This window comes from Streptomyces racemochromogenes, assembly GCF_044129415.1.
Lineage (GTDB): Bacteria > Actinomycetota > Actinomycetes > Streptomycetales > Streptomycetaceae > Streptomyces > Streptomyces racemochromogenes_A.
This window is the reverse complement of the sequence record NZ_JBBDHD010000010.1, coordinates 1-107,024: the sequence shown is the minus strand read 5'-3', so window position 1 is coordinate 107,024 and position 107,024 is coordinate 1. Positions and strand designations below refer to the sequence as shown.

The 107,024-nt window shown below is 73.6% G+C and carries 102 protein-coding genes, 1 pseudogene and 1 riboswitch; of the genes and pseudogenes, 33 read left to right on the top strand and 70 right to left on the bottom strand.

Features of this window, described 5'->3' with window-relative positions; all coding sequences use genetic code 11:
* The 4 genes and pseudogenes from WDV06_RS06410 to WDV06_RS06395 form a co-directional block, all read right to left on the bottom strand.
* Positions 1-1,714 (bottom strand): annotated as a pseudogene (locus tag WDV06_RS06410) (hypothetical protein); the annotation flags it as partial.
* A 54-nt stretch (positions 1,715-1,768) separates the two neighbouring features.
* Entirely contained in the window at positions 1,769-2,680 is a 912-nt protein-coding gene (locus WDV06_RS06405; RefSeq protein WP_395508654.1) for a hypothetical protein, read from the bottom strand.
* Positions 2,677-3,141, bottom strand: a complete 465-nt coding sequence (locus WDV06_RS06400) for a hypothetical protein (protein WP_395508653.1) — start codon at positions 3,139-3,141, stop codon at positions 2,677-2,679. The genes WDV06_RS06405 and WDV06_RS06400 overlap by 4 nt, the downstream gene beginning before the upstream one ends.
* Entirely contained in the window at positions 3,138-4,688 is a 1,551-nt protein-coding gene (locus WDV06_RS06395) for a hypothetical protein (protein ID WP_395508652.1), read from the bottom strand. The genes WDV06_RS06400 and WDV06_RS06395 overlap by 4 nt, the downstream gene beginning before the upstream one ends.
* Positions 4,689-4,773: 85 nt before the next feature.
* On the opposite strand from WDV06_RS06395, the gene WDV06_RS06390 reads away from it, so the two are divergent.
* The 3 genes from WDV06_RS06390 to WDV06_RS06380 all read left to right on the top strand — a co-directional run bounded on the left by WDV06_RS06390 (position 4,774) and on the right by WDV06_RS06380 (position 7,164).
* Positions 4,774-5,562, top strand: a complete 789-nt coding sequence (locus tag WDV06_RS06390; protein WP_395508651.1) for a LamB/YcsF family protein — start codon at positions 4,774-4,776, stop codon at positions 5,560-5,562.
* Entirely contained in the window at positions 5,559-6,182 is a 624-nt protein-coding gene (locus WDV06_RS06385; RefSeq protein ID WP_395508650.1) for a 5-oxoprolinase subunit B family protein, read from the top strand. Before WDV06_RS06390 ends, WDV06_RS06385 begins: the two co-directional genes overlap by 4 nt.
* 109 nt (positions 6,183-6,291) lie before the next feature.
* Complete coding sequence (locus WDV06_RS06380) at positions 6,292-7,164, top strand: 5-oxoprolinase subunit C family protein (RefSeq protein ID WP_395508649.1); 873 nt, start codon at positions 6,292-6,294, stop codon at positions 7,162-7,164.
* Between the two features lie 782 nt (positions 7,165-7,946).
* Here WDV06_RS06380 and WDV06_RS06375 read toward each other — a convergent pair.
* Positions 7,947-9,344 carry a HEAT repeat domain-containing protein gene (locus tag WDV06_RS06375; RefSeq protein WP_395508648.1) on the bottom strand — a complete coding sequence of 466 codons (1,398 nt, stop codon included), beginning with the start codon at positions 9,342-9,344 and terminating at the stop codon, positions 7,947-7,949.
* 339 nt (positions 9,345-9,683) lie between these two features.
* On the bottom strand, positions 9,684-10,085 hold the full coding sequence (locus WDV06_RS06370; protein ID WP_395508647.1) for an ankyrin repeat domain-containing protein: 402 nt from the start codon (positions 10,083-10,085) through the stop codon (positions 9,684-9,686).
* A gap of 329 nt (positions 10,086-10,414) precedes the next feature.
* On the opposite strand from WDV06_RS06370, the gene WDV06_RS06365 reads away from it, so the two are divergent.
* On the top strand, positions 10,415-10,609 hold the full coding sequence (locus WDV06_RS06365) for a hypothetical protein (protein ID WP_344159715.1): 195 nt from the start codon (positions 10,415-10,417) through the stop codon (positions 10,607-10,609).
* Positions 10,610-10,640: 31 nt separating this feature from the next.
* Positions 10,641-12,278 (top strand): hypothetical protein, encoded by a 1,638-nt coding sequence (locus WDV06_RS06360; protein WP_395508646.1) that lies wholly within the window; start codon positions 10,641-10,643, stop codon positions 12,276-12,278.
* A 54-nt stretch (positions 12,279-12,332) separates the two neighbouring features.
* Here WDV06_RS06360 and WDV06_RS06355 read toward each other — a convergent pair whose 3' ends face one another.
* Positions 12,333-13,832 carry an SCO1417 family PLP biosynthesis transcription factor gene (locus tag WDV06_RS06355; RefSeq protein ID WP_395508645.1) on the bottom strand — a complete coding sequence of 500 codons (1,500 nt, stop codon included), beginning with the start codon at positions 13,830-13,832 and terminating at the stop codon, positions 12,333-12,335.
* 205 nt (positions 13,833-14,037) lie between these two features.
* Here WDV06_RS06355 and WDV06_RS06350 point away from each other — a divergent pair, with 205 nt between their 5' ends.
* From WDV06_RS06350 to WDV06_RS06340, 3 genes are all read left to right on the top strand, one after another.
* Entirely contained in the window at positions 14,038-14,808 is a 771-nt protein-coding gene (locus tag WDV06_RS06350) for a glycerophosphodiester phosphodiesterase family protein (RefSeq protein ID WP_395508644.1), read from the top strand.
* A gap of 67 nt (positions 14,809-14,875) precedes the next feature.
* A complete protein-coding gene (locus tag WDV06_RS06345) occupies positions 14,876-16,258 on the top strand; it encodes an MFS transporter (protein ID WP_395508643.1) in 1,383 nt (460 codons plus the stop codon).
* A 301-nt stretch (positions 16,259-16,559) separates the two neighbouring features.
* Positions 16,560-16,934, top strand: coding sequence for an RNA polymerase-binding protein RbpA (locus WDV06_RS06340; protein WP_007262928.1), 375 nt, complete (start codon positions 16,560-16,562; stop codon positions 16,932-16,934).
* Positions 16,935-17,026: 92 nt separating this feature from the next.
* On the opposite strand, the gene fxsA is transcribed toward WDV06_RS06340, so the two are convergent.
* The 4 genes from fxsA to WDV06_RS06320 form a co-directional block, all read right to left on the bottom strand.
* Entirely contained in the window at positions 17,027-17,620 is a 594-nt protein-coding gene (gene fxsA / locus WDV06_RS06335) for an FxsA family membrane protein (protein WP_395508658.1), read from the bottom strand.
* A 94-nt stretch (positions 17,621-17,714) separates the two neighbouring features.
* Entirely contained in the window at positions 17,715-18,482 is a 768-nt protein-coding gene (locus WDV06_RS06330) for a polyprenol monophosphomannose synthase (RefSeq protein WP_395508642.1), read from the bottom strand.
* A 328-nt stretch (positions 18,483-18,810) separates the two neighbouring features.
* Positions 18,811-20,439 (bottom strand): amidohydrolase, encoded by a 1,629-nt coding sequence (locus WDV06_RS06325; RefSeq protein ID WP_395508641.1) that lies wholly within the window; start codon positions 20,437-20,439, stop codon positions 18,811-18,813.
* Between the two features lie 37 nt (positions 20,440-20,476).
* Positions 20,477-20,917 carry an Lrp/AsnC family transcriptional regulator gene (locus WDV06_RS06320; protein ID WP_030240692.1) on the bottom strand — a complete coding sequence of 147 codons (441 nt, stop codon included), beginning with the start codon at positions 20,915-20,917 and terminating at the stop codon, positions 20,477-20,479.
* Positions 20,918-21,135: 218 nt separating this feature from the next.
* On the opposite strand from WDV06_RS06320, the gene WDV06_RS06315 reads away from it, so the two are divergent.
* Positions 21,136-21,588, top strand: a complete 453-nt coding sequence (locus WDV06_RS06315) for a hypothetical protein (protein ID WP_395508640.1) — start codon at positions 21,136-21,138, stop codon at positions 21,586-21,588.
* 6 nt (positions 21,589-21,594) lie between these two features.
* Here WDV06_RS06315 and WDV06_RS06310 read toward each other — a convergent pair whose 3' ends face one another.
* Positions 21,595-22,683 carry a phosphotransferase family protein gene (locus WDV06_RS06310; RefSeq protein ID WP_395508639.1) on the bottom strand — a complete coding sequence of 363 codons (1,089 nt, stop codon included), beginning with the start codon at positions 22,681-22,683 and terminating at the stop codon, positions 21,595-21,597.
* A 28-nt stretch (positions 22,684-22,711) separates the two neighbouring features.
* A complete protein-coding gene (locus WDV06_RS06305) occupies positions 22,712-23,845 on the bottom strand; it encodes an Rv3169 family protein (protein ID WP_395508638.1) in 1,134 nt (377 codons plus the stop codon).
* Positions 23,846-24,054: 209 nt separating this feature from the next.
* Here WDV06_RS06305 and WDV06_RS06300 point away from each other — a divergent pair, with 209 nt between their 5' ends.
* On the top strand, positions 24,055-24,333 hold the full coding sequence (locus tag WDV06_RS06300; protein WP_395508637.1) for a hypothetical protein: 279 nt from the start codon (positions 24,055-24,057) through the stop codon (positions 24,331-24,333).
* 54 nt (positions 24,334-24,387) lie between these two features.
* Here WDV06_RS06300 and WDV06_RS06295 read toward each other — a convergent pair whose 3' ends face one another.
* Both WDV06_RS06295 and WDV06_RS06290 read right to left on the bottom strand, forming a co-directional pair.
* Positions 24,388-25,560, bottom strand: coding sequence for an acyl-CoA dehydrogenase family protein (locus tag WDV06_RS06295; protein ID WP_395508636.1), 1,173 nt, complete (start codon positions 25,558-25,560; stop codon positions 24,388-24,390).
* 156 nt (positions 25,561-25,716) lie between these two features.
* Complete coding sequence (locus WDV06_RS06290; RefSeq protein ID WP_395508635.1) at positions 25,717-26,409, bottom strand: TetR/AcrR family transcriptional regulator; 693 nt, start codon at positions 26,407-26,409, stop codon at positions 25,717-25,719.
* 70 nt (positions 26,410-26,479) lie between these two features.
* Here WDV06_RS06290 and WDV06_RS06285 point away from each other — a divergent pair, with 70 nt between their 5' ends.
* Together WDV06_RS06285 and WDV06_RS06280 are read left to right on the top strand one after the other, a co-directional pair.
* The gene (locus tag WDV06_RS06285; protein ID WP_395508634.1) at positions 26,480-27,097 is read left to right on the top strand and encodes a DUF6230 family protein; all 618 of its coding nucleotides are present in this window, start codon (positions 26,480-26,482) and stop codon (positions 27,095-27,097) included.
* Positions 27,085-27,999 (top strand): DUF6114 domain-containing protein, encoded by a 915-nt coding sequence (locus tag WDV06_RS06280; RefSeq protein ID WP_395508633.1) that lies wholly within the window; start codon positions 27,085-27,087, stop codon positions 27,997-27,999. Before WDV06_RS06285 ends, WDV06_RS06280 begins: the two co-directional genes overlap by 13 nt.
* Positions 28,000-28,018: 19 nt before the next feature.
* Here WDV06_RS06280 and WDV06_RS06275 read toward each other — a convergent pair whose 3' ends face one another.
* The 3 genes from WDV06_RS06275 to WDV06_RS06265 all read right to left on the bottom strand — a co-directional run bounded on the left by WDV06_RS06275 (position 28,019) and on the right by WDV06_RS06265 (position 30,247).
* Positions 28,019-28,168 (bottom strand): SCO1431 family membrane protein, encoded by a 150-nt coding sequence (locus WDV06_RS06275; protein WP_395508632.1) that lies wholly within the window; start codon positions 28,166-28,168, stop codon positions 28,019-28,021.
* Between the two features lie 170 nt (positions 28,169-28,338).
* Positions 28,339-28,767 carry an SPW repeat protein gene (locus tag WDV06_RS06270; protein WP_395508631.1) on the bottom strand — a complete coding sequence of 143 codons (429 nt, stop codon included), beginning with the start codon at positions 28,765-28,767 and terminating at the stop codon, positions 28,339-28,341.
* A 112-nt stretch (positions 28,768-28,879) separates the two neighbouring features.
* Entirely contained in the window at positions 28,880-30,247 is a 1,368-nt protein-coding gene (locus WDV06_RS06265; protein ID WP_395508630.1) for a peptidase C39 family protein, read from the bottom strand.
* A 194-nt stretch (positions 30,248-30,441) separates the two neighbouring features.
* Between WDV06_RS06265 and WDV06_RS06260 the strand changes: the two genes are divergently transcribed.
* Together WDV06_RS06260 and WDV06_RS06255 are read left to right on the top strand one after the other, a co-directional pair.
* On the top strand, positions 30,442-31,077 hold the full coding sequence (locus WDV06_RS06260) for a uridine kinase family protein (RefSeq protein WP_395508629.1): 636 nt from the start codon (positions 30,442-30,444) through the stop codon (positions 31,075-31,077).
* Between the two features lie 375 nt (positions 31,078-31,452).
* A complete protein-coding gene (locus WDV06_RS06255) occupies positions 31,453-33,411 on the top strand; it encodes an AAA family ATPase (protein ID WP_395508628.1) in 1,959 nt (652 codons plus the stop codon).
* A 12-nt stretch (positions 33,412-33,423) separates the two neighbouring features.
* Here WDV06_RS06255 and WDV06_RS06250 read toward each other — a convergent pair whose 3' ends face one another.
* The 11 genes from WDV06_RS06250 to ribD all read right to left on the bottom strand — a co-directional run bounded on the left by WDV06_RS06250 (position 33,424) and on the right by ribD (position 42,881).
* The gene (locus WDV06_RS06250; RefSeq protein WP_395508627.1) at positions 33,424-33,996 is read right to left on the bottom strand and encodes a helix-turn-helix domain-containing protein; all 573 of its coding nucleotides are present in this window, start codon (positions 33,994-33,996) and stop codon (positions 33,424-33,426) included.
* A gap of 207 nt (positions 33,997-34,203) precedes the next feature.
* The gene (locus tag WDV06_RS06245; RefSeq protein WP_395508626.1) at positions 34,204-35,268 is read right to left on the bottom strand and encodes a hemolysin family protein; all 1,065 of its coding nucleotides are present in this window, start codon (positions 35,266-35,268) and stop codon (positions 34,204-34,206) included.
* Positions 35,265-36,668: a hemolysin family protein gene (locus WDV06_RS06240; protein WP_395508625.1), complete on the bottom strand. Its 1,404-nt coding sequence runs from the start codon at positions 36,666-36,668 to the stop codon at positions 35,265-35,267. The genes WDV06_RS06245 and WDV06_RS06240 overlap by 4 nt, the downstream gene beginning before the upstream one ends.
* Before the next feature lie 199 nt (positions 36,669-36,867).
* Complete coding sequence (locus WDV06_RS06235) at positions 36,868-37,332, bottom strand: PH domain-containing protein (RefSeq protein WP_395508624.1); 465 nt, start codon at positions 37,330-37,332, stop codon at positions 36,868-36,870.
* 34 nt (positions 37,333-37,366) lie between these two features.
* Positions 37,367-38,215, bottom strand: a complete 849-nt coding sequence (hisG, locus tag WDV06_RS06230) for an ATP phosphoribosyltransferase (RefSeq protein ID WP_395508623.1) — start codon at positions 38,213-38,215, stop codon at positions 37,367-37,369.
* Between the two features lie 67 nt (positions 38,216-38,282).
* On the bottom strand, positions 38,283-38,555 hold the full coding sequence (locus WDV06_RS06225) for a phosphoribosyl-ATP diphosphatase (RefSeq protein ID WP_344159636.1): 273 nt from the start codon (positions 38,553-38,555) through the stop codon (positions 38,283-38,285).
* Positions 38,556-38,613: 58 nt separating this feature from the next.
* Positions 38,614-39,099 carry a 6,7-dimethyl-8-ribityllumazine synthase gene (ribH, locus tag WDV06_RS06220; RefSeq protein ID WP_042817356.1) on the bottom strand — a complete coding sequence of 162 codons (486 nt, stop codon included), beginning with the start codon at positions 39,097-39,099 and terminating at the stop codon, positions 38,614-38,616.
* 82 nt (positions 39,100-39,181) lie between these two features.
* A complete protein-coding gene (locus WDV06_RS06215) occupies positions 39,182-40,480 on the bottom strand; it encodes a bifunctional 3,4-dihydroxy-2-butanone-4-phosphate synthase/GTP cyclohydrolase II (protein ID WP_395508622.1) in 1,299 nt (432 codons plus the stop codon).
* Positions 40,477-41,130 carry a nicotinamide mononucleotide transporter family protein gene (locus tag WDV06_RS06210; RefSeq protein WP_395508621.1) on the bottom strand — a complete coding sequence of 218 codons (654 nt, stop codon included), beginning with the start codon at positions 41,128-41,130 and terminating at the stop codon, positions 40,477-40,479. The genes WDV06_RS06215 and WDV06_RS06210 overlap by 4 nt, the downstream gene beginning before the upstream one ends.
* On the bottom strand, positions 41,127-41,750 hold the full coding sequence (locus tag WDV06_RS06205; protein ID WP_395508620.1) for a riboflavin synthase: 624 nt from the start codon (positions 41,748-41,750) through the stop codon (positions 41,127-41,129). Before WDV06_RS06205 ends, WDV06_RS06210 begins: the two co-directional genes overlap by 4 nt.
* On the bottom strand, positions 41,751-42,881 hold the full coding sequence (gene ribD, locus WDV06_RS06200; protein ID WP_395508619.1) for a bifunctional diaminohydroxyphosphoribosylaminopyrimidine deaminase/5-amino-6-(5-phosphoribosylamino)uracil reductase RibD: 1,131 nt from the start codon (positions 42,879-42,881) through the stop codon (positions 41,751-41,753).
* 152 nt (positions 42,882-43,033) lie between these two features.
* Positions 43,034-43,163: riboswitch (FMN riboswitch) on the bottom strand.
* Positions 43,164-43,459: 296 nt separating this feature from the next.
* Here ribD and WDV06_RS06195 point away from each other — a divergent pair.
* On the top strand, positions 43,460-45,817 hold the full coding sequence (locus tag WDV06_RS06195; protein WP_395508618.1) for a chitinase C-terminal domain-containing protein: 2,358 nt from the start codon (positions 43,460-43,462) through the stop codon (positions 45,815-45,817).
* 157 nt (positions 45,818-45,974) lie between these two features.
* Complete coding sequence (locus WDV06_RS06190) at positions 45,975-46,715, top strand: SDR family oxidoreductase (RefSeq protein WP_395508617.1); 741 nt, start codon at positions 45,975-45,977, stop codon at positions 46,713-46,715.
* A gap of 102 nt (positions 46,716-46,817) precedes the next feature.
* Here the strand turns inward: WDV06_RS06190 and WDV06_RS06185 are convergent, their stop codons facing one another.
* Entirely contained in the window at positions 46,818-47,900 is a 1,083-nt protein-coding gene (locus tag WDV06_RS06185) for an ROK family transcriptional regulator (protein ID WP_395508657.1), read from the bottom strand.
* 167 nt (positions 47,901-48,067) lie between these two features.
* Here WDV06_RS06185 and WDV06_RS06180 point away from each other — a divergent pair, with 167 nt between their 5' ends.
* From WDV06_RS06180 to WDV06_RS06170, 3 genes are all read left to right on the top strand, one after another.
* Positions 48,068-49,297, top strand: coding sequence for an MFS transporter (locus WDV06_RS06180; protein WP_395508616.1), 1,230 nt, complete (start codon positions 48,068-48,070; stop codon positions 49,295-49,297).
* A 63-nt stretch (positions 49,298-49,360) separates the two neighbouring features.
* Positions 49,361-50,761, top strand: coding sequence for a uracil-xanthine permease family protein (locus WDV06_RS06175; protein ID WP_395508656.1), 1,401 nt, complete (start codon positions 49,361-49,363; stop codon positions 50,759-50,761).
* 76 nt (positions 50,762-50,837) lie between these two features.
* Positions 50,838-51,515 (top strand): DUF5995 family protein, encoded by a 678-nt coding sequence (locus WDV06_RS06170; RefSeq protein WP_395508615.1) that lies wholly within the window; start codon positions 50,838-50,840, stop codon positions 51,513-51,515.
* A 156-nt stretch (positions 51,516-51,671) separates the two neighbouring features.
* Here WDV06_RS06170 and WDV06_RS06165 read toward each other — a convergent pair whose 3' ends face one another.
* The gene (locus WDV06_RS06165) at positions 51,672-53,372 is read right to left on the bottom strand and encodes a flavin monoamine oxidase family protein (RefSeq protein WP_395508614.1); all 1,701 of its coding nucleotides are present in this window, start codon (positions 53,370-53,372) and stop codon (positions 51,672-51,674) included.
* Between the two features lie 72 nt (positions 53,373-53,444).
* Entirely contained in the window at positions 53,445-54,245 is an 801-nt protein-coding gene (locus WDV06_RS06160; protein WP_395508613.1) for a carbon-nitrogen hydrolase family protein, read from the bottom strand.
* 294 nt (positions 54,246-54,539) lie between these two features.
* On the opposite strand from WDV06_RS06160, the gene WDV06_RS06155 reads away from it, so the two are divergent.
* Positions 54,540-55,259 (top strand): GNAT family N-acetyltransferase, encoded by a 720-nt coding sequence (locus tag WDV06_RS06155; RefSeq protein WP_395508612.1) that lies wholly within the window; start codon positions 54,540-54,542, stop codon positions 55,257-55,259.
* Between the two features lie 355 nt (positions 55,260-55,614).
* Here the strand turns inward: WDV06_RS06155 and WDV06_RS06150 are convergent, their stop codons facing one another.
* Both WDV06_RS06150 and WDV06_RS06145 read right to left on the bottom strand, forming a co-directional pair.
* Positions 55,615-56,070: an Lrp/AsnC family transcriptional regulator gene (locus tag WDV06_RS06150; RefSeq protein WP_007262967.1), complete on the bottom strand. Its 456-nt coding sequence runs from the start codon at positions 56,068-56,070 to the stop codon at positions 55,615-55,617.
* 10 nt (positions 56,071-56,080) lie between these two features.
* Positions 56,081-57,550 (bottom strand): amino acid permease, encoded by a 1,470-nt coding sequence (locus WDV06_RS06145; protein WP_395508611.1) that lies wholly within the window; start codon positions 57,548-57,550, stop codon positions 56,081-56,083.
* Positions 57,551-57,860: 310 nt separating this feature from the next.
* On the opposite strand from WDV06_RS06145, the gene WDV06_RS06140 reads away from it, so the two are divergent.
* The 6 genes from WDV06_RS06140 to WDV06_RS06115 all read left to right on the top strand — a co-directional run bounded on the left by WDV06_RS06140 (position 57,861) and on the right by WDV06_RS06115 (position 64,591).
* Complete coding sequence (locus tag WDV06_RS06140) at positions 57,861-58,874, top strand: GDSL-type esterase/lipase family protein (RefSeq protein WP_395508610.1); 1,014 nt, start codon at positions 57,861-57,863, stop codon at positions 58,872-58,874.
* A gap of 130 nt (positions 58,875-59,004) precedes the next feature.
* Positions 59,005-59,940 (top strand): SCO0930 family lipoprotein, encoded by a 936-nt coding sequence (locus tag WDV06_RS06135; RefSeq protein WP_395508609.1) that lies wholly within the window; start codon positions 59,005-59,007, stop codon positions 59,938-59,940.
* A gap of 87 nt (positions 59,941-60,027) precedes the next feature.
* Positions 60,028-60,852, top strand: a complete 825-nt coding sequence (locus WDV06_RS06130) for a LytR/AlgR family response regulator transcription factor (protein WP_395508608.1) — start codon at positions 60,028-60,030, stop codon at positions 60,850-60,852.
* Positions 60,853-61,085: 233 nt separating this feature from the next.
* Entirely contained in the window at positions 61,086-61,361 is a 276-nt protein-coding gene (locus tag WDV06_RS06125) for a hypothetical protein (protein ID WP_395508607.1), read from the top strand.
* A gap of 130 nt (positions 61,362-61,491) precedes the next feature.
* Complete coding sequence (locus WDV06_RS06120; protein WP_395508606.1) at positions 61,492-63,228, top strand: sodium/solute symporter; 1,737 nt, start codon at positions 61,492-61,494, stop codon at positions 63,226-63,228.
* A 79-nt stretch (positions 63,229-63,307) separates the two neighbouring features.
* Positions 63,308-64,591, top strand: a complete 1,284-nt coding sequence (locus WDV06_RS06115) for a sensor histidine kinase (RefSeq protein ID WP_395508605.1) — start codon at positions 63,308-63,310, stop codon at positions 64,589-64,591.
* Here WDV06_RS06115 and WDV06_RS06110 read toward each other — a convergent pair.
* The 28 genes from WDV06_RS06110 to WDV06_RS05975 all read right to left on the bottom strand — a co-directional run bounded on the left by WDV06_RS06110 (position 64,588) and on the right by WDV06_RS05975 (position 92,918).
* Positions 64,588-66,030, bottom strand: a complete 1,443-nt coding sequence (locus tag WDV06_RS06110; RefSeq protein ID WP_395508604.1) for a GuaB1 family IMP dehydrogenase-related protein — start codon at positions 66,028-66,030, stop codon at positions 64,588-64,590. The two genes, WDV06_RS06115 and WDV06_RS06110, sit on opposite strands and share 4 nt — an antisense overlap.
* A 138-nt stretch (positions 66,031-66,168) precedes the next feature.
* Positions 66,169-67,311 carry an XdhC family protein gene (locus tag WDV06_RS06105; RefSeq protein ID WP_395508603.1) on the bottom strand — a complete coding sequence of 381 codons (1,143 nt, stop codon included), beginning with the start codon at positions 67,309-67,311 and terminating at the stop codon, positions 66,169-66,171.
* A complete protein-coding gene (locus WDV06_RS06100) occupies positions 67,311-68,603 on the bottom strand; it encodes an IS701 family transposase (protein WP_395508602.1) in 1,293 nt (430 codons plus the stop codon). Before WDV06_RS06100 ends, WDV06_RS06105 begins: the two co-directional genes overlap by 1 nt.
* A gap of 73 nt (positions 68,604-68,676) precedes the next feature.
* On the bottom strand, positions 68,677-69,321 hold the full coding sequence (locus WDV06_RS06095; protein WP_395508601.1) for a TMEM175 family protein: 645 nt from the start codon (positions 69,319-69,321) through the stop codon (positions 68,677-68,679).
* Between the two features lie 83 nt (positions 69,322-69,404).
* Entirely contained in the window at positions 69,405-69,746 is a 342-nt protein-coding gene (locus WDV06_RS06090) for a nuclear transport factor 2 family protein (RefSeq protein ID WP_395508600.1), read from the bottom strand.
* A 69-nt stretch (positions 69,747-69,815) separates the two neighbouring features.
* A complete protein-coding gene (locus WDV06_RS06085; RefSeq protein WP_395508599.1) occupies positions 69,816-71,258 on the bottom strand; it encodes an ATP-binding protein in 1,443 nt (480 codons plus the stop codon).
* A 2-nt stretch (positions 71,259-71,260) separates the two neighbouring features.
* On the bottom strand, positions 71,261-72,520 hold the full coding sequence (locus WDV06_RS06080; RefSeq protein ID WP_395508598.1) for an MFS transporter: 1,260 nt from the start codon (positions 72,518-72,520) through the stop codon (positions 71,261-71,263).
* Between the two features lie 42 nt (positions 72,521-72,562).
* On the bottom strand, positions 72,563-73,390 hold the full coding sequence (locus WDV06_RS06075; protein WP_395508597.1) for an FAD binding domain-containing protein: 828 nt from the start codon (positions 73,388-73,390) through the stop codon (positions 72,563-72,565).
* Positions 73,387-75,789 (bottom strand): xanthine dehydrogenase family protein molybdopterin-binding subunit, encoded by a 2,403-nt coding sequence (locus WDV06_RS06070; protein ID WP_395508596.1) that lies wholly within the window; start codon positions 75,787-75,789, stop codon positions 73,387-73,389. The genes WDV06_RS06075 and WDV06_RS06070 overlap by 4 nt, the downstream gene beginning before the upstream one ends.
* A gap of 5 nt (positions 75,790-75,794) precedes the next feature.
* Positions 75,795-76,328, bottom strand: a complete 534-nt coding sequence (locus WDV06_RS06065) for a (2Fe-2S)-binding protein (RefSeq protein ID WP_395508595.1) — start codon at positions 76,326-76,328, stop codon at positions 75,795-75,797.
* Positions 76,319-76,927, bottom strand: coding sequence for an NADPH-dependent F420 reductase (locus WDV06_RS06060; protein ID WP_395508594.1), 609 nt, complete (start codon positions 76,925-76,927; stop codon positions 76,319-76,321). Before WDV06_RS06060 ends, WDV06_RS06065 begins: the two co-directional genes overlap by 10 nt.
* A 50-nt stretch (positions 76,928-76,977) precedes the next feature.
* The gene (locus WDV06_RS06055) at positions 76,978-78,462 is read right to left on the bottom strand and encodes an aldehyde dehydrogenase family protein (protein ID WP_395508593.1); all 1,485 of its coding nucleotides are present in this window, start codon (positions 78,460-78,462) and stop codon (positions 76,978-76,980) included.
* A 26-nt stretch (positions 78,463-78,488) separates the two neighbouring features.
* A complete protein-coding gene (locus tag WDV06_RS06050; protein ID WP_395508592.1) occupies positions 78,489-79,229 on the bottom strand; it encodes a type 1 glutamine amidotransferase domain-containing protein in 741 nt (246 codons plus the stop codon).
* Between the two features lie 69 nt (positions 79,230-79,298).
* Positions 79,299-80,045 (bottom strand): AAA family ATPase, encoded by a 747-nt coding sequence (locus WDV06_RS06045; protein ID WP_395508591.1) that lies wholly within the window; start codon positions 80,043-80,045, stop codon positions 79,299-79,301.
* Positions 80,045-81,304: a PP2C family protein-serine/threonine phosphatase gene (locus WDV06_RS06040; protein ID WP_395508590.1), complete on the bottom strand. Its 1,260-nt coding sequence runs from the start codon at positions 81,302-81,304 to the stop codon at positions 80,045-80,047. Before WDV06_RS06040 ends, WDV06_RS06045 begins: the two co-directional genes overlap by 1 nt.
* On the bottom strand, positions 81,286-81,750 hold the full coding sequence (locus WDV06_RS06035; protein WP_395508589.1) for an ATP-binding protein: 465 nt from the start codon (positions 81,748-81,750) through the stop codon (positions 81,286-81,288). The genes WDV06_RS06040 and WDV06_RS06035 overlap by 19 nt, the downstream gene beginning before the upstream one ends.
* Before the next feature lie 17 nt (positions 81,751-81,767).
* The gene (locus WDV06_RS06030) at positions 81,768-82,079 is read right to left on the bottom strand and encodes an STAS domain-containing protein (RefSeq protein ID WP_351888681.1); all 312 of its coding nucleotides are present in this window, start codon (positions 82,077-82,079) and stop codon (positions 81,768-81,770) included.
* A 16-nt stretch (positions 82,080-82,095) separates the two neighbouring features.
* The gene (gene glgX, locus WDV06_RS06025) at positions 82,096-84,228 is read right to left on the bottom strand and encodes a glycogen debranching protein GlgX (RefSeq protein WP_395508588.1); all 2,133 of its coding nucleotides are present in this window, start codon (positions 84,226-84,228) and stop codon (positions 82,096-82,098) included.
* Positions 84,225-84,569: an STAS domain-containing protein gene (locus WDV06_RS06020; protein ID WP_395508587.1), complete on the bottom strand. Its 345-nt coding sequence runs from the start codon at positions 84,567-84,569 to the stop codon at positions 84,225-84,227. Before WDV06_RS06020 ends, glgX begins: the two co-directional genes overlap by 4 nt.
* Positions 84,570-84,609: 40 nt before the next feature.
* A complete protein-coding gene (locus WDV06_RS06015; RefSeq protein ID WP_395508586.1) occupies positions 84,610-86,436 on the bottom strand; it encodes an AGE family epimerase/isomerase in 1,827 nt (608 codons plus the stop codon).
* A 1-nt stretch (position 86,437) separates the two neighbouring features.
* A complete protein-coding gene (locus WDV06_RS06010) occupies positions 86,438-86,884 on the bottom strand; it encodes a VOC family protein (protein ID WP_395508585.1) in 447 nt (148 codons plus the stop codon).
* The gene (locus tag WDV06_RS06005) at positions 86,884-87,495 is read right to left on the bottom strand and encodes a DJ-1/PfpI family protein (protein WP_395508584.1); all 612 of its coding nucleotides are present in this window, start codon (positions 87,493-87,495) and stop codon (positions 86,884-86,886) included. The genes WDV06_RS06010 and WDV06_RS06005 overlap by 1 nt, the downstream gene beginning before the upstream one ends.
* Complete coding sequence (locus WDV06_RS06000; RefSeq protein WP_395508583.1) at positions 87,488-89,092, bottom strand: GMC family oxidoreductase; 1,605 nt, start codon at positions 89,090-89,092, stop codon at positions 87,488-87,490. Before WDV06_RS06000 ends, WDV06_RS06005 begins: the two co-directional genes overlap by 8 nt.
* Positions 89,093-89,104: 12 nt before the next feature.
* Positions 89,105-89,476, bottom strand: coding sequence for a nuclear transport factor 2 family protein (locus tag WDV06_RS05995; RefSeq protein WP_395508582.1), 372 nt, complete (start codon positions 89,474-89,476; stop codon positions 89,105-89,107).
* Between the two features lie 16 nt (positions 89,477-89,492).
* Entirely contained in the window at positions 89,493-89,948 is a 456-nt protein-coding gene (locus WDV06_RS05990) for a nuclear transport factor 2 family protein (protein ID WP_395508581.1), read from the bottom strand.
* Positions 89,949-89,961: 13 nt separating this feature from the next.
* On the bottom strand, positions 89,962-90,393 hold the full coding sequence (locus WDV06_RS05985; protein ID WP_395508580.1) for a nuclear transport factor 2 family protein: 432 nt from the start codon (positions 90,391-90,393) through the stop codon (positions 89,962-89,964).
* A gap of 34 nt (positions 90,394-90,427) precedes the next feature.
* On the bottom strand, positions 90,428-92,074 hold the full coding sequence (locus WDV06_RS05980; protein WP_395508579.1) for a thiamine pyrophosphate-binding protein: 1,647 nt from the start codon (positions 92,072-92,074) through the stop codon (positions 90,428-90,430).
* A gap of 19 nt (positions 92,075-92,093) precedes the next feature.
* Complete coding sequence (locus WDV06_RS05975) at positions 92,094-92,918, bottom strand: type 1 glutamine amidotransferase domain-containing protein (RefSeq protein WP_045946182.1); 825 nt, start codon at positions 92,916-92,918, stop codon at positions 92,094-92,096.
* A gap of 276 nt (positions 92,919-93,194) precedes the next feature.
* Here WDV06_RS05975 and WDV06_RS05970 point away from each other — a divergent pair, with 276 nt between their 5' ends.
* The 5 genes from WDV06_RS05970 (at position 93,195) to WDV06_RS05950 (ending at position 96,626) form a co-directional block, all read left to right on the top strand.
* Positions 93,195-93,467, top strand: a complete 273-nt coding sequence (locus tag WDV06_RS05970) for a UBP-type zinc finger domain-containing protein (RefSeq protein ID WP_395508578.1) — start codon at positions 93,195-93,197, stop codon at positions 93,465-93,467.
* The gene (locus WDV06_RS05965; RefSeq protein ID WP_395508577.1) at positions 93,464-95,194 is read left to right on the top strand and encodes an FAD-dependent oxidoreductase; all 1,731 of its coding nucleotides are present in this window, start codon (positions 93,464-93,466) and stop codon (positions 95,192-95,194) included. The genes WDV06_RS05970 and WDV06_RS05965 overlap by 4 nt, the downstream gene beginning before the upstream one ends.
* A 61-nt stretch (positions 95,195-95,255) precedes the next feature.
* Positions 95,256-95,747, top strand: coding sequence for a hypothetical protein (locus WDV06_RS05960; RefSeq protein WP_395508576.1), 492 nt, complete (start codon positions 95,256-95,258; stop codon positions 95,745-95,747).
* A gap of 76 nt (positions 95,748-95,823) precedes the next feature.
* A complete protein-coding gene (locus WDV06_RS05955) occupies positions 95,824-96,153 on the top strand; it encodes a putative quinol monooxygenase (RefSeq protein WP_395508575.1) in 330 nt (109 codons plus the stop codon).
* Complete coding sequence (locus WDV06_RS05950) at positions 96,150-96,626, top strand: group II truncated hemoglobin (RefSeq protein WP_395508574.1); 477 nt, start codon at positions 96,150-96,152, stop codon at positions 96,624-96,626. The genes WDV06_RS05955 and WDV06_RS05950 overlap by 4 nt, the downstream gene beginning before the upstream one ends.
* Positions 96,627-96,666: 40 nt before the next feature.
* Here WDV06_RS05950 and WDV06_RS05945 read toward each other — a convergent pair whose 3' ends face one another.
* The 5 genes from WDV06_RS05945 to rpe all read right to left on the bottom strand — a co-directional run bounded on the left by WDV06_RS05945 (position 96,667) and on the right by rpe (position 99,689).
* Entirely contained in the window at positions 96,667-97,029 is a 363-nt protein-coding gene (locus WDV06_RS05945; protein ID WP_395508573.1) for a barstar family protein, read from the bottom strand.
* Positions 97,026-97,460, bottom strand: a complete 435-nt coding sequence (locus WDV06_RS05940; RefSeq protein WP_395508572.1) for a guanyl-specific ribonuclease — start codon at positions 97,458-97,460, stop codon at positions 97,026-97,028. Before WDV06_RS05940 ends, WDV06_RS05945 begins: the two co-directional genes overlap by 4 nt.
* A gap of 50 nt (positions 97,461-97,510) precedes the next feature.
* Positions 97,511-97,732, bottom strand: coding sequence for a hypothetical protein (locus tag WDV06_RS05935; RefSeq protein ID WP_395508571.1), 222 nt, complete (start codon positions 97,730-97,732; stop codon positions 97,511-97,513).
* 115 nt (positions 97,733-97,847) lie between these two features.
* Positions 97,848-98,864, bottom strand: coding sequence for a sugar-binding transcriptional regulator (locus WDV06_RS05930; protein ID WP_395508655.1), 1,017 nt, complete (start codon positions 98,862-98,864; stop codon positions 97,848-97,850).
* Positions 98,865-99,002: 138 nt separating this feature from the next.
* Positions 99,003-99,689 (bottom strand): ribulose-phosphate 3-epimerase, encoded by a 687-nt coding sequence (gene rpe / locus WDV06_RS05925; RefSeq protein WP_395508570.1) that lies wholly within the window; start codon positions 99,687-99,689, stop codon positions 99,003-99,005.
* Positions 99,690-99,983: 294 nt separating this feature from the next.
* On the opposite strand from rpe, the gene WDV06_RS05920 reads away from it, so the two are divergent.
* Positions 99,984-101,120 carry an amidohydrolase family protein gene (locus WDV06_RS05920; protein ID WP_395508569.1) on the top strand — a complete coding sequence of 379 codons (1,137 nt, stop codon included), beginning with the start codon at positions 99,984-99,986 and terminating at the stop codon, positions 101,118-101,120.
* Between the two features lie 35 nt (positions 101,121-101,155).
* Here the strand turns inward: WDV06_RS05920 and WDV06_RS05915 are convergent, their stop codons facing one another.
* The gene (locus WDV06_RS05915) at positions 101,156-102,622 is read right to left on the bottom strand and encodes an RsmB/NOP family class I SAM-dependent RNA methyltransferase (protein ID WP_395508568.1); all 1,467 of its coding nucleotides are present in this window, start codon (positions 102,620-102,622) and stop codon (positions 101,156-101,158) included.
* 90 nt (positions 102,623-102,712) lie between these two features.
* Positions 102,713-103,657 (bottom strand): methionyl-tRNA formyltransferase, encoded by a 945-nt coding sequence (fmt, locus tag WDV06_RS05910; RefSeq protein ID WP_395508567.1) that lies wholly within the window; start codon positions 103,655-103,657, stop codon positions 102,713-102,715.
* A 249-nt stretch (positions 103,658-103,906) separates the two neighbouring features.
* Between fmt and WDV06_RS05905 the strand changes: the two genes are divergently transcribed.
* The gene (locus WDV06_RS05905; RefSeq protein WP_395508566.1) at positions 103,907-104,434 is read left to right on the top strand and encodes a hypothetical protein; all 528 of its coding nucleotides are present in this window, start codon (positions 103,907-103,909) and stop codon (positions 104,432-104,434) included.
* A gap of 132 nt (positions 104,435-104,566) precedes the next feature.
* On the opposite strand, the gene WDV06_RS05900 is transcribed toward WDV06_RS05905, so the two are convergent.
* Positions 104,567-106,687 (bottom strand): primosomal protein N', encoded by a 2,121-nt coding sequence (locus tag WDV06_RS05900; RefSeq protein ID WP_395508565.1) that lies wholly within the window; start codon positions 106,685-106,687, stop codon positions 104,567-104,569.
* Positions 106,688-107,024 lie beyond the last annotated feature (337 nt).

Here is a 107,024-nt window from a genome sequence, read left to right as displayed (position 1 = left end):
GGGATTCGGCGGCGGCGGCCTCGCGGGCGGCCTCGGCCGCGGCGCGGGCGGCCTCGCGCGACTCGTCCCAGGCGGCCACGGCGGCCTTCTCGGCGTCGCTGGCGGCCAGCGCGGCGCGGGCCGGGTCGGCGTCGGGGGCGGTGTCGTCGAGCCAGCCGGCGCGGACGGCCTCGGCGGTCTCCTGCTGGACCTCGGCGAGGCGGGCCCTGAGGTGTTCGGCCTCGCTGCGGGCGCGCTGGGCGGCGGTGGCGGCGGCGGTGGCGTCGCGGTGGGCGGCCTCGCCGACGGCCTGGAGCTCGGCGGAACGCTCCTCCTCCTCGTTGGCGGACCGCTCGCCCTGTTCGGCGGCGGTGTGCAGGGCCCGTACGAGGTCGGCGGCGGCGGTGGCGCGGGCGGCGAGGGCCGGTGCGGCGTCCCGTTCGGCCTCGCGGATGGCGGCGGCGACGCGGGCGGAGCGGTCGGCGGCGGCGCGGTGGCGCAGGACGGTCTCGGCGGCCTGCCAGGCGGAGTGCAGGGTGCGGGCTTCGAGGAGTTCGCGGCGCTGGGCGGCGGCGGCCTTGTCCGCGACGGTCAGGGCCAGCGAGGCGTGCCGGTAGGCGAGTTCGGCGGAGACGGCGGCGCTGCGGGCGCGCTGCTCCTCGGCGGCGGTGACGGCGTGGGCGGCGCCGGTGACCTGCTGGGCGAGGTCGGCGGCGCGGCCGCGCTCCTCGGCGGCGCGGGCGGAGAGCCGGCGGGCCAGGGTGCGGGTGCGGCGTTCGGCGCCGGCGTGGACGTCGCGGAGCCGGGTGCGGGTCTCGGCGGCCTCGACGATGCGGGTGAGCAGGTCGACGGAGCCGGCGGTGAAGTCGCGTTCGGCCATCAGCTCGGCGCGGCGGCCGAGCTTGTTGCCGAAGCCGTGGACCAGGTCGGCGAGGCCGTCGGTGTCGCGGGTGTCGGTGACGGCGCGCAGCAGCAGGTCGGTGAAGTCGGAGTCCTTCTTCACCGCGAAGAGGCCGGCGGCCTCGCCCTCGTCGGCGTTCATCTCGCGCTGGTAGCGGAAGAGTTCGGGGTCGAGGCCGAGTTCGGTGAGGTGTTCGTTCCAGCGGTCGTGGATCTCCTCCCAGTACACCTCCAGGTGCGGGTAGGCCTTGCCGGCCTCGGTGATCGCGTCGCGGAAGCCCTTCATGGTGCGGCGGCGGCCCTGCGCGCCGGAGACGCCCTCGACGGGCGGGCGCACGGAGGTGGCCTCGGCGACGGGAAGGCCGTCCAGGCTGAGGCCCGGGCCGGGGCGGAAGGAGTACCAGGCCTCGGCGAACTTGCGGGGGTCGTTGGAGACCTGGCGGCCGCGCCATTCGCTGACCTTGCCGACGACCACGCACTCGCCGGTCTGGGTGTGCTGCCACTCCAGGGCGACGTGGCCGCAGTCGTCGGCGAGGAGGAACTTGCGCAGCACGCCGGAGCTGGCGCCGCCGAGGGTGTTGCGGTGGCCGGGGAGCATCACCGAGAAGATCAGCTTGAGGAGGACGGACTTGCCGCCGCCGTTCTCAAGGAAGAGCACGCCGGCGGGCGCGGGGCGGCGGGGCGGGCCGGTGGGCTCGTCCTCGAAGAACTCCGCCTGGGTGGGCGCCGGGTGGGGTACCGGCTCGCCGACTCCGCGCAGGTCGAGCACGGTGTCGGCGTAGCGTGCGCCGGCGGGCCCGATGGAGTAGAGGCGGATCCGGGACAGCTCGTACATGGCGGCGGACTCTCGTTGTTTCTCGGTGTGTCTCGGTACGGGGGCGCGTGGGGCTCAGGCGTGGAAGGGCAGGCCCGCGTCGGCGGCGAGCTCCAGGTCGTCGCCCTCGGGCGGCGGCAGGAGGGTGGCGGTGCCGTCGCTGACGGGTACCACGCCGAGTTCCAGGAGTTCGGCCATGGCCGCGCTGCCCGCCATGTCGCGGACCTGGAGCTGGTAGCGGGGGGTGGTGCGGTAGGTGCCGCCGGCGTCGTCGCCGGTGCGCTGGAGGAAGCCGGAGTCGGTGAGGAAGGCGGCGGCCTTGCCGACGATGCCGGTGGTGGAGCCGGCGAGGCGGCGGGCGTCCTTGGTGGCGCCGGTCGCGCTGCGGCGGGCGTAGACGCGCCAGGCGGCCTCCAGGCCGGGGGCGTCGGAGGCGGGGTCGGTGTTCTCGCCGAGTTCCTCGGCGCGCTCCTCCAGGCGGCGGCAGGTCTGCCGGACGAAGGCGTCGACGCCGTTGACGGTGATCCGGCCGATGTAGCCGTCGTCGGCGAGGTCCTCGGGGCGGGGGAAGGCGAGGGCGGCGACGGCGAGGTGGGCGAGGCCGTGCAGGAAGCGGTCGCCGCCGTCGGCGGCGGTGCGGCGGGCGTAGTCGCCCATCCGGACGGCGAAGACGGAGTCCTCGCCGGCGGCGACGGCCATGCCGGCGCGCGGGGACACCTCCAGCACGACCAGGCCGAGGCCGGTGGCGACGGCGTCGGCGAGCCGGCCGAAGGCGGGGTCCTCGCGGTAGCGGCGCAGCAGCTCGGCGTACTCGGCGTCCCGGGCGGGGAGCAGCTTGGGCTGGAGCCCGAACCCGACGAGGCGGGCCGCGTCGGCGGCGTCGGCCGGCGTCAGGGCGGTGGCCGGCGCGGTCGTCGCGGGCGCGGCGGAGACCGACGGACCGTCGGGCTCGCTCCACGCGGGGTACTCGGCGTGGTGGTCGCTCACGGGTGGGTCTCCTCGGCGGTGCGGTGGGCCTGGCGGCGGGGGCGGTGGTGCGGTGCGGCGACGCCGGCCCGCCGGGCGGGTACGACGCCGTCGGTGCGGCGGCAGCGGCGGATCCGGGCGACGCCCGGGGCGGGGACGGGGCCGGAGGCCTCGCCGCCCCGGTGGTTCAGGTCTGGGCCCGGGCAGGCGCGCGGGGCGGGGCCGTCGGCACGGCGGCAGAGGCCGTACCGGCCCGGCGCCGGACGGGCGGCCGGGGTGGGTACGGCGATGTCGGCCTCGCCGGTCCGGTGGTTGCCGTCTCGGGTCGGCTGTGGGCGCGGGGCGGGGGGTACGGACGCGGGTGCGGGGCGGGGCGGGGCGACCGGGCGGGCCCGGTGGCGGGTTCCGTGCGCGGCCGCGGGGGCCGGGGTGGCCGGCCCGGGGTGGCGGCGGGGAGCCGGAACGGGGGCGGGCGCGGTCATGCGGGCTCCGCGCGGTCCGCCGCCATGCCGGCCGCGTCCAGGAGGGCCGTGCCGACGATCAGGTCGGCGCCGCCGAACTCCGGGTCCTCCAGGGCGGTGCCGTCGTCCACCGCGAACAGCAGCCGCTCCTCGCCCTGGCGGTACGCCGTGCCCACCGCCGGGCTCGCCGCGTGGACGGCGAGCAGCGCCACCAGGTACGGGAGGTCGGGGTCCTCCCGACGGGCCTGCGCGAGCAGGCCGGACAGGCGGCGCGGAGCGTCGTGCGGGAGGTCCAGGAGGCGGGTCGCGGCCGCGAGCTGCTCCTCGCTGAAGCGGCTGTCGTCCGGGGTCGCGATGAGGTCGGGTTCCGGCATCTCGGCCCCGAGGTGCTCCCGTTCCACGGGCGGGGTGAGGAGGATCTCCACCAGGTCCGCGACCCGCACCGAGACGGGGGTGCGCAGCCCCGTGCCGGCCGCGAAGAAGGCGTCGGTCACCCGGGTGGCGTGCGCCACGGGCAGCGGCATCAGCGGGGCGACGAGCTGTCCGTACAGGTCGATCCCGGAGCGCGCGGCGGGTGCGGCGAAGGCCTGGCGGTCCTGTTCGGCGCGGAAGAGCGGGCCGGCGTCCAGCAGCCGGGACTGGAGCTGGGTGTGCCGGCGGATGCAGTCCTTGACGATGTCGACCAGCTCGGCGGCGCGCCGCTTGTTCTCGGGGTCCTCGGCCTCGTCGCGCGCCTTGCGGATGTTGGTGAGGATCGCGTTCTCGTGCCGGTAGCGGTCGGCGACGTGGTCGAGGGCCTCGGCGATCATGTCCGGGACGGCCTGGAGCCAGTCCACCGCGCGGACGTTGCGCCGGGTGGCGTCGAGCGTGCGGCGCAGGGTCTCGGCGTACTGGACGGTGCGGTAGCGGGCCTGCTCGGCGGCGAGCTGGGCGTCGGCCAGCCGGCCCCGGCTGATCAGGACCTCCAGCTTGACCTCGGCGGCAATCTGCGCGCTGGTGACGTCCGTGTCGAGGGCGCCGACCAGGACGTTGACGGCCTCGTCGGTGGTGCGCAGGTAGACGGCGCCGCCGTGCCCGGGGACCTCCTCGATCAGCTTGAAGTCGTAGTCGCGGCGGACGTAGACCCCGTCGGCGCCGAAGGTGCCGTAGATCGCGCGGAATCCGCGGTCGACGCTGCCGACGTTGATGAGGTTCTCCAGCACCCAGCGGGCGACCCGCTCGTGCTCGGCGGCCGGCCGGTGGGGCGTCTGGGCGGCGACGCGGGGGAGCAGGCGTGCCACTATCTGCTCGTGGTCGGCGCCCGTGTCGAAGTCCATGTTGAGCGTGACCAGGTCGATCGCGGCCAGCGCGACCTCCGCCATCGCGTAGACCCCGTATTCGCCGGCCAGGTTGGCCTTGCGTACGTCGAGGTCGTGCAGCGGGGCGGTGCAGGCGAGGGCGCGCAGCCGCCGGGCGAGGCCCTCGTCGGCGGCCGGGCCCGGCGCCGGGGACGGGAGGGTTTTCGCCGGGGCAGGGAGAGTCACGTCGAAAAGATTAGGCGGTGTCACGGACAACATCCCAAACGGCATGGTTCGGCCGGATCGTCCCCGGCTCCCGGAAGGCCGCGGAAGGGCTCTGCGGCGCGCGGCGCGCACGCTGTTCTACGCTCGCCGCATGGCTTCCATGATCACACCCGCAGCGGCCGCGATCGACCTCAACGCCGACCTCGGCGAGGGCTTCGGGCGGTGGGCGCTCACGGACGACGAGGCTCTCCTGTCGGTGGTCACCAGCGCGAACGTGGCCTGCGGCTTCCACGCGGGCGACCCGTCGATCATGCGCCGGGTGTGCGAGCTGGCCGCCGCGCGCGGCGTGCGGATCGGCGCGCAGGTCTCGTACCGGGACCTCGCGGGCTTCGGGCGGCGTGCGATGGACGTGCCGGCGGCGGAGCTGGCGGCGGAGGTCGCGTACCAGATCGGGGCGCTGGAGGTGTTCGCGCGGGCGGCCGGGTCGAGGGTGTCGTACGTGAAGCCGCACGGGGCGCTGTACAACCGCACGGTGCGTGACGCGGACCAGGCCGGCGCGGTGGTCGACGGGGTCCGGCTGGCCGCCGGGGAGGCCGGGCTGCCGGTGCTGGGACTGCCCGGGTCGCTGCTGCTGGCCGCGGCCGCGGAGGCCGGGCTGGAGGCCGTGCCGGAGGCCTTCGCCGACCGGGCCTACACGCCGGAGGGCACGCTGGTGCCCCGTGGTACGCCCGGGGCGGTGCTGCACGAGCCGGACGTGGTGGTCGCGCGGGCCGTGCGGATGGCGGCGCAGGGGCAGGCCACGGCGTCGGACGGCTCCACGGTACGGGTCCGCGCGCGCTCCCTGTGCCTGCACGGGGACACCCCGGGGGCCGCCGGGCTCGCGCTGCGGGTCCGCGAGGCGCTGGGGGCGGCGGGCGTGCGGGTGGAGGCCTTCGCATGAGGGTGAGGCCCCTGGTGGCGGGCCGGGAGGCGCTGCTGCTGGAGGTGGACACGGCCGGGGAGGCGGCCGCGCTCCACGCCGAGGTGCTGCGCCGGCGGGACGCGGGCGAGCTGGGCCCCGTACGGGACGTGGTCCCGGCGGCGCGGACGGTGCTGCTGGACGGGGTGCGGGAGCCGGGGGCGCTGGCGGCGCGGATCGCCCGCTGGGAGGTGCCGCCGCTCGCGGAGGCGGAGGGGCCGCTGGTCACCGTGCCGGTGCGGTACGACGGGCCGGACCTGGCGGAGGTGGCCCGGGCGTGGGGCGTCGCCGAGGGGGAGGTGGCCGGGCTGGTCGGGGGGATCGAGTTCCGGGTGGCCTTCTGCGGGTTCGCCCCCGGCTTCGGGTACCTGACGGGGCTGCCGGAGCGGCTGTGGCTGCCCCGGCGGGCCACGCCGCGTACGGCGGTCCCGGCGGGGTCGCTGGCCCTGGCCGGGGAGTACGCGGGGGTCTACCCGCGCTCCTCCCCCGGCGGCTGGCAGCTGATCGGCTCCACCGACGCGGTGCTGTGGGACCCGGCACGGGATCCGGCGGCGCTGTTCGTGCCGGGGATGCGGGTGCGGTTCGAGGAGGCGGGGGCGTGAGCGGGTGCGACGACGCGGGCGGGGCGCGGAGGTGCGGCGTGGGCGGGAGCGGGCTGCCGGTGGTGCGGGCCGGGGCGCGGGTGCGGGAGCGCGGCGGGGAGGTGCGGGCGTGAGCGTGAGCGGGGTGCTGGTGGTGCGGGCCGGGGCGCTGACCACCGTGCAGGATCTGGGGCGGCCCGGATACGCGCACCTTGGTGTGCCCCGGTCGGGGGCCCTGGACACGGGCGCGCACGCCTTGGCCAACCGGCTCGTCGGCAATCCGGCGGGGGCCGCCACCGTGGAGACCACCCTGGACGGGGTGCGGCTGCGCGCCCTGGCCCCGGTGACGGTGGCGGTGACGGGCGCGCCGTGCGCGGTACGGGTCTGCGGGCGCCCGGCGGCGTGGGGTGCGCCGGTGTGGCTGCCGGAGGGGGCGGAGCTGGACGTGGGGCGGGCGGTGGCGGGGCTGCGGAGCTACGTCGCGGTGCGGGGCGGGTTCGCCGCGCCCGCGGTCCTGGGGAGCCGCTCGACGGACCTGCTGTCGGGGCTGGGGCCGCCGGTCCTGTCGGACGGGACGGTGCTGGAGGTCGGGGCGGCGGGGCCGGCTCCGGTGTCCGGGGCGGACGCCCTGCGGGTGGCGGGGCCGCCGGTGGCGGAGCTGGTGCTGCCGCTGCGGCTCGGGCCGCGGGCGGACTGGTTCACGGGGGCTTCGGTGGCGCGGCTGCTGTCCTCGCCGTACCGGGTGTCGGCGGCTTCGAACCGGATCGGGCTGCGGACGGAGGGCGGGCCGGTGCTGGAGCGGGCCCGGTCCGGGGAGCTGCCGAGCGAGGGGATGGTGCTGGGGGCGGTGCAGGTGCCGCCGGACGGGCTGCCGGTGGTGTTCCTGGCCGACCATCCCGTGACCGGGGGGTATCCGGTGGTCGGGGTGGTCCCGCCGGGCCCCGCCCTGGACGCCGCCGCCCAGGCCCGGCCGGGGCTGGCGGTCCGGTTCGTCCCAGCGTGAGGGGTGAGGCCGCGGGAGCCGCTGCGCGGGGCGGAGTCCCCTACCCACCCTTCGCCCGTTCCCAGGGGCTCCACCCCGGCCCCCGCGCCTCAAACGCCGGCGAGGCTACGTCCCGGCCCGCCCCGGCAATGCCTGCGGACGCCCGCACAGCAGGATTCGGATCCCCCGGCAACCGCCTACGGGCCGCCGCACACCGAATTCGGCCCGCCCCGGCAACCGACCTACGGGCCCCCGCGCAGCCGGATTCATCCTGCCCCGGCAACCGGCCTACGGCCCCCCGCACGGCGGAATTCGGCCCGCCCCGGCAACCGCCTACGCACGCCCGCGCAGCCGGATTCGTCCTGCCCCGGCAACCGGCCTACGGGCCCCCGCACGGCGGAATTCGGGCCGCCCCGGCAACCGCCTACGCACGCCCGCACGGCGGGATTCGGCCCGCCCCGGCAATCGCCCGCGGCGCCCGTGCGGCTGGACTTCGCGGAGCGGGGTTCCAGCCCGCGCGGCGGTTGAGCGCACCGGGCGCGCCGCGCGCGTGCCGGGGCCAGGGCGGAGGCCCCGGGGGCTCTCAGGCACCGTCGGCGATCGAGGCGCGGGCGGGGGCGGCGCCGCCGGGGCATTCGGCCCCGACGGCGATTGAGGCGCGGGCCGGGGCGGAGCCCCCGGGGGCGGCTCACGGCGGGGGCTGCGGAGCCCCCGGGGCAGGGGGCCGGGGGATTCCCGGGGAACGGGGAAGGGCGGGGCGGGGAGACGGCTCCGCGCAGCGGGTACCCGCGCCCCCTGCGGAGCTACACGGCCGATTCCGGGGCGATGCGGCTGCGGACCGCCGACTGGACGTCCTCCTCCTCCGCCGGGTCGGCCGCCAGGCGGCGCAGCCGCGGGGCCACGCGGGCGTCGGCCGTTTCGGCGTGGCGGGCCGCCACCTCGCGGGTGGTCTCCTCGCAGTCCCAGAGGCACTCCACCGCGAAGCCCGCCGCGAAGGTGGGGTCCGTGCTGGCCAGGGCGCGGGCGGCGCGGCCGCGCAGGTGGGAGGAGGCCGTCTCGCGGTAGATGTGCCGCAGCACCGGCGCCGCGCAGCCGATCGAGAGCCGGCCGGCGCCGTCCACCAGGGTGAAGAGGCGTGCGGAGTCGGGGCCCGAGCCCCGGACGGTCGAGCGCAGGGCACCCAGCACCAGGCCGGTGTCGTCGGGGCCGCCGCGGGCCGCCAGGAGGGCCGCGGCGGCCGCTCCGAGGGCGTCGGGGCGGTGGGCCCACAGGCGGGCCCGCTCCAGCGCAGCGGGGCCGCACATGCGCTCGTAGGCGGCCACGGCGGCTTCGTCGCCGGCGGCTTCGATGAGGTCCAGGACGGCCGGGTTCTCCGGTTCGGCGAGGACCAGGTGGTGCAGGGCGGTGGCCCGGGCGGCCTCGCCCGAGGCTCCGGCGGCGGCCGCGAGGATGGCGGAGCGGTCCTCGGGGCCGGCCACGGCGGCGAGGCAGCGCGCGGCGGGCACGTGCAGCGGGGTACCGCGGCGCAGCCCGTCGGCGGCCCAGTCGAAGACGGCCTGGACGCCCCAGCCGGGCCGGGGGCCGCTCGGGGTCATCTGGCGCTGCCAGCGGTCGAAGGAGCCCTGCTGGCGGGCGGCGCGCAGGCGTTGCCCGTACTGCGGCGACTCCTCCCACAGGCTCCACGGCCGGGGCTCATAGGCGTCGCGGACGGCGGCGGCGAGCCGCGCCTCCCCCTCGGCGGTGTCCGGGAATCTGGCCAGGACGGGCGTGGCGAGGGAGCGCAGCCCCTCGTCGTCGTCGCGCAGGGCGAGCTCGTCGAGGGCCCAGGCCCAGTTGGCGCCGGAGGCGGCGTAGCGGCGCAGCAGCATGAGCGCGTCGTCGCGGCCGTACGAGGCCAGGTGCCCGAGGACGGACAGGGCGAGGCCGGTGCGGTGGTCCTCCTCGTCGACGAGGTCGTCGACGCCGAAGAGGTGGGCCTCGATCGCGCCGAGGGGGCCGTCGAGGTCCAGGTACAGGCGGGCGTAGTAGAGCGACCGGTTCTCGACCTGCCAGTCCTGCCGCGGGTCACGGGTCACGCACTGGTCGAGGGCCGCGAGGGCCTCCGCCCGGGGCGCCGCGAGGGCGTGCAGCGTGCCGTCGCCGCGGCCCCGCTGGAGGAGGCCGAGCAGGGTACCGCTCGGCGCTATGACTGGTTCGAACATGGGAATGGCCTCAAATCAAGCTGGGGACGCAACCGGGAATCGGGATTCACAGGGCCGCGTAACAGCATGTGAGGACGTCCGCCGTCATGTTCCGCTCGATGTAGACCATTGCCTTCTCACTCTCGTCGGTGCTCCGCGACCGTGCCGGCCGGTGCGGCAGGGGGGTGTGACACCCGTCGTGTCCAGCCCGCTCCTGCCCGTCCGTCATGTCCGCGAATCGAATCCGACGCCATGATGACCCAGGCGGTTTGTGCGCCGCGACCACATTTAAAGGCGTCGTGACCAAGCCGTGAGGTCGCGGGCCCGTCCCGACCGCGGTCCGGCGGCCCAAAAAGCGGATTACTTGGCTCCGAAGAGTTCCAGCAGGTCGGCCTTGTGGAACATGCGGGCCGTGTCCACCGCGGAGGGGGTTCCGGCGTGGGGGTCGGCCCCGCCGGCGAGCAGCGCGCGGATGACGGCCTCCTCGCCCTTGAAGACGGCTCCGGCGAGCGGGGTCTGGCCGCGGTCGTTGGCGCGATCGGCCTCGGCGCCGCGGGCGAGCAGGGCGGTGACGGCGTCGGCGTGGCCGTGGTAGGCGGCGAGCATGACGAGGGTGTCGCCGCGGTCGTTGGTGAGGTTGGCGGGGACCCCGGCGTCGAGGTAGGCGGCCAGGGTCTGCGTCTCGCCCTGACGGGCGAGGTCGAAGATCTTGGTGGCCAGCTCGATGACGTCCTCGTCGGGCGCGCCCTGGTGCTCGCTCATGGTCGTACCGCCTTTCGCTCTTCCCAAGTCGTACGGGGCAGGAGTCTGCCCAGGCCGGGCGGGCAGGGGGGTGCCCGGCGCTGCGTCCGTACGGGTGAATCGCCAGAGTAGCGCCCGGTCAGGGACATGAGGGGGCCAGCCCGAGGCAAGGATGTCCCTGGCCGGGGCACCCGACACCCCACCGGGCCGACGCGCCAGCGGAGAGGGTCCGGTCAAGTGAAAAACCCGAAGGTTCACCCGTATGCACCTTTTGTCGCATTGATACTTCCTGTGAGCCTGGAACAACTGATGGTGACCTTTCCCACCGTTCCGCTACCAGGAGAACTCCCATGGTCCTGTCGATCTCAGGTGTCGTGCTGCTCGGCATCATCTGCTTCCTGTTCTTCAAGAAGGACGGGATGAAGCTGACGCACGCCGTCGTCTGCGCGCTCTTCGGCTTCTTCCTCGCCGGCTCCGCCATCGCCCCGAGCATCACCGCCAGCACGGCGAGCCTCGCGAGCCTGCTCGGCGGGATCAAGCTCTAGACCGCTCCGCCCACCCCACCAGGAGACGACCGTGGCCCGGCGCCCACTCCCCCGCATCCTCACCAGTGGCAGCACCTCGCTCGCCCGGGGCCGCGACCTCGCCCGCACGGCGGCCGACAACGTCACGGACGTCCTCCATCCGCTGCTGGTCATCGGACGCGGACTGCGCGTCCTTGCCTCGGCCGGCCGCCGCACCTGGGGCGCGACCCCCAAGGACAAGCGGGGGCCCGCGCTGTTCCTGGGCGCCGCCTGCGTCCTGGTGGTCGCGCTCGTCCCGTACGGGCCCGTCACCGCGCTGATCGCGCTCATGGCGGCGGCCGGCTGGCACGGGCGCGACCGCAGCCCCGTGAAGACCGGGCCCAGCGACGCCGAGACCGACCGGCTGCGCTCCCTCTACGAGGCCCTCGTGCCGTACTTCTCCGCGCCGGAGGACCCGAACCCGCTCTTCGCCCACGGCGGCGGCTTCGACGACGCCTTCAGCGACTACGCCTTCGACGCCGAGGGCCGCGTCACCCGGCTGCGGATCCGCTACCCCGCCTACTTCACCGACGGGGAGGCGGCCTCGCGGGCCCGGATCGAGGCCCTGCTCCACGCCAAGTCCGGGCGCGGCCGCGAGTACCTGTTCGTCTGGGACGAGGAGGCCAACCGGCTCGACCTGCGCGTCCTGGAGCCGCTGCCCACCGGGATCGCCGCCCAGCCGTTCGTGACCTCCCCCGGCGAGTACGTCCTCGGCTTCACCGACCCCGAAGGGGTCCGGCGCACCCTGCCGGTGCTGGAGGGCGACGAGCCGCGCGACGTGCCGCCCGTCGTCTGGCGGACCGGCCCCGGCTCCGCCGAACCGCACCTGCTGGCCGTGGGCCAGCCCGGCGGCGGCACCACCACCCTGCTGCGCTCGATCGCCCTCCAGGCCCTTCGCCAGGGCGGCGACGTGATGATCGTCGAGGGGGGCGGCAGCAACGAGTACGCCTGCCTCGCCGGACGCGCCGGGGTCCTGGCCGTCGAATGCGGGCCGACCGGCGCCCTGGCCACCGTGGAGTGGGCCGCCCACGAGACCGAGCGGCGCCTGATCGCCACGCACCGGGCCCGCGAGGCCGGCCGGCCCGCGCCCGAGGACACCCGCCGCCCGCTGTGGATCCTGCTGGACCGGCCCAGCGTGCTCGCGCACCTCGCCACCGCCGAAGGCCGCCCGGACCCCCTCGCCCAGCTCCAGGTGCCCCTGCGGCACGGCCGGTCGGCACACGTCACGGTGGTGGTCGCCGAGCACTTCGACCATCTGGAGCTGATCGGCGACGCCGTCTGGCAGCACACCCGGGCGCGGGTCGTCCTCGGGCCCGCCCCCGTCCGGCAGCTCACCGACGTCCTCGGGCTGCCCCCGCACACCACGCCGGCCCCGCAGCTCCCGCCCGGCCGCGGCTACGCCCGGCTCGGCACCGGGCCGGTCCTGCGGCTCCAGGTGCCCGCCACGCCAGACCCGTACGACGACGCCACCCACCCCGCGCACCGCCACGCGGTACTGGAACTGCTGCCCGAGCGGCAACCGGCGGGCCCGGGCGGCGGCGAGGCCCCGGCGGCCCCCGCCGGACCGCTCAAGGACCAGCCCCCGGCGCAGGCCGGAGCCCTGGACGCCGAGGAGCTCCCGGAGGTCCCGGCCGAGGCACCCCAGGGGTGAGGGCGGGGGCCGCGCGAGGACCCGTACGCCGTCCTGCGGACCGGCCGCGGCGGATCAGGCCACGAACGTGCGCGGCGGCTCCGCCCCGCCGCCCGCCCCCGTACCGACCAGGCGGGCCGCCGCCGCCAGCCGCGCCGCCGCTTCCTCGGCCACCGGGCCGCCCACCGTGAACGGCAGCCGGACGTAGCCCTCGAAGGCACCGTCCACCCCGAACCGGGGGCCCGAGGGGACGCGGACGCCGACCCGCTCCCCCACCTCGGCCAGCCGCGAACCGGACAGCCCGCCGGCCCGGGCCCACAGGGTGAGCCCGCCGGCCGGTACCTCGAACTCCCAGTCGGGCAGTTCCCGGCGCACCGCCGTGACCAGCGCGTCCCGGTTCTCCCGGGCCTGGGCGCGGCGCATCCCGACCGCCTCCTCCCAGCCGCCGGTGCGCATCAGCCAGTTCACCGCGAGCTGCTCCAGCACCGGGGTGCCGAGGTCGGCGTAGGCGCGGGCCGCGACGAGGCTGCGGATGACGTCCGGGGCCGCGCGGACCCAGCCGATGCGCATGCCCGCCCAGAAGGCCTTGCTGGCGGAACCCACGGTGATCACCGTGGAGCCGGCCGGGTCGAAGGAGCAGACCGGGCGCGGCATGGCCGGTTCCGGGTCCAGCCGGAGCTCGGCCATGGTCTCGTCGGCGATCAGCACGGTGCCGGCGGAGCGGGCGGCCTCGACCATGGCCCGGCGCTGCTCCTCGGAGGCCAGGGCGCCGGTCGGGTTGTGGAAGTCGGCCACCACGTACGCCAGGCGGGGGGCCGAGTCGCGCAGCACCTGCCGCCAGACGTCCATGTCCCAGCCGCTCAGTCCGTCGCCCATGGCCACGGGGACGAGGCGGACCCCGGCGGCGCGCATCAGCTGGAGGATGTTGGCGTAGGAGGGGGATTCGACGGCGATCCGCTCGCCCCGGCCGGCGAAGAGGCTGCAGATGGCGTCTATGGCGCCCATGGCGCCGGTGGTGACCATGATCTGCTCGGGCATGGTCGGGATGCCGCGCTCGGTGTAGCGGTCGGCGAGCATCCGGCGCAGCGCGGGCAGGCCGGCCGGGTAGTCGCCGTGCGTGTGGGCGTACGGAGGGAGCTCCTCCAGGGCGCCCTGGACGGCCTTGGTGAGCCAGGGCTCGGGGGCCGGAAGGGCGGCGCAGCCCAGGTCGATCATGGAACCGAGGGACTCGGGCGGGAGCGGTTCCAGGCCCCGGGCCGGGAGCGGGTTCCCGGCCGGTACGGAGGTCCAGCTGCCGGCGCCGCGACGGGATTCCAGGAAGCCCTCGCCGCGCAGGGCCTCGTAGGCGGCGGCGACGGTGGTGCGGCTGAGGGAGAGGGCGACGGCGAGTTCGCGCTCGGCGGGCAGCCGGGCCCCGACGGGGACGCGGCCCTCCAGGACGAGCAGCCTGATGCCGTCGGCGAGGGTGCGGTAGGCGGGGGCCTTGCGGGCGCCCGGCGCGGGGGGCCGCTCCTGCTGGGAGGTGATCAGCCGGGCGAGCTGTGCGGTGCCGACCGCTGAGGTCCACTGAGCCATGGCGTCCGGTCCACCTTCGTCGGATTGGCCTCGGCCCGCGGGGGCCGGGGCCGGGATTGGATTGGTTCCGCGGGCCCCAGGGTGCCATGGCGCGGTCCACCCGGGCCAGGCGGGGCGACGGACGGTCCGCCGGGAGCGGGCCGCGTTCACCGGTCGTCCACGTGGCCGCTGCCGCCCCACGGGACCCAGCGTGCATACTGCGCCCGTGACTCACGTACGCCGACTCCACCCTTATCTGGACCACCCGGCCCCGATCCCCTTCGCCCACCGGGGCGGGGCCGCGGACGGGCTGGAGAACACCGCCGCCGCCTTCCGCCGGGCGGCCGCGGCGGGCTACCGGTACTTCGAGACCGATGTGCACGCGACGGCCGACGGGAAGCTGGTGGCCTTCCACGACGCCACCCTGGACCGGGTCACCGACGCCTCGGGCCGGATCCGGGAGCTGTCCTGGAGCCGGGTGCGCGAGGCGCGGGTGGCGGGCACCGAGCCGCTGCCGCTGTTCGAGGAGCTCCTGGAGGAGTTCCCGGGGGCCCGCTGGAACGTGGACGTGAAGGACGAGTCGGCCCTGCACCCGCTGGTGAACCTGATCGCGCGGGCCGGGGTCTGGGACCGGGTGTGCGTGGGCTCCTTCTCGGAGAGCCGGGTGGCCCGGGCCCAGAAGATCGCCGGCCCCCGGCTGGCGACCTCGTACGGGGTGCGGGGCGTGCTGGGGCTGCGGCTGCGGTCCTGGGCGATCCCGGCGGCGCTGCGGGTGGGCGCGGTGGCGGCGCAGGTGCCGGAGACCCAGGCGGGCGTCCGGGTGGTCGACCGGCGCTTCGTACGCACCGCGCACGAGCGGGGACTCCAGGTGCACGTCTGGACCGTGAACGAACCGGAACGTATGGAGGCTCTCCTCGACCTGGGTGTCGATGGCATCATGACCGACCGGATCGACATCTTGCGCACGGTGCTGGGCCGGCGCGGGGCCTGGGCCTGACGGGCCGCGGGACCCCCGTGCCCGGTGCTGCGGCCGGCGTCCTACGGGGAACGGCGAGGGGGCGCTCATGACCGAGCGTACGGACAACGAAGCGGAATCCGGGGCCGAGGACGGCGGAGCCGCCGCCGACGGAGCGGCCGCGCGCAGGCGCGAACAGCACGGCTGGTACTTCTACGACTTCGCGTGCTCGGTGTACTCGACGAGCGTGCTGACGGTGTTCCTCGGCCCGTACCTGACGGCGGTGGCGAAGGCCGCGGCCGACGCCGAGGGCTACGTCCACCCTCTGGGCATACCGGTGCGGGCCGGGTCGTTCTTCGCCTACACGGTGTCCCTGTCGGTGATCCTGGCCGTGCTGGTCATGCCGCTGGCCGGGGCGGCGGCGGACCGGACCGGCCGCAAGAAGCCGCTGCTGGCGGCGGCCGCGTACACCGGCGCGGCGGCGACGACCGGAATGTTCTTCCTGGACGGGCACCGCTACCTGCTGGGCGGGTTCCTGCTGGTCGTGGCGAACGCCTCGCTGGCCGTCTCGATGGTGCTCTACAACGCCTTCCTGCCGCAGATCTCCACCCCGGACGAGCGGGACACGGTCTCCTCGCGGGGCTGGGCCTTCGGCTACACCTCGGGCGCGTTCGTGCTCGTGCTGAACCTGGTGCTCTTCCAGGGCCACGCGTCGTTCGGGCTGTCCGAGGGCACGGCGGTGCGGATCTGCCTGGCCTCGGCGGGTCTGTGGTGGGGGGCCTTCGCGGTCGTCCCGCTGCGCCGGCTGCGGGACCGGGCGGTGGTCCGGGAGGCGGGCGCGGCGCCGGCCGTCAGTGGCTGGCGGCAGCTGGTGGCCACGCTGAAGGACATGCGGCGCTATCCGCTGACGCTGTCGTTCCTGCTGGCCTACCTGGTCTACAACGACGGTGTCCAGACCGTGATCTCCCAGGCGTCGGTGTACGGCTCGGAGGAACTGGAGCTGGAGCAGTCCACGCTGATCGTGGCCGTGCTGCTGGTGCAGGTCCTGGCGGTGGTCGGGGCGCTGGCGATGGGCCGGCTGGCGGTGGTGTACGGGGCGAAGCGGACGATCCTGGGCTCGCTGGCCGCGTGGGGGCTGACGCTGGGGGCCGGGTACTTCCTCCCGGCGAGGACCCCGGTGTGGTTCTTCGCACTCGCGGCGATGATCGGGCTGGTGCTGGGCGGCAGCCAGGCGCTGTCGCGCTCGCTGTTCTCGCACCTGGTACCGGCGGGCAAGGAGGCCGAGTACTTCTCGGCGTACGAGATGAGCGACCGCGGGCTGAGCTGGGTGGGGCCGCTGGTCTTCGGGCTGACGTACCAGGTCACGGGCAGCTACCGGGACGCGATCATCTCGCTGGTGGTCTTCTTCGCACTGGGTTTCGCCCTGCTCGCGCGAGTGCCGGTGCGGCGCGCGGTGGAGGCGGCGGGCAATCCTGTTCCGGTGCGCGTCTGAGCCGGGATCCGTCCGGACCCGTGAACGAGTTCCGAACGAATTTCGACGTTGAGGCGATCGGCCGGTAGTGTACGCCTTTGGCCTGCCAGGCGGACCGTTACTGCGCGTTGACAGAGTAGAGACGTTGGGTGACATCTGCTGCCAGATGTGACAAAACGGGCACTGGTGGGTACAACAAGGGGCGGCACGACGGGCGACGCATTGACCCGGAGCGGGAATCTATACCGCCGACCGGACGTTGACCGGATGACGACGACAGCGACACCTGTCCTGTGGGCGACAAGCCCGGGAGGCACGATTCATGAGTGAGCGAGCTCTCCGCGGTACGCGGCTCGTGGTTACCAGCTACGAGACGGACCGCGGCATCGATCTGGCCCCGCGCCAGGCGGTGGAGTACGCATGCCAGAACGGACATCGATTTGAGATGCCGTTCTCGGTTGAGGCAGAGATTCCGCCGGAGTGGGAGTGCAAGGCGTGCGGCGCCATGGCACTCCTGGTGGACGGGGACGGGCCCGAAGAGAAGAAGGGCAAGCCTGCGCGAACGCACTGGGACATGCTCATGGAGCGACGCACCCGCGAGGAGCTGGAGGAGGTGCTGGCCGAACGGCTGGCCGTCCTTCGCTCCGGCGCCATGAACATCGCCGTGCATCCGCGGGACAGCCGCAAGTCCGCCTGACCCGCGGGCGCAGAGCGCAAGCCGAGGGGCCCCGCCACATCAGTGGCGGGGCCCCTCGGCTTGTGCCGTCCGTCTCGTGCGCCGTCGGCCGGCTACGGCGTCAGCGGCGGGCGGTGGCCGGCGTCCGGGTACGGCCCGCCCGCCGGGGAGCCGTCCTCCCGGATCACCTCGCCCGGGACCACCTTGCCGTCGGGGAAGTGGATCCGGGCCTGCGTGTAGGCGTCACCGAAGCCTCCCGGGGTGCCCGAGCTCATCTTCCGCTCCAGCGTGCGCCCGGCCCGGCGGGCCGCGAAGTCCCGGACGGGCGGCAGCAGCAGGAGCAGGCCCGCCACGTCCGACAGCAGCCCGGGCAGGATCAGCAGCAGCCCGGCCAGCATCGTCATGCCGTTCCCGGAGCCCTTGCCGGGCCGGGGCGCCGAGGGCGTCGTGCCCGCCGCGGCCTGCTCCTGCGCCTGCTGGAAGGTCCGCCTCAGGTTGCCGAAGGCCCGCCGCCCCGCGCGCTTGATGACCGCCACGCCCAGTACCAGTCCGCCCGCGAGCAGCGCGGCCACGGTGAACCCGCCGGCCGCGCCGGCGACCAGGCTGAGCAGCCAGATCTCCAGGATCACCCACGCGGCTACCGCCAGCGGGAGGAACGTACGGGCGGGCGAGCGCCGCCGGTGGGCCGTCGATGTGCCGGTCCTCACGGAACCAGTGCCGGTACTCATACCACCCAGTGTGCCCGGGGCGGGGTAAAAGCGGCCTCAGCCGGAGGTACCGGGCAGCCCCTAGGGGGCGGGTTCAGGAGGTGCGCCGGCCCGTGAGCTTCGCCACGCGCTCCCCCAGGCCCCACTGGGTGACCCGCCACAGGGCCTCGATCACGATGTCCTTGCTCATCTTGCTGTCGCCGAGCTCGCGCTCCACGAAGGTGATGGGCACCTCCACCACGCGGAAGCCCTTGCGTACCGCCCGGCGGGCCAGGTCGACCTGGAAGCAGTAGCCGGCCGAGGCGACCTCGTCCAGCCCGAGGCCCTCCAGGGTCTCCCGGCGGAAGGCGCGGAAGCCGCCGGTGACGTCCCTGATCGGGACGTCCAGCATCAGCCGCGAGTACGTGGAGCCGCCGCGGGAGAGGAACTCGCGGCTCTTGGGCCAGTTCACGACGCGGCCGCCCGGCACCCAGCGGGAGCCGAGGACGAGGTCCGCCCCGGACAGCGCGGTGAGCAGGCGGGGCAGCTCCTCCGGCTGGTGGGAGCCGTCGGCGTCCATCTCCACGAGGACCCCGTAGCCGTGCTCCAGGCCCCAGGCGAAGCCCGCCAGGTAGGCGGCGCCGAGCCCCTCCTTGCCCTTGCGGTGCAGGACGTGGACGTGGTCGTCCTCGGCGGCCAGCTCGTCGGCGAGCTTGCCGGTGCCGTCGGGGCTGTTGTCGTCCGCGACCAGCACGTGCGCCGCGGGGACCGCCTCGCGGACCCGGCCCACGATCCTGCCGATGTTCTCCGCCTCGTTGTAGGTCGGAATGATCACCAGCGTGGTGCCGAGCGGACCGAAGGTCCGCTGTCCGCCGTTGCTCACCGGTTCCCCTTGGGTGTCTTTCGTCGAGTCGGTCCTCTGCGGCCCGGACCTCGTCCTGCACGTCACAGCAGGATGATTTTAGAACAGCGATCGGGGCCCGGCGGTCCTTCGGGCCGGACCGGGGCCCGCTGGCTGCGGGCCGCCGTGACCGTTGTCTACTGGACCGCCGGGCCCGATCCGGGGCCACCGCCGCCCCGGTGAAACCTTCCCTCGCCCCCGAGGCACGGGCGCGCTGGGCGGACGGCTCCCTCCGGTCCGGCGTCCTGCCGGTGGACCCGGGCGAACCTATCCGGGCGGGGCCGCCGGGGCCGAGCCGATGGCTGAGGGATCACCCCTGTGGCCGTACGAATACCTCCCGGCCGCCCACGACCGTCTTCAGGCACACCGGCAGCTCCGCGCCCGGGCTCAGGTCGGGCAGGCCCGGGGTACCGGAACGGGGGTCGGTGGACCAGCGGGCCACCCGGTCGTCGGGGGCCTGGACCACCAGCGCGCCGGTCTCCCAGACCGCGTAGTCGGCGGGCGCGCCCGGCACCAGGATGCCCGCGTCGTCCCGGCCCAGCGCCCGCCAGCCGCCCCGGGTGTGGGCGGCGAAGGCGGCCCGTACGGAGATCCGGTGCGCGGGGGTGCGGTGGAAGGCGGCGGCGCGGACGGTGCCCCAGGGGTCGAGCGGGGTCACCGGGGCGTCGGAGCCGAAGGCCAGCGGCACGCCCGCCTTGAGCATGGCCGCGTACGGGTTGAGGGTGCGGGCGCGCTCGACGCCGAGCCGGTCGGCGTACATGCCGTCCTCGCCGCCCCAGGCGGCGTCGAACGCGGGCTGCACGGACGCGGTCAGGCCGAGTTCCGCGAAGGCGGCGATGGTCTGCGGGGTCATCATCTCGGCGTGCTCGACGCGGTGCCGGGCGGCTCGGATCCGGTCCGTTCCCACCTTCTCGGCGGCCGCGCGGACGCCCTCGACGACGGCGGTGACGGCGGCGTCGCCGATGGCGTGGAACCCGGCCTGGAGGCCCGCCTCGGTGCAGGCCGCCACGTGTGCGGCGACCTCGGCCGCGTCCAGGTAGCCGGTGCCGGTGTGCGCGGCGTCGGCGTAGGGGGCGTGCAGGCAGGCGGTGTGCGAGCCGAGGGCGCCGTCCACGAAGAGGTCGCCGGCGGCGCCGACCGCGCCGAGTTCGCGGGCCAGGTCCAGGTCGCGGTCGGCCCAGTAGCCGTGGACGCGCGGGCCGGGGTGTTCGGCGGCCAGGGCCAGCAGGCCGGCGAAGTCCTCCGGGGAGGAGATGTCGGGCCCGCCGCACTCGTGCACGGAGCCGATGCCGAGGGATGCGGCCCGGTCCAGGGCGGCCCGCTGGGCCTCGGCGCGCTGGGCGGGGGTGAGGGCGGCGAGGGCGGCGCGGCGGACGGCGTGGTGGTCGTCCTTGGTGAGCGGCTCGTCGTCGCCGTGCGGGTGGACTCCGGGGACGAGGTCGAGGAGGGCCGTGGTGACGACCGCCGAGTGGACGTCGACACGGCTCAGGTAGAGCGGGCGGCCCCCGGCGGCCTCGTCGAGCTCGGAGCGGCGCGGGGCCCGGCGCTCGGGCCAGCGGGCGGCGTCCCAGCCGTGGCCGAGGAGGACCCGGTCGGCGGGGCGGCGGCTCGCGTACGCCCGGACGAGGTCCAGGGCCTCGGCGAGGGAGCGGGCGGCGGTGAGGTCGAGGCCGGTGAGCGCGAGGCCGGTGGAGGTGGCGTGGACGTGCGCGTCGGTGAAGGCGGGGGTCACGAGCGCCCCGCCGAGGTCGACGACCTCGTCCACGCCCTGCGCGAAGGCGTCGGCCGCGCCCTCGGAGCCGACCCAGGCGATGTGGCCGCGTTCGACGACCATCGCCGTCGCGAAGGGGTCGGCGGGGCTGTGCACCTCGCCTCCGCGGAGGAGGACGGTGCGGGTGGGCGCGTCGGCGCCCGGGACGGGGGCGGTGCGGTCGGTCATGGGGACCAGTCTCGCCCCTGGGCCGGGCGGCCCCGCATCAGACCCTGGGCGGACGGGCCTCGTAGGGGGTGCTGAGGACCACTGTGGTGCGGGTGGAGACGTGGGCCAGGGCCCGGAGGCGGCCCAGGAGGTCCTCCAGCTCCAGGGGCGTGGCCACGCGGACCTTGAGGATGTAGTTCTCGTCCCCCGCGACGCTGTGGCAGGCCTCGATCTCGGGTACGCCCGCCAACCGCTCGGCGATGTCATCCGGCGCGCTCGGGTCGAACGGCTTGACCGAGATGAAGGCCGTCAGGGGCAGCCCGACGGCCTCGGGGTCGACCACGGCCGCGTAGCCGCGGATCACTCCGCGCTGTTCCAGGCGGCGTACCCGCTGGTGGACGGCCGACGTGGACAGTCCGGTGGCCTTGCCGAGGTCCGTGTAGCTCATCCGCCCGTCCCGCACGAGCAGATCCACGATCTGGCGGTCCAGCTCCTCCATTGCGCTCATAGCCGCTCAACCTAAGGCCCAGGGCCGCTCCAGGCACAGCGGTGTCCACGCAGAAGTGGCACCTGCGCCGGGCATGTGACCAAAGCCACAGGCGTGTACGGGCGTACATCCCGCTCTCGTGGTTACTCGTGCCGCGCGACGGGAAGTGCTTGCTGTGGCCGTGGCCGAAGAACAATGCCCGCCCGGCCCACCCAAGGGGGAGTACATCCATGCTGAACACCAAGCGCGCCGGCGGCACCGAACCGGAGCCCCTGGAACCGCTCGCCGCCGAGTACGCGGCGGACGACGACTACCTCGAACCCGCCGACTCCGAGGGCTTCGAGATCCACCACGCGGTCTGCCCGGACTGCGGGCAGTCGATCGCGCTCGTCGCGGACGAGGAGCACCTTCCGGAGCACGCCCTGTGCCTGACCCCCTGGAACCCGTTCGGGCTCACGGTGTGCGCGGGTACGGGCCGGCCGGTGTCGGACGCGCTGGCGGCGGCGGGACTGCTCCAGTCGGAGCGGCCGGAGCTGGAGGCCGTCGTGCACCTCACGCTGCCGCAGGGCCTGGACTGGCGGACGCAGCCCTTCTCGCACGTCGGCGGTCCGGGCTCGCGTCCGGTGCGGCTGGCGGCGGCCGCGACGCCGCCGCAGAAGCGCCAGCACGCGCAGGCCGCCTGAGCTCCGCTACCAGTAGGTCCCCTGCACCATCGCGGCCAGGCTCGCGTGGTGCAGGATCAGGCCGTCCGGATCCGCGGGGACCTCGACCTCCCCGAAGTACGCCTGTCGGTAGGCGATGCGCAGCATCACGATGCCGTGCCGCAGGGCGGCGTAGAGGGTGTGGAACTCCATGTCCCGCGGGGTGTGTCCGGTGAGTTCCGCGTACCGGCGTTCCAGGTCCTCGCGGCGCAGGAAGTCCGGCAGGCCGGGCTGGCCGAAGCCGACGGTCAGGTCCTGGAAGAAGCGGTGCAGGTAGACGGTCCAGCCGAGGTCGACCTCGCGCGGGGCGCAGGCGGCCATCTCCCAGTCGAGGACCGCGGCCGGCCGGAAGCCGTCGTAGACGACGTTGCCGATGCGGGCGTCTCCCCAGTTGAGGACGGGGTCGCCCTCGTCGGCGGGCCAGAGTTCCTCCAGCCGGTCGAAAGCGCGCTCCAGGAGGGGCGAGCGGGCCAGGCCGTCCACCACCCAGGCGTAGTAGGCGCGCTGCGCGTCGACGTGGCGGCGCAGCGGGCTGCCCGTGCCCGGCGGGAGCAGGAACGCGGCCTCCTTCGCCGGGAACTGGTCGTGCAGGCGCGCGAGCAGGGAGATGCTCTCCTCCTGGAGCTCGGCGCGCTCGGCGTCGGTCGCGGAGTGCAGCCAGTTGCCCTCGTAGGTGTACGGCATGACGTCGGGCGGTACGCGGCCCTCGGCGCGGGCCATCACGAAGAACGGCGCGCCCAGCGGGGCGGGGTCCTCCTCCAGCCAGAGCACGCGCGGGACGGGGAGGTCGGTGTGCTCGGCGGCCAGGGCCATCACGCGGTGCTGGCGGGGCATGTCGTAGGCGGGGAAGACGGTGTAGGCGGCCGGGTCGGCGGCCAGGCGCAGGGCGCAGGCGCGGACGGGGGCGCTGGGGTGCTCGACGTCGAAGAGCAGGGTCTCGCTGGACATGCCGTTGGAGCCGGGCACGGAGGTGCCGGTGACCTTGGCGCCGGGGAGCCGGTGGTCGAGCCAGGCCGCGAGACGGCGGCCGAGTTCCTCGGGTTCGCGGGTGGAGGTGCGGGGGCGCGGTGCCGTCATGGGGGACTCCTCTCCGGGTCGGGTCAGGTCAGGGGGCTACCGAGGTGTGGTCGGCGAAACCGCTGGGGTCGTGGCGGCCGAAGCTGCCGTGTTCGAAGATTCCGTGGCCGGTGCGGCCGTCGAGGGTGAAGCGGGCCGAGTGGTCGGTGACCCCGAAGGCGGCCATGGGGTGGGCGGCGGGGTCGGAGAGGTCGTAGGTGCGGCGGTCGGTCCAGCCGCGTCCCTGCCAGGTGCCGTGCTGCCAGTCGGCGGCGGGCGGGTATCCGGCTCCGACGGCCAGCGGGGAGGAGTTCAGGATCTCCACGCCGAGTTCGAGGGGTTTGCGGGAGGGGTCGGTGAGGTGGACCACGGCCCGCTCGGGGTGGCGGCTGCCGGGGCGGTAGCGGATCTCGGTGTGGGGCCAGCCGAGCTGGACGTCGTGGCGGCCACTGGCCTCGGGGAAGACCTGCACGGCCTCGTTGAGGGTGCGGTGGCCGTCGGCGTCCTCCTGGGCGATGACCATGACGAAGCGGTCCTCGAAGCGGACGGGGATCCAGAGCCAGTGGAAGCCCTCCGGGCGCATCTCGTCGGCGGCGCGGCCGCCGTCCTCGCCGGGTATCGGGCGTACCCCCCAGCTGCGGTCGCGGGTGCCGGTCCACTCCCCCGGGGTCAGGGTGAACTCCTCGCCGCGGGCCCGGACGGTGCCGGTGACGCCGCCGGCCTGGACGAAGCGGCGGCCCTCCAGCATCAGCCGGTCGCCGCGCCGCTGGACGTGGTGGGGTTCCCAGACGGCGGGGAACTCCGCGGTCCAGGTGATGTCGTACGAGAGGCCGCGCGGGTCCGCCGGGTCGGGGTCGCAGCGCAGGGTGAGCCGCCGGAGCGGCACGTCGACGGTGATCGACAGGGGGCCGACGGAGAGGTTCATGCGGTCGTCGGTGAGGGCGTCGGAGGCGCGGACGGCGAGGAGCTCGTCGCCGAGGCGCAGGGTGGCGTAGGCGTCGATGACCCCGGCGTTGGGGTAGACGCCGAGGCCGAGGATGAGGACGGCGCGGCCGGCGTGGTCGAAGACGTGGAAGATGCAGCGGTCGTAGGCGTTGCGGTCGCCCGTGACCAGGTGCTTCATCGAGAGCGGGGCCTGGTGGACGGGGTACTCGTCGAGGGGCACGGGACGGTCGGCGGGCATGGCGAACCTCCTGGGCGCGGGTGCCGGCGCGGCGCCGGCCGAGCGGATATGACGGTACGTCAGATACCGCGGCGGCGGCCAGAGTCGTGGCACACCCTGACAGCCCGGCACTCCTGGCCATCGCCGGCCCGCCGCCCGTGGGACGGCTCGAACGGATGGGCGCGGGCGAGGAGGGGTTACCCGTGCGTCCGGTCCGGCGTTGGCCCTGCATGACCACCCTGGAGACGCCCTCGCCGAGAGCGGGGCGCAGGCGGCGCACCACACCGCCGGGTTACGAAGAATCGGTTCAGCAGACCGCCGCGCACCCCGCGCGCGAGCAGCCCCGTCCGGGGCCGCCCGGCTTCCGCGGGCAGCCCGACCCGCCGATCTACGCGGCCCTGCTCGCCCGCTGGGCCGCCGACGGCCGGACCCTGCCGGGCCGGCGCGACCCGGACTGGTCGCGGATCGCCTCCGACCCGATCTGGCCGTCCGGCCCGCTCTTCGGCTGAGGGGACGCGAAGGGGGCCGCCCCGGCTCCCGCCGGTGCGGCCCCCTCGTCGACGTCAGCGGGTCTCGGGCCCGGCCAGGTGGCGGGCGATGACCATGCGCTGGATCTGGTTCGTGCCCTCCACGATCTGGAGCACCTTCGCCTCGCGCATCAGCCGCTCCACCGGGAAGTCCGCGGTGTAGCCGTAGCCGCCGAGGATCTGCACCGCGTCCGTGGTGACGGCCATCGCCGCGTCCGTGCAGAACAGCTTGGCCATCGCGGCCTGCCGCGAGAACGGCTTGCCCGTGTCGCGCAGCCGCGCGGCCGCGAGGTAGAGGGCCCGGCCCGCCTCGATCTTGGTGGCCATGTCGGCCAGCATGAAGCGCAGCCCCTGGAAGTCGGCGATCGGGTGCCCGAACTGCTTGCGGCCGAGCGCGTAGGAGACCGCCTCGTCCAGCGCGGCCTGGGCGACGCCGATGGCGCAGGCGGCGATCCCGAGGCGGCCCGCGTCGAGGGCCGCCAGCGCGATGGTGAAGCCCTGCCCCTCCTCGCCGATCCGCCGGGAGTCGGGCACGCGCACGCCGTCGAAGTGCAGCTGGGCGGTGGGCGAGCCCTTCATGCCCATCTTCTTCTCGGGGACGGCGGCCGTCAGGCCCTCCGCGTCCCCGGGCACCAGGAAGGCCGTGATGCCCTTGGGGCCGGGGGCGCCGGTGCGGGCCAGGACGGTGTAGAAGTCGGCGACCCCGCCGTGCGTGATCCACGCCTTGGTGCCGGTGATCACCCAGTCTTCGCCGTCGCGCACCGCCTTGGTGGTGAGCGAGGCGGCGTCCGAGCCGGAGGCCGGCTCGGAGAGGCAGTAGGCGCCGAGCAGGCCTCCGCCGAGCATGTCGGGGAGGTGGGCGGCGCGCTGCTCCTTGCTGCCGTACCCGGCCAGGCCGTGGCAGGCCAGGGAGTGCACGCTGACGCCGAGGCCGACGGTCAGGCGGGCGGCCGCCAGCTCCTCCAGCACCTGGAGGTAGACCTCGTATGGCTGGTCGCCGCCGCCGAACTCGCCCGCGTAGGGGAGGCCCAGCAGACCGGACTCGGAGAGCAGGCCGAAGACCTCGCGCGGGAAGCGCCCGGCGTCCTCCTCCTCGGCGGCCTTGGGGCGGATCTCCCGCTGGGCGATCTCGCGTACGAGCGCGAGGAGGTCCCGGGACTCCTCGGTGGGCAGCTGACGGTCCACCGGCTGCGGGGCGCGGTCGGTCATGGCGGCGCTCTCCTCCCTCGTCGGGCACGGCGGCGACGCGTGAGGTGTGGTACGCGCCGCCGGATCTCGGTGCTTACACAGCCGATGCTGCCCTCCCGGGTCGCGGAAGGGCTCGAACAGCGGCTGCGGCGGCTTGAGTATGCCCGATCAGGCGCTTTACGTCACCGGTACAGGATTGCCATGATCATCCGGGGTGCTCGAAGCCTCCTCGGGGGAGACCGGAGGAGCGGGACATTCGGGGACGAGCTCCTCGATCACCGTGAACGTCGCGCGGAGCTGGCGGACGAGGAGACCGGCCAGCACGCTCCGGCCGGGGCGGCCCTCGGCGCCCGGGGAGCCGATCCAGTCGAGGGTGGCGCCCTCCACCCCGGAGAGCCAGCCGACGAGGGCGAGCCGGGCCAGCGGCGGGACGTCGCGGCGCCCGTACGCACCCTCGGCGATGGCGGCCAGGAGCTCCTCGCGCACGGCGTCGCGTATCGCGAGCACCTCGGCGTCGGAACCGACCCCGCCGGTGACGATGGTGCGGTAGGCGGCGTGGTGGTGCTCGGCGTAGTGCAGGTAGCCGTCGACGGTGCGGCGCAGCCGCTCGGCGCCGGGGAGTTCGGGCTGCCCGGTGGCGCGGGCGACGAGCTGGGCGACCGAGTCCTCGACGATGGCGAGGTAGTAGCCGCGTTTGCTCTTGAAGTAGTAGTAGACGAGCCCCTTGGCCACACCCGCGTGTTGGGCGATGTCGTCCATGGAGAGGGCGTCGTACGGGGTGTCGGCGAACAACTTGCGTCCGACCGCGATGAGTTCGGCTCTGCGGAGCTGCGATCTCCCGGTCGCGCCGCGCTGTTGACTATTATTCAAATCCGGCCCTAGCCTCGAAGCCTCGAACTGTCTGCCACAGGATTTCCCGCAGTGTACGGGAGGGACCGCCATGGGCAAGGACGGCAGGAAGCCCGCCGAAGGCCGGGTCGACTGGAGGAAATCGGCGGCCGTGGCGCTGCCGGCGGTGGCCGCCCTCGGGGCGCTGGCCGTGGTGATGGCCCAGGGCGCGCTCGCCGCGTCCTTCGCCGTCTCGGGGACCGCTTTCCAGGTCTCCTCGTCGAAACTGAGCAGCAGGGGGCTGGCCTCGTACGTGCACACGGACCGCTCCGCCGACGGCACGGGGCATCCGGTGGCGCTCCTGGGGATCGGTGAGGCCACCCTCGCCGACATCTGCCAGTCCGCGAAGGTCGACACCCCCCTGGGCGCGGTGGTGTTCAAGCTGACCGCGGGCGGCCCGGCGGGGGAGGTGACCGCCAGGAACCTCGTCATCGACGGCGAGGACCTCGTCGGGGACGCCACCTTCGGCACCGCGCAGATCGGCCGGGACGCCTCCACCCTGGACCAGGTGGACGGAGTGCGGGGCGAGCCGGGGAAGTTCGGGCTCCAGGCCGGGAACATCGAGGTCGCGGGGGTGAGGTCGCACGCCTGGTCGGCCACGGGGGGCGACTTCCGCCTCAAGGGCCTGCGGCTCGGGGTGAGCCTCGACGGGGCCCCGTGCTTCCCCTAGGCGCGCACCGGGCGCGGCTGCGGGCCTGGCGGCGCAGGCGCCCGTTCTGGGGCGGGCTGCTGCTGGTGCTGGCCGGGGCCGAGCTGCTGCTGGTCCCGCTCTCCCCGCTGCCGGTGCTGGTCAGCCTGGGCCTGGGCGGGATCGCGGCCCTGGGGATCGGAGCCGCGCTGGTCGTCGCGGGGCTGTTCCTGTGGTGCCTGCCGCAGGCCCGTGCCTACGTCTCGGTCCACGCCCTGCTGCTCTCGGTGCTGTCCTTCGTGGTGACCAACCTGGGCGGCTTCTTCGTCGGCGCCCTGCTGGGGATCGCGGGCGGGGCGCTGGCCTTCGGCTGGACCCCGCGACCGGACGGGGAAGAGGAGGGCCCCTCCCGCACGGCGCCGGAGGCGTCGGGCCCGCCGCGCGTCCTGGCCGCCGCGCTGCCCGTGGCGCTGCTGGCGGCGCTGACCGCCGGGGCCCCGCCGGCGCGGGCGGCCGGGGCGGCGGGTCAGGGGCCTCCGGTGGCGGCCCGGACTCCCCCGACGGTGACCACCTCGCTGTTCGCACCGCGGGGCTTCGCGCTGGCCGAGGTCGGCGAGGTCGCGACCGCGGACGGGCCGCGCCGGGTCCTCGTGCTGAAGATGGCGGCGGCCTCGCTGCGCGACTACCGGCTGCGCACCCGCGACGGCGGGCAGGAGTACGGGCTGGCGGCCCGGTCGCTGGAGCTGCGCGGGGACGTCACCCTGTACCTGACGCGGTTCAGCGGGTGCATCGAGGGGCTGGTGTGCGTGACGTTCAGCCCGGACGGGCTGCCGGCTCCCCCGGTCATCCCGCCGTTCGTGTTCATGACCCGGGTGAGCGCCGAACAGGCGCTGGTCACCTCGGACGTGATCGTCACCGAGGGGCTGCGGCTGGAGGCCTCCTGACCCCGCCGGCGGACGGGTGCTACAGCCAGCCGAGCTGGGTCACGAACATGGCCACGACGACCACCAGCGTCCAGCCGAGCACGTGCTCCAGCCAGGCGGAGTCCTTGGGGCCACCGGTGCCGACGAGGCGTCGGGTACGGGCGGCGAGGGCGGCGGTGTGTGCGGTCATGCCGTCCAATGTGCCAGCGTTCGCGGCATTCGCGGTATATGGCAAGGGTCACACCGCACGCCTCCGGCGCGCGCCGCACCGCGGGACGGGGGTACGCCACCGGGCCCCGGCCGCCTCCGCGATGCGGAAGACGGCCGGGGCCCGGGCGGCGGGCGGGACGCTCGTCCCGATCAGGTGGTCGTGCGCGGGCGTCCGCCCATGGACACCATGGCCAGGCCCAGGCACAGGGCGACGGCGCCGGTGATGACGTTGCTGACGATGCTGCGGGTGGTGTCCATCGCGCCGGCCATGACCCAGGGCGCCACGATGGTCCAGGCACCGATGGCGACCGCGGTCCAGGCCATCGCGTGGGTGCGTTCGTACGCCGATCCGAGGCCGCCCATGCACAGGCAGAAGGCGACGCCGGCGATGAGGTTGTTGATGGCCAGCGGGCTCAGGGCGCTGAACCCGGCGATCCACGCCGAAGCCGCCAGGTACAGGCCCGTGATCAGGGCCAGCGCCTCGACGGCCTGGGCGGCGGGGGTGGCCGTCACCCGCTCGAACCGAGTCCGCATTTCGGCAAGGTCCGGGTGGTGTTCGATGCTCGAATGGGTGGTCATTTTGGGCTGCCTCCTGTGAGAACCCTTATATGCCCTTTATGCCCAGAATCACACGGTTAAGCCATCCGGGGTGGCGGATCTTCCACGGATTTCTCCGGCCCGCCCCTCCCCCTCACACCACCCCGACCTGCCGCAGCGCGGCGATCTGGGCCGGCGTCGGCCGGGCCGGGGCGTAGAGGTAGCAGACGCCGCCGCTGCCCGAGAGCGTCCTGCCCTCGGCGTCGTGCCGCTTGGTGCGCAGCCAGACGTTCTCGAACTCGCGGCGCTGGTAGACGCGGCGCACGGAGGTGTTGTCCGGAGAGTTGGGGTCGTTGGCGACGACGTCCCCGGCGGCGGTGAAGCCGATCACGGTCATCAGGTGGCCGGCGGTGCCGTATCCCGCACCGGTCAGCTCCTCGCGGCGGAAGGACTGGGAGGTGATGGCCGGGATGCCGGCGGCCACGAGGGTCTCCAGGTCGGTGAGGGAGCCGAGCCGGGTGACCACGCCGGCGAGGTCGCGGTAGGTGGCGGCGTAGGCGGCGTTGAAGGACCAGTTGCCGCAGCCCTTGTAGGCGGCGTCGTAGGTGGAGCGGGCCGCGTGGCAGACCTGCGGGTCGGCGTACTCCGGATCCACCCAGGCGAGGGAGGCGGCACTGGGCCTGCGGCCCCAGTACTCGATGATCATCTGGGAGGAGGTGGGGCTGCACCAGGCCTCACCGCCGTTGTCGTACTGCGGGTACTGACCGGTGTGCACCTCCTGGGAGTAGCGCGGGACCTTCAGCTCGTGGGCCCGGCCCGAGGGGGCGGCGGGGGGGACGGTGAACCGGTCGGGGACGGCGGAGGCCATCGCCCCGGCCAGCCAGACCGTGGGCCCGCCGGAGGTACCGGGCCTGCGGTGGAGGGTCAGCCGCAGCTGCCAGTGCGTGACGCGTACGCCGGCCGCCGCGGCGGGGGCGTCGACGGCCAGGGTGTCGGTCCACACGGTGGTGCGGCCGTCGCCCTGGCCGTTCACGGAGGTGCGGCGGATGTCCCCGTCACCGGCCGCCCAGCGGCCCATCACGTACCAGGGGCCGGCCGTGCCGTCGGGGTAGGTGGCGCGGAGCTCGGTCTGGATCCAGCTGCCGGCCGGGGTGCGGGCGTTCCAGGAGGCGATGGCCTCGGTGGCGGGGACGGTGGAGCGGTGCACGGGGGAGGTCCAGGTGGCGTACTCCCAGGTGGACTTCCGGCCGGTGTGCGGGTCGGTGTAGTCGGTGCGGCCGGCCGGCGTCCCGATCTCCAGGCCGGGGCGGGTGCCGTTGACGGCGGCGGTGCCGTGGTGGGTGCCGGCCCGCCAGTGGGCGTGGGTGTACCAGAAGCGGTTGTCCACGGTGCCGTTCGCCGCGGGGGCGCGGCCGGGGGAAGGGGTGGCGGCGGAGGCGCGGCCGCCGGTGGGCAGGGCGGTGGCCGTGGCGGCGGCGAGGGCGGCGGCGAGCAGGGCGCGGCGGGGTGTGGGTGCGGTCATCGGCGTGGCCCCCTGAGGTCGGTACGGCGGGTCGTCCCGCCCACCCTTCCAGTTCCCGCGGGCGCAGCGGTGAAGCCCGTGCCCGTGTCGGGGCCGCGGCTGCCACTGCGGGGGCCCGGTGGCGGGCCCGGGGGTCCGCGGCCGGGGTCCGGGGTCGAGGGGGCGGCGGGCGGGGCGGGGCATAGGCTGGCCCGGTGGAACGACCGTCTTCGCTGGAGCCGCTCGCGCGGGAGCTCGCCGCGCTGCCGCCGTCCCTCGGGTCCGTCCGGGTCATCGGGATCGACGGGCACGCCGGCAGCGGCAAGAGCACCTTCGCCGACCGGCTCGCCGAGGCCCTCGGCGGGGCTCCCGTGCTGCACCTCGACGACGTGGCCACCCACACGGAGCTGTTCGACTGGTGGGCGCGGCTGCGGGCCCAGGTCCTGGAGCCCCTGGCCGCCGGGCGGCCCGCGCGCTGGGCCCCGTACGACTGGACCGGGCGCCGCTTCGGCCCCGAGCGGGCGCTGGCGCCGGCGCCGGTGCTGATCGTCGAGGGCGTCGGCGCCGGCCGGCGGGCTCTGCGCCCGCACCTGGCGCGGCTGCTGTGGATGGAGACCCCCCGTGAGACCTCCTGGGGTCGGGGGCGGGCCCGGGACGGGCGCGAACTCTCCGAATTCTGGGACGGATGGGAGCGCGCAGAGCTCGCGCACTTCTCGGACGACCCTTCGCGCCCCTTCGCGGACGCCTTGGTACACCAGAGTGGTACGGGATACGAGTGGACTTCCGGGGTTTCTGCGACCCGCCGAACGCCCTCCGCGCTCACCGACGGTGACGGACTCCCCCGGGCCTGAGCCCCTCCGCTCGACGGATGCCGGAGGGCTTGCCCGACCCGCTTGACCCGGGCCCGGACGCGGCCTTACGTTCTGAATGCGCGGTCTGCGAAGGCCGCCGCAGACGCGGAGCCCCCGGTTGTTCCCCCGTGATCGGGGGCTTCGTTCTGCCCCGAGCCGGTCCCGGCCGGGCGCGGGGCGCGCCGGTCCGCCCCCCTCCGCTCACCCTGCGTTACGGTACGCGTCCGGGGCGCACCCTCGACCCGTGCCCACCGCACCCTGGGTAAGGTGCGTCACCGCAGGTACGATGCAGCCCTGATTTCATCGGCCGGGTGACAACTCGCGCGCTCGGCGCGTGGGTTGCCGCGTGCCACGGGCAGGCTTGTGGGGGACGTGATGGACTTCGGCATGCCGGGCAGCGCACACGCCCCGGCCGAACTCGCCTGGCTGCGCGGGGTCGACGCCTGCACCATGGGCGCCTACCCGCAGGCCGAGGAGGAGTTCCGCACCGCCGTCAGCCTGGATCCCACGATGGCCGACGCCTGGCTGGGGCTGCACGCGCTGCGGGTGGACACCACCAACGCCTTATTGCGCATGTACGCCCACCGGGACCGCTTCGGCGAGCAGCGCACCCGGCACCGGCGGACCCTGAACTCCTGGTACTGGCTGGGCTGGTGGGTCCAGCCGGTGCTGGAGAGCCGGCGGGACCTGCTGCTCGCCCACGCCTCGCACTGGCTGGACGGCCGCCACGTCCCCGAGCTGGACCAGGCCCTGGCCGCGCTGCCGCCGGTGGACACCGATCCGCAGGTGCGGTTCCTGCACGCCTGCCGGGCCTACCTGGTCAAGGACTGGGAGCAGCTCGTACGGCACACCGAGCCGCTGGTGCACGATCCGCTGCTGGGCATCGAGGCGGGGCTCTTCGGGGGGATGGCCCGGGTCCGGCTGGAGATGTACGGGCAGGCGGAGCCGATGCTGTCGGCGGCGCTGATGCGCTGCCGCAGCGAGCAGCCCCAGCGCAAGGAGCTGCGGTACTGGCTGGCGCGGGCCCGCGAGGGCACCGGGCGCAGCGCTGCGGCGCTGCCGCTGTACCGGGCCGTGCACCGGGTGGACCCGGCGTTCATGGACACGGCGGCACGGCTGACGGCCATCGAGGACAGCGACGATTTCGACGGGATGGCGGACGCCGCCGGGTACGCCGGATACGGCGGCCACCTGTCCGAGGGCTTCGCCGGCCACGGGCTCTCCCCGGCCGGCGGGGACTACACGGCGGTGGCGCTGGGCGGCGGGGCGGGGCCGGTGCAGGACGTGGCCCCGGACGGGCAGGTGGACGCCGACCCGCCGACGCCCGGTGAGCCGCCGGACCCGCGCTTCGGACCGCCGGCCGGGACGGGCCGGCTGGAGGGCGTACGGCACAGGGTGACCCTCCCCGCGCAGGGCTCCCCCGTCGGGCTGCCCGCCGGGCCGGCCGACCCGCAGGCCCTGGCGCAGGCACTCGCGGAGCTGGAGCGGATGGTGGGCCTGGAGCCGGTGAAGCGGCAGGTGAAGGCCCTCTCGGCGCAGCTGCACATGGCCCGGCTGCGGGCGGCGCAGGGGCTGCCGGTGCAGCCGCCGAAGCGGCACTTCGTCTTCTCGGGGCCCTCGGGGACGGGCAAGACCACGGTGGCCCGGATCCTGGGGCGGGTGTTCTACGCGCTGGGCCTGCTGGGCGGTGACCACCTGGTGGAGGCGCAGCGTGCCGACCTGGTCGGAGAGTTCCTCGGGCAGACCGCGGTCAAGGCGAACGAGCTGATCGACTCGGCGATCGGCGGGGTGCTCTTCGTCGACGAGGCGTACAGCCTGTCCAATTCCGGCTACAGCAAGGGCGACGCGTACGGGGACGAGGCCCTCCAGGTGCTCCTCAAACGCGCCGAGGACAACCGGGACCACCTGGTGGTGATCCTGGCGGGCTACCCGGCGGGGATGGACCGGCTGCTGGCGGCCAACCCGGGGCTGTCGTCGCGGTTCACCACCCGGGTGGACTTCCCCAGCTACCGGCCGGCGGAACTGACCGCGATCGGCGGGGTGCTGGCCGACGCGAACGGGGACCGCTGGGACGAGGAGGCCCTGGAGGAGCTGCGCAGCATCAGCGGGCACGTGGTGGAGCAGGGCTGGATCGACGAGCTCGGCAACGGGCGCTTCCTGCGCACCCTGTACGAGAAGAGCTGCGCCTACCGGGACCTGCGGCTGGCGGGCTTCGCCGGCGACCCCTCGCGCGATGACCTGGCGACGCTGCGGCTGGCGGACCTGATGCAGGCGTACGGGGAGGTGCTGTCGGGCCGGGGGCCGCAGGAGCGGCCGGAGCCGCCGGCGCTGTAGCCCGGCCGGGGGTCAGGGGGCCGGCGGGGCCGCGCGGACGACTGCCTGGTCGCCCCGGGGGCCGAACAGGTGCAGCACCTCCGCCACTCCGCCGTCGGCGGGACCGAACCAGTGGGGGCGGGCGGTGTCGAACTCGGCCACCTCGCCGGGGCGGAGGAGCAGCTCCTCGTCCCCGAGGATCAGCCGGACCTCCCCGGCGAGGACGTAGAACCACTCGTAGCCCTCGTGGGTGACCTGCCTGGGCTCGCGCGGGGTCAGGACCTGTTTGAACACCTGGATCCGGCCCGGGTAGCGGGTCAGCGGGACGATGACGGTGCCGTGTTTGCGCAGGGGTTCCAGGTGCACCCGGGGATCGCCGGTGGGCGGGGCGCCGACGAGGTCGTCCAGGGCGACGCGGTGCGCTCGGGCGAGGGGGAGGAGGAGTTCGAGGGTGGGGCGGCGTCTGCCGGATTCGAGGCGGGAGAGGGTGCTCACCGAGATTCCGGTCGTGGCGGCGAGGGCCTCCAGGGTGAGGCCTCGGGTCCGGCGGAGCCTGCGGAGCCTTGGGCCGATGGCGTCGAGTACCTGTTCCGTTTCCGGGTCCACGGGGTCATTCTGCCGGGTGCCGGGGGGGGGCGGGCCGCTGCGCGGGGCTGTCCCCTACCCGCCCTTCCACCGTTCCCAGGGGCTCCGCCCCTGACCCCGGTACCGGACGCTGCGCGCCCGGTCGCCTCGAACGCCGGCGGGGCCGTGGACAGCCCCGTCGGCGTTCGAGGCGCTGGGGTCCGGGGGCGGAGCCCCCTGCGCCGGAGCTCAGGCCGTCAGGGCGGGGCGGTCCCGGCGGCGGGCCGGGACGCGGTGGGCGGGGTCCCGGACCTCGCCGACCAGCATCTCCAGGACGTCCTCCAGGGCCACCAGGCCCAGGACGCGACCCGCCGGGTCGGCCACCTGCGCCAGGTGGGTGGCGTCGCGCCGCATGACGCTGAGGGCGTCGTCCAGCGGCAGCGTCGAGCACAGGGTGGTCATCCGGCGCCAGACCCGCTGCGGTACGGCCCGCTCGCGGTCCTCCAGGTCCAGGACGTCCTTGACGTGGAGGTAGCCCATGAAGGCGCCGCTGTCGGAGCGGACCGGGAAGCGCGAGTAGCCGGTGCGCACCGTCAGCTGCTCGATCTGGCGGGGGGTGACGGCCGGGCCGACGGTGACGAGCCGGCCCGGGGAGAGCAGGACGTCGGTGACCGGGCGGCTGCCCAGCTCCAGGGCGTCCTCCAGGCGTTCCTGCTCGACCGGTTCGAGGAGCCCGGCCTGCCGGGAGTCCTCGACGAGCCGGCCGAGCTGGGCGCTGGTGTAGACGGCCTCCACCTCGTCCTTGGGCTCCACCTTGAAGAGCCGCAGGACGAGGGCGGCGCAGGCGCCCAGGGCGGTGGTGACCGGGCCGCAGACGCGGGCGAAGGCCACCAGGCCGGGGCTGAACCACAGGGCGGTCTTCTCGGGGGCGGCCATGGCGAGGTTCTTGGGGACCATCTCGCCGATGACCAGGTGGAGGAAGACCACCGCCGCCAGCGCGAAGGCGTAGCCCAGGGGGTGGACCAGGCCCTCGGGCACATGGACCGCCGCGAAGACGGGTTCCAGCAGCCGGGCCACGGTCGGCTCGGCGACCGCGCCGAGGGTCAGGGAGCACAGGGTGATCCCGAACTGGGCGGCTGCCATCATGCGCGGCAGGTTCTCCAGGCCGTACAGCACCTGGCGGGCCCGCTTGGAGCCGGCCGCCAGGGGCTCGATCTGGCTGCGGCGGACGGAGACGAGCGCGAACTCGGCGCCGACGAAGAAGCCGTTGGCCAGGACCAGGAGCAGGGCGAAGAGGAGCTGGAGGGCGTTCATCGGGCGGCACCTTCCAGCTGCTGCTCGCTGCGCTGCCGCCCGGCGGTGCGGGCGGGCTGGGGCAGCGCCTCGGCGGCGGACTGGGGCACGGTCGTCAGGCGGACCAGCCGGACCCGTTCGGCGCGGTTGCGCCGGACCTGGCGGACCGACAGCTTCCAGCCGGGCAGCTCGACCCGGTCGCCGGGGGCGGGGATGCGGCCCAGGAGGTCGGCGACGAGGCCGGCGACGGTCTCGTACGGGCCTTCGGGCACCTCCAGGCCTATGCGGCGCAGGGTGTGCACGCGGCAGCTGCCGTCGGCCTCCCAGGAGGGGCGGCCGTCCTCGGCGGGCATCGCCGCCAGTTCGGGGCTGTCGTCCTCGGCGAGGTCGTGCTCGTCGCGGACCTCGCCGACGAGTTCCTCCACGATGTCCTCCAGGGTGACCACGCCGGCGGTGCCGCCGTACTCGTCGACGACCACGGCCATCGGCTGTTCGCTGCGCAGCCGCTCCAGCAGCGGCTGGACCGGCAGGGAGCCGGGCACCAGCAGCGGGGCGACGCAGATCCGTCCGACGGTCGTGCGGGCGCGCTCGGACTCGCGCACGGCGAGGGCGTCCTTGAGGTGGACGACCCCGGTGATCTCGTCGATGCGCTCGCGGTAGACCGGGAAGCGGGACAGGCCCGTGGCGCGGGTCAGGTTCAGGACGTCGGCCGCGGTGGCCGAGTCCTGGAGGGCGCTGACCTTCACCCGGGGGGTCATGACGTGCTGGGCGGTGAGCTCGCCCAGGGACAGGGTCCGTACGAAGAGGTCGGCGGTGTCCTGTTCGAGGGCGCCGGCCTGGGCCGAATGGCGGACCAGGGAGACCAGTTCGCCCGGGGTGCGGGCGGAAGCCATCTCCTCGGCCGGTTCGACGCCGAGCGCCCGCACGAGGCGGTTCGCGACGGCGTTGAGGCCGGCGATGACGGGCCGCAGGGCCCGGGAGAAGGCCTGTTGCGGCCCGGCCACGAAACGGGCGACCTGGAGCGGCTTGGAGACCGCCCAGTTCTTCGGGACGAGCTCGCCGACGACCATCTGGACGGCGGAGGCGAGCAGCATGCCGATGAGGACGGCCGCGCCGGGGACGGCCCCGTCGGGCAGGCCGGTCGCGGCGAGCGGCTTCGACAGCAGCGCGGCGAGGGCCGGTTCGGCGAGCATGCCGACGACGAGGGAGGTGATGGTGATGCCGAGCTGGGTGCCGGAGAGCTGGAAGGACAGCTCCCGCAGGGCTTCGACCACCGTGCGGGCACGGCGGTCTCCGTCGGCTGCGGCCCGTTCGGCCTCGGGCTTCTCGACGGTGACGAGGCCGAACTCGGCCGCCACGAAGAAACCGTTGGCGAGGATCAGGGCGAAGGCCGCTACGAGAAGGAGTAGCGGGATGGTCATGCCGCCGCCTCCACGGGGAGGGCGGCGCGGGTACTACCGGACGATCCGTCCATTGCTGGAGGGAGTCACTCCTCTGGTCGCAGGTGCCCACGGGCCACGGGGTCCCGGGGCGGGTGGGTGGGCGCAGTGGTGCGCCGCCCCACCAGGGTAGTCATTGAGATCGTCGCCGCAATAAGGACGCAGCGGCCGGGTGCGGCGGTCAGCGGTCGGCGCCGCCGGTCCCGCGGGCCTCGGCGAGCGCGCGCAGGGCGCGGGCGTCACCGATGGCGCGGGCCTTGGCGATACCGGGCTGGATGCCCAGGGCGGGCAGGCTGGTGCCGTCGCTGAGGTCGAGGAACACCCAGGGGTCGCCGGGGCGGAGGTTGACGCGCAGGATCTGCGCCCACTCCAGGCGGCGGGTGGTGGTGAGGTTGATCACGGTGACTCCGGCCTCGTCCGCGACCACCTTGGGGCGGCTGAGCAGGACGAGTACGGAGGCCATGAGGACGGCGGTGACGACGAAGCTGACCCGCTCGCCGGGGCTGAGGTTCTCCAGCAGCAGCGCGATCGCCGTGATGGTGGCGAACATGACCGCGCCGACGCCCAGCAGCACCGCCCGGGTACGGTTCGGCCGGAAGGTGACCGGCAGTGCGGGCGGTGCGGGCTGGGCGGCGGACTCGCTCATGGTGCGGTGATGCCTTCTGGGACGGGCCGGCCGGTCAGAGGCGGCAGGCGTGGATCGAGGTGGTGAGGATCGCGCGCGCGCCGAGCTCGTACAGGTCGTCCATGATCCGCTGGGCGTCCTTGGCGGGGACCATGGCGCGGACCGCGACCCAGCCCTCGTTGTGCAGCGGGGAGACCGTCGGCGACTCCAGGCCCGGGGTGAGGGCGACCGCGCGCTCCAGGTGCTCGGCGCGGCAGTCGTAGTCCATCATCACGTAGCTGCGGGCCACCAGGACGCCCTGGAGGCGGCGCAGGAACTGGGCGACCTTGGGGTCGTCGCCGTCGGCGCCGGTGCGGCGGATGACGGTCGCCTCGGACTTGAGGATCGGCTCGCCGATGACCTCCAGGCCGGCGTTGCGCAGGCTGGTGCCGGTCTCGACGACGTCGGCGATGATCTGCGCGACGCCGAGTTCGATGGCGGTCTCGACGGCGCCGTCCAGGTGGACGACGGAGGCGTCGACGCCGAGGTCGGCGAGGTGCTTGGCGACGATGCCCTCGTAGGAGGTGGCGATCGTCATCCCGCCGAAGTCCTCGGGGCCCTTCGCGGTGCCGGGCTTGGTGGCGTAGCGGAAGGTCGAGCGGCCGAAGTTCAGCGGCAGGATCTCCTCGGCGTTGGCCCCGGAGTCCAGCAGCAGGTCGCGGCCGGTGATGCCGATGTCGAGCTTGCCCGACGCGACGTAGATCGCGATGTCCTTCGGGCGGAGGTAGAAGAACTCGACCTCGTTGTCGGGGTCGACGGTGACGAGTTCCTTGGACTCCTTGCGCTGGCGGTAGCCGGCCTCATGGAGCATCTCCGACGCCGGTCCGGAGAGCGAACCCTTGTTGGGGACGGCGATGCGCAGCATGGGGCTTCCTTCTGTGCTGGGTGCGTAAGGGGGGTGTGGGCGGGGGCCCGCGGCGGGGAGGTCCGGCCTAGAGGTGGGAGTAGACGTCGTCGAGGGAGATCCCGCGCGCCACCATCATCACCTGGACGTGGTAGAGCAGCTGGGAGATCTCCTCGGCGGCGGCTTCCTTGCCCTCGTACTCGGCGGCCATCCAGACCTCGGCGGCCTCCTCGACGATCTTCTTGCCGATGGCATGGACGCCCTTGCCGACGAGCTCGGCGGTGCGGGAGGTGCTGGGGTCGCCGTCGGCGGCCTTGAGCTGGAGCTCGCTGAAGAGCTCTTCGAAGGTCTTGTTCGCCATGATGCCCTTAGGGTACGGGTTCACCCGGGGCCCCCGGTGCCAGGGTTCACTCCGTGGACTACCGCCAGGGTTCGCTGACGGTCCGCAGGGTCATGGCGGTGGAGACGGCGGCGGTGACCGCCTCGTGTCCCTTGTCCTCGTTCGACCCCTCCAGGCCGGCGCGGTCCAGCGCCTGCTCGTCGTTGTCGCAGGTCAGGACGCCGAAGCCGACAGGGACCCCGGTGTCGATCGACACCTGTACGAGGCCTTGGGTGACGCCCTGGCAGACGTAGTCGAAGTGCGGGGTGCCGCCGCGGATGACCACGCCGAGGGCGACGATGGCGTCGTAGCCGCGCCCGGCGAGCACCTTGGCCACGACCGGGAGCTCGAAGCTGCCCGGGACGCGCAGCAGGGTGGGCTCGTCGATGCCCAGCTCGTGCAGGGCCCGCAGGGCGCCGTCGACCAGGCCGTCCATGACCTTCTCGTGCCACTGGGCCGCGATCACGGCCACCCGGAGGTCGCCGCAGTTCTTCACGCTCAGTACGGGTGCGCCCTTGCCGCTCACAGCTCTGCTCCTCGGGGGGTGGTTCCGGTGGGTACCGGGTTGACGGGTGTGGTGGGTGGTGGGTGATGCGTGTGGTGCGGGGTCACTGGTTGCCGCAGGCGGAGGTGGGCACGGCCCCCTCCAGCCAGGGCAGGTCGTGGCCCATGCGGTCCCGCTTGGTGCGCAGGTACCGCAGGTTGTGCTCGCCCGCCTGGACGGGCATGGGCTCGCGGCCGGCGACGGAGATGCCGTGGTCCTCCAGGGCGGCGGCCTTGTCGGGGTTGTTGGTCATCAGCCGGACGGTGCGCACCCCCAGGTCGGCGAGGATCTGGGCGCCGGCGCCGTAGTCGCGGGCGTCGGCGGGCAGGCCGAGTTCCAGGTTGGCGTCCAGGGTGTCGCGGCCGCGTTCCTGGAGCTCGTAGGCGCGCATCTTGGACAGCAGTCCGATGCCGCGGCCCTCGTGCCCGCGCAGGTAGACGATGACCCCGCGGCCCTCGGCCTGGACCCGGGCCATGGCGGCCTGGAGCTGGGGGCCGCAGTCGCAGCGCTGGGACTGGAAGATGTCGCCGGTCAGGCACTCGGAGTGCATCCGGGCCAGGACGTCGCGGCCGTCGCCGATGTCGCCGTGGACGAGGGCGACGTGCTCGACGCCGTCGACGGTGGAGCGGTAGCCGTACGCGGTGAACTCGCCGGCGGCGGTCGGCAGGCTGACCTCGGCCTCGCGGCGGACGGTGGGCTCGGCGGAGCGGCGGTAGGCGATCAGGTCCTCGATGGAGATGATCGTCAGGCCGTGCTTGCGGGCGAAGGGGATCAGCTCCGGCAGCCGCAGCATGACCCCGTCCTCGCCGGCGATCTCCACGATGGCGCCGGCCGGGCGCAGGCCCGCGAGGCGGGCGAGGTCGACGGCGGCCTCGGTGTGGCCGTTGCGGACCAGGACGCCGCCGGGCTTGGCGCGCAGCGGGAAGACGTGGCCGGGGCGGACGAAGTCGCCGGGCTCGGAGGTGCCGTTCGCGAGCAGGCGCAGGGTGGTGGCGCGGTCGGCGGCGGAGATGCCGGTGGTGACGCCGTGGGCGGCGCTCGCGTCGACGGAGACGGTGAAGGCGGTCTTCATCGACTCGGTGTTGTTCCGGACCATCTGCGGGAGTTCCAGGCGGTCCAGCTCGGGACCCTCCATGGGCGCGCAGATCAGGCCCCGGCACTCGCTCATCATGAACGCGATGATCTCGGGGGTCGCCTTCTCGGCGGCGATCACGAGGTCGCCCTCGTTCTCGCGGTCCTCGTCGTCGACGACGACCACGGGGCGGCCGGCGGCGATGTCGCGGATGGCCTGCTCGACGGGGTCGAGGCGGAAGGACTCCTCGGAGTCGGCCGGGTCGGGCACGGGCTTGAGGACGGGGGTCATGCCGTTGCTCCTTCGAGGGCCGGGGCGGGGTTGGTGCGGGAGCGCTGGTACCAGTCGTAGGCGCCCCAGAGCACGAGGGCTCCGTAGATCACGTAGACGAACGCGGAGAAGGCGTATCCGCTGGTGAAGGCGAGGGGGACGCCGACCGCGTCGACGAGCAGCCAGGCGAACCAGAACTCGACGAGGCCCTTGGCCTGGGCGTACATGGCGACGATGGTGCCGACGAAGATATAGGCGTCCGGCAGCGGGTTCCAGGACATCCACGGGTAGAGGGTGAACAGCCCGGTGACGGCGAGGGTGCCCGCCACTGCGGCGCCGAGCAGCAGGCCGCGCTCGCGCCAGCCGGCGAAGCGGACGGCGAGGGAGGCGTCCTGGGCCTGCCGCTTGCCCCGGGTCCACTGGGCCCAGCCCCACAGGGCGACCAGCATGACGACGACCTGCTTGCCGGCGTTGCCGGAGAGGTGGCCGGCGGCGAAGGCGACGAAGAGGATGGCGCCGGAGAGGAACTGGGTGGGCCAGGTCCAGATGGAGCGCTTCCAGCCGAGGGCGAGGGCGATCAGGCCCATGGTGTTGCCGATGGCGTCGGACCAGATGATCTTCTGGCCGAAGGCGGTGAAGGCCTCGGAGTTGAGCCAGGTCAGGGCGCTCACTTCTGCCCCTCCCCGGCGTGCAGCGGGTTCACCCCGGCGGCGAGCAGGCGCTCGACGTACTTGGCGAGGACGTCGACCTCCAGGTTGACCGGGTCGCCGGGCTGCTTGATGCCCAGGGTGGTCAGCGCCAGGGTGGTGGGGATGAGGCTGATGGTGAAGTGGTCGGCCGCGGCCTCGACGACGGTGAGGCTGACGCCGTCGACGGTGATGGAGCCCTTCTCCACGACGTAGCGGGCGAGCTGGGCCGGGAGCGCGATCTTGACGAGCTCCCAGTGCTCGGAGGGGGTGCGGGAGAGGATCGTGCCGGTGCCGTCGACATGGCCCTGGACCAGGTGTCCGCCGAGGCGGCCGCCGAGGGCCATGGGGCGCTCCAGGTTGACCCGGGAGCCCGCGCCCAGGGCGCCGAGGCTGGAGCGGTCGAGGGTCTCCTGCATGACGTCGGCGGTGAACTCGCCGTCGGCGGTCTCCACGACGGTCAGGCAGACGCCGTTGACGGCGATCGAGTCGCCGTGCTTGGCGCCCTCGGTCACGACCGGGCCGCGCAGGCGGAAGCGGGAGGCCTCGGCGAGCTGCTCGACGGCGGTGACCTCGCCCAGTTCTTCGACGATTCCGGTGAACACTCAGTGCTCCTTGGGGGCGTTGGCGGGAACGGCGGTGATGCGCAGATCGGTGCCGCTGCGGACGACCTCGGTGATGTCGAGGCGTACGGCGTGGGCGATGTTCGTGATGCCGGCGCCGCCGAGGGCGGCGGGGCCGGCTCCGAGCAGGGCCGGGGCGATGTAGCCGACGACGCGGTCGACGGCGCCGGCCTCCAGGAAGGCTCCGGCGAGGGTGGGTCCGCCTTCGAGGAGGACGGAGCGCACCCCGCGGGCGTACAGCTCGGTGAGCAGGCGGTGGACGGGGACCCGGCCGTCGTGCAGGGGCAGCCGCAGGATGTCGGCGCCGGGCAGGTGGCGGGTGTCGGCGTCCTCGCCGGTGACGATCAGAGTGGGGGCCGCGTCGTCGAGGACGCGGGCCGAGGGGAGCAGGCCGGCCCGGGTGTCGAGGGCGACGCGCAGCGGCTGGACGGCCCCGTCGATCCCCCGTACGGCCAGGTGGGGGTCGTCGGCGCGCAGGGTGCCGCCGCCGACGAGGACGGCGTCGGCCTCGGCGCGCAGCCGGTGGACGTCGGCACGGGACTCGGCGGAGGTGATCCAGCGGCTGCTGCCGTCCTCGGCGGCGCTGCGGCCGTCGAGGGTGGCGGCGTACTTCCAGGTGACGTGGGGGCGGCCCAGACGGACGGAGGTGAGCCAGGCGGCGTTGCCCTGCTCGGCCTCGTCGGCGAGGAGGCCCGCCTCCGCGGGGACCCCGGCGGCGCGCAGGGTGGCTCCGCCGCCACTGGCCTGCGGGTTCGGGTCGGAGACGGCGTAGACGACCCGGGCGATCCCGGCGTCGATGAGCGCCTGCGCGCAGGGGCCCGTGCGGCCGGTGTGGTTGCAGGGTTCGAGGGTGACGTAGGCGGTGGCGCCGCGGGCGGCGTCTCCCGCCGCGCGCAGGGCGTGGACCTCGGCGTGCGGGCCGCCGGCCCGCTGGTGCCAGCCTTCGCCGACGACGGCACCCGAGGGGTCGGTGATGACGCAGCCGACGACGGGGTTGGGGCTGGTGGAGCCGAGTCCGCGGGAGGCCAGCTCGATGGCCCGGCGCATCGCGGTGACGCTCGGGTCGGGTGCTGCCTGCGCGGCGTGTGTCGCCACCGGGTCCTCCTGCCTCATCGGGCACGGACTCCGGGGCCTGTCGGGATACGACAGATGAAGCGGGAAAGCGCACGCGGGGACGCCGAGGGGTCGGAAAACACGGTCCGTCCGACACGTATCCCTGGGATACGGCGGTGGACCGCCGACGGCGGCGTACCGGTGACTGCCCGCCGCGCACTGCCTCCCATCCGGACTTTAACCGTCGGTCCAGGAATTTCACCTGGTCAACCGGCCGCTGGCTGCGGACGGGTCGCGGACTATACCGCCGGTTCGGAATTACACCGACCCCGGAGTGCGCTGCTACTGGTACTAGGGCCAGTGTGCCACGGGGGATCGGCGGCCATGCGGGTGAACCGCTGTGGCCTGGCTCACAAGGGAGCCGTCCTTGAGCGCTCCTCTTGCGCCGGCGGTGCGACGGGCGCACCGGATCCGAGGTTGGTCCAGACCTATTGACGGGTTGGTCTAGTCCTCTTAACGTTCCCTTCATCTTCCCGGGAGCCGGCCTGCCGACGTGCGCACGTCACGGGCCAACCAGCGCCACACCTCTGCCTGTTGCCGCACTTGGCCCTGCCATCCTCCCCTCCCCAGGAGGCACCATGCCGTCCCCCACACGTACGAGAGCGATGCTCCTGGCATCCGGCGCCGCCATCGCCGGACTGCTGGTCGGCGGAGTCTCCGCGGGCGTCTCGCACGCCGCCGACAACGAGGGCTGTCGCCCCGACGGGCTGTACAAGACACCCGGAGTGGACGTCCCCTACTGCTCCGTCTACGACTCGGAGGGCCGCGAGAAGATGGGCGCGGACCACCAGCGCCGCGTCATCGGCTACTTCACCGGCTGGCGCACGGGCAAGGACGGCACCCCCGCCTACCTCGCCAACAACGTCCCGTGGTCCAAGGTCACCCACCTGAACTACGCCTTCGCCCACGTCGGCTCCGACAACAGGATCTCGGTGGGCTCGGACGGCCCGAACAACGCCGCCACCGGGATGACCTGGCCGGGCGTGGCGGGCGCCGAGATGGACCCGGCCCTCCCCTACAAGGGCCACTTCAACCTGCTGAACAAGTTCAAGAAGCAGTATCCGAACGTGAAGACGCTCATCTCGGTGGGCGGCTGGGCCGAGACCGGCGGCTACTTCGGCGACGACGGCAACCGCGTGGCCTCGGGCGGCTTCTACTCGATGGCCACCAACGCCGACGGCTCCGTCAACCAGGCGGGCATCGACACCTTCGCGGACTCCTCGGTGGAGTTCGTCCGCAAGTACGGCTTCAACGGCGTCGACATCGACTACGAGTACCCGACGACGATGAAGGACGCGGGCAACCCGCTGGACTGGCAGCTGTCCAACGCCCGGCGTGCCGGGCTGGTCCAGGGCTACGCGGCCCTGATGAAGTCGCTGCGCGAGAAGCTCGACCGCGCGGGCGCGGCCGACGGCAGGCACTACCTGCTGTCCGTCGCCGCCCCCTCCTCCGGCTACCTGCTGCGGGGCATGGAGACGTTCCAGATGCAGAAGTACCTGGACTACGTCAACATCATGTCCTACGACCTGCACGGCGCCTGGAACGAGTACGTCGGCCCCAACGCCTCCCTCTTCGACGACGGCAAGGACGCCGAACTGGCGGCCGCGGGCGTCTACTCCACCTCCCAGTACGGCGGCGTCGGCTACCTGAACACCGACTGGGCCTACCACTACTTCCGCGGCTCCATGCCGTCGGGCCGGATCAACATCGGCCTGCCGTACTACACCCGCGGCTTCAAGAACGTGCAGGGCGGCACCGACGGCCTGTGGGGGAAGGCGGCGGCCACCGCCTGCCCGGCGGGCTCCGGTCTGACCAAGTGCGGAGACGGTGCGGTCGGCATCGACAACCTCTGGCACGACCTGGACGCCAACGGCGTCGAGTCCCCTGCCGGCTCGAACCCGATGTGGCACGCGAAGAACCTGGAGAAGGGGGTCGTCGGCGACTACGTCACCAGGTACGGCTTCCCCGCGAACACCACGCTGACCGGCACCTACGCCCGCAAGTACGACTCCACGCTGGTGGCGCCGTGGCTGTGGAACGCGCAGAAGAAGGTCTTCCTGTCGACGGAGGACGAGCAGTCCGTCGCCGCCAAGGCCGACTACGTCGTGAACAAGGGCATCGGCGGCACGATGGTCTGGGAGCTGGCGGGCGACTACGCCTACAACGCGGCCAAGGGCCAGTACGAGATGGGCGACACCCTCACCTCCCTGATGTACGACAAGTTCAAGGCGGCCTCCCCGTACGGCGCGAAGAAGGCCGGGAGCCCGCTGCCCGCGCAGGCGGTGGACATCAGGACGGAGTTCACCGACTTCAAGCTGGGCGACTCGAACTACCCGATCACCCCGAAGCTGAAGATCACCAACAACACGAAGACCACGCTGCCCGGCGGCACCGAGTTCCAGTTCGACTACGGAACCTCGGCCCCGGACAACGCCTCCGACCAGTCCGGCTTCGGCACGAAGGTGATCAGCAGCGGGCACACCGGCAGCAACGTCGGCGGTCTGAAGGGGGACTTCCAGCGGGTCTCGCTGAAGCTCCCGGCCTGGCAGTCGCTGGCCCCCGGCGCCACGGTCGACCTGGCCTTCAACTACTACCTGCCGGTGTCCACGCCCTCCAACTGGACCGTGAACGTCGCCGGCACGACATACGCCCTCGCCGGTGACCTGGCACGCGGCACCACGGTGACGGAGCCGGGCGGCAGCCAGCCCCCGACCACCCCGCCGACCACGCCTCCCACCACCCCGCCGACCACGCCCCCGACCACGCCCCCGGGCGGGACCTGCACCAACCCGGCGTACGTGGCGGGCACGGTCTACAACAGCGGGAACGTCGTCTCGCACAAGGGCCACAACTGGAAGGCCCAGTGGTGGACCCAGAACGAGGAGCCCGGCACCACCGGCCAGTGGGGCGTCTGGAAGGACCTGGGCGCCTGCTGACCCCTCCCGGGTGACGTGGACGTGAGGACCCGGTGGCCCGGCGGCCACCGGGTCCTCGCACGTCGGGGGACGTCCGCGCACGGATGTCACGTTCTGGCACCCTCGTCTGTCCTCTGGGGGAAGGCACTCCACTCCCCCACGGAAGGACACCCCGACGATGAGCACGATCCTCGTGACCGGCGGCACCGGACACCTCGGCTCCCCGGTCGTCACCATGCTGCGCGACCACGGCCACCAGGTGCGGGCGCTGAGCCGGTCCTCCGCCGCCCACCCCGTCGACCTGCGCGACGGACGCGGGCTGGACGCGGCGATGGCGGGCGTGCGGGTGGTCGTCCACTGCGCCAGCTCCCCGCGCGGGGGCGACGACGTGGCCGCCGGGCACCTGATCGACGCGGCCCGGCGCGCCGGGACCGTCACCAACCTCGTCTACATCTCGATCGTCGGGGTGGACGCGGTCCCGTTCCGCTACTACCGGACCAAGCTGGCGGTGGAGCGGATGCTGGAGGGGTCCGGGCTGGGGGTCACGATCCTGCGGACCACCCAGTTCCACTCCCTGGTGGCCCGGGTGGCGGGCGCGGCGGCGCGGCTCCCGCTGCCGGTGGTGCCGCTGCCCAAGGGCGTACGGGTGCAGCCGATCGCCGTCGAGGAGGTCGCGGACCGGCTCGCGGAGCTGGCGGTGCCGGAGCCGGCGGGGCGGGTGCCCGACATGGGCGGACCGGAGGTCCGCACCCTGGAGGAGTGGGGACGGGAGTTCCTCGCGGCGGCGGGCAGCCGGCGGCGGGTGGTGGGGGTGCCGATGGCGGGGGCGGCGTACGCGGGGTTCCGGCGGGGCGGGATCCTGACGCCCGACCGGGCGGTCGGCCGCATCACCTTCGGTGAGTTCCTCGCGGCGCGGTAGCCGTCCGGCGGGCGGGCGGCCGCCGCGCGGAGCCCCCGCCCCGCCCTTCCTCCGTCACCGGGGCACGCCCCGGACCCGCTTGCGGCGCGGGGTCCGGGACGGTCAGCCGAAGAGGGAGGCCTGGGCGGCTTCGCGGGCCGCGAGGCGGGCGCCCTCCAGGACCGCCGGGTCACCCAGCGCGGTGGCGCGGACCTCGGTCGGGACCGGACTCAACGCGGCCAGCCGGCGGGCCACCCGGGCCGCCAGGGGAGCGCCGCCCGCCCGCCCCAGGCCCCCGCCGAGGACCACGCAGCCGGGGTCCAGCACGGCGGCGACGGCCGCCGCCCCGAGGGCGAGCCGCTCGGCGACGGCCTCCAGGAAGGCCTCCCCGCCGGCCCCGGCGAGCGCCTCTTCCACTGGTCCGCCGAAGCCGTGCTCCACGGCCAGCGCGGCCACCGCGCCCCGCCCGGCCAGGGCGTGGAAGCCCCCGCCGCAGTCGGTGGCCGAGGGAAGTCCGGCCGTACCCGGCACCGGCAGGAAGCCGATCTCCCCCGCACCGCCCGAGGCACCCCGTCTCAGCCGTCCGTCGAGCACCACCGCCGCCCCGACCCCGGCGCCGAGCCACAGCAGGACGAAGGAGTCCACGTCCCGCGCGGCGCCGACCCGCTGTTCGGCCAGGGCCGCCAGGTTGGTCTCGTTCTCCACCAGCACCGTGGCGGGCAGCCGCCGCTGGAGGGCCGCCACCAGGTCCCGGTGCCAGGCGGGCAGGCCCGAGCCGTCCCGCAGCTCCCCGGAGGCGGGGGCGACCAGTCCCGGCGCACCGACGACCACCGTGTGCAGCGCCTCCGCACCGGCCTGCCGGGCCAGGGCCTCCAGCCGGTCCACGGCCTCGTCCACGGCATCGACCGGCAGCTCCGCCCGGGCCAGCGGGTGGCCGAGCAGATCGGTGACCACAGCCGTCGCACTGTCGGTGCGGACGTCCAGCGCGGCCAGGTGGGCCCGACGCGCGACGATCCCGTAGAGCCGGGCGTTGGGGCCGCGCCGCTGCTCGCCGGACTCCCCCACGACCTCGACCAGCCCGGCCGCGCCGAGCCGTTCCAGCAGGTCGGCGACGGAGGGGCGGGAGAGCCCGGTCAGCCGCTTGAGCTGGGTCGCCGTCAGCGCCCCTTCGGCCTGGAGGAGTTCGAGCGCGAGCCGGTCGTTCATGGCCCGGGCCGTGCTCGGCGAGGCCGGCGACGGGGCCGGGGCGGCGGACGGCGCCGGGGCGGCCGACGGGGCTGAAGCGGCGGGAGAGGGCGCCTTCACAGGGGTCACGGACCCATCCTAGGGAAAAGCCCTTAATTATCAGGCAGGCTCCCTGATAGTTTCCTTCCATGACGACCGTGAAGGCCGGGGAACCCGGCACCGGCCCCGCGCGGCTGCGCCGCGCCCGCTTCGCGACAGCCGCCGTCTTCTGCGTCCACGGCGCCGTGACCGGCTCCTTCGCCACCCGCATCCCCTGGATCCAGGAGCACGCCCGGATCGACGCGGGCACCCTCGGCCTCGCGCTCGCCTTCCCCGCCCTCGGCGCGGCCGTCGCCATGCCGCTGGCCGGACGGGTCAACCACCGCTTCGGTGCCCGCGCCGCACTGCGCGGGCTGCTGTCGCTGTGGACCCTGTCCCTCGTCCTGCCGGGCCTGGCCCCGAACCCGGTGACCCTCTGCTGCGCCCTCTTCGCCTACGGGGCCGCCGCCGGCATGTCGGACGTGGCCATGAACGCGCTCGGGGTGGAGACCGAGAACCGGCTCGGCCGCTCGATCATGTCCTCGCTGCACGGGATGTGGAGCGTGGGCGCCCTGCTCGGCTCGGCCGCCGGGACGGTCGCCGCCCACACCGGGACGGACGCCCGGCTGCACCACCTCGTCGCCGCCCTGGCCCTGACCGCGGCCGGGCTGGTCGCCGTACGCGGGGTGCTGGACCTGCGCAGCGAACCCGGCGAGGCGGCTCCGCCGCGCTTCGCCCGGCCCCCGAAGGCGGCCGTGCTGATCGGGGCCGTCGGGTTCTGCGCGGTGTTCGCGGAGGGCGCGAGCCTGGACTGGTCGGCGGTGTTCCTGCGGGACGTCCTGGGCACCGGGGCCGGTGCGGCCGCCGCCTCCACCACCGCGTTCGCGCTGACCATGGCCGCGGCCCGGCTGGCCGGGGACCGGGTCGTGGACCGCTACGGGGCGGTGCGCACGGTCCGGGCGGGCGGCGTACTGGCCACCGCGGGCGGGCTGGTGGTGGTGACGGTGCGCCAGCCGGCGGCGGTGATGGCCGGGTTCGGGATGATCGGGCTGGGCGTCGCGGTGGTGGTTCCGCTGGCCTTCGCGGCGGCGGCGCGCAGCGGGCCGGCCCCGGCGCAGGCCATCGCCGGGGTGGCGACGATCACGTACACCTCGGGTCTGATCGCCCCGTCGGCGATCGGCGCGGTGGCGGACGCGACCTCGCTCGTGGTGTCGTTCGGCCTGGTCACGCTGCTGGCGTGCGCGCTGGTCGCGGGGGCGGCGGTGCTGCGGCCGGGGGCCGCGCCGGTCGGCGGAGCAGAGGCCGCCAATCGGGAGGAACCCGCTGCTATCCGACCGTAAAATATGGCTGGCCGCCCTGCGGTCATGATCTTTGACCTCTCGGCGGAACGGAAGTGGTGGAACATGGGTTTCGGCCTGCGCTGGACCCTGCACGGAGACGGGCGGACCCCCGCCCCCGGCGCGGTGGTGCGGCCGGACGAGCGGCTGTCGTGGCCGCGTACCGCCGGGCTCGGCGCCCAGCACGTGGTCGCGATGTTCGGCGCGAGTTTCGTTTCGCCGGTGCTGATGGGCCTGGATCCCAACCTGGCCATCATGATGTCCGGCATCGCCACGGCCGTCTTCCTGCTCGCGACGCGCGGCCGGGTCCCCTCGTACCTGGGCTGTTCGCTCTCGTTCGTGGGCGTGGCGGCGGCGATCCGGGCCGGCGGCGGGGACAGCGCGGTGGTCACGGGCGCGGTGTTCGTCGTCGGCGCGGCGCTGGTGCTGGCGGGCCTGGCGGTGCAGCGGTTCGGGGCGCGGATCATCCACGCGGCGATGCCGCCGGTGGTCACGGGCGCGGTCGTGATGCTGATCGGGTTCAACCTGGCGCCGGTGACGGCGGCCACGTACTGGCCGCAGGACCAGTGGACGGCCCTGCTGACCATGCTGTTCACCGGGCTGGCGGTGGTGTGCCTGCGCGGGTTCTGGTCGCGGATCGCGATCTTCCTGGGCCTGGTCTTCGGGTACGGGATCTCGTGGGTCTTCGACCTGGTCTTCGGCAAGATCCACTCCCCGGCGGGCGGGACCGAGGCCGTGGACCACTGGCGGCTGGACCTCTCCGGTGTCGGCAAGGCCGACTGGTTCGGACTGCCCGCGCTCCACGGACCCTCCTTCCAGTGGTCGGCGATCCTGATCGCCCTGCCCGTGGTGATCGCGCTGATCGCCGAGAACGCCGGGCACATCAAGGCGGTCGGCGAGATGACGGGCGACGCCCTCGACGACAAGCTCGGCACCGCCATCGCCGCCGACGGCGCGGCCTCCATGCTGTCCACCGCGGTGGGCGGGCCGCCCAACACCACGTACTCCGAGAACATCGGGGTCATGGCCGCCACCCGGGTCTACTCCACGGCGGCCTACTGGGCGGCGGCCGGCTTCGCACTGCTCTTCGGACTGTGCCCGAAGTTCGGCGCGGTCGTGGCCGCGATCCCCGGCGGGGTGCTGGGCGGCATCACCGTGATCCTGTACGGGATGATCGGCCTGCTGGGCGCGCAGATCTGGCTGAACGGGCGGGTGGACCTGCGCAATCCGCTGAACCTGGTCCCGGCCGCGGCCGGCATCATCATCGGCGTCGGCGGGGTCGAGCTGCGCTTCGGCGACAGCTTCGAGCTGGGTGGCATCGCGCTCGGCACGATCGTCGTGATCACCGGCTACCACGCGCTGCGCTACTTCGCGCCGGAGCACCTCAAGCGCCAGGAGCCGCTGCTGGACTCGGGCACCTCTGCCTACGACGAGGGGGCCGAGGAGCGCCTGGACAAGCGGGGTTGACGGCGCTTCGCCCGAACCGGCGAAGCGTGCGGCCAAGTTCCCCGCGCCGGGCGCCGCGGCTGTGACGCTGTCCTCCATGGAAGCGGTACTCGCGCGGATGCGCGTCCTCGACGAGCGGCTGCCGGCGCAGGACGGCGTGGCCGTCTTCAACCGGGTCTACCTGACCGTGACGCAGGCCCTGCACGAGCGGATCGGGCACGGGGGCTTCCCCGACCCCGAGCGGGCCGAGACGCTGAGCGTACGGTTCGCGGAGCGGTACCTCACGGCGGTGGAGTCGGAGCGGGCGCCGGCCTGCTGGCGCCCGCTCCTGCAGTACCGCCGCCACCCGGGGGTACGCCCGCTCCAGCACGCCCTGGCCGGGATCAACGCCCACATCGGACACGACCTGGCCCTGGCGGTGGTGTCCACCTGCCGGGTCCTGGACTGTACGCCGACGGCCCTGGAGGCCGACTTCCACCGGGTCGGCGACACCCTGGTCTCCCTGGAGGAGCGCATCCGCGAGGACCTGATGCCGGGCCCGGACCTCCTGGAGGTCGCCGACCCGCTGACCCACCTCCTGGGCTCCTGGAGCCTGGAACGCGCCCGCGCCGGCGCCTGGGCGGCCGCCCGCCTCCTGTGGACCCTGCGCCGCTCCCCCGACCTGGCGGAGGAGTTCGAGGAATCCCTGGACGCGGGCGTGGGTCTGGTGGGCCGCTGCCTGCTGACCCCGACGGAGCGCAGGCCCTCCGGGCGGGGGTGCCTGGCCGCCTGGTGACGCAGCCGGTCCGCTGCGCGGCACGCGGGCCGCACCGGTCCCGGCGCACACGGGACCGGCTCCGCCCCGCACACGCCGGACGGAGTCCGGCGCAGCGGCGCGAAGCCGGGGAGGCCCGCCAGGGCCGAGCCGCGCGAGCGGCGCGTCAGGAAGGGGTCAGTCCTCCGGGAGTTCGACCGGGGCGATCTCGTCGTAGACGTCGCCCGGGCCCGGGTTGGTGGCGTCCGTGGAGCCGCCGAGGTGGTGCATGACGCCCCAGACCGCGTTCAGGGCGGTCTGGACCGCGCCCTCGGCCCAGCCGGCCGTCCAGGAGATGTCGTCGCCGGCGAGGAAGATGCCGCGCTTGTCCTCCGGCAGGCGGTCCTGCATGAAGTGGGTGAACAGGCGGCGCTGGTAGCGGTAGTGGCCCGGGAGGTTGGCCTTGAACGCGCCCATGAAGTAGGGCTCGTCCTCCCAGGAGACGGTGACCGGGTTGCCGATGATGTGGCGGCGGATGTCGACCTTGGGGTAGATCTCGCCGAGGGACTTCAGCATGACCTCCATCCGCTCGTTCGCGGACAGCGGCAGCCACTTGAGGCTGTCGTCGCACCAGGTGTACGAGAGGCAGATGACGGCGGGCTTGTCCGGGCCGTTGTCCAGGAGGTACGTACCACGGGTCATACGGTCCGTGAGGGTCATCGACATGACGTCGCGGCCCGTCTCCTCGTCCTTGTCCAGCCAGAACGGCCTGTCGACGGGGACGAACAGCTTGGACGACTCCATGTAGTGCGTGCGCTCGATCGCCGTCCAGTGGTCGATCGGGAACAGCGTGTCGTCGCACTCGATCTTCGACAGCAGCATCCAGGACTGGGCCGTGAAGATCGCGGCGCGGTAGGTGCGGATGTCGCCCGAAGCGTCCGTGACCGTGATGCGGTTACCCGCGGTGCGGTGCAGGCGGGTCACCGCCGGGCGCGGGGCGCCCTCGTGCAGGGAGGACAGCGAGGTGCCCTGGGCCCAGTGGACGATCTTCTCGGGCTCGCGCTCCCACAGGCGCAGCGGCAGCTGCTGCGAGCCGCCGACGATGCCGCGGTGGTGGTCGTCCGCCTCGGTGTAGACGACGCGCAGGATCTCCAGGATGGAGTTCGGGAAGTCGGTGTCCCAGCCACCGGTGCCGAAGCCGACCTGGCCGAAGATCTCGCGCTTGCGGAAGGACTTGAACGCCTCCGACTTGCAGAGGAAACCGTAGAAGGTCTCGTCGTCGAGCTTCTCCACGAGCTTGGCCCAGATCTCGCGGATGCGCGGGACGTCCCGCTCGCGCATGGCGGTGTTCATGTCCGAGAAGTCCGCGCCCTCGTCGAGGCAGGCGTTCCACGCGGCGGACACGTCGCGGTAGATCTGCGGGAGGTCCGCGATCGTCTCGGCGTAGTGGGTCTCGCCCTTGAGGTCGACGACCGTCGAGGGGGTGGACTCGGCGAGCGGGTTCGGGAAGGGCTCCGTGACCAGGCCGACGAGGTCGATGTAGTGCTGCAGGGCCGTGGAGGAGGGCGGGAAGCGCATGGCGCCCATCTCGGCGGTGAGGCCCTCGGTCTCGGCGCCCTCGAAGCCGACGGTGCGCAGGCGGCCGCCGATCTGGTCGGCCTCGTAGACGACGGGCTTGAGGCCCATCTTCATCAGCTCGTAGGCGGAGATGATGCCGGACAGGCCGCCGCCGATGACGGCGACCTCGGTGCCGTGCTCGGTCGCCGGTATCTGGCCCAGGCCCGCCGGGTGGGCGAGGAAGTCGTCGTACGCGTACGGGAAGTCCGGGCCGAACATGGTGATCGGCGGGAGCTGTCCGTCACCGTGCGGGACGGCGGTGGTGGGCACCGTGGACGTCATGGGGGTACGTCTCCTTGCGGCAGGGCAGGCAGGGCTGGGCGGGCGGGGTGGTGAAAGGGGTGCGGGCGGGCCTCAGACGAGGGAGGCGTAGAGCCCGGGGCGACGGTCGCGCAGGTACGGGTTGGTCTCGCGGGAGGCTCCCAGGAGCTCCGCGTCGACCTCGCCCAACACCATCTCCTCGCCGCGGCCGGCGCGGGTGCGGGTGGCCCCGTCCGGGCCGGCGAGGCAGCTGAGGCCGACGAACTCGAACTCGCCCTCGGGGCCGGTCCGGTTGACGTACGCGATGTACATCTGGTTCTCGAAGGCCCGTACCGGGACCAGCTGTTCGGCGACGAACTGGAACGGGTGCATCTGCGCGGTCGGGACCAGGAGGAGGTCGGTCCCGGCCAGCGCGTGCGCCCGGACGTTCTCGGGGAACTCCACGTCGTAGCAGATCATGATGCCGACGCGGAGGCCGTTCAGGTCGGCCTGGACGACGGGGGTGTCGCCGGGGGTGAAGGCCTCCTGCTCGAAGCAGCCGAACAGGTGGGTCTTGCGGTAGTTCGCCAGGCGGGCCCCGTCGGGGCCGACGAGCTGAGCCGAGTTGTAGACGGTGTCGCCGTCGCGCTCGGGGTAGCCGTAGAGCACGGCGATCCCGTGGCGGCGGGCGATGCCCCCGATGGTGTGGGCGGACTCGCCGTCGGCCGGCTCGGCCAGACCCGCGATGTCCCCGACCTCCAGCGCGTACCCGGTCAGGTACATCTCCGACGTCACGAGGAGCCCGGCCCCGCCCTGTGCGGCGCGCGCCGCGGCCTCGTCGAGCCGCTTCAGGTTCTCGGCGGTGTCGCCGAGCCGTCCGGAGCTCTGGAGGAGTGCGGTGCGCAGCGGGGGCATGGGCGAACCTCTGTGACAGGTGGGGTGGGGGTCGTAAAACGGTACGTTCGGGCGTTCGACCGGGACAAGCCGTCAGCGTTGCGCTGGCCTCATCGATTCGTTGCGCGTTCTGCCGGGTGCCCGGCGATTCGTTGCGCGGGCCCCTGGTGGGCGGGGAAGCGGGGGTGGCGGGCCGGGGCCGTAAATGCGCTGCTCCCGGGGGCTGCGGGGGCTTACCCTGCCGCCGTGGCCGCCGTCCCGCGCCCGCCGCGCGGGGGTCGAGGCGGCCCTCGCCGAGGAAGGACCCCGCACCGCATGTCCGACGAGAAGCCCGCCGCCGCGCTGGACAACCCCGTGTGGGCCGCGCTGACCGGCCCGCACCGCGCCTTCGCCGAGTACTCCGGGAGCGGCGCCGCACGCTACCTGCCGGCGGCCAACCCGTTCGCGGCCGTCTCCGACCCGGCGGACCCGGCCGCCTGGGCGGACCTGGCAGCGCTGGTGGGGCCGGGCCGGGAGGTGTGGCTGACCGGTCTGCCGACCCCGCCGGCCGGCTGGGAGACCGTACGGTGCATCCCGGGCGTGCAACTGGACGGGCGGGCGGTACGGGGCGAGGCCTCGGCGGAGGCCGTCCGGCTGGGGCCGGACGACGTGGCGGAGATGACGGCGCTGGTGGAGCTGACCGAGCCGGGCCCCTTCCTGCCGCGCACCGTCGAGCTGGGCACCTACCTGGGGATCCGCCGGGAGGGCCGGCTGGTGGCCATGGCCGGGGAGCGGATGCGGCCGCCGGGCTGGACGGAGATCAGCGCGGTGTGCACCCACCCGGACCACCGCGGCCAGGGGCTGGCCGCGGTGCTGGTCCGGGCGGTGGCGGCCGGGATCCGCGCGCGCGGCGACGTCCCGTTCCTGCACGCGGCAGCCGACAACACGAACGCGATCCGGCTGTACGAGTCGATGGGCTTCACGCTGCGCCGGGAGCCGGTCTTCATCGGGCTGCGCACCCCCGCGGCCCCGCCGGGCGGCCGTGACGGGGTTTAACACGGGGTTCATTGAGTGCCGCCCGGGCCTGCCGTAGCGTCGGTGCGGACGGGGGCCGGGCGGCCGAAGCGATGAACACGCGGATCAGCGGCTGCCCGGCCCTCCGCCCGGCTCCGTGCCGGGTTCGCCTCGGCCGGGACGCGGGCGAACCGCTCGTACGGGGAGGCGGACGCCGGGTACGCGTCGAGCTTCGCCCTCTCCGGCGGCGCACGGCCCGGTCAGTGGGGGGCGAGGGCCTGGAGGCGGGGCGCTGAGCACGGGGTTCGCCCCGTCGGGTACGACGACGCCCCCGCCGGATGGTCCGGGGGGGGCGGGTCGGGCTCCTGGGAGACCGGGGCGGCGGAGCGCCGGAGGGTTACGCGGGTGCTCCCGAGGTGAAGCGGCGCAGCAGCGGCGACAGGACGAGGACGGACTTCGTCCGTTCGACGAAGGGCTCGCCCGCGATGCGCTCCAGGACCCGCTCGAAGTGGCGCATGTCGGAGGCGAAGACCTGGACGAGGGCGTCCGCGTCGCCGGTGACGGTCGACGCGGACACCACCTCGGGGTACCGCTCCAGCCCCCGCCGGATGTCGTCCGGCGAGGTGTTGTGGCGGCAGTAGATCTCGATGAAGCCCTCGGTCTCCCAGCCCATGGCCGCCGGGTCCACGCGGACGGTGAACCCGGTGATGGCGCCTTCGGCGCGCAGCCGGTCCACGCGGCGCTTGACGGCGGGGGCGGAGAGGCCGACTTCGGAGCCGATGTCGGCGTAGGAGCGTCGGGCGTCCTCGGCGAGGGCGTGCACGATGCGTTCGTCGAGATCGTTCAGTCGCACTGCGGATGGATCACATTTCTGCTGTGGCCACTTCTTCCGTGGCCAGTCGGGAGCGGCGGATGCCGTAGGTGAAGTAGACCACGAGGCCGACGGCCATCCAGCCACCGAAGACGATCCAGGTCGGCAGGTCGAGGCTGAACATCATGTAGCCGCAGGCGAGGAAGCCCAGGATCGGCGTGACCGGGAAGAGGGCCACCTTGAAGGTGCGGGGCATGTCCGGCTTGCCGTAGCGCAGGATGATCACGGCGACGTTGACCAGGCCGAAGGCGAAGAGGGTGCCGATGCTGGTGGCGTCGGCGAGCTTGCCCAGCGGGATGAAGGCCGCGAGGACGCCGCAGAAGAGGGAGACGATGACGACGTTGGCGCGGGGGGCGCCGGTCTTCTCGTCGACCTTGGCGAAGACCTTGGGGACGAGGCCGTCGCGGGACATCGCGAAGAGGATGCGGGTCTGGCCGTAGAGGACGGCGAAGACCACGGAGAAGATCGCGATCACGGCGCCGGCGGCGAGGACGACGCCCCAGACGCTGGTGCCGGTGACGTCGGTCATGATCTGGGCGAGCGCGGCCTCGGTGCCCTCGAAGTCCTGCCACGGCATGGCGCCGACGGCGACGAAGGCGACGAGGACGTAGAGGACGGTGACGATGCCCAGCGAGAGCATGATCGCGCGCGGCAGGTCCTTCTTCGGGTTCTTGGCTTCCTCACCGGCGGTGGAGGCGGCGTCGAAGCCGATGTAGGAGAAGAAGAGGGTGGAGGCGGCGGCGCTGATGCCGGTGACGCCGAGCGGGGCGAGCGGCGTGTAGTTGCCGGACTTGATGCCCATGACGCCGATGCCGATGAAGAGCAGCAGCGTGACGATCTTCACTGCGACCATGATCGAGTTGACCGTGGCGCTCTCCTTGGCGCCGCGCATCAGGAAGACCATGGAGAGCAGGACGACGACCAGCGCGGGCAGGTTGATGAACCCGCCGTCGCCCAGCGGGGCGGAGACGGAGCCGGGGATGGTGACCCCGATGGTCCCGTCGAGGAGCTCGTTGAGGTACTGGCCCCAGCCGACGGCGACGGCCGCGACGGAGACGGCGTACTCCAGGACCAGGCACCAGCCGCAGATCCAGGCTATGAGCTCGCCCATGGTGGCGTACGCGTAGGAGTACGACGAGCCGGAAACCGGGACGGAACCGGCCAGCTCGGCGTAGGAGAGGGCCGAGAACAGGGCGGTGAGGCCCGCGATCACGAAGGAGATCGTCACGGCGGGGCCGGCCTTGGGGGCGGCGGTGCCGAGGACGACGAAGATGCCGGTGCCCAGGGTGGCACCGATGCTGATCATGGTCAGCTGCCACATGGTGAGCGAGCGGCGCAGCGTGCCGCCGTCGCCCTGGCCGCCCTCGGCGACGAGCCGCTCGACCGGCTTGCGGCGCAGCAGCGGGTTCACGGGCTTGCGCGTCTCCGGGGAGAGCGGGGGTGCCTGGCCCTGATCGAGCACGAGGGGACTCCTTTGACACTGCGGATGGGGACGGGTCGGGCGTCGACCGCAGCGGTCCGGGCAGGACACAGACGGGGGTCTGGGCATGGGGGGACCGCCGAGCAGGCGGTTCGCGCCACTCCACGTACAGGGGGTGAGCCTACGAGCTGAGTGATACCGCCCGTAATGCACCATCCTTGCACATTGCCGCACGATCGTTGCGCGGATCTGTCCTGGATGGCCCTTTGTTGCACGCGGATGATCGATCAGTGCGCGGTCATCTCCTCCGGCCATCCTTGACAGCCCGTCAGAATTCCCGCAGCGTGCCGCCATGGATGCCGACAGCACGGCCACGGCCTGGCTCGGTCCGGGCCCCTTCCTGCGCGGGATCGCCTGGCTGGACCGGGACCGGCCGGTACGGGCCGACCCGGCCGACACCGAGCGGCTGCCCTGGGACACCGGCGAACGGGCCACCCTGCCGATCGGGGTCCGCCTGGAGTTCCTGGCCCACGGGGCGCACGCGGTGGAGATCCACTACCGGGCCGCCGTCCCCGGCCCCACGGACGCCCTGCGCGACCTCGCCCACGGCTTCTCGCTCTGGGACCGCCACGGGATGGTCCGCGAGGTCTTCACCGACCCCGCCGCCGAGGCCGTCGTACGCGTCCCCCTGCCCGGCGGGCCGGGGCCCTTCACCGTCTACCCGCCCGAGGCGCAGTCCCCGCGGATCCTGGGGGTGCGGGGGCTCGGCGGGACCCTCGCCCCGGCGCCGGCCGCCCCGCGGTGGGTGGTGCACGGCGACTCGATCACCGAGGGCTGGTTGTCCACCCGTCCCGCCCACGGCTGGCCCGCCGTCGCCGGGCGGGCGCTCGGCTGGGACACCGTGAACCTCGGGTACGCGGGCGCCGCGCGCGGGGAGCTGGCCACCGCCGAGCAGCTCGCGGCCCTCCCCGCGGACGCCCTGACCCTCGCCTTCGGCACCAACTGCTGGACCCGCGTCCCCTACACGGCCGCCCTGCTGTACGAGACCACCCGCGTCTTCCTCGACCTGGTCCGCCAGGGCCACCCCCGGACCCCGCTCCTGCTGGTCTCCCCCGTGCTGCGGCCCGACGCCGAACGCGCCCCGAACCGGCTCGGCGCCACCCTGGGCGCCCTGCGCGACGCGATGGAGCGGGCCGCCCGGGACCGGATCGCCGCCGGGGACCAGCGGCTCGCCCTGCTGCCGGGGCGGGACCTGCTGGGCCCCGAGCACCTCGCGGACGGGCTGCACCCCAACGACGCCGGACACCGCGTGCTGGGCCTCGCTGTGGCCACGGCCCTGCGGCGGGCCGGGTTCGACGCCGGGTGAGTGAGACAGGCCATACCGCTCCCGGTGAACAGGACGCTCCCGCGGGGGCGTGTTCCGCACGAGTCGACGGGATCCGGCGACACGCGGGACCGGACCGGACCCGGCGGGAACACACACGGGAGAGAACACCATGAGCATCAAGCGCGGAACCACCCTGGCCGCGGTCGCGGTCGCCGTCGTGCTGGCGGCGACCGCCTGCAACGGGGACGACAAGGCCGACAAGGCCGACGCGGCCAAGCCGGCCGGGGCCGCGGCCGCCGCTCCCGCCGCCGACCCCTACGCGGGCGGCAAGCCCGCCGGGGACGCCGGCACCAAGCCGGGCGGCGCGCTCGCCGTGGCCACCACCGACAAGCTCGGGCCGGTACTGACCGACAGCGCCGGGCTCACCCTGTACCGCTTCGACAAGGACACCGCCAAGCCGCCGGCGTCGAACTGCGACGGCGACTGCGCCAAGGCCTGGCCGGTGGTCCCGGCCGGCGACGCGACCGCCGCCGCGGGCATGGACCCGGCCCTGCTCGGCGAGGTGGTCCGCAAGGACGGCACCAAGCAGCTGACGGTGGCCGGCTGGCCCGCGTACCGCTACGCCAAGGACACCAAGGCGGGCGACCTGAACGGCCAGGGCGTCGGCGGCACCTGGTTCGCCCTCGCCCCCGACGGCAAGAAGGCCGCCAAGGCCGCGGCCCCCGCTCCCGGCGGCGCCCCCGGACAGGCGGCCGGCGCGCTGACGGTGGCCGAGGACCCGAAGCTCGGCGCGCACGTCGTCGACGGCAAGGGCATGACCGTCTACCGGTTCAAGCCCGACACCGCCTGGCCGATGGTCTCCAAGTGCACCGGCGACTGCCTGGCCAAGTGGCCGGCCGTCCCGCCGTCGGAGCGGGGCAACGGGATCACCGAGAAGAACTACCTGGTCCTCGACCGCCCCGACGGCGGGAAGCAGCAGACCGTCAACTGCTGGCCCGTCTACACCTTCACCGGCGACAAGAAGCCCGGCGACACCAACGGACAGGGCGTGGGCGGCACCTGGTACGCCGTCGCCCCCGACGGCAAGCTCATCGGCGCCCAGTAGCCCCGGGCTCCTCGCGGCCCCCCACACACCGGCCGCACGGCCCCCGCCCTCCTCCCCCCGGGCGGGGGCCGTGCCTAGACTCGGGCCATGCTGCGCGTACTGGCCGTCGACGACGAGTTGCCCCTGCTGGAGGAACTCCTCTACCTGCTGCGTTCCGACGACCGGGTGCTCAGCGCGGAGGGCGCCTCGGACGCCACCGAGGCACTGCGCCGGATCACCCGGGCGGTGGAGAGCGGCCCCGACGGGCCCGATGCCATCGACGTGGTCTTCCTGGACATCCAGATGGCCGGGCTGACCGGACTGGACATCGCCCGGCTGCTGGCCGGGTTCGCCCGGCCGCCGCTGATCGTGTTCGTCACCGCCCACGAGGGCTTCGCCGTCCAGGCCTTCGACCTCAAGGCGGTGGACTACGTCCTCAAGCCCGTCCGTCCGGAGCGCCTGGCCGAGGCCGTACGACGGGCCCGGGCCCTGCTCGGCGACCGGCGGGAGACGGCGCCCCCGGCGACGGGCGCCGAGCCGCCGCGGACCGTCCCGGTGCGGCGGGGGCCCGCCCCCGAGGAGGGCGCCGCCGAGCGGGGGCCCGAGCAGATCGCCGTCGAACTGGGCGGGGTCACCCGGTTCGTGGCCATCGCGGACATCGCGTACGTCGAGGCCCAGGGCGACTACGCCCGGCTGCACACCGACGGGGGCAGCCATCTCGTCCGCGTCCCCCTGTCGACGCTGGAGGAACGCTGGGCGCCCCGCGGGTTCGTCCGCATCCACCGGCGCCATCTGGTGGCGCTGGCCCGGATAGACGAGCTCCGCGTGGACGCGGGCACCACCAGCGTCCGGGTCGGGGCGGCCGAACTCCAGGTGAGCCGCCGTCACGCCCGCCAGCTCCGCGACCTCCTGATGCGCCAGGCCACGGGCTGACCGGACCGCCCGGGCGCGTCCGCCCCTGGCGCGTCCGCCGCCGTGCGCCCGCCCGCGCCACCGGCTCACGCCCCCGCGCCCGGTCGACCGTCCGGCGTACCAAGGCGCCGTTCGTCGCTCGGGGAGGGGCGTACGGCGATCCACCGGGCCCGTCGGCCGCAGCGTCCCGGTGTTCGGGTCCACCGCCGCCCGGGCCGCCGTATCGTGGATCTTCCGGCCCCGGGAGGAGCGAAATGTCCGAGATCGAGGCGCTGCTGGACGCGCTGAGCGGACTGCCCCGCACCCGGGCCGCCGGCCCGGCGGAGGCCGAGGCCCTGCTGGCCCGCCTGCGCAGCGCGGCCGCCCGCTGGGCGGACGTCCTGTTCGAGGCCCGCGAGGGCACCCGCGAGCAGCTCCCGCCCAGCGCGGAGGCGGCCGTGACGCTGGCCTTCCGGCGGGCGGAGGAATCGTACGTGGAACTGGAGATCGCCCTCCGCGCCTGCGCGGAACACCGCGACCCGGCGTTCTGAGACGACACCCGCCGGCGCGGGCGGCTCCGCGTGGAGACCGGCCGGGTCAGGGGCCGGAACGCGCCTGTTCCGGGGGGGGATCCGCTGCGTAGACTCCCAAGTCCCCTCCCCCGCCCGCCGAAGGACCCCCGTGAACCAGACGTACGCGCTGACCGCGGTCACCGTCGTCGTCCTGGTCACGGTGCTGGTCGGTTCGCTCGGGCTGCGGATATCGCGGACCACCTCGGACTTCTACGTCGCCTCGCGCACGGTGGGCCCCCGGCTGAACGCGGCCGCCATCGGCGGGGAGTACCTCTCCGCCGCCTCCTTCCTCGGCGTCGCCGGGCTGGTGCTGCTCCAGGGGCCGGAGATGCTCTGGTACCCGGTCGGGTACACCGCCGGGTACCTCGTCCTGCTGGTGTTCGTCGCGGCTCCGCTGCGCCGCTCGGGCGCGTACACGCTGCCCGACTTCGCCGAGGGCCGGCTCCGGTCGCAGGCGGTGCGGCGCATCGCGGTGCTGTTCGTGCTCGGCGTGGGCTGGCTCTACCTGCTGCCGCAGTTGCAGGGGGCCGGGCTGACGCTGGAGGTGCTGACCGGGGCCCCGCACTGGGCGGGCGGACTGGTCGTCGCCTGCGTGGTCACGGCGGCGGTGGCGGCGGGCGGCATGCGCAGCATCACCTTCGTGCAGGCCTTCCAGTACTGGCTCAAGCTGACCGCCCTGCTGGTGCCGGCCTTCTTCCTGCTCGCCGCCTGGGCGGGCGACGGCGCGCCGCGCGCCTCCTTCGACGCCCCGGCCGTCTTCCGCGAGCACACCGCCGTCACCCTCGGCAGGGACGTACGGCTGTCGGTGCGCGAGCCGCTGGCCCTGAAGGTGACGGGCCGGGTCGACGGACGCGCCTACCGGGATGCCCCGCTGACGCTGGAGCCCGGCCGGCACTCCGTCCGGGGCGGCGCCCGGCTGGAGTTCACCGCCGGCTCGACCGTCCCGGAACCGCGGGCCGCGACCGCCCGGGACACGCCCGGCTGGACGCAGCCGCTGTCCGGCAACGAGCCGGAGCACCGGCTGTACGCCACGTACGGGCTGATCCTGGCCACCTTCCTCGGCACCATGGGCCTGCCGCACGTCGCCGTCCGCTTCTACACCAGCCCCGACGGCCCGGCCGCCCGCCGCACCACCCTGGTCGTGCTCGGCCTGCTCGGGGTCTTCTACCTGCTGCCGCAGGTGTACGGGGCCCTGGGCCGGATCTACGCGCCCGAGCTGGCCCTGACCGGGGACGCGGACGCGGCGGTGCTGGTCCTGCCGGAACGGATGGTGGGCGGGCTGCTCGGGGACCTGCTGGGGGCGCTGCTGGCCGGGGGCGCGTTCGCCGCGTTCCTGTCGACGGCCTCGGGGCTGACGATGGCGGTGGCCGGGGTGCTGCACCAGGACGTGCTGCCGCGGCGCGGGGTGGGCAGCTTCCGGCTCGCGGTGGCGGTGGCGATGGCGGTACCGCTGGCGGGCGGGTTCGTCACCACCCAGGTGCCGGTCGCGGACGCGGTCGGGCTGGCCTTCGCGGTGTCGGCGTCCTCCTTCTGCCCGCTGCTGGTGCTCGGCATCTGGTGGCGCGGCCTGACCCCGCCCGGGGCGGTGGCGGGGCTGATCACCGGGGGCGGGGCGGCCCTGGGAGCGGTGGTGGCCACCCGCAGCGGGCTGGTTCCGCGGGGCTGGGCGCACGCGCTGCTGGCCTGGCCCGCGGTGTGGTCCGTGCCGCTGGGGTTCCTGACGATGGTCTCGGTGTCCCTGGCCACCCGGTCCCGGGTCCCGGCCGGAGCGGCGGCGGCGCTGGCCCGGCTCCACCTGCCGGAGGACGTGGCCCTGACCCGCGCCTCCGGCGGAGGTGCCCGGTGACCGTCCGGGGCCGGCCGGGCGGCCGGCCGTCCGGTGGCCCGGCCGCGCACGCGGTCCTCGCCGCGGTCCGGGGCGGACGGTGAGCGCGGTCGTGGCGGCGGTGCTCGCCGCGGCCGGGGCGGTGCTGCTGGTGGGGCTCGGCTGGGCGGGCGGCCGGTGGCAGGCCGGGCGCGGGGAGCGGGCGGCGGGGCCGGACCTGGGGACCCCGGTGGAGCGGGCGACGTTCCACACCCTGTACACCGCCTCGCTGGCCGCTCCGCCGCTGCGCGCGGGGCTGACGGAGGACGCCGCCCGCAAGGCCGCCCGGCGGCTGCGTTCGCTGCTGGGCACGGAGGCGTTGTGCCTCACCGACCGGGAGGCGGTGCTCGCCTGGGACGGTCCGGGCGCCGACCACCACCAGCGGAGGGCGATGGCCCGGGTGGCGGTGATGCTGGAGTCGGGGCGCAGCCAGAGCGTGCGCACGGAGTGCCAGCGGCCGGGCTGCCCGCTGAAGTGGGCGGTGTTCGCCCCGCTGACGGGTGAGGACGGGGTGCTCGGGGCGCTGGTCGCGTACGGGTCGCGGGAGTCGGCGGTGCTGGTGCGGGCGGCGACGGAGGTGGCCCGCTGGGTGTCCGTGCAGCTGGAGCTGTCGGAGCTGGACCGGGCGCGGACCCGGCTGATGGAGGCGGAGATCAAGGCGCTGCGGGCGCAGATCTCCCCGCACTTCATCTACAACTCCCTCGCGGCGATCGCCTCGTTCGTGCGGACCGATCCGGAGCGGGCGCGGGAGCTGCTGCTGGAGTTCGCGGACTTCACCCGCTACTCCTTCCGCCGGCACGGGGAGTTCACCACCCTGGCCGAGGAGCTGCGCTCGATCGAACGCTATCTGGCGCTGGCCGGGGCCCGGTTCGGGGACCGGCTGAAGGTGACCCTCCAGGTGGCGCCGGAGGTGCTGCCGGTGGCGCTGCCGTTCCTGTGCCTGCAGCCGCTGGTGGAGAACGCCGTCAAGCACGGGGTGGAGGACTCCACCGGGGAGTGCCTGATCACCATCGCGGCCCGGGACGCGGGTGCGGAGGCGGTGCTGACCATCGAGGACAACGGGGTGGGCATGGATCCGGCCCGGCTGCGCCGGATCCTGGCCGGGGAGCGGGCGGGTTCGTCGTCGGGCATCGGGCTGCCGAACGTGGACGAGCGGATGCGGCAGGTGTACGGGGACGACCACGGGCTGGTCATCGAGACCGGTGTGGGTGCCGGCATGAAGATCACGGTCCGGATCCCCAAGTACCGGGCGGGCGTGCACACGACGACGCCCCGCCCCCCGGCCGGTCCGGCGGGGGGCGGGGCGTCGTCGGGAGCCCGGGATCGCCTCCGGGAGGAGGATTAGCTCCAGCTGGCGTGCAGCGGCTTGCCCTCGGCGTAGCCGGCGGCGGACTGGATGCCGACGACGGCCTTCTCCTCGAACTCGGCCAGGGAGCCCGCGCCCGCGTAGGTGCAGGAGGAGCGGACACCGGCGATGATCGAGTCGATCAGGTCCTCGACGCCCGGGCGCTGCGGGTCGAGGAACATGCGGGAGGTGGAGATGCCCTCCTCGAACAGCGCCTTGCGGGCGCGGTCGTAGGCGGACTCCTCCGAGGTGCGGTTGCGCACGGCGCGGGCGGAGGCCATGCCGAAGGACTCCTTGTACAGGCGGCCCTCGGCCGACTGCTGGAGGTCGCCCGGGGACTCGTACGTACCGGCGAACCAGGAGCCGATCATGACGTTGGAGGCGCCGGCCGCGAGGGCCATCGCCACGTCGCGCGGGTGGCGGACGCCGCCGTCTGCCCAGACGTGCTTGCCGTACTTCTTGGCCTCGGCGGCGCACTCCAGCACCGCGGAGAACTGCGGGCGGCCCACGCCGGTCATCATGCGGGTGGTGCACATGGCGCCGGGGCCCACACCGACCTTGATGATGTCGGCGCCGGCGTCGATGAGGTCCTTGACGCCCTCGGCGGCGACGATGTTGCCCGCGACGATCGGGACCTGCGGGTCCAGCGCGCGGACGGCCTTGATCGCGTTGATCATCGACTCCTGGTGGCCGTGGGCCGTGTCGATGACGAGGGTGTCCACGCCGGCGTCGAGGAGCTGCTTGGCCTTGCCGACGAAGTCGCCGTTGATGCCGACGGCTGCCGCGATGCGCAGCTTGCCGTTGGCGTCGGTGGCCGGGGTGTACAGGGTGGCGCGCAGGGCGCCCTTGCGGGTGAGGATGCCGACCAGCCTGCCGTCCTTGTCGACGGCCGGGGCCAGCTTGCGGTGGCCGGCGTCGAGCTGGTTGAAGGCCTCGCGGGGGTCGATGTCGGCGTCGATGAGCAGGAGCTCCTTCGACATGACCTCGGAGAGCTGGGTGAAGCGGTCCACGCCGGTGAGGTCGTGGTCGGTGACCACGCCGACGGGGCGGTGGTCGGCGTCGACGACGACGCCGGCGCCGTGGGCGCGCTTGGGCAGCAGCGAGAGCGCGTCGGCGACGGTCTGGGTGGGCGCCAGCGTGATCGGGGTGTCGAGCACGAGGTGGCGGGTCTTGACCCAGGAGATGACGTCGGTGACGACCTCGATCGGGATGTCCTGCGGGATGACGACGATTCCACCGCGGCGGGCGACGGTCTCGGCCATGCGCCGGCCCGCGATGGCGGTCATGTTGGCCACCACGAGCGGAATGGTGGTGCCGGTGCCATCGGGCGAGGAGAGGTCCACGCCCTGGCGGGAGCCGACCGCGGAGCGGCTCGGCACCATGAACACATCGTCGTACGTCAGGTCGTACGGCGGCTTCAGGTCATTGAGGAAACGCACGTGCTGAACATCCCAGTCGATCGGAGGTACCTCGACAGAAGACAGCCGAGGAAACGCACGTACTTCATTCTCCCACGGCCCGGCGTCCATGCCGCCCGGGCTGATCGTCCAGGACATTCCGGGCCGTGTGGTCTCTTCCTACGAGGCGATGGTCCCGACGGGGTGGTGCAGGGGGTGTCGGCCCCCGGTCAGCGGGGCGGCCGTGGCCCCGTGGCGGACGGCGGTGAGCTCGGCCGCGATGGCGACGGCGGTCTCTTCGGGGGTGCGTCCGCCCAGGTCGAGGCCTATGGGCGATCTGAGCCGGGCCAGCTCGGCCTCGGTCACCCCCTCGGCCCGCAGCCGTCCGGTCCGCTCGTCGTGGGTGCGGCGCGATCCCATGGCCCCGACGTACGCCAGGGGCAGCCGCAGGGCCAGGGCGAGGACGGGCACGTCGAACTTGGCGTCGTGGGTCAGGACGCACACGGCCGTACGGGGGTCCAGGCGCCCGGCGTCGTGTTCCGCGGCCAGGTGGCGGTGGGGCCAGTCCACGATCACCTCGTCGGCGCCGGGGAAGCGCTCGGGGGTGGCGAAGACGGGCCGGGCGTCGCAGACGGTGACCCGGTGGCCGAGGAAGGCGCCCATCCGGGCCAGGGCGGAGGCGAAGTCGACGGCTCCGTAGACGATCAGCCGGGGCCGTTCGGCTGCGGATTCCACCAGCAGGGTGAGCGGCTCGCCGCAGAGCCCGCCGGCGGTGCCCAGCTCGGCGGTGCCGGTCCGCCCGGCCAGCAGGAGGGCGCGGACCTGTTCGGCGGCGGCCCGGTCCAGGGCGGCCCCGCCGCCGAGGCCGCCCTCCCAGGAGCCGTCGGCGTGGACGGCCAGGGCCCGGCCGAGCTGGCCGGGCGGTCCGGAGACCACCCGTGCCAGCGCGGCCCGGCCCCCGTCGGCGGCGGCGTCGAGGACGGAGCCGAGGACGGGGCGCACGGGGTCCTGGCCGCGCACCGGGGTGACCAGTACGTCCAGGACCCCGCCGCAGGTCAGCCCCACCGCGAAGGCGTCGTCGTCGCTGTAGCCGAAGCGGTGGACACCGCCGCGGCCCGAGGCGATGGCGTCCAGGCAGAGCTCGTGGACGGCGGACTCCACGCAGCCCCCGGAGAGGGAGCCGAGCGCGGTGCCGCCGGCGTCCACGGCCAGGCTGGCACCGGGGCCGCGGGGTGCGCTTCCGCTGACGGCGACCACGGTGGCCAGGGCGAACTCGCGGCGCTCGGCGCACCAGCCGCGCAGGGGTCCGGCGATGTCGAGCATCAGCGGATGTACGCGCGGCGCGCGGACTGGCCCGGGATCAGGGGCCTCGGCGGCAGGACGGCGGGTGGGCGGCCCGCGGGGTGTCCGCCCGGGTAGCGGGCGGGCGAGGCGAGGGACACCGGGTCGGGGGTCCGCCCGCCGGTGCCGAGGAGCCGGGCCGCGTGGGCGACGCTGGCGAGGGTGGCGTGGTGGTGCCAGCCGCGGAAGGAGCGGCCCTCGAAGTCGCGGATGCCGACGGGTTCGCAGGTCTCGGTGAAGTCCAGGGCGACCCGGTCGGTGAGTTTGGCGAGCAGGAAGAGCTGGGCGAGCGGCCGGTCCCCGATGTTGGTGATCCAGAACTCGGAGGGCAGCAGGGAGGCCTCGGTCCAGGCGCCCATCAGGAGCAGCGGGGTGGGCGCGGCGGGCACGGGGCGGTCCTCGGCGGGGGTGGCGAGGATGTGGGCCGAGGTGAGCAGGGTGACCGCTCCCTCGGACCTGCCGTGCCGGGTCCACTCGACGACGCGGCGCTGGGAGCGCAGCGAGTCGATCAGCTCACGGGCGGGCGCGGTGTACGGGCCGGGCTTGTGGCGGCCCGCTCCGCCGAAGGAGACGGGCAGGGAGCCGTCGACCTTGAGGACGAAGGGGATGTCCTGGAGGGCGAAGGCCTCCAGGACGGGCGGGAGGTCGCTGTTGGAGACCTCCATGACGACCGGGCGGCGCTGGAGCTGCCAGGTGGCGGCCATGCGCTGGACCGCGTGGACGGCGTCCAGGGCGGGTGTCTGCGAGCGTGCGGTGTCGGGGATGCCGGCCCGGCGGCGGCGCAGCAGTTCGCTGGTCCAGGGGCCGGGCAGGGTGAGGGTCCATTCGACGGGGAAGCTGGCCTCGCTGGAGGCGAGCCAGATCCCGCCGGCCTGCTGGCAGTTGGCGGTGCGGCCGAGCTGTGGGACGAACTGCCTGCCGACTCCGACGGAGCGGTCACCGGCCTTCTCGATGACCATGGGCTGCACCACCCAGGCCAGCGGGCGCTGCGCGGTGCGTTCGAGGTGCTGGGCGAGGGACCGCCGTACCGGGGTCCAGTCCCAGGGGGATTTGCTGATGAACTGCTGGAGGCTCTGCTCGACGGAACTGGCCCCCGTTCCCGCGATGTTGCGGATGGTTTTCTTCCCGCTGGTACTCACCAGACCGTTGAGATAAACGCGGGCCCAGTTTCGCTGGTCCCGCCGCGGTAAAGACTCGAAGAATAGCGAGATCAATACGTCGATCAATTCGGAGATTTCCGTACTGGAATCCTCCGGCCGCACTGCGTGAACCATCTGGAGCCTCCCCCGCGACCAGACCGGACCTTGACCCTACTTGACCGCCGAGAACGGCCGTAGGGCCCTGCGGCTACTTCCTGAGGTCGCTGCCAGATTCGAGCCGCTCTTCTTCTACCACGAGTGGGATGGGGATCTGGTTCGCGGCGTAGTAGAGCGCGATCAGGAAGTGTGCGACGAGAGTGAGGGGTGCGGAGAAGAAGGACAGAATCACGGTCAAGGGGTAGGCGACCGCGCCCAGTCCGAATCGCACCCGGGTGGCCCGGGCCCCGTCCTTGTCCACCGCTTCGTGGAACAGGTGGCCGACCTGGGTGACGTACCACCAGAAGCCCAGGAAGGCGAGAGCGTACACGACGGTCCACGAACTGTAGAGGATCGCCGCGACATTGGCCGAATCCCCGTCGGTGAGGTGCTCGGCGAGGATGTTGGTGGTGTAGGGAATCACCGAAACCACCATCAGCACCAGGAGATTCAGGAACAACAGGGGTCGGTCGACCCTCTTGAGGTGACTGAAGATCGTGTGGTGGTTCACCCACATGACGCCGATGATGAGGAAACTCACCAGATACGCGGCATAGTGCGGCCATTGCTCCCACAGTCCGTGCCACAGGGCGGATCCCTGCTCTTCCGGAACCTTTAACTCCAGCACCAGAATGGTGATCACGATGGCGAATACGCCATCGCTGAACGCCTCAACCCGGTTGGTTTCCTGCTCCATGACCTCCCCTTCACCAATCCCTTACGTGGGCGGGGAGGGCGCGGTCTCCGCCCTCCCCGTCCACGCTACCCACGAAAGGGCGGTCAGCTGCCGAAGCCGGCAGTCTGGCGCCAGATCCGGCCATCGCGGACGATCAGTGTCCCGAACGCGTGCTCCGGAGCACCGTTCAGGTTCATGATCGCCCGGTAGAAGATGGTGTCGTCGGTCTCGATGTACTCCTGGAGTTCGACGAGCGCGGGCTTCAGGGTGAGATAGCCGGTGAACGTCTCGCGAACGGCCTCGATCCCCACCGAGGCGCCCTCGAAGCGGACCAGGACGGCGTCCTCGGTGTAGTTCTTCATCACCGCCTCGATGTCCAGCGCGGCCAGGGCGTCCATCTGGCGGACGAAGACCGGGTGCAGCGCGGAGATGTCGTACTTGGCCATGTTCGACTTCCTTTCGGTGGGTGTGGGTGACGGCGTGCGGGGTGACGGATCGAGGGCGGCCGGGGCGGCTCAGCCGGCCAGGGGCAGGCGCACGAGCATCCGGGTCTCGCCCGGGCGGGAGCGGGCCGTGATCGACCCGTGGTGGCGCTGGGTCACGATCCGGTAGCTGAGGTGCAGCCCCAGACCGGTGCCCTTGCCCACGTCCTTCGTCGTGTAGAAGGGCTCGAAGATGCGGGGCAGGACGTCCTCCGGGATGCCCCGGCCGGTGTCGGTGATCTCCACGACCATGCAGACGCCCTCGGGGTGGCAGCGCAGGGTCAGCGTCCCCGACCCCTCCATGGCCTCGACGGCGTTGTCGACCAGGTTGGTCCACACCTGGTTGAGCTCCCCCGGGTAGCCGGTCAGCTCCGGCAGGTCGGGGTCGTAGGCGCGCACGACGGTGATCCCGGTGAGCTTGGAGCGGAGCACGACCAGGGTGTTCTCCAGCCCGTCGGTCACGGCGAACCGCTGCTCGGGGGCCCGGTCGAGGTTCGCGTAGTCCCGGGTGGCCGCGACCAGCTGGGAGATGCGGGGGCCGGCCGCGCGCAGCTCGGCGGCGAGGGAGCGGGCCTCCAGCAGCGCCGCCAGGTGGTCCAGGGCGGCGGGCAGGGCGCCCTGGCCGATCCCCTCCAGCCACTCCCGCAGCCGGCCGACCTCCAGCCCGAGGTCGGAGGCCCCCGAGCCGAGCAGCCCGGGCCGGGCCGCGCCGGCCTCCTCGGCCCAGTCGGTAATCTCCTCCTCGGCGTCGGCCTGGGCCAGCGGGTCGGTGGTCTCCGGCGGCGGGAGCCGGTCCAGCTCCGCGGCCAGGCGCTCCAGTACGCCCCGCTCCTCGTCCGTGGCGGCCGCTCCCCACCTGTACGCGGTGTCGGTCAGCCGCTCCAGGGCGGGGACCAGCTCCTGCGCGGCCCGGGCCACCGCGGCGGCCGGGTTGTTGAGCTCGTGCGCGAGGCCGGCCGCCAGGGTGCCGAGCGCCTCGACGGTGGCCCGTTTGCGGGCCTGGACCTCGGAGGACTTGATCCGCCAGGCCAGGACCGGGATCAGGACGGCGGCCACCCCGTTGCAGCGGGTCAGCATCTCGAAGAAGACCGGCTTGGGGTAGGCCACGACGGTCGTCGCCGGGCCGCTCGCGGAGGCGGTGGCCACGTAGGAGCCGTCGGTCAGCAGGGGCAGCTCCCCGGTGAAGCGGTGCGCGGCGGCGGGCTTGCCGTCGTGCTCCTCTGCGGCGGCGCTCTGCTCCTCGGTGGAGTGCCGGGTCAGGACCTCCTCGCGCCCGTCGACGACCTTGGTGACCACCAGCCCGCCGGAGACCAGCACGTGGAAGCAGGTGGCCTCGTCCCCGTCGCGGAAGAGGACCTCCCCGTCGGCCAGGACGCGCAGGTGGGAGACCGAGACGAGCCAGTCCAGCTGGTCCTCGGTGAGCGCGGCGAAGATCTCCAGCCCCTGGAGGGTGGTCCGCAGCTCCTTGGTGCTCACAGTCACAGGGTGCTCCCCTCGGCCCTGGTGCGTGCCGCCAGCCGCAGGGTCGTGAACAGGGCCAGCGCGCACACCGCGGCGACGGCGGCCATGAAGCCGACGGAGGTGCGCTGCAGGCCGTGGATGTTGGTCAGGAGCCCGGCGAGGACCGCCGGGACGCTCATGGCGAGGTACGCGAAGACGTAGACGGCGGCGGTCAGTTCGCCGCGGTGCTCCGGCTCGGCGAGGGTGCTGATGGCGCGGAACGAGCCGAGGAACGCCGCCCCCCAGCCGGTGCCGAGGACGGCGGTGGCGACGAGGAACACGGGCGCCGAGCCCAGGCCCAGGGCCAGCAGTACCAGGGCGAGCCCGGCGAGCAGCCCGAGCAGCCCCAGGACGGCGGTGCGCAGGGGGGCGGTGCGGCCCAGCAGCAGCTGGGCGACGGTGGCGGAGCCGGCGAGCAGGGCCACCGTGGCCCCGCCGGCCAGGTAGTTGGTGGTGTGGAGCAGGGACAGGGCCAGGTGCGGCCCGAGCGAGAGGTAGAAGCCGCCGACGGTCCAGACGGCCACCACCGTCAGCACCAGCACGGCGAACCTGCGCCGTACGGCGGCCGGTACCCGGATCCGGTGCGGCACCACGCGGAGCCGGCGGCCCGCGCCGGGCGCGCTCTCGCCCATCCGGACCACCCCCACCAGGGCGACCGCGAAGGCGACGACCAGGATCAGGTAGCTCAGCACCGTCGGCGCGGGCGCGTACTGCACGAGCAGCCCGGCCCCGAGCCCGCCCAGGCCGATGCCGACGGTCGGCCCCGCGCTGTTGACCTGGGCCCCCAGGGCGGGCCGCGAGCGGGGGCTGAGTTCCAGCAGGGCCGCGCCCATCGCGCCGGTGGCCAGGCCCACCGCCAGCCCCTGCACGGCGCGGGCGGCGAGCAGCAGGCCGAGCCCGCCGGCCCCGGCGAACAGGCCCATGGAGACGATCGCCAGGACCAGTCCGGCGCCGAGGACGGGCCGGCGCCCCAGGGTGTCGGAGAGCGAGCCGAACAGCAGCAGCCCGGCGAGCACGGTGACGGCGTACACGGCGAAGACCACCGTGACGACGCCGGAGGACAGGCCCCAGCGCTGCTGGTAGAGGACGTAGAGGGCCGAGGGCACGGAGGAGGAGAGCATCAGCAGTACGAGGACCGAGCCCACCACCCAGAAGCCGGACGGTCTCGGCCGGGCCGCCGCGCGGCCCGCCGGGTGGCGGGTCCCTCCCGTTCTCGTCGTCTCGTTCGGTTCGAACACGCTGGTCAACTCCACTCCCCCGCCCTGCCCCGGCGGGCCGTCTCAGGCGCTGCTGTGGGCCGCCGCCCTGGCCAGCGCGCGGGCCGTGAGCACGCCCGCGAGGTGGCCCAGGTACTCGGCCGAGGTACCGCGCCCGGGGACGAACAGCTCCCTGGGCTCGGCGCGGAACGCCGCGAGCACCGCCTGGGTCGTGTACGGGCCCCCGCGCAGCCGGTCCTCGACCCCGCGCAGGCGCAGGGCGCGGGGGGTGGCTCCGGTGACCGCGATGCGCGGCCCGTCGGGGGTGATCCGTACGGCGGCGGCGCACAGCGGGTAGCGGGTGGCCCGGTCGGCGGTCTTCTCGAAGGCGGCCGCCGCTCCGGCCGCGGGCACCAGCAGGGCGGTCAGCACCTCCCCGCCGGGCACCCCGGAGGCGGCGAGCTCCTCGGCCCCGACCGTGCGGGTCCCGCCGGGTCCGGCGAGCTCGGCCCGTGCGCCCGCGGCGAGGGCGGCGACGGGCAGGTCGGTGGGCCGTTCGGTGGCGGCCAGGTTGCCGCCCACGGTGCCGAGGTTGCGGACCTGTGGGTCCCCGTTGGCGCGGGCCGCGGCGGCCAGCTCCGGCGCCCCGGCGAGCACCAGCGGGTGCGCGGCGAGCTCGGCGAGGGTGGTCAGGGCCCCGATCCGCAGCTCCCCGCCGGCCTGTTCGACGCCCCGCAGCTGTGCGAGCCGGCGTACGTCGACCAGGAGGCGGGCCCGCTCGGCCCCGGTGCGCAGGCCGGGCAGCAGGCTCTGGCCGCCGGCCAGCAGGCGGGCCCCGTCGGTGCCTGCCAGCAGGGCGAGGGCCTCGTCGAGGGAGGCGGGCCGGGCGTAGTCGAACTCGGTGAGGATCACCGGTCCCCTCCTTCGAGTACGCGCCAGACCTTCTCGGGGGTCAGCGGCATGTCGATGTGCCGGACGCCCAGGTCGGCGAGGGCGTCGACGACCGCGTTGACGACGGCGGCGGCGGGCGGCACGGTGGCGATCTCACCGGCGCCCTTGGCGCCGAGCGGGTTGTGCGGCGAGGGCGTGACGGTCCGGTCGAGGGTGAAGAAGGGCACGTCGGCGGCGCGGGGGAGGGCGTAGCGGGTCAGGTCGGCGCTGAGGAGGATGCCGTTCTCGTCGTACTCGGCGGCCTCCATCAGGGCCTGGCCCAGGCCGTGCACGATGCTGCCCTCGATCTGGCCGTGGACGATCTTCGGGTTGCCGATGTTGCCGGCGTCGTCGACGGCGGTGTAGTCCACCACCTCGGTCTCGCCGGTGAGTTCGTCGACCTCGACGACGGCGACGTGCGTGCCGAAGGGGTAGTTGAAGTCCGGCGGGTCGAAGTGGGTGGTCTCGTCGAGGGCCGGTTCGATGTCGGGGGGCAGGCCCCAGCCGTACCACATCGCCATCGCCAGCTCGGCGAAGGTCTTGGCGTTCTCCGGGTTCCCGGCCTCGTGGACGCCGCCGTTCTCGTAGACGACCTTCTCCTCGGGGACGTTCAGGAAGACGGCCCCGGCCCGGATCAGCTTGGCCTTGATCTTGCGGGCGGTGAGGGCGACGGCGGGGGCGGCCATGCTGTACGAGCGGGAGCCGTAGGTGCCCTGCCCGTACGGTGCCTTGAGCGTGTCCCCCTCGTACACCTGGACCTGCGCCGGGTCGATGCCGAGTTCGTCGGCGGCGACCATGGCGAAGACGGTGCCGTGGCTCTGGCCGGTGGAGGCGGAGCCGACGGTGACGGTGACCTCGCCGGTGGGGTGGACGCGGATGTTGGCGCTCTCCCAGGTGCCGCCGAGCATGCCCTCCTTGGACATCCGGGTCGAGGGGCCGACGCCGCAGATGGCCACGTAGGTGGCGAGGCCGACGCCGAGGCGCTTGCCGCGGGCGCGGGCCGCGGCCTTGCGGGCCGGCATGTCGGCGTATCCGGCCAGCTCCAGGGCGCGTTCGAAGTTGGGCGCGTAGTTCCCGGAGTCGTAGGTCCAGCCGAGGCCGTTGTCGTACGGGAACTTCTCCTTCGGCACCAGGTTCCTGCGGCGGACCTCAGCCGGGTCCATGCCGATCTCGGCGGCGTACCGGTCGACGAGGCGCTCCATCAGGAAGGCGGCCTCGGCGCGGCCGCTGCCGCGCTGGGCGCCGAGCGAGACCGTGTTGGTGAAGGCCGCGTACACCTCGCAGAAGGCGGCGGGGATCTCGTACATGCCGGTGATGGAGCGGCCCATCAGGGCGGTGGCGACACCGGGGCCGATGGTGGAGGGGTAGGCGCCGAGGTTGGCGTAGCTGGTGCAGCGCACGGCGGTGATGCGGCCGTCGCGGGTGCCGGCGAGGGTGACGTGCTGGCGGTGGTCACGGCCCTGGACGGTGGAGTTCATCAGCCCGGTGCGGGTGTCGACCCATTTGACGGGCCGGCCGAGCGCCTTGGAGAGCAGCAGGACCAGCGCCATGTCGGGGTAGAGGTAGCCCTTGGTGCCGAAGCTGCCGCCGACGGTGGGGGCGATCACCCTCAGCTTGTTGAAGGGGATGCCGAGGACCAGCGCGGAGAGCAGGAACCGGTGGTTGTGCGGTCCCTGGGTGGAGGCGTAGAGGGTGTACTCGCCGGTGGCGGCGTTGTAGTCGCCGACGGCTCCGCGCGGTTCGATGGGGCTGTTGATGGTGCGCTGGTTGACGAGGTCCAGCTCGACGGTGACCTCGGCGCGGTCGATGGCCGCGTCGGTGCGCTCCTTGTCGCCGCAGGTCCAGTACGCGTTGAGGTTGCCGGGGACGGCCTCGTGCAGCTGCGGGGCACCCTCGGCGAGGGCCTCGTCGGCCCGGGTGACCACGGGCAGCGGCTCGTACTCCACGCGCACCGCGGTGAGGGCGGCGGCGGCCTGGCGCGGGGTCTCGGCGACGACGACGGCGATCGGGTCGCCGACGTGCCGGACGGTGTCGCCGGTGAGCACGGGGCGGGCGCCGGGAAGTCCGTAGGGGTGGGGCGGGAAGTGGCTCTCCACCCCGCCCGGTATCCAGATGCAGGGCAGCGGCATGACGTCGGCGAAGTCGGCGGCGGTGGCCACCTTCAGGACGCCCGGCAGCCGCTCGGCCTCCGCGGTGTCGATGGAGAGGATCCGCGCGTGGGCCACCGGGCTGCCCAGGATGGCCATGTGCGCGGTGCCCGGAAGGTCGATGTCGGCCACGTACACGGCTTCGCCGCGCAGCAGTTGCGGGTCCTCGCGGCTGTCGAGCGGCTGTCCGAGGACCCCGCCCGCGGTGGTGCTCTCCCCCGTCACGGTGGTCATCCCCCTCACCGCCCCTCGGCCGCGGGCACGACGGAGTCGGCGGCGGACGGCGCGGGAGCGGCGCAGGCGCGCTGCACGCCCCGGACCACGCTGTGGTAGCCGGTGCAGCGGCACAGGTTGCCGGTGAGCCACTCGCGGATCTCGGGCTCGGTGGGCGCCGTTCCGGGTGCGGTGTTCTCGACGAGCTCGCCGAGGGCCATGACCATGCCGGGGGTGCAGAAGCCGCACTGGGTGCCGTGCTCCTGGCGCAGGGCCTCCTGGAGGCCGGTCAGCTCCCCGCCCCGGTCGGACACCCCCTCGATGGTGGTGACCTCGGAGCCGGCGGCGGAGGCGGTGAGGACCAGGCAGCTCTTGACGGACCGGCCGTCGAGGCGGACCACGCAGGTGCCGCACTGGCCGGTGTCGCAGCCGACCTTGGTGCCGGTGAGGCCGAGTCCGTCGCGGAGCCGTTCCACGAGGAGTTCGCTCGGCCGGGCCGCGAACTCCTCGGGTCTTCCGTTGACGTGGAGGGTCAGGGTGGGGGCGGGTGTCAGATCCATGCGAGCGCCTGCGCTTCCGTGAGCGACCGGTTGAAGAGGGGGCCGCCGGGCTGCTGGAGAATTCCTCCGGAATGCAGCGGTCCGGTGTCGACGGCGGCGAATCCGAGATCGGTGATGATTCCCGCGACGATTTCCTTCGCCTTCGGGTCGTCGCCCGCCGTGTAATGCGCGAGGCGTTCCCCTCCGGCTTTTCCGGCGACGGCCAGGGTTTCGTAATGCATGGTGTTCAGGGATTTCACGACCCGGGCGCCGGGGTACCACTCGGCGACCAGTTCGCTGGAGGCGCGGCCGCCCAGGTCGGCGGGTGTGCCGGGGCCGCCGAAGGCGTTGGTGGCGTCCACCAGCACCTTGTCCTGCACGACGTGCGGGGGCAGCAGCCCGCGCACGCTCGCGTAGGGCACCATCAGCACCAGGAGGTCGGCCCGGCCGGCCGCCTCGACGGGGCGCGCCGCGGTGGCGGCGGGGCCCAGTTCGGCGAGCAGGGGGGCGAGGGACCGCGGCCCGGTGGCGTTGGCGAGGACCACCTCGTGGCCTGCCGCCACCAGGATCCTCGCGAGGGTCGAGCCGATCCGCCCGGTGCCGATGACGCCTGTCCGCATTGAGGCTCCTCGATCACTCGGTCCGGCGCTGCCGGACATCGGTCCGTACGTCAGTCCATGCCGATCCAGACCGACTTGGTCTGGGTGTAGCTCTCCAGGGACTCCGGTCCGCACTCGCGGCCGTAGCCGGAGGCCTTGTAGCCGCCGTAGGGGACGGAGGGGTCGTACTGGTTGTAGCAGTTGACCCAGACGGTGCCGGCCTTGATCTGCGAGGCGACCCGGTGGGCCCGGCGCAGGTCCTTGGTGTGGACGCCTGCGGCGAGGCCGTACGCGCTGTCGTTGGCGATGCGCACGGCGTCCTCCTCGGTGTCGAAGGGGATGACCGACAGGACGGGCCCGAAGATCTCCTCCTGGGCGATCCGCATCCCGTTGTCGACGCCGGTGAAGACGGTCGGCAGGAAGTACAGCCCCTGGCTGGAGGCCCCCTCGGGGGTCCAGCCGGAGCCTCCGGTGCGCAGCACCGCGCCTTCCTTCTCGCCCACCTCGATGTAGGAGCTGACCTTGTCGAACTGGGCGCGATGCGCGAGCGGCCCGAAGAGGGTCGCCGGGTCGCGCGGGTCGCCGGGCTTGAGGGCGGCGGCCCGGCGCACCAGGCGTTCGACGAGTTCGTCGTGGATCGGGCGCTGGAGCAGCAGCCGGGAGCCGGCCGTGCAGATCTCGCCCTTGTTGTAGTAGATGCCGAAGAAGGCGAGTTCCTCGGCGGCGTCGAGGTCGGCGTCGGCGAAGACGATGTTGGCGGACTTGCCGCCGAGTTCCATCGTCACCTTCTTCAGGGTGCCGGCCGACTTGCGGATGATCGACTGTCCGACGGCGGTGGAGCCGGTGAAGGCGATCTTGTCGATACCGGGGTGACCGGTGAGGGTCTCCCCCAGCTCCACGCCGGGTCCGGTGACCACGTTCAGCACCCCGTCGGGGATCTCCGCCTCCTGGAACAGCTCGGCGATCTTCAGGGCGGTGAGCGGGGTGGCCGGGGAGGGCTTGTGGACGACCGTGTTCCCCGCCGCGAGCGCCGGGGCGATCTTGGTCATCGACAGCAGCAGCGGGAAGTTGAACGGGGTGATGGCGCAGACCACGCCCAGCGGCTCGCGCAGGGTGTAGGCGAGCTGACCGCCGGCGGGGGCCCTGGAGGAGCCGTCGACCCGGGTGACCGCGCCCGCGTAGTAGTGCATGAGCTGGGCGGCCATCGGTGCGTCGACGGTGCTGGAGAAGGCGAACGGCTTGCCCATGTCCACCGTCTCCAGCAGGGCGATCTCCTCCAGGTCCCGTTCGATCAGTTCGCCGACGCGGTTCAGCCGCAGCGCGCGCTCCTGGGCGGACAGCCGGCTCCAGGGACCTTCCTCGTACGCCGTGCGGGCGGCCGCGACGGCGGCGTCCGCGTCGGTCGCGGCGGCCTGGGCCACCGGTACGATCTCCTGTCCGTCGATCGGGCTGATGTCCGGTTCCGTACGGCCGTCCCGGGCCGGGACCCACTGGCCGCCGATGAACAGCTTCCCGGGATGGGCCAGGGGGTGGCCGCTGAGCTCGCGCTTGGTCATGGCTGCACCTTCCGGTGTCGCGGGGGCTAGGCCTCTTCGAGCTGCCGCAGAAACGTCTCGGCGAGGGCCTTGGAGGAGTAGGGGTTCTGGCCGGTGGTGAGCTTGCGGTCGACGACGACGTGGGAGTCCCAGATCGCGTCGGCCTTCTCGTAGCGGGCGCCGAGTCTGGTCAGCTCGGCCTCCAGGATCAGCGGGAGGCGGCCGGCCATGTTGGTGACCAGTTCCTCGTCGTGGGAGAACGCCGTCATCCGGTATCCCTCGAAGGGCCAGCGGCCCTCTCCGTCGCGCAGCGCGAGGAGGGCGGTGTGGCCGTGGCAGACGGTGGCGATGGGCTTGTCCTGGGCGATGGCCCAGCGCAGCAGCTGCGCCAGTTCGTCGGACTTGGGCAGGTCGCCGATGGCCCCGTGGCCGCCGCTGATGTAGAGGGCGTCGTACCCGGCGACGTCCTTCTCGCCGAGGGACTCGATCGCGAGCGGGCTGCGGAGCTGAGGGGCCTGCTCGATGACGCGGACGTACTCGGCCGCGTTGGCGGCGTCCTCGTCGGCCGAGCCCGCGGGGCGCACGTACCGGAGGAACTGGGGGTCGATGCTGGTCTGGTCGACCGTGGGGGTGGCCCCTCCGATCGTCGCCACGTCGACGGTGTGGCCGGCGGCCTGGAAGAGGGTGTAGGGAACCACGAATTCCTCGGCCCAGAAGCCCGAGGGGTGCTGCTCCCCGTCCAGGAGGTGGAGGGTGGCCTTTGCCGTCAAGACGACGAGAATCCTCATGATTCTCTCCTTGTTCTGGATTCGCTGCCGATTCAACACGCCCCTGAAGAGGCGCGTAAGGGGGCGACGTCAGGCCCGCGATACTTCGTCACGTGCGTCCAACGCCGTGAGGATCGAGCGGAATTCACCGACCAGGGGGTGGTCGGGGAACGCCTCGGCGAATATGCGTTCACCGTAGAGGGCCGCCATTTCCGGAACGTACGGGAGGATTCCGGCCAGGGGGGTGCCGTATACCTCCTCGGCGCGCCGGCGGACGGCGGCGTGGTCGACGCCCTCGGGCGCCATGCTCAGGACCAGGGCGCGCCGGCAGGCCAGCCGCCCGGAGAGGGCGATGGTCTCCTCGACCCCGGAGAGGTCGACGCGGTCCGCCCTGGTCATGATCAGTACGATGTCGGCGCTGCCCATGGCGGTCACCGACTCGTTGTTGAGCCCGGCGTGGGTGTCGAGCAGCAGGACGTCCAGCGCGTGACTGCGCGCCAGCCGCTCGAAGCCCTCCGGGAGCAGTCCGACGTCGTACCCGGTGGCCATCAGCTCGCGCAGGGCCGCCGTCCCGGTCCGGGCCGGTACGACGTACAGTCCCGGCACCGTGGCCGGCCGGGCTGCGGCCTCGATCTCGCAGCGGCCGAGCAGGTAGTCGGCCAGCGAGCCGGTGCCCGGTCCGACCCCGAACAGCAGGTCCAGAGTGGGCGACTGGAGGTCCGTGTCGACCACTCCGACCCGCTGTCCGGACGCCGCCAGCAGCAGCGCCAGGTTGGCCAGCACCGATGACTTGCCGGTGCCCCCGCGGTGCGAGTGCACCACGATGGTCCGGGTCATCACGCCACCACCCGGTAGCCGGCACCGTCCGCATGCGGCCCCCGCGCCGCACGTGGCCGGTGCAGGGCCAGCATGGTGACGTCGTCGTGCTGTTCGGCGGTGCCGGTGTGCTCGCGCACCGCCCGGTCCATCAGGTCGACCACGTCCCGGCCGCTCGCCGGGGGGCCGGCGAGCAGTTCGAGCATCCTCTCGTCACCGAGGAAGTCGCCTTCGGGGCAGCGTGCCTCGGGCACTCCGTCGGTGAACACGAAGAGGGTGTCGCCCGGGTCGAGCTGGGCGTAGCCGAGGGTGTAGACGCAGTCGGGCAGGACCCCGACCGCCGGTCCCGTGACCTCCAGGGCCCGGGTGCCGGAGCCGTCGCCGGAGAGCAGCAGCGGTGGGTTGTGGCCACCGTTGATGTAGACGAGGCTGCCGGTGCGGGGGTCCAGGACCCCGAAGAAGAGGGTGGCGAAGTACCCCTGCCTGAGGTGGTTGCGGGTGAGGTAGCCGTTGGTGGCGGTGACCGCGTTGAGCAACGGGGTCGCGCCGACCACCGGGGTGCGCCGGCTGCCGCCGGTGCGGCCGGCGGCCATCAGGTGCTGGAGCCCGCTGTTCTCGGCGGTGTGGCGGAGCAGGGAGCGGATGAGCGCCATGAAGAGGGCGGCGCCCACCCCCTTGTCGCAGACGTCGGCGACCACGAGGGCCAGTCTGCGGCCCCGGGAGATCTCGAAGACGTCGTAGAAGTCCCCGGCGACCTGCCGGGCCGGCCGGAAGCGGACGTCGATCTCCCAGCCGGCCGGGACGGGCAGTGATTCGGGCAGGAAACCCGCCTGGATCTCCCGGCCGATCTCCAGTTCCTTCTCGTAGCCCATGAGTTCGGCGCGCGCGTCGGCCTCCTGCACGGTGCGGCCGAGTCCCGCCCGCTCGGTGCAACTGCGCAGCCGGGCAGCGACCAGGGCGGGCAGGAAGGGCGGGACGAGGTAGTCGTGGCCGAGGCGGACGTGCCGCTCCAGGGCGGCGAAGTCCCCCACGGTCCAGGCGACGACGACCGGGGCCCCGGCCCAGCGGCGCAGCCGGCGTACGACGGTGCGCACGGTGTCCCCGTCGGCTTCCGCGGGGACGAGCAGCACGTCCCCGGCGGGCAGCGCGTCCAGACGGCCGCGCAGCAGGTGCGGAAGGGTGGGGGTGACGAGTTCCGCGTCCATCAGCCGGAGCGCTTCGAGCAGGCCGGGAGGGGGCAGCGGGTACACGTCGAGGATGATCACGGTCGTGGAGGGCATGCGTCCGTCCCCTCGGCCTTGACGGTCAGCGTGCTGATGTTCCGGCCGTCCCTGCGGGCATAGGTGTACGAATCCACGCTGGTCAGGGCCAGGTGGATGCCGAGACCGCCGACCCTGCGCCGTTCCGGGGGGACCCCGGGGGCGGGGGGCAGGCGGCCTGCGACCGGGTCGAACGCGGGGGCGGTGTCCTCGATGACGATCCGCACCCCGTCGGGACCGGAGCGGCCCAGGACGGTGATCCGTCCCTCGCCGCCCCGGTACCCGTGCATCACGATGTTGGTGGCCAGTTCGTCCACGGCCAGCCGGATCCGGTACGTCGCCCCGGTGCCGAGGCGGGCCCGGCCGGCCAGCCGCAGGACGAACGCGGCGATCTCGCCCAGTGCCCCCAGCGTCGCGGGCACCTCCAGTACGTCGGGCTTCCTCGCCAGTTCGACCACGTCACTCACCGGCCCGGACGGCGTGCTCAGTCATCGGCGAGCAGGATGCTGCGGTCGAGTCCGGCCGTGCGGATGGTCCGCGAGACGGGCTCGATGGCGCCGACCACCTTGATGGTGACGTGGTCCGCGACCTTCTGCTGGGCGAAGACGAGGGAGCGGAGCCCGGCACTGGCCATGTAGCCGACGCCGGCCATCCGGATCTCGACGGTGCTGGTGCCGTGGCCGGCGGCCTTCTCGATGGTCTGGTGGAACTCCGGCGCGGTCTTGGCGTCCAGCTCGCCCGTCAGTTCGATCACGGTGGTGTCGCCCTCGATGCTCAGGGACACGGAAAGCGGCATGTCAGGTCTCCTTCGGTCACTCGGGGTCGTTGGCGCGGCCGACCAGGATCACGACCGAGCGCGGGCCGATCAGGTACTTGCCGGCGTTGTCGAGCTCCTGCTCGGTGCCCGGGGTGCGGATGTCGTACGGGGCCTCGGCCCCGGTGTCGGCGAACAGGTGCCAGCTGCGGCCGTGCGGCAGGGCGGGCAGTTCCAGGTCGTGCGCCTCCCAGTGGGAGTTCATGGCGACGTACACCACGTCCTCGTCGTTGGTGCCGCAGCGGGCCACCGCGATCAGGCGGCTCTCCGGCGACCAGTCGGGCTGCCAGGCCCGCTCCCCGTGCCAGCTGATGTCCGGCAGCCCGAGGCCGTCGCGGAGCCGGCCCGTGGGATGGCTGGTGGAGCGCAGCTCGCGGTGGCGGCCGCGGAAGGCGATCATCTGGCGCGTGAAGCGCAGCAGTTCGGCGTTCTCGTCGACCTGGTCCCAGTCGAACCAGGACAGTTCGTTGTCCTGGCAGTAGGTGTTGTTGTTGCCCTGCTGGGTGCGGGCGACCTCGTCCCCGGACAGCAGCATCGGGATGCCCTGGCTGGTGAGCAGGATGGCCAGGGCGTTCTTCATCTGGCGCAGCCGCAGGGCGTTGACCTCGGGGTCGTCCGTGGGACCCTCGGCCCCGCAGTTCCAGCTGTTGTTGTCGTTGGCCCCGTCGTTGTTGCCCTCGCCGTTGGCCTCGTTGTGCTTGTCGTTGTACGAGACCAGGTCGGCCAGGGTGAACCCGTCGTGTGCCGTCAGGAAGTTGACGGAGGCGGTGGTCCCGCGGCCGGAGTAGAGGTCGGGCGAGCCCGCGATCCGGGTGGCCAGCTCACCGATGACCCCGGAGTCGCCCTTGAGGAAGCGGCGCACGGTGTCCCGGTACTTGCCGTTCCACTCGGCCCAGCGGCCGTAGGCCGGGAAGTTGCCGACCTCGTAGAGGCCGCCCGCGTCCCAGGCCTCGGCGATGAGCTTGGTGTGCCGCAGGACGGGGTCGAAGGCGAGCATCTCCAGCAGCGGCGGGTTGGGCAGCGGGGTGCCGTCCAGGTCCCGGCCGAGGATGGCCGCGAGGTCGAAGCGGAAGCCGTCGACGTGGTAGTCGGCGACCCAGTGGCGCAGGCAGTCGAGCACGTAGTTGCGCACGACGGGGTGGTTGCAGTTGACCGTGTTGCCGGTGCCGCTGAAGTTGAAGTAGTACCCCTCGGGCGTGAGCATGTAGTACGTGGCGTTGTCCAGGCCCTTGAAGGAGATGGTCGGGCCCTGCTCGTTGCCCTCGGCGGTGTGGTTGAAGACGACGTCGAGGATGACCTCGATGCCGGCCGCGTGCAGGTCCTTGATCAGGGTGCGGAACTCGTCGCCCTGCATCCCGTAGCGTCCGGTGGCCGCGTAGCCGGCCTTGGGCGCGAAGAAGGAGACGGTGTTGTAGCCCCAGTAGTCGTAGAGCTTCTCGCCGGTCTCGGGGTTGCTGCGCGGGTTGTCGCTCTCGTCGAACTCGAAGACGGGGAGCAGCTCGATGCAGTTGACCCCGAGTTCCTTGAGGTACGGGATCTTCTCCCGCAGCCCCGCGAAGGTACCGGGGGCGGTGACGTGCGAGGAGGGGTGCCGGGTGAATCCGCGCACGTGGGCCTCGTACACGACGAGGTCCTCGGCGGGGATCCCCAGCGGCGTGTCGTCGCCCCAGTCGAAGTCCTGGAGGCAGACCCGCGAGCGGTACTGGTAGCCGCGGCTGCGGTCCGGCTCCACGCCCCACACGTCGCGGCCGGCGATCAGCCGGGCGTAGGGGTCGGAGAGGACCTGGCGGGCGTCGAAGCGGTGGCCGGTGACCGGGTCGTAGGGGCCGTCGGCCCGGTACCCGTACTCGATGTTCTCGTGGTCGAGGCCGAAGACCGTCATGGAGAAGACGCTGCCGGTGCGGAACTCCTCGGGGAACTGGAGCTCGGCCATCGGCTCGGGCTCTCCGCGCTTGTAGATGACCAGGGTCATGGAGGTGGCCTGGTCGGAGAAGACGGAGAAGCTGACCCCGCCGGGGACCACGTTGGCCCCGAAGGGGAACGGCTTGCCCGCGCGGACGCGGTACCCGCCCACCTCGTGGGTCGGGTACGCGTCCACGCGCAGCACTCGTTCGGAGCGGGCCTCGCTCATCGCGCGGCCTTGGCCCGGCCGGCGGCGGCAGCGGCCTCGCCGGTCTCGAAGAAGTCGAGGAAGCCGGTGGCCGACATGACGAACCGGACTTCCTCGCTCACCCCGTACAGGGTGACGGCGACGCCGGCGTGCTGGGCCTCGCGGTAGACGACCAGCAGGGTGCGCAGGCCGGCGCTGGAGACGTAGGTGACGGCGGTCAGGTCGATGCGCAGCGCCCGGCCCTCGCGGACGAGCGGGAGCAGGGTCTCCAGCAGGGTGCCGGAGGTCTCGCTGTTGATCTCGCCGGTGGCGACGAGCACGGTGCCCGTCTTGTTGCGGCGTTCCTTCAGGTTCAGACTCATGTCGTGCTTCCCCTCTGGTTGGGGCGCCCCCCGTTGGGCACTACTTCTTCTGGGCCACCGGCCGGAGCCGGACCTTGACCTTGACCCGCCCCTGGACGTCGGGGAGGTGGACGGTCAGCTCGTCGGCGTCGAACTCCTCGTACGGCTTCTCGTCGATCTCCACGGACGCGATCCGCACCGAGCCCGCGGGCAGCAGGTCGGGCGAGACGCGCAGCGTCCGGCCGGGCAGGTCGGCCGGGTCGGGCTGGAAGTGGAAGTCCATCTCCCGGCCGTTGATGAGCAGGTTGTTGTAGACGGCGGCGAGGTAGCACAGCTCCGCCGAGTGGTACATGGACATCGAGTGGCTGCCCTTGAGCCGCTCGGTGCCGAGCAGGTACGGCGTGCCGCTGGCGAGCACGTTGAAGTACACGGCTCCCTCGTCGTGGTCGAGGAAGAAGGTGTTGTAGAAGGCCTGCGCCTGGCGCGCCTCGCGCAGGGCCGCCTCGCCGCCGACGGTGCCGTGCAGGATGAGGTAGGCGAGGATCGCCTGCTCCTGCTGCCACCAGGCCTTGCGGTCGTGCCAGGCGAAGCGGTACGTCTCCTGGTCCCCCTCCTTCACCCGCTCCACGACGTCGTACCAGCCGCCGCGCTGGCGGTCGCTGCCGACGGCGGGCATGATCTCGCCGATCTTCCGGGCGAGCTCCTCGTAGGCGGGCTTGGCCTTCAGCGAGTTCATCCGCATCAGGTTCCAGGCGATCTTCAGGTTGTGCCCGACGACCGCGCGGTTCTGCTGCCAGCTGTGCGCGGTGTCGTGCGACCAGTCGCGGAAGAAGCGCTCCTGGACGAACGGGCTGTTCTTGTAGTCCGGGAACTTGTCCGCGATGGTGTCGAAGGTGTACTCCAGGAAATCGGCGTACTTCTGGTCGCCGGTCGCCAGGTACAGGTTGATCAGGTACGCGGGCGCGTGGTCGCCGACCGAGTTCCAGTTCTTGCGTTCGGCGTTCTCGCCGAGGGACTCGTGGTCGGGGCTGAAGAGGATCGGGTCGATGTGCGAGAAGTAGCCGCCCTGCTCCGGGTCGAGGAAGAACTTGTCGAAGAGCCGGATGGTGGCGTCGGCGTCGTTCTTGATCCGGACGTCGCCGGTGACCCGGTAGGTCTGGATGGGGCCGGCCAGGGCGTAGATCTGCTCGTACATCGGGATGGCGTCGTAGTCGTCGGAGAACTCCGAGGTGAACAGCTTGCGCTCGGTGTCCCCGTCGACGCTGATGCCGTGGTACCAGTAGACGACGTCCTCTTCGGCGTCCACGACCCGCATGTGCTTGCGCAGGTACTCGGTGCCGCGTTCGGCGATCTCCAGGTATTCGTCCTTGCCGGTCAGCAGGTAGGCGGAGGCCATGCCGTAGACCAGCCGGGAGATGGTGTCGGTCTCCTGGACGTGGCTGGCGGTCTTGTCGCCGCCGAGCCGGATCTCGGTGCGGTACTGGTCGAAGTCCACGGGCCCGTCGCCGAACTGCGCCCGCTTGTAGAAGTCGGCGAGGGACTCGATCTGCTTGACCCACCAGCCGGCTTCCTCGAAGCGGTAGTCCTCGGCGCTGCGGCCCAGGAACACCAGCCGCTTGGCGTCGAAACGCCCGCCCTGCTCGGGGTAGTGGACCCCGTAGGCGAAGAGGAACCGGCCGGCGGAGAGCATCTCGTCGATGTGGCCCGAGGCGTCGACGTAGGGCTCGTCCAGGTTGCGCACCAGCTCGGCGCTGGGGCCCGAGGCGAGCGAGACGTCGAACTCCCGGTCGTCGGCCGTACGCAGGCGCAGCAGCCGCGACGCGGAGTCGAAGCGGACGACGTAGCCCGCGATCGTGTCGGAGAAGGAGAAGCCGGTCGAGCCCGCCATGTCATGCACCGTCCTTGTCGTGTGAGCGGTCGTCCTCGAATCCCTGACTGACCTCGACGATCACCCCGTCGGGATCGCGGACCCAGACGGTCCGCCAGCCGCAGATGAAGTCGTCGAAGTCCAGCGGCCCCAGGGTCACGTCGGCCGCCCCGCCCAGTTCCGCGAGGAACGCGTCGACGTCGTCGGTCTGGAAGGCCAGGTGGCGTATCCGGCCCGGGGCCTGCGGGCCGTCGTCCTTCGCGGTACGGGCCGGCTCGGTGCCGGCCGCGAAGAGCTCCAGGTACGCGTCCCCCTTGCGCAGGAACACGATCCGGGCCTCCCCGAGGTCGACCACCCGGGCCCGGGTGAAGCCGAAGTACCGGGTGTAGAACTCCTCGGTGCTCTTCTGGTCGGCGCAGTTGAGCCCCACGTGGGACCAGACCATCGGGTGGCCGCCGGCGCCGGGCATCAGGCGCTCCCCCGCGCCCGGCCCGCCGCGATCAGCTCGATGAGCCTGCGGGCGAAGAGGTGGTGGTGGGCGCCGGTGCGGCCGGTGACCAGGTCGCCGTCGACCACCACGTCCTCGTCGACGTACTCGGCGCCCATGTTGCGGACGTCGCCGATGAGGTTGTTGTGGCAGACCACCTTGCGGCCGCGGACCTTGTCCGGGATGGAGGAGGCCAGCCACATGCCGTGGCAGATGATCCCCTTGAGGACCGTGGGCTCCTCGAAGGCCCGGCGCAGGAACTCGGTCGCGGGCGCCAGCACGTCCACGTCCTCGGTGTAGCGCAGCCGGTCGGCCACCATGCCCGAGGGCACGATGACGGCGGCGTACCGGCGCAGTTCCTCGTCGCCGATCCCCTCCAGGGACTTGTCGGCGGTGAACGGCGCCCGGTACTCGTGCCCCGAGAAGGTGATGGAGTCGTTGCCCCACAGCCGGGTCAGGAAGTCGACCTCGGCGCCCTCCTCGGCGAACCGGCGCTGGTAGTAGAAGATCTCCGGCTCGTAGAAGTCGCTCTCGACCAGGACCGCGATCCGGGTCCCGCTCAGCGCGCCCTCGCGCAGTACGGCGTCAGGCACGGGACACCCCCCTCAGGAAGTCCGCCGCGCGCTCGGCGATCATCGCGATGGCGGTGTGGCAGTTGCCCGACGGGACGGCGGGCATGACGCTGGCGTCGACGACGCGCAGGCCCCGTACGCCGTGCACCCGCAGCTCGGGGTCGACGACCGAGAGGTCGTCGATGCCCATGCGGCAGGAGCCGGCCTGGTGGTGGTAGCTCTCCGCCTTCTGCCGGACGAAGGTCCGCAGGTCCTCGTCGGTGACGGCGCCGGGCCCGGGCTGGAGTTCCTGCTTGTACCAGGGCGAGAAGGCGGAGGTGGCGAAGATCTCCCGGGCGAGCTTGACGCCCTGCACCATCCGCTCCAGGTCCCAGCGGTCGCCCAGGTAGTTCGGGTGGATCAGCGGGTGGGCCAGCGGGTCGGCGCTCGCCAGCCGGATCCAGCCCCGGGAGACCGGTCGGACGACCCCGGGGAGGATGGAGACCGTGTTCGGGTGGTCCTGGCCGACGATCACGTCGAAGGGGACGTGGACGAAGGCGATCTGGAGGTCCGGGGCGGGCAGTCCGGGCCGGGAGGAGAGGAACAGCGCGCTCTCCGACAGGTTCTGCGCGGGCGCCGGGAGCTCCTGGGTGACCTCGGCCATCAGCCCGGTCAGGACGTGGTTGTGGAAGTTCTCGCCGACCCCGGGGAGGGCCGCGGTGACCTCGATGCCGTGCTCGCGCAGCCGGTCGGGGTGCCCGATGCCGGAGAGCAGCAGCAGCTTCGGGGACTCGATCGCCCCGGCCGCCACGATCACCTCGCGGCGGGCCCGTACGGTGTGGAGGCCGGGGGCCGCCGCGGTGCTGTGGCCGTCCCGTACCGTGCGGCCGGGGACCTCGGCCGGGGGCCGGCTCTGGACGTACTCGACGCCCGTGCAGGTGTCCCCGTCGACGAGCAGCCGCGTGGACTGCGCGTTGGTGCGCAGGGTCAGGTTGGGGCGGGCGAGGGCCGGCTCCAGGTAGGAGGCGAGGGTGCCCTGGCGGCGGCCGTCGGCCACGTCGACGTGGTGCCAGCCGGTGCCGAAGAGGCCGCGGCGGGGGCCGTCGGTGTTGAAGTCGGCGATCTCGCGGTGTCCGAGCTCGACGGCGGCGTCGATGAAGGCGCGGGAGACCGGGTTGGGGCCGTGGCGTCCGGCGTTGGTGACCCGCTGGGGTCCGCCGGTGCCGGTGGTCGCGGCGGTGACGTCCTCCTGGTCCTCCAGGAGCGCGAAGTACGGCAGCACGTCCTCGTACGCCCAGCCGGCCGCGCCCTGGTAGGCCCAGTTGTCGAAGTCCGAGGCGTGGCCCCGGATGTGCATCATGATGTAGAGGTTGCTGCTGCCGCCGGGGGCCTTGCCGCGCGGTTCGTACGTGCGACGCCCGCCCAGACCCGGCTGCGGGACGCTGGTGTAGCCCCAGTCGACGGGCCCGCCGAGCAGCTTGTACCAGGAGGACGGGTCGTCCACCTCGGGCGGGATGCGGTCGCCGCCGGCCTCCAGGACCAGGACGGAGACGTCCGGGTCGGCGGAGAGGCGGTGGGCGAGGACGCTGCCGGCGGTGCCGGAGCCGATGATCACGTAGTCGTACTGCTCTGTGGCCACGGTCCGCCCCCCTCAGTCCTGGCCCAGCACCTGGAAGGGGACGGTGTCGTGGTAGTTCGCCATGTAGACGATCCGGCCGTCCACGATCCGGAAGAAGTTCATGACCTCGGCCTCGATGGCCTGTCCGGAGGGGCTGACGGCGGTGATGTGGGAGACGGCCGCGGCCTTCTCCCCGTCGACCAGGAAGTGCACGGGCTCGTTGCGGAAGACCCGGTACATGGCCCCCATGCCCTTCATCATCGAGCGCAGGGTCTCCAGGCCCTCGATGTGTCCGGCGAGCTGCTCGTCCATGACCTGGTCCTCGGCGAACAGGTCGCACCAGCGGTCCCAGTCGCCGGCGTTGGCGTACTCGTAGTACCTGGTCAGTACTTCTCGGGCGTCCATCGGTCTCTCGTCCCCCCTATCGGTCCCTGCGGGTGCCGTCGGGCGCGAAGGGCGCCCAGAACTGGCTGAAGGCACTGGCCGTGTCGCCGAAGAGCCCGTCCCGGCCCTCGACGATCCGCCCGTCGCGCCACTTCATGAAGTGGAAGACCGGGTAGTCCATCCGCTCGTACGGGGAGCCGCTCGCCGGGTCGGCGCCGTCCCTCAGGGCGGTGTTGCGGCAGACGTCGGCGCTGCAGTCCGGTCCGGTCAGGACGGCCTCCAGCTCCATGCGGAAGGTGCCGCCGGTGAGCTTGTGGGTCTGGCCCATCAGCTCCAGGAAGGCGTCCAGGCTCTCGTACCAGCCGGCCAGCGGATGGTTGCCGGGCACCAGCCAGCGCAGGTCCTCGGAGTAGTACTCCAGGATGCGCGCGCGGTCTCCGGAGCCGAGGGCGCGGTAGGCGGCCCCGACCCGCTCAGGGGTCACTTCGGTCATCGCCGCGGCCCTCTCAGAGCGAGCCCGAGCCGGGCATCGGGGCCAGTTCGTTGACGGTGTACTGCTTGATCAGCGGACCGTCCGGGCCCGCCACGACGGTCCAGGTCTGGTCGGCGTCGAAGCCGAGCCACTGGCTGCGGGCGGCCGGCGGGTCCCAGATCTTGGCCTGCCAGTTGACGAGGACGCGGACGATCGCCCGGTCGCCCTCGATGACCGGCTCCACCTTGGTGACCGTGTGCACCTCGTCGAAGAACCGGTGCGTGACGGCGTCGTACCAGCGGCCGAAGCCCTGGTGTCCGAGGAAGGTGTCCTCGGGGACCTTGAACTCCAGGTCCTCGGTGATGAGGGCGAGGACCTGCTCCAGCGGGAGGTGGCGGTCCAGGGCCACGTACCAGTTCTCGGCGAAGGTGCGGATGGCGTCCTCGGTCAGCCGCTCGGCGGGCATGCGGTCTCCTCCTGTTCGGTGGGGTCCGGTCGGTTCAGATCTGGACGTCGACGAGGAACGGGCCGGGGTGGGCCAGCATCCGGTCCACGGCGGCCGCCGCCTCGTCCGGCTTCTCCACCCGCGTCCCGTCGGCGCCCAGCGCCCGGGCCAGCCCCGCGAAGTCGATCTCGGGGCGGGAGAGGTCGAAGGAGCCCGGGAAGGGGTGCTCGGCGATGTCCCGTTCCCGCCAGTACTGGGCGATGTTGTCGTCGAGCAGCCGGTACTTGCGGTTGTTGCAGACCACGAACTTGGCGTCGATCCCGTGCCGGACCGCCGTCCACAGCGCCTGGTAGGTGTACATCGACCCGCCGTCGCCGGCGAAGCCGACGACGAGCCGGTCCGGGCGGGCCAGCTTGGCGCCGACCGCCCCCGGGAAGCCCACGCCCAGCGAACCGCCCCGGGTGAGGTGGTAGTCGCCCGGACGCTCGGGCGGCAGGTACCGGGTGACCAGCGGGGACGTGGTGAGCGCCTCGTCGAAGACGACGATGTCCCCGCGGGTGCGCTCGGCCAGCGTCCGCAGGAAGACGGCCATCGGCGTGTCGTCGTCCGGTGACGCCTGCCCGGCGGCGCGGGCCCGTTCCCGGGTCCGCGCGTCCAGCCGGGCGGCCGCCGCGGCGCGCCGGTCCGGGGTCAGCCGCTGTTCCAGTACGCCGGCCAGCGCGCGCAGTGCCTGGCGCGGGTCGGCGGCCAGTCCGAGGTCGACGGGGTGGTTCTTGGCGATCTCGTAGGCGTTCAGGTCGATGTGCACGACCCTGGCGCCGGGCCGGAAGGGGTTCTCCAGTTCGGGGAACACCTCGGGGAAGACATAGGTGCCGACGATCAGCACCCCGTCGGCCTCCCCGACCAGCTCCTTGCTGTGCAGGCCGAACATGTGGCCCGTCTGGCCGCGGCGCAGCGGGTGCGAGGCGGCGATGTTCACCTCGGAGGAGTCGACCTCGTACACGTCGGCGCCCAGCAGCTCGGCGACGGCGGCGAGTTCGGCCTGCGCCCCGGAGAGCGAGACCCCGTCGCCGACGAGGACCACCGGCCGTTCGGCGGCGGCGAGCAGCTCGGCCGCCCGGCCCACCGAGGCCGGCGAGGGCGCCACGTCGGTGAGCGGCACCGTGGCCGGCAGGACGGGCTCGGAGTTGAGCTCGTCCAGGACGTCCATGGGCAGGGCCACGAACACCGGGCCGCGCGGCGGGGTGAGGGCGATCTTCACGGCCCGCCGGATGGTGCGCAGCACGGACCGGGGGTCGGTGACCCGGGTCGCGTACTTGGTGACGGGTTTGGCCATGGCCACCAGGTCGGAGGCCATCTGGGCGTCCATGGCGTCGTAGCGCACCCCGGCGTCGCCGGCGACCACGACGAGCGGGGTGTGGCCGCGCAGCGACTGGTAGAGCATGCCGATGCCGTTGCCCAGGCCCACGCCGGAGTGCAGCTGGAGCAGGGCCGCACCGCCGGTGGCCCGGGCGTAGCCGTCGGCGATGCCGGCGGCCACGGTTTCCTGGAGGGCCAGGACGTACTGGAAGTCCGCCGCCGCGTCGACCGCGTCGAGGAATCCCTGTTCCACCGTTCCCGGATTTCCGAACATCACCGTCAGGCCGTCGGCCTTGAACTGCTCGATCAGCCTTTCCCGTCCGGGAGTGGCTTCGGAATTCATCGGACTCCCCCTCATTCCCCTACCACCCGTAACGGGTGAGACCGTTCTCCAGGACTTCCACGATCTTCTGCCCCGTGAGGTACGAGTCGGGGGTGGAGCGGCCGGTGACGAAGGGATAGTCGACTATCACCGACAGCGGGTGGCCGAAATTCCCGTGATAGGCGCCGCGCGGGCCGGTCGCGTCGCGCAGGATGTACTCCAGCGGGTACGGCGGCGGGCCCATGTTGAAGTCGGTGCCGAGGAATCCGGTGCCGTCCTTGTAGTCGTACTCCTTGCAGTGGCCGGTGACGTGCTTGCCCCAGATGATGCTCTTGCGGTCGCCCCAGTCGCGGGCGAAGGCCAGGCAGGCGACGCCGTAGCATTCGGCGGCGACGACCTTGCCGGCGTTCTTGAAGGCCAGGATCAGGGCGTGGACCCGCTCGTTGTTGGCGAGGTCGACGATGGGACCGCTGCCGCCGACGATGAGGATCGCGTCGTAGCCGGCGATGTCGGCTTCGAGCTTCTCCAGGTCCCGGTGGTACTGCTCCAGCTTGCGCAGGTACTCGCCGTCGCTCGTGTACGGGCGCTCCGGCACCCACGCCTCGATGTCGAGGGGCGTGTCGAGGCGGTTCGACTGCTCGAACTCCCGGCCCAGGCGGGCGTTCTCCTCCGAGGTGACCGAGCGGCCGAGCGGAGGGTCGACGAAGTTCGGGTCGAGGCTCGGCGGAAGCGCGTGTGCGCGCTTTCCGGTCGGCGTGGCGAATGTGATCTCGTAGCCCTGCTCGTCGAACTTCGAAACGGGACCGATCAGTTCCTCGGACCAGTAACCGTGTTCGGAGACAATGACCAGAATCTTTCTGCTCACAGATTCCTCCAGGCGCGGCCTGTTGTCGTTTGCGTCCACCACACTGCGTGCGGCCGGACCCCGCGTCAAAGGGCCGGAATGCGACTTCGTGAGGTAGCGGGCAAGGTCGTCGCGGCACCTCACCTAGTAGCCCGGCGAGGTCAGGAAGTACGTGCCGGACTTCCTGACCTCGGCCGGATCGCTGAACCATTTCAAGATCCCCGATTTATGTTCTGGACGCGCCGTGATGCGGGGGGCGCGCCGGGTCAGGAGTGCGTGAGGAGAGGGACGGGGACGATGACGAACGACCTGTTGTGCACACACGTCGACCAGATACGTGCCGTGAAGCCATCGGCCGACGGCTGCGAGGAGTGCCTGCGCCTGGGGGACGTCTGGGTGCACCTGCGGATGTGCCTGAGCTGCGGGCACGTCGGGTGCTGCGACTCCTCGAAGAACCGGCACGCGACGCGGCACTACAAGGCGACGGCCCACCCGATCGCGGCCTCGCACGAGCCCGGTGAGGACTGGGCCTGGTGCTACGCCGACCAGCTGATGCTGGAGCCGGCGTGAACGCGCCCCAGGGGAGCCCCGCCTCCCCCGCCACGGGCACGGCCGCCCCCGCGGAACGGGCCGAGAGCCGCAAGCCCGTGATCCTGGCCGTGGACGACGACCCGCAGGTGCTGCGGGCCGTCCGCCGCGACCTGCGCAGCGCCTACGGCGACCGCTACCGGGTGCTGGGGGCCTCCTCGGCCGCCGACGCCCTGAAGATCCTGGACTCCCTCGACGAGCGCGGCCACGACCCCGCGCTGTTCCTCGTCGACCAGCGGATGCCCGACGTCACCGGCGTGGAGTTCCTGCTGGAGGCGGTCAGCCGGTTCCCCGACGCCCGGCGGGTGCTGCTGACGGCGTACGCGGAGACGGACGCGGCCATCACGGCCATCAACCGGGTCCGGCTGGACTACTACCTGCTCAAGCCCTGGGACCCGCCGCACGAGCGGCTGTTCCCGGTCCTGGACGACCTGCTCTCGGACTGGCTGGCCACCTACCGCCCCGCCTATGACGGGATCATCGTCGCGGGCCACCTGGTCTCCCCCGGTACGCACGCCGTCCGGGACTTCTTCACCCGCAACGGCCAGCCGTTCCGCTTCCTGAACGTGGAGCGGGACCCCGAGGCGCTGACGGTGATCGCCGACGCGCAGGCCGGGGCCGCGCTGCCGCTGGTGCGCTTCCCGGACGGCTCGGTGCTCTCCGCGCCCACCGACACCGAACTGGCCCGGCGCCTGGGCCTGGCCACCACCGCCTCGCGCCCGCACTACGAGTGCGTGATCGTCGGCGCCGGCCCGGCGGGGCTGGCCGCCGGGGTGTACGCGGCCTCGGAGGGGCTGTCCACGCTGATGCTGGACTCCCGCGCCCCGGGCGGCCAGGCGGGCACCTCCAGCCTGATCGAGAACTACCTCGGCTTCCCCTCGGGACTCTCCGGCGGGGACCTGACCCGCCGCGCCACCATCCAGGCCTCCCGCTTCGGCGCCGAGATCCTGCACCCGGTGGAGGTGGTCTCCCTGACCCGGGACGACCCGGCGAAGATCCTGACCCTGGCGGACGGTACGGAGATCAGCGCGGAGACGGTGCTGCTGGCGACCGGGGTCTCGTACAACCGCCTGGAGGCCCCCGGCGCGGACCGCTTCGAGGGCGCGGGGCTGTACTACGGGGCGGCGACCACCGAGAGCTCGGCCTGCATCTCCCAGCACGTGTTCATCGTGGGCGGCGCCAACTCGGCCGGGCAGGCGGCGGTGCACTTCGCCAAGTACGCGGCCCGGGTGACGATCCTGGTCCGCGCCGCCTCCCTGGACGCGAGCATGTCCCGCTACCTGATCGACGAGATCGAGCGCACGCCGAACATCGAGGTGAAGGTCCGTACGACCGTCACCGCCCTGGACGGCGGGGAGCACCTGGAGCGGATCACCCTGCACGACGCGGACACCGGCGAGGACCGGGAGATCCCGGCCCGGTTCATGTTCACCTTCATCGGCGCCCGCCCGCACACGGACTGGCTGTCGGGGGTGGTCGAGCGCGACGAGTACGGCTTCGTCCTCACCGGTTCGGACCTGATCGCCAACGGCGGCGAACTGCCGGCGGAGTGGAGCCTGGAGCGCGCCCCGTACCCGCTGGAGACCAGCGTCCCCGGCGTCTTCGCGGCGGGTGACGTACGGGCCCACTCGGTCAAGCGGGTCGCCTCGGGCGTGGGCGAGGGGGCCATGGCGGTCTCCCTGATCCACCGCTACCGCTCGATGGGCTGACGCCGAGAGCGAACGGCCGGACCCTTGCGATCAAGAGGAGAGCGGACGCAACGTTGATTACATGATTACAGCCGAACAGAGCGAGAAGCTCCGCGCGTGGTTCGCCGAGCGCCTGCCGGTGGACGTCTACGAGTCCCTCGTCTCGGTCACCGTCGACCGGGAGGAGATCACCGTCGTCGGCGCCGTCCCGGCGTCCGAGTCGGTCAAGGAGTTCCGCGAGCGCACGCGCGAGCAGCGCATGGAGGTGGCCCGCGAGGCCGAGGAACTCTACCGCCGCAAGGTCGCCTGGGGCGTGAGGTCGGGTGAGGAGACCGTCCTCTTCACCCACCTCGCCGTCCCCGTCATGACCCGGCTGCGCCAGTCCGAGCGCCAGGTGCTCGACACCCTGGTCGCCGGCGGTGTGGCCCGCAGCCGGGCGGACGCCCTGGCCTGGTGCGTACGCCTGGTCGGGGAGAACACAGACGAGTGGCTCCGGGAGCTGCGCGAGTCCCTCGACAGGGTGCGCCAGGTGCGCGAGCAGGGCCCCGACCTCCAGAAGTCGCGGCCGGAGTGACGGAAATCCCCACCGGGCACTGATGATCCCGGAAAGTATCCGGGACGACCTGATCCCAGGGAGAGGCACGCACACCATGACCACCACCGTCGAGTACATCCGCTACCGGATCGCCTCGCAGGACCAGCAGGCCTTCGAGGAGGCGTACGCCCGCGCGGCCGAGGCCCTGGCCGCCTCGCCCGAGTGCATCGACTACGAGCTGGCCCACAACACCGAGGACACCGAGCGGTACATCCTGCGGATCCGCTGGACCTCGGTCGACGCCCACCTGAACGGCTTCCGCAAGGGCGAGCACTTCCCGGCGTTCTTCCAGGCGATCCGCCCGTACGTGACGAACATCGAGGAGATGCAGCACTACACCGCCACCGACGTCGTCGGCCCGGGGAAGGCCGCCGGACAGTCATGAGCACCACGCCCACGATCTACGAGTGGATGGGCGGCGCGGACGCCATGCGGCGCCTCACCGACGCCTTCTACGGCCACGCCCTGCAGGACGAGGTCCTGGCCCCCGTCTTCGCGGGCATGGACGCCGAGCACCCGCAGCACGTCGCGGTCTGGCTGTCGGAGGTCTTCGGCGGCCCGGCCGACTACTCGGCGCACCACGGCGGCCACATGCACATGGCCACCAAGCACCTGGGACGCGGCATCACCGAGCAGCAGCGCCGCCGCTGGGTGGACCTGCTGCTGGACACGGCCGACGAGGTCGGCCTGCCGACGGACCCCGAGTTCCGGGCGGTGTTCGTCTACTACATCGAGTGGGGCACCCGGATGGCCCTGATCTACTCGGGCCCCAACCCGCCGCCGGTGGACGCGGCCAAGGTCCCGGTCTGGTCCTGGGGCCAGACCCCGCCGTGGATCCCGAAGACGGCGGCCGAATGACACGAGCGGGCCCCGCGGCAGGAAGGCCGGCGGGGCCCGCTCAGCGCGCCACCACCACCGTGAGCGGCGGCGCCCCGTCCTGCCCCCGCCAGAAGTCCACGGCTTCCTCCAGGACCTCCCCCAGGGTGTCCCAGTCCTCGGCCCGCTCGGCGGCGTACCCGCGCCAGGACGTCACCACCAGCAGCCGCCCCGGCGCGTCCGGCAGCCAGGACAGGTCGATCAGCGCGTCGGCCAGCGCGTCCCAGTTCCCGCCGAACCACTCCGGCGCCCGGAGCGCCGCCCCGCAGCGCCGCATCAGCGCCGCCTTGCTCCGTACGCCGTCCAGGTCCAGCCGTACCGTCGTCCAGCCGGCCTCCTCGGCGGCGGCCAGGGCGGGGGCGAGCGGCTGCGGGTCGAGGGTCATCGGAGAACCGCCTTGAAGGTCTCGTAGTGGTCGTCCGTGTAGTAGAACTCCCCGCCCTCGCCCGTGACGATGCGACGGGCCCCGCGGTCGCGCTCCCCCGGGGTCCTGACCGTGTACTCGTGGTAGTAGCCGCGCTTCTGCTTCGGCAGGACCTTCTCGAAGTTCCCGAACACTGTCCCGTCCTGCCGGTACGCGTACGGGCCGCCCTTGTCGATCAGCGCGAGCACCTCGCGGGCCTGCTGCGGCAGCGCGTCGGCCCGTACGGTGGCCATCCCCTTCGCCCACGCCGGGGCGGTGGCACCGGATCTGGCGGGCGCCGGCGCGGCCGGGGCGGAACCGCCCCCGCAGCCCGCGGCGCCCACGAGGGCGGCGCACAGGAACAGGGCCCCCAGTACACGTGACAACGACCCGGGCACGCTCCGAAAGATCATGCCCCGATCGTGTCAAATATCCGATATTTACGCGAACGGCGACAGTGGCCTCACAGCACTGTCATCCTGGAATACGGGCTGAGGACGCGTCTGCGGGTCGCGCCGAAGTCGACGAGGACGGCCACGTCCTCCTCGACGCCGACGACCCGGCCGAGACCGAACGCGTCGTGGTTCACCCGGTCTCCCACGCCGAACCCCCGTACGGGCGGCTCGACGGGGGCTTTGAAGGGACTGGACGGCAGATGGCGGCGGGACGCCGCGGGCCTGGTCATTGGAGCCAGTATGCGCGGCCGGGCGGCGTTCCGCCCCGGGGAACGGGTCTCGATTGCGACACCCTCCGCCCCGGGGCCGGGCTCGCCGGAGATCACCAGAGGCCGTCGGAGGTCGTCAGAGGTCGTCCGGGTCGGCGCGCTCCAGCGCCGGCCGCAGCCCCGGGGCGGACTCGGTCAGCAGGTAGTCCGCCACCGCCGTGTCCGTCACCAGGCTGGTCACCAGCCCGGAGCGGAGCACCGCGCCGATCGCGGCGGCCTTGCGCAGCCCGCCCGCGATGGCCACGACCTCCGGGATCCGGCGCAGCCGGTCGGCCTCGACGGTGATGCACCGCTCGCCCAGGTCCCGGCCGACGCGGCGGCCCTCCGCGTCGAACAGGTGGGCCGACATCTCGGCCGCCACGCCCAGGGAGGCGTAGTGCGCCCGCTCCTCGTCGGTGAGCATGTCGTGGACGGTCGAGATCCCCGGCTCCCAGGAGCCGATGGACACAGCCGCCACGGTGACCTTGTCGAAGTACTCGAAGGCCCGCGCGATGCCCGTCTGGTTGCGCAGCGCCGCCGCCGTCGCCGGGTCCGGCAGCAGCATCGGCGCGTAGATGGGGTGCGCGTCCCCGCCCGAGACCTGCGCGGCGCGCCGCACGGCCTCCACGGACCCGCGCTCGGCCGTCCCCGCGTCGTACACCCCGGTCAGCTGGACGACGGTGCACGGCGGCAGCCGGTGCAGGGAGGCCGCCATGTGGATCGTCGACCGGCCCCAGGCCAGCCCGAGGACGTCGCCCTCGTTGACCAGCTCGCCCAGCAGGTCGGCCGCGACCGCCCCGAGGTTCTCCGGATCGGGTGCGTCCTCGCTCGCGTCGGCCGGGGACTCGACCACGACGGCGTGCCGCAGCCCGTAGCGGGCGCGGAGCGCGTCGGAGCGCTCCGCGTCCAGTTCCGCCGGTACCCGGATCTCGATGCGGACGAGATCGCGTTCCAGGGCGGTCTCCAGGACCCGGGCCACCTTGAAGCGGCTCACGCCGAACTCCTCGGCGATCTGGATCTTGGACTTGCCCTCCAGGTAGAAGCGGCGCGCCATGGCCGCCGCCTGCACCAGCTCCGCGGGTCCCATCCGCAGGGCTGACCGTCCCGCCGACATTGCAGACACCGCGCTCTCCTCACTGCTGTTCACACTGTCGTGTTCACACTCTCGACTCGCCGTTCATCCTGTCAGATCCAGCGGCCGTTGATCAGCCTGGACGACATCCGTTCACCGAGCCGTTCACCAACGCTCGGTTCAGTGGTCGCAGGCCCAGGGCGCGGCGGCGATCGCCGCACCCGCCTGGTCACGCAGCGTCCGCACCGCGGCGGCCGGGTCGACCGCCCCGTAGACCGCGCTGCCGGCCACGAACACGTCCGCGCCGGCCTCCGCGACCCGCTCGATGGTGGTGGCCGAGACCCCGCCGTCGACCTGGAGCCACAGGTCCAGTCCGTGCTTGGCGATCAGCTCCCGGGTCCGGCGGACCTTGGGCAGCATGATGTCCAGGAAGGACTGGCCGCCGAAGCCGGGCTCCACCGTCATGATCAGCACCATGTCGAGCTCGGGCAGGAGGTCCTCGTACTGCTCGATCGGGGTGCCGGGCTTGAGCGCCATCGCCGCCCGCGCGCCCAGGGCCCGGATCTCGCGCGCCAGGCGCACCGGGGCCGCGGCGGCCTCGGCGTGGAAGGTCACCGAGCCGGCGCCGGCCTCCACGTACTGCGGTGCCCAGCGGTCCGGGTCCTCGATCATCAGGTGCAGGTCGAGCGGGGTGTCCGTGGCACGGCTCAACGACTCCACGACCGGGAGGCCGAGGGTGAGGTTCGGCACGAAGTGGTTGTCCATGACGTCGACGTGCAGCCAGTCGGCCCCCTCGACGGCCCGCGCCTCCTCGGCGAGACGGGCGAAGTCGGCGGACAGGATGCTGGGATTGATCTGAACGGCCATGCCCCCAAGCCTGCCATGCCCCCGGTCACTTCAGGCCACGGCCCCGGAACTCCGGCGCCCGGACATCTCCGGAGCGATCAGGCGGCCCCGCCCGTCCGGCACGGACGCCTGTGACCACGGCCACAGGCACGGCACGGCACGGGCGGGACGGCGGCCGCCGCGCCCCGTCCGCCCGGCGGATCCCCCGCACCTGCCGGCGCCCGCTTCCCGGCGGGATCCGGCCCCCGGGGCACCTGCGGGCCGCCGACGGCCGGCCCTGGTGCCTCCCGTCCGCAGGCGGCGGTCCGCGGGAGAATGACCGCCCCACGGCCCCTGGAGGACTGCGTGAAGACGGCCCTGACGAACGCCCGGGTCTTCGACGGCCGGCGGCTCCTCGCCCCCGCGACGCTCGTCATCGACGGCGGGGTGATCGGCGCCGACCCCGCGGGGGCCCGGGTGGCCGACGCCGGGGGCGCCGTCGTCCTCCCCGGCCTGATCGACGCCCACGTCCACCTGCACGGCCCCGAGAACCTGCGGCAGCTGCGCGACCACGGCGTCACCACGGCCCTCGACATGGCCACCTGGCCCCCGGCCCTGGTCGACTCCCTGCGTGCCGCCCCGGGACTCACCGACATCCGCAGCCCCGGCACGCTCGCCATCGCGGCGGGCGGCCTGCACTCCCGGATGCCCGGGGTACCGCCGGACGGCGTCGTCACCGGCCCCGCCGACGCGGAGCGCTTCGTGGCGGCCCGGGTGGCCGAGGGCGCCGACTACATCAAGATCGTGGCCGAGCCGCCCGGCCCCGGCGCCCTGGACCAGCCCACCCTCGACGCCCTGGTCGCCGCCGCGCACGCGCACGGCCGGCTCGTCGTCGCCCACACCACCGCCTTCGAGGCCTGCGCGATGGCGCAGCGGGCCGGCGCCGACGTCCTCACCCACGTCCCGGCGGACCGGGCCCTCGACGCCGCCGCGACGGCCCGGATGCGCGCCGCCGGACGGGCCTGCGTGCCGACCCTGACCATGATGGAGGGCCTCGCCGCGGCGGGACTGCCGGGCCTGGGGAACTACGGCCGGGCCCGCGCGAGCGTCACCGCCCTGCACCGGGCGGGCGTACGCGTCCTCGCGGGCACCGACGCCAACGCCACCCCGGGCGTGCCCTTCACCCCGCCGCACGGCAGCAGCCTCCACCACGAGCTGGAGCTCCTGGTGGACGCCGGCCTGTCGCCCCTGGAGGCCCTGCGCGCCGCCACGGTCCTGCCCGCCCGCCACTTCGGCCTCACCGACCGCGGCGCCGTCCGCCCGGGCCTGCGCGCCGACCTGGTCCTGCTCGACGGCGACCCCCTCACCGACATCCGCGCCACCCGCCGGATCCGCACCGTCTGGTGCGCGGGCGCCGAACACTCCCCCGGCGACGGCGCATCCCGGCCGGAGCACCCCGCACCGCTCGGCTGAACCGGCAACGGGCCGAGCCGGCCGCCGGGGGATGGTTACGCGGTGCGGCGCAGCAGGGCCAGGTACATCGCGTCCGTGCCGTGGAGGTGGGGCCACAGCTGGACGTCCGGGCCGTCGCCGAGGGCCGGTACGCCCTCCATGTACGGGCGGGCGTCGATCAGTTCGGCCGCCACCGGCAGGTTGCCCGCGCCGCGGCCCTTGAGGACGTCGTCCACCACCACCCGGGTCTCCGCCAGGTGCGGGGAGCAGGTCGCGTAGCCCACGACGCCGCCGACGCGCACCGCGGACAGCGCCTCGCGCAGCAGGGCGCGCTGGAGCGGCGCGAAGCCCTCCAGGTCCTGCGGGCGGCGCCGCCAGCGGGCCTCGGGGCGGCGCCGGAGCGCGCCCAGGCCGGAGCAGGGGACGTCCATGAGCACGCGGTCGAAGGAGCCCGGGCGCCACGGCGGCCGGGTGCCGTCGGCGGCGATGACCTGGTACGGGCCCGGGTTGCCGGCCAGGGCCCGCTCCACGAGGCGCGCCCGGTGCGGCTGCTTCTCGGAGGCCAGCAGGAACGCACCCCGCTGCGCGGCCAGCGCACCCAGCAGCGACGCCTTGCCGCCCGGGCCCGCGCAGCCGTCCAGCCAGCGCTCGTCGCGGCCCTCCACGGGTGCCGCCGCCAGGGCCATGGCCACCAGCTGGCTGCCCTCGTCCTGGACGCCGGCGCGCCCCTCGCGGACCGCCTCCAGCGCGCCCGGCTCGCCGCCCTCGGCCATCCGCACGGCGTACGGGGACCAGCGGCCCGGCAGCGCCGACTCCTCGCCGAGCGCCTCGACGAGCTCCTCGGGGGTGGACCGGCCCGGCCGGGCCACCAGCGTGACCTCGGGCCGCTCGTTGTCGGCCTCCAGGAGGTCCTCGATCCCGGCGCGCCCGCCGCCCAGGGCGTCCCACAGGGCGCTGACCACCCAGCGGGGGTGGGAGTGGTAGACGGCGAGGTGCTCCTCGGCGTCCTCCTCGTACGGGGGCGCGACCCGCTCCAGCCAGGCGTCCAGGTCATGGGCGGCGATCTTGCGCAGGACGGCGTTCACGAACTTCGCCCGCCCGTCGCCGAGGACCACCCGGGCCAGCTCCACGCTCGCGGAGACCGCCGCGTGCGTGGGGATGCGGGTGCCCAGCAGCTGGTGCGCGCCGAGCGACAGCACGTCCAGGACCGGCGGGTCGACCTCGCGCAGCGGCCGGTCGACGCAGGCCGCGATGATCGCGTCGTACGTGCCCTGGCGGCGCAGGGTCCCGTAGACCAGCTCGGTGGCCAGGGCCGCGTCGCGGGCCTGGAAGGACTCGTTCTGGCGGGCCTTCTTCAGCAGGGGGGGCAGGACGAGGTTCGCGTACGCGTCGCGCTCGTCCACCGCCCGCAGCGCCTCGAAGGCCAGCATCCGGACGGGGTCCTTCTGGGGCCGGCGGTAGGGCTTGGCCGGCCGGCCGCCCGCGGCGGGGCTGCGACGGGGCTGGGGGGACTTTTCGCTCACGTGGAAGGTGCTCCGGAGGTACGAGGTGCTACGGGGTTCTGCCGTGGACCGGGGTGCTGCCGGCGCCCCCGGGCCGGGGCGCGGATGGGATCAGCCTACGTCGGCCGCGCCCAGGCGCTCACCGGGAGCGATGCGCACCCCGCGGGCCCAGTCGGCGCCCTTCATCGGCTTCTTGCCCTGCGGCTGGACCCAGAGCAGCTCGACGGCGTGGGAGCCGGTGCCCACGTACACGTTGTTCTTGGCCGGGGCCGGCACGCCCGGCGCGAGGTCCGTGCGGTCGGGGACCAGGCCGACGGAGATCAGCTTGAGGCGCTCGCCGCGGAAGACGGTCCACGCGCCCGGCGCCGGGGTGCAGCCGCGCACGACGCGGTCGACGCGCAGCGCGGGGGCGTTCCAGTCGACGCGGGCGTCCTCGACGGTGATCTTCGGCGCGAGGGAGACCCCCTCGGCGGGCTGCTCGACGGCGCGCAGGGTGCCGTCCTCGATGCCGTCCATGGTCGCGGTCAGCAGGCCGGCGCCGGCGAAGGCGAGGCGGGTCAGCAGGTCGCCGCTGGTGTCGGTCGGACGGATCTCCTCGGTGAGGACCCCGAAGACCGGGCCGGTGTCGAGCCCCTCCTCGATCCGGAACGTGGAGGCCCCGGTGACCTGGTCGCCGGCCATGATCGACTGCTGGACGGGCGCGGCGCCGCGCCAGGCGGGCAGCAGCGAGAAGTGCAGGTTGACCCACCCGTGGACGGGGATGTCGAGGGCGCTCTTGGGGATCAGGGCGCCGTAGGCGACGACCGGGCAGCAGTCCGGGGCGATCTCGCGCAGCCGCTCCTGGAACTCCGGGTCCCGCGGGCGCACCGGCTTGAGGACCTCGATGCCGGCCTCCTCGGCGCGCTCGGCGACCGGGCTGGCGACCAGCCGCCGGCCCCGGCCGGCCGGTGCGTCGGGCCGGGTGACGACGGCCGCGACCTCGTGCCGCCCGGAGGCGATCAGGGCGTCCAGGGCGGGCACGGCGACCTCGGGGGTGCCTGCGAAGACGAGCTTCACTGGGGTCCTACCTCGCTATCTCGGCGTCAGCAGCGGTCCAGTCTAGGGGGCGGGGTCCGCCGGACCCGCCTGCGGGATCGGGGGCGTACGCACACACGCGCGCCTCTCGCATATGCCGACACGCCCCCAGGGCGTGACCTGGGGGCATGTCGGCGCGTTGGTCAAGAGAGATTGACCGAAACGGGCCGCGATTCTGAACGGTGTCTGCGGCCCGATCCGCTCTTCAGCACCGGTTCGAGAGGCTTCTCCATGGCCGACCACGCCACCCATGACGCCCAAGCACGGGCCAGTCTGCACCTCCTGGTGCGGGACATCGAGCGGGTTCGCCGGCAGGTGGACGCACTGCGCACGCTCACCGCCCAGCTCGGCAACGTCTACCGCCCGCGCCGCTCCGGGCCCTCCACGGGCTTCGTCGTCTACGGCCGGGCGCCCGCGCCCACCGTCCGGCTCGCCCAGGAGCTGCGGGACAGCGTCGAGACGCTCGTCACCGCGGCGGTGGACTTCGACCGCTCCCTCGGCTTCTCGTGGGACGCGGTCGGCTCGGCGCTCGGCGTCACCAAGCAGGCCGTGCACCGCCGCTACGGGGCGCGGCGGGCGGCGCAGGCCGCGGAGGCGGCGGAGCCGCTGGCCGAGGGCACCACGACGCGGACGCTGGGACCGCTGCCCACCATCCCGGCGGCCCGGTCCGTACCGCCGCAGCCGGTCCGCGAGGACAGCCAGGCAGCTGCCGTTCAGGCGCCCCGCCAGTCGGCCTTCCCGGGGCCCCGCAACGGCTGACCGGCCCCCGCCGCCGGGACGCCGACCCCCGACGGCACCGGCCCCGCCGCCCGACTCCGGGTGGCGGGGCCCTGCGGGCTGTCCTCGGCTCCGCGCAGCGGCGCCACCCGTACGCGCCGGGCGGCCTCAGCCTCAGCCGATGTCGGGCGGATCGATCCGCACCCGTACCGCGTCGGCGACCGGCACGCCCCGGGCCATACGGGCCGCCTGGGCCGTCTTCAGCGCGGCGGCCAGCGCCGCACCGCTCCCCGGCGGAACCCGGATCAGCGCCCGCTCCCCCGGCGACGCCTCCCCCCGCCGCCCCGGCAGCGGAACCGGCCCCAGCACCTCCGCGTCCGGCGGCAGCGCGGCGGCCGCCAGGAAGGCTTCCAGCGCCTCCCCGCGCCCCGCCACCGCCGCCATCCGCGAGACCGGGGGGAACCCGAGCTGGGCCCGCTCCGCGAGTTCCCGAACGGCGTGCCCGACGGGATCCCACCGCACCAGGGCCTGTACGGGCCGCAGCGTCGGCTCGGCGACCACCACGACCTGGCCGTCGGCCCGCACCAGCGAGGCGGCCGCGATCCAGCGGCGCAGTGCCTCCTCACCCGCCCGCAGGTCGGGCCGGGTCAGCATCGCCCAGCCGTCCAGCAGCAGCGCCGCCGCGTACCCGGCGCCCGCCGCGACGGGTTCGGCGCCCGGGGTGGACACCACCAGCGCCGGGCGGTCCGGCACCTCGTCGAGGACGTGGTCGCGCCCCGAGGTCCGTACGGGCACGGCCGGGAAGGCACGGCCCAGCTCCTCCGCGGTCCGCCGCGCGCCCACCACCTGCGCCCGCAGCCGGAAGGAACCGCATTCCTCGCAGTGCCAGGCCGGCTCGGCCCGCCCGCACCAGCCGCAGTGCAGCTCCCGCTCGTCGGGGGCCTCCAGCGGACCGGCGCACACGGTGCAGCGGGCGGGGGTGCGGCAGCGCTCGCACGCCAGCCGGGGCGCGTAACCCCGCCGGGGCACCTGGACCAGTACGGGCCCGCTCTTGAGGCCCTCCCGTACGGTCTCCCAGGCCAGGCTCGGCAGCCGCGCGGCGCGGGCCGCCCCGTCGCGGGCCAGCAGCTCGTCACCGATGGTCCGGACGCGGGGGGCGGCGGCGCGCACCGTCTCGCGGTCGGCGGTCAGCGGCCGGGCCCAGCCGGACTCGACCAGCTGCGCGGCCTCGACGGTGCAGCTGGTGCCGCCGGCGAGGAAGGCGCAGCCGTCGGTCACCGCGCGCAGTTCCAGCACCTCGCGGACGTGCGGGAAGGGGGCGTGGTCGTCGCTGTGGCTGGAGTCGCCGTCGTCCCAGACGGCCACCAGCCCGAGGTCCCGTACGGGCGCGAACATCGCGGCCCGGGTGCCGACCACGGCCCGGACCGAGCCACGGTTGACGGCCAGCCACTCGCGGTAGCGCTTCTCGGGCCCGGAGTCGGCGGTCAGCAGGGCGTGCCGCCCCTCGCCGAGCAGGGCGGTGAGGGCGGCGTCGACCCGGGCGGCGGTGCGCCCGTCGGGGACGACGGCCAGGGCGCCTCGGCCGGAGGCGAGGGTGGCGGCCATCGCCCGGGCCAGCTCGTCGGCCCAGCCGGGGCCGGGCAAGGCGGTCCACACCGCCCGGGGGGTGCCTCCTGCGGCCAGGGCGCGCAGGAAGGCGGGCCCGGCGCCGTACCGGGTCCAACCGCCGGGCTCGGGGGCGGGCGGCGGGGGCAGCGGGTCCGGGGAGGGCTTGGCCTCGGCGCGGGCGTTGCGCGGGGGCAGGGCCAGCTGGAGGACGTCGGCCAGGCTGCCCGCGTACCGGTCGGCGACGGCCCGGGCGAGGGCCAGCATGCGGGGGCCGAGGACCACCTCGGGCGAGACGACCTGGGCGAGCGCGGCCAGCGCGCCCTCGTAGTCGGACTCGGCGCGCCGCTCGACGATGAAGCCGTCGATGAGGCCCCCGCCCTCACGGCGGCCGCCGTGCACCCGGTGGGCGCCGGCGCCGAAGCGGACCCGGACGCGGACGCCGGGCCGGGCCGCCTCGGAGAGCTCGGCGGGGACGGCGTAGTCGAAGAGCCGGTCGAGGTGGAGCACGCCCTTGTTGACGAGGACGCGGGCCACCGGGAGTTCCTCGGCGAGGGCGGCGCCGCGCCAGGTGCGCGGCTTGGCCTTGGGCGCCTTGGCCTTCGCCTCGGCGACCATCCCCCGGATGAGCGCGAGCTGCTGCGGCGGGCCGCCGGGGCCGTCTGCGTCGGGTGCGTTCTCGCTGCTCACAGCAGCATTCTTACCAAAGGGCACCGACAGTGGGGCCCTCCCGAGGTCCCGGCGGGCGGCGGCGGTACCGCGGTCCTTCAACGCCGGGCTCGCGCCCGGCTCCAGATGAAGCCGTCACCCCTCGCACCGGGAGGGCTCGCGCAGCCTATGCGGAGCGGCCGGGGGCCGCAACGCGATACCGCCCCGGACCTGCGGGTCCGGGGCGGCATCGGGGTGGAGCGGGTGCCGGTTACAGGCCGGCGGCGGTGCGGAGGGCGTCGACGCGGTCGGTGCGCTCCCAGGTGAAGTCGGGGAGCTCGCGGCCGAAGTGGCCGTAGGCGGCGGTCTGGGCGTAGAT

What these genes read in the sequence shown, in the direction of transcription:
- WDV06_RS06400 (WP_395508653.1), bottom strand. Translation starts at nt 3,141, where the DNA reads ATGACCGCGCCCGCCCCCGTTCCGGCTCCCCGCCGCCACCCCGGGCCG.
- WDV06_RS06395 (WP_395508652.1), bottom strand. Translation starts at nt 4,688, where the DNA reads ATGCCGTTTGGGATGTTGTCCGTGACACCGCCTAATCTTTTCGACGTG.
- WDV06_RS06390 (WP_395508651.1), top strand. Translation starts at nt 4,774, where the DNA reads ATGGCTTCCATGATCACACCCGCAGCGGCCGCGATCGACCTCAACGCC.
- WDV06_RS06385 (WP_395508650.1), top strand. Translation starts at nt 5,559, where the DNA reads ATGAGGGTGAGGCCCCTGGTGGCGGGCCGGGAGGCGCTGCTGCTGGAG.
- WDV06_RS06375 (WP_395508648.1), bottom strand. Translation starts at nt 9,344, where the DNA reads ATGTTCGAACCAGTCATAGCGCCGAGCGGTACCCTGCTCGGCCTCCTC.
- WDV06_RS06370 (WP_395508647.1), bottom strand. Translation starts at nt 10,085, where the DNA reads ATGAGCGAGCACCAGGGCGCGCCCGACGAGGACGTCATCGAGCTGGCC.
- WDV06_RS06365 (WP_344159715.1), top strand. Translation starts at nt 10,415, where the DNA reads ATGGTCCTGTCGATCTCAGGTGTCGTGCTGCTCGGCATCATCTGCTTC.
- WDV06_RS06355 (WP_395508645.1), bottom strand. Translation starts at nt 13,832, where the DNA reads ATGGCTCAGTGGACCTCAGCGGTCGGCACCGCACAGCTCGCCCGGCTG.
- WDV06_RS06345 (WP_395508643.1), top strand. Translation starts at nt 14,876, where the DNA reads ATGACCGAGCGTACGGACAACGAAGCGGAATCCGGGGCCGAGGACGGC.
- WDV06_RS06340 (WP_007262928.1), top strand. Translation starts at nt 16,560, where the DNA reads ATGAGTGAGCGAGCTCTCCGCGGTACGCGGCTCGTGGTTACCAGCTAC.
- WDV06_RS06325 (WP_395508641.1), bottom strand. Translation starts at nt 20,439, where the DNA reads ATGACCGACCGCACCGCCCCCGTCCCGGGCGCCGACGCGCCCACCCGC.
- WDV06_RS06320 (WP_030240692.1), bottom strand. Translation starts at nt 20,917, where the DNA reads ATGGAGGAGCTGGACCGCCAGATCGTGGATCTGCTCGTGCGGGACGGG.
- WDV06_RS06315 (WP_395508640.1), top strand. Translation starts at nt 21,136, where the DNA reads ATGCTGAACACCAAGCGCGCCGGCGGCACCGAACCGGAGCCCCTGGAA.
- WDV06_RS06310 (WP_395508639.1), bottom strand. Translation starts at nt 22,683, where the DNA reads ATGACGGCACCGCGCCCCCGCACCTCCACCCGCGAACCCGAGGAACTC.
- WDV06_RS06305 (WP_395508638.1), bottom strand. Translation starts at nt 23,845, where the DNA reads ATGCCCGCCGACCGTCCCGTGCCCCTCGACGAGTACCCCGTCCACCAG.
- WDV06_RS06300 (WP_395508637.1), top strand. Translation starts at nt 24,055, where the DNA reads ATGACCACCCTGGAGACGCCCTCGCCGAGAGCGGGGCGCAGGCGGCGC.
- WDV06_RS06295 (WP_395508636.1), bottom strand. Translation starts at nt 25,560, where the DNA reads ATGACCGACCGCGCCCCGCAGCCGGTGGACCGTCAGCTGCCCACCGAG.
- WDV06_RS06285 (WP_395508634.1), top strand. Translation starts at nt 26,480, where the DNA reads ATGGGCAAGGACGGCAGGAAGCCCGCCGAAGGCCGGGTCGACTGGAGG.
- WDV06_RS06275 (WP_395508632.1), bottom strand. Translation starts at nt 28,168, where the DNA reads ATGACCGCACACACCGCCGCCCTCGCCGCCCGTACCCGACGCCTCGTC.
- WDV06_RS06270 (WP_395508631.1), bottom strand. Translation starts at nt 28,767, where the DNA reads ATGACCACCCATTCGAGCATCGAACACCACCCGGACCTTGCCGAAATG.
- WDV06_RS06265 (WP_395508630.1), bottom strand. Translation starts at nt 30,247, where the DNA reads ATGACCGCACCCACACCCCGCCGCGCCCTGCTCGCCGCCGCCCTCGCC.
- WDV06_RS06255 (WP_395508628.1), top strand. Translation starts at nt 31,453, where the DNA reads ATGGACTTCGGCATGCCGGGCAGCGCACACGCCCCGGCCGAACTCGCC.
- WDV06_RS06245 (WP_395508626.1), bottom strand. Translation starts at nt 35,268, where the DNA reads ATGAACGCCCTCCAGCTCCTCTTCGCCCTGCTCCTGGTCCTGGCCAAC.
- WDV06_RS06240 (WP_395508625.1), bottom strand. Translation starts at nt 36,668, where the DNA reads ATGACCATCCCGCTACTCCTTCTCGTAGCGGCCTTCGCCCTGATCCTC.
- WDV06_RS06235 (WP_395508624.1), bottom strand. Translation starts at nt 37,332, where the DNA reads ATGAGCGAGTCCGCCGCCCAGCCCGCACCGCCCGCACTGCCGGTCACC.
- hisG (WP_395508623.1), bottom strand. Translation starts at nt 38,215, where the DNA reads ATGCTGCGCATCGCCGTCCCCAACAAGGGTTCGCTCTCCGGACCGGCG.
- WDV06_RS06225 (WP_344159636.1), bottom strand. Translation starts at nt 38,555, where the DNA reads ATGGCGAACAAGACCTTCGAAGAGCTCTTCAGCGAGCTCCAGCTCAAG.
- WDV06_RS06215 (WP_395508622.1), bottom strand. Translation starts at nt 40,480, where the DNA reads ATGACCCCCGTCCTCAAGCCCGTGCCCGACCCGGCCGACTCCGAGGAG.
- ribD (WP_395508619.1), bottom strand. Translation starts at nt 42,881, where the DNA reads ATGAGGCAGGAGGACCCGGTGGCGACACACGCCGCGCAGGCAGCACCC.
- WDV06_RS06195 (WP_395508618.1), top strand. Translation starts at nt 43,460, where the DNA reads ATGCCGTCCCCCACACGTACGAGAGCGATGCTCCTGGCATCCGGCGCC.
- WDV06_RS06190 (WP_395508617.1), top strand. Translation starts at nt 45,975, where the DNA reads ATGAGCACGATCCTCGTGACCGGCGGCACCGGACACCTCGGCTCCCCG.
- WDV06_RS06185 (WP_395508657.1), bottom strand. Translation starts at nt 47,900, where the DNA reads ATGAACGACCGGCTCGCGCTCGAACTCCTCCAGGCCGAAGGGGCGCTG.
- WDV06_RS06180 (WP_395508616.1), top strand. Translation starts at nt 48,068, where the DNA reads ATGACGACCGTGAAGGCCGGGGAACCCGGCACCGGCCCCGCGCGGCTG.
- WDV06_RS06175 (WP_395508656.1), top strand. Translation starts at nt 49,361, where the DNA reads ATGGGTTTCGGCCTGCGCTGGACCCTGCACGGAGACGGGCGGACCCCC.
- WDV06_RS06170 (WP_395508615.1), top strand. Translation starts at nt 50,838, where the DNA reads ATGGAAGCGGTACTCGCGCGGATGCGCGTCCTCGACGAGCGGCTGCCG.
- WDV06_RS06165 (WP_395508614.1), bottom strand. Translation starts at nt 53,372, where the DNA reads ATGACGTCCACGGTGCCCACCACCGCCGTCCCGCACGGTGACGGACAG.
- WDV06_RS06160 (WP_395508613.1), bottom strand. Translation starts at nt 54,245, where the DNA reads ATGCCCCCGCTGCGCACCGCACTCCTCCAGAGCTCCGGACGGCTCGGC.
- WDV06_RS06155 (WP_395508612.1), top strand. Translation starts at nt 54,540, where the DNA reads ATGTCCGACGAGAAGCCCGCCGCCGCGCTGGACAACCCCGTGTGGGCC.
- WDV06_RS06140 (WP_395508610.1), top strand. Translation starts at nt 57,861, where the DNA reads ATGGATGCCGACAGCACGGCCACGGCCTGGCTCGGTCCGGGCCCCTTC.
- WDV06_RS06135 (WP_395508609.1), top strand. Translation starts at nt 59,005, where the DNA reads ATGAGCATCAAGCGCGGAACCACCCTGGCCGCGGTCGCGGTCGCCGTC.
- WDV06_RS06130 (WP_395508608.1), top strand. Translation starts at nt 60,028, where the DNA reads ATGCTGCGCGTACTGGCCGTCGACGACGAGTTGCCCCTGCTGGAGGAA.
- WDV06_RS06125 (WP_395508607.1), top strand. Translation starts at nt 61,086, where the DNA reads ATGTCCGAGATCGAGGCGCTGCTGGACGCGCTGAGCGGACTGCCCCGC.
- WDV06_RS06105 (WP_395508603.1), bottom strand. Translation starts at nt 67,311, where the DNA reads ATGCTCGACATCGCCGGACCCCTGCGCGGCTGGTGCGCCGAGCGCCGC.
- WDV06_RS06100 (WP_395508602.1), bottom strand. Translation starts at nt 68,603, where the DNA reads ATGGTTCACGCAGTGCGGCCGGAGGATTCCAGTACGGAAATCTCCGAA.
- WDV06_RS06095 (WP_395508601.1), bottom strand. Translation starts at nt 69,321, where the DNA reads ATGGAGCAGGAAACCAACCGGGTTGAGGCGTTCAGCGATGGCGTATTC.
- WDV06_RS06090 (WP_395508600.1), bottom strand. Translation starts at nt 69,746, where the DNA reads ATGGCCAAGTACGACATCTCCGCGCTGCACCCGGTCTTCGTCCGCCAG.
- WDV06_RS06070 (WP_395508596.1), bottom strand. Translation starts at nt 75,789, where the DNA reads ATGACCACCGTGACGGGGGAGAGCACCACCGCGGGCGGGGTCCTCGGA.
- WDV06_RS06065 (WP_395508595.1), bottom strand. Translation starts at nt 76,328, where the DNA reads ATGGATCTGACACCCGCCCCCACCCTGACCCTCCACGTCAACGGAAGA.
- WDV06_RS06060 (WP_395508594.1), bottom strand. Translation starts at nt 76,927, where the DNA reads ATGCGGACAGGCGTCATCGGCACCGGGCGGATCGGCTCGACCCTCGCG.
- WDV06_RS06055 (WP_395508593.1), bottom strand. Translation starts at nt 78,462, where the DNA reads ATGACCAAGCGCGAGCTCAGCGGCCACCCCCTGGCCCATCCCGGGAAG.
- WDV06_RS06050 (WP_395508592.1), bottom strand. Translation starts at nt 79,229, where the DNA reads ATGAGGATTCTCGTCGTCTTGACGGCAAAGGCCACCCTCCACCTCCTG.
- WDV06_RS06045 (WP_395508591.1), bottom strand. Translation starts at nt 80,045, where the DNA reads ATGACCCGGACCATCGTGGTGCACTCGCACCGCGGGGGCACCGGCAAG.
- WDV06_RS06040 (WP_395508590.1), bottom strand. Translation starts at nt 81,304, where the DNA reads ATGCCCTCCACGACCGTGATCATCCTCGACGTGTACCCGCTGCCCCCT.
- WDV06_RS06030 (WP_351888681.1), bottom strand. Translation starts at nt 82,079, where the DNA reads ATGCCGCTTTCCGTGTCCCTGAGCATCGAGGGCGACACCACCGTGATC.
- glgX (WP_395508588.1), bottom strand. Translation starts at nt 84,228, where the DNA reads ATGAGCGAGGCCCGCTCCGAACGAGTGCTGCGCGTGGACGCGTACCCG.
- WDV06_RS06020 (WP_395508587.1), bottom strand. Translation starts at nt 84,569, where the DNA reads ATGAGTCTGAACCTGAAGGAACGCCGCAACAAGACGGGCACCGTGCTC.
- WDV06_RS06015 (WP_395508586.1), bottom strand. Translation starts at nt 86,436, where the DNA reads ATGGCGGGCTCGACCGGCTTCTCCTTCTCCGACACGATCGCGGGCTAC.
- WDV06_RS06010 (WP_395508585.1), bottom strand. Translation starts at nt 86,884, where the DNA reads ATGCCCGGCGCCGGCGGCCACCCGATGGTCTGGTCCCACGTGGGGCTC.
- WDV06_RS05995 (WP_395508582.1), bottom strand. Translation starts at nt 89,476, where the DNA reads ATGGACGCCCGAGAAGTACTGACCAGGTACTACGAGTACGCCAACGCC.
- WDV06_RS05990 (WP_395508581.1), bottom strand. Translation starts at nt 89,948, where the DNA reads ATGACCGAAGTGACCCCTGAGCGGGTCGGGGCCGCCTACCGCGCCCTC.
- WDV06_RS05985 (WP_395508580.1), bottom strand. Translation starts at nt 90,393, where the DNA reads ATGCCCGCCGAGCGGCTGACCGAGGACGCCATCCGCACCTTCGCCGAG.
- WDV06_RS05980 (WP_395508579.1), bottom strand. Translation starts at nt 92,074, where the DNA reads ATGAATTCCGAAGCCACTCCCGGACGGGAAAGGCTGATCGAGCAGTTC.
- WDV06_RS05970 (WP_395508578.1), top strand. Translation starts at nt 93,195, where the DNA reads ATGACGAACGACCTGTTGTGCACACACGTCGACCAGATACGTGCCGTG.
- WDV06_RS05960 (WP_395508576.1), top strand. Translation starts at nt 95,256, where the DNA reads ATGATTACAGCCGAACAGAGCGAGAAGCTCCGCGCGTGGTTCGCCGAG.
- WDV06_RS05955 (WP_395508575.1), top strand. Translation starts at nt 95,824, where the DNA reads ATGACCACCACCGTCGAGTACATCCGCTACCGGATCGCCTCGCAGGAC.
- WDV06_RS05950 (WP_395508574.1), top strand. Translation starts at nt 96,150, where the DNA reads ATGAGCACCACGCCCACGATCTACGAGTGGATGGGCGGCGCGGACGCC.
- WDV06_RS05945 (WP_395508573.1), bottom strand. Translation starts at nt 97,029, where the DNA reads ATGACCCTCGACCCGCAGCCGCTCGCCCCCGCCCTGGCCGCCGCCGAG.
- WDV06_RS05940 (WP_395508572.1), bottom strand. Translation starts at nt 97,460, where the DNA reads ATGATCTTTCGGAGCGTGCCCGGGTCGTTGTCACGTGTACTGGGGGCC.
- WDV06_RS05935 (WP_395508571.1), bottom strand. Translation starts at nt 97,732, where the DNA reads ATGACCAGGCCCGCGGCGTCCCGCCGCCATCTGCCGTCCAGTCCCTTC.
- WDV06_RS05930 (WP_395508655.1), bottom strand. Translation starts at nt 98,864, where the DNA reads ATGTCGGCGGGACGGTCAGCCCTGCGGATGGGACCCGCGGAGCTGGTG.
- rpe (WP_395508570.1), bottom strand. Translation starts at nt 99,689, where the DNA reads ATGGCCGTTCAGATCAATCCCAGCATCCTGTCCGCCGACTTCGCCCGT.
- WDV06_RS05920 (WP_395508569.1), top strand. Translation starts at nt 99,984, where the DNA reads ATGACCGCCCCACGGCCCCTGGAGGACTGCGTGAAGACGGCCCTGACG.
- WDV06_RS05905 (WP_395508566.1), top strand. Translation starts at nt 103,907, where the DNA reads ATGGCCGACCACGCCACCCATGACGCCCAAGCACGGGCCAGTCTGCAC.